The organism is Opitutia bacterium, from assembly GCA_016217545.1.
In the GTDB taxonomy this organism is placed as follows: Bacteria; Verrucomicrobiota; Verrucomicrobiia; order Opitutales; family Opitutaceae; genus Didemnitutus.
Genome location: JACRHT010000016.1, coordinates 1 through 114,025 on the forward strand (window position 1 = coordinate 1; position 114,025 = coordinate 114,025).

Sequence of the window (114,025 nt, forward strand, 5' to 3'; positions counted from 1 at the left end):
AGCGCGTTGACCTCAACGCGCTGCTCGGTGCTCGTCTGCGAAGAGCGCGTTGAGGTCAACGCGCTCCACCTTCGTCGGCGTCGTCGCGGCTGAGCGAAGGATCCACGAACGTCATCTCGCTTACGATGCTCCACCTCCCGATCAATCCCGCTACAAATTCCACGCCGGAGGCGTTGCGGGCATTTTTGGGCGATTGCGCTGAGCGCGCGCGCGTCGCCGGCCGGCCGCAACTCGTGAGCATCAGCGTGGCGGTGGACAGCCTCGATCCGCTCGCGGTGCTCGAGTCGATCTTCGAGGAGACGGAGCCGCACTTCTATATCGAGCGCCCGAGTTCCGGTTTTGCGGTGGCGGGCGCCGAGGCGGTGCTGTCGTTTGAGGCGCAAGGGCCAGCACGTTTCGCGGCGGCGAAGGAGTTCATAGCGCAGACGCTCGCGCAGACGATCGCGGTCGGGCCGCTCGACGAGACCTTTGCCGGTCCGCACTTCTTCGTCGCAGCCGGGTTTTCCGATGAAGCGGCGCCCGGCGCGCCATTTCCCGCGTTGCGCGTGTTCGTGCCGCGTTGGCAGGTGTCGCGTCGTGGCGACGGTTCGGTGGCAGTGGCGAATCTCGTCATCACTCCGGAGCTGCCGCTCGATCTCGTCACGGCCAAAGTGGCGAAGGCGCACGCGAAGTTCCGGTCGTTTGATTACTCTTCCGCCCGCAATCGCGAGCGTCCATCCGCGCCGCAGCAGATCGAGGAAATCGGCGAGGCAGGCGCGTATCAGCGCGCGGTCGCGGCAGGTCTGGCGGGCATCGCGCGCGGTGACTACGAGAAGATCGTGCTCGCGCGCGCGCAGCGGCTGACGACCGCCGAACCGTTCCACCCGCTCGGCGTGCTGAATCACCTGCGCCAGCGCTACCCGGGCTGCTACGCGTTCTCGGTCGCGAACGGCAAAGGCCAAAGTTTCATCGGCGCGTCGCCGGAGCGACTTGTGCGGGTGGCCGAGGGCCGCATGCACACCGAGGCGCTCGCTGGCTCGGCGCCGCGCGGGAAGTCCGCGAGCGAGGACGCCGCGCTCGCGCGCGCCTTGGCGCAGGACGACAAGGAACTCCGCGAGCACCGCTTCGTCATCGCGGCAATCGGCCGCCGCCTCGCGGACCTCGGCATTCAACTGGAGCACGCGGCGCAGCCGCGTCTCCTCGGCCTGGCGAACGTCCAGCACTTACACACGCCGATCAGTGCAACGGTGCCGGCGGGTGCGCACATTCTCGATCTCGTGACGCGCTTGCATCCGACGCCGGCGGTGGGCGGCACGCCGCGTGAGCGCGCGGTGCCGGCGATCGCGCAGTTGGAGCCGTTTGCGCGTGGGCTCTATGCGGGCACCTGCGGCTGGGTGGATCATCGCGGTGGCGGCGAGTTTTTCGTTGGACTGCGTTCGGCCCTCGTCGATGGCTGCACCGCCACGGCCTACGCCGGCGCGGGTATCGTCGCAGGTTCGAATCCGGAGAAGGAGTTTGCCGAGACCGAGCTGAAGTTCCGCGCACTGATCGAGGCTCTGACCGAAAGCTGAGAAACCACGAATGAACGCGAATAGACACGAATGCTCCAGCCTCGTGAATTATTAGTGTTCATTCGTGTCCATTCGTGGTTTCAAAAGAAGCCATGGCCGACCTCGATCTCCGCAACGTAAACTCGCTCTGGGGCAGCGTGCTCGTGGAGACGCTGGCGCGGCTCGGCGTGCGGCAGGCGGTGATCTCCCCCGGCTCGCGGTCGACTCCGCTCACGGTGCAGTTTGCGGCGCATCCGGCGTTCGAGGCGATTCCGGTGCTCGACGAACGCTCGGCGGCGTTTTTCGCGCTGGGACTCGCACGGCAATCGCACCGTCCGGTCGTGCTCCTGTGCACGAGCGGCACGGCGGGAGCGAATTACTTCCCGACGGTCATTGAGGCGCGCGAGAGCGGCGTGCCGCTGATCGTCATCACGGCGGACCGTCCGCCGGAGATGCGGGAGTGTCGGTCGGGGCAGACGATCGATCAGCAGAAACTGTTCGGCGGCTACGTGAACTTTTACCACGAGCTCAGCGTGCCGGAGGCGAGCGTGCCGTTGCTGCGCTACCTCAGGCAGACGGTCGCGCACGCCGTCGAGCGTGCGCAGTGGCCGGTGGGTGGACCGGTGCATTTGAACGCGCCGTTTCGCGATCCGCTGCCGCCGGTGAAGGATGCGATGGCGGAAACGCTGAAGGGCGAGACTACGGAAAAGTTCTTCGCGCATTTGCGAGACGAGAGTGGCACCGCGCACTCGGCGGGCCCAGCGGTCCCGCCCTACGTTGTGAAACGCGCGGAGCGTGGAATCATCGTCGCGGGACAGACGCGTGTGGCGGACGCGGCCGGATACGCGCGTGCGGTGGGCAAGCTGGCGCGACGACTCGGCTGGCCGGTGCTGGCCGATGCGCTGTCGCCGCTGCGGAATTTCGCCTCGCTCGTGCCGGGGCTCGTCACGCGCTACGACGTGATCGCGCGCTCTGCCGAGTGGACGAAGGAGTTGCAGCCGACGCAGGTGCTTTGCCTGCACGACTGGCCGACGAGCAAGCCGCTGCGGCAGTGGCTCGGAGCCGGCGACGTGCCGGTGACGTTTGTCACGACGCGCGCGGACAATCCCGATGCGTTGCATAGCGCGACGCGCGTCGTGCGCGCGGATGTGACGAGTTTCGCGGCGAGTGTCCGCGCGCGTCCCGCGGCGAGCACGTGGGTGCGGCGTTGGAGCGGGCTGGAGCGTCGCGTCGAGGCCCGGCTGCGCCGTGGCTTGGCGGACGCGGAGGGGATTTTCGAGGGGCAGGCGAGTGCGCTGCTGCCGAGCGTGCTGCCGAAGGGCACGACGGTGATGTTCGCCAACTCGATGCCGGTGCGCGATGCCGAGTATTTCTGGCCGGCGAACGATCGCGCGCATGTCGTGCATTGCAACCGCGGGGCGAACGGGATCGACGGCACGCTGTCGACGGCCATCGGCCTTGCGCATCGCGGCGCGCCGACCGTGCTCGTGGCGGGCGATCTCTCGCTGCTGCACGACACGAACGGCTTTCTGCTCACGCGCGAACTGCGCGGCAGCTTGACGGTGGTGCTGATCAACAACGACGGCGGCGGCATCTTCGAGCATCTGCCGGTGGCGCAGTTCGAGCCTCCGTTCGAACGGTTCTTCGGCACGCCGCAGTCGGTCGATTTCGCGCTGCTCTGCGCGACGTATGATGTCGGTCACACGCTTGTGCGCGATTGGCGGCATTTCGAGCGGTTGTTGGGTAAATTGCCCGCGCGCGGCATCCGCGTGATCGAAGTGCGCACGGATCGGAAGCGCGACGCGGCTTTTCGCAAGGCGTTGTTCGCGGCGGCGGCGCGGTAGAGCGCAGCTTTGCTTTGCTGTAGGAGCCTGCTTGCAGGCGATGGCACGTGACTGGTTGGCGGCGTTTCGTATCGCCTGCAAGCAGGCTCCTACAGCAGAGGCGCGCGCAAGCGCGCTGCCTACAAAAAGCCCGCGGCTTGCGACCGCGGGCGGGTTTGCTTCTCGCCGGTTGGAAACCGGCGCTACCTTACGGGAACAGGCCGCGCTTGGCTTTGGCTTCGGCGACGCGGGCGATGCCGAGCACGAGGGCGGCGGTGCGGCGCGAGCACTTGTATTTGGCCTTCGTCTCGTCGACGGACGCCTTCGCCTTCGCGAGCATGCGGTGGAGCTTCTCGAAGACTTCCTCCTTCGACCAGTAGTAGGCGGACTGGTTTTGCAGCCACTCGAAGTAGGAGACGATGACGCCGCCCGAGTTGCAGAGCACGTCGGGGATCAGCTCGATGTCGCCGCGCTGCTCGATGATCTTGTCGGCTTCGTTGGTCGTCGGGCCGTTGGCGCCTTCGGCGATGACGCGGCACTTGAGCTGGCCGGCGTTCTTGTCGGTGATGACGCGCTCGAGGGCGGCGGGGACGAGGACAGTGCAGGGTTGGACGAGGAGCTCGTCGTTGGTGAGCGAGTCGCCACCCTTGTAGCCTTGGAGGGACTTGTTGGCGGCGACGTAGGCGAGGGCGTCCTTGAGATTGATGCCGGCCTTGTTGTAGATGCCGCCGGTGAAGTCGGAGATGCCGATGACCTTCGCGCCCCACGAGGCGAGGGCGAGGGCGGTTTCGCTGCCGACGTTGCCGAAGCCTTGGATGATGACGGTGGTGTCGGCGGCCTTGATGCCCATGTCGGTGAGGTAGGCCTTGGTGAACCAGGCGACGCCTTCGCCCGTGGCTTCGCGGCGGCCGAGGGAGCCGCCGAGCGCGATCGGTTTGCCGGTGATGACGCCCGGGTCGTAGTGGCCGACGTGGTTGGAATAGGTGTCCATCATCCACGCCATGACCTGCTCGTTGGTGCCGACGTCGGGCGCGGGGATGTCGAGGTTGGGGCCGATGAACGTCGCGATCTCGGCCATGTATCGGCGGGAAAGACGCTCGAGCTCGCCGGTGGACATGTCGCGGGCGTTGACGACGACGCCGCCCTTGGCACCGCCGAAGGGGAGGCCGACGAGGGAGCATTTCCAGCTCATCCACATGGCGAGCGCGGCGACTTCGCCGAGCGTGACGTCGTGGTGGAAGCGGATGCCGCCCTTGGCGGGACCGGTGGAGATGTTGTGCTGCACCCGGTAGCCCTCGAACGTCATCACACGGCCGTCGTCCATGCGGACGGGGAGGCTGACGGTCAGGGTGCGGCGCGGCACCTTGGTGCGTTCGCGCACGCCGGGCTCCATGCCGAGGATGTCGGCGGCAGCGTCGAATTGGTTGCAGGCCTGCTGGAAGACAGGTGCGTTGTAGATGCTTTTGGTAAGGGACATTGGATAACAGGATTCTTTGGCCGGGGGGCCGGGGTTGAATGGACGAAACATTGGTCGGCGGGGTTCCGTTTAGCAATTGGCTTCCCGCCGGGCGGGCCCTTCAATGAAGGGGCCTTATTACGAGAGTAACGGCCGTGATTTATGGGAGCGCTGGCGAGATTTTTGTCGTGGTGCGTGCAGAAGCTGACCTTCGGCTTGCTGTTGCTGGTGCTTGGCCTGACGGGGTTTGGGCTATGGCTCTACCTGCGCGACAACGTCGATTTCGACCTCCGGCGGCAGGACCTTATCAGGGCCCTGACCGGCGAAACCGGCAAGTTGCGCGAAGCGCTCAAGGACGTGCAGGTGCGCATGGACGGCATGAAGGTCGACGCGGCGCGCAACGAACAGCGAGCGGCCGAGGCGGCCCGGCTCGCGGCGGAACTCGACACATTGAACAGCGGCCTGAACCGGCTCACGACGCCGGGTGAGCAGGTGAAGCTGAACGAAGAGCGACTCGCGCGCTTGCGCCAGACCGAGAAAGAGGCGCGCGGGCAGGTCGCGGCGCTGCGCGAGGCCTTGAAGCGCGCGCAATGGGAGAAGGACGGGCTGGAGATCGCGCTCGGCAAGCTCGAGGTGCAACTGCAGGCGGCGGAACGCCAGAAGTCGCGGGTGCTGCACTACGCACACGCGGCTTGGGACCGGTTCGGCAAGCATGTGCTGCTCGTGGTCGCGATTTGGTTCCTCGGTCCACCGCTGGCGCGGGCAGTGGCGTTCTTTCTGGTCGCGCCGTTCATCTCCAGCCTCGCGCCGGTGCGATTGGGCCAGCCGGTGCCGGTCGACTTGAGCGTGCGCGGGAGCGACGCGTCGGTCGACGTGGTGCTCGAGCCCGGCGATGTGCTGTGGGTGAAGGAGAAGTTTCTGCAGGCCTCCGACGAGGGCTTGCTCAAGCGCACGCGCTGGCTGCTCGACTGGAGCATGCCATTTACCTGTCTGGCGGCGGGGCTGAAGGAGTTGATCGAGATGCGCAACGCCGCGCCGGAGGCGAAGCTGCGCGCGACGTTTTCGAGTCAGGACGACGCGCACGTCGAACTCGCAGTCGTCAACGTGCCGGCAGGCGCGAGCCTCGTGCTGCGTCCGAGCTATCTCGCGGGCCTGATCGGGCCGCTCGGGCGCAAGGCGGCGGCGATCCGCCGGCATTGGCGGTTGTTCACGCTGCAATCGTGGGCAACCGGGCAGTTCCGCTATTTTGAATTCGTGGGGCCGTGCACGCTGCTGCTGGCGGGCAGTCGCGGCGTGCGCGCGGAAGTGCTGGCCGCGCAACCTGGGATGCCGGTCCCGGGGCGGCGGGCGAACCAGGATGCGACGATCGGCTTCACGCCGGGGCTGGCGTATCGGCCGGTGCGGGCGGAGACGTTTTGGGCGTATTTCCGCGGCCAGAATCCGCTGTTCGACGACCTGTTCGAGGGCACGGGCGTGTTCCTCTGTCAGCAGACGTCGGCCAAGGGCGAGGCGGCAGAACAACGGAAGTGGATGGCGGGCCTGCGCGACGGACTGTTGCGCATCTTCGGCCTTTGAGCATTTGCGACGCGCCGGAGTTTGGTTAGCCCTCTTTCGATGTCCCTGTTCAAACTGCACGCCGACTACCAGCCGACCGGCGACCAGCCGCAGGCGATCGAAAAACTCGTCGCCTCGCTGCGTGCGGGCAACCGCGACCAGACGCTCCTCGGCGTCACGGGGTCGGGCAAGACGTTCACGATGGCCAACGTCATCGCGCAGCTGGACCGGCCGACGCTGATCATCTCGCACAATAAGACGCTCGCGGCGCAGCTCTACTCGGAGTTCAAGAATTTCTTTCCCGAGAACGCGGTCGAATACTTCGTCAGCTACTACGACTACTACCAGCCCGAGGCCTACGTGCCGTCGAGCGACACCTACATCGAGAAGGACTCGTCGATCAACGAGGAGATCGAGCGGCTCCGCATCTCGACCACGAGTTCGCTCGTGAGCCGGCGCGACGTGATCGTGGTGGCGAGTGTTTCGTGCATCTACGGCCTCGGTTCGCCCGAGGAGTTCTCCGAGATGCGCATCCAAATCCGGCGCGGCGACGAGATGGGCCGGCAGAAGCTCCTCGAGCGGCTGGTGGACAATCTCTACGAGCGAAACGACTACGAGCTGAAGCGCGGCATGTTCCGCGTGCGTGGCGACGTCGTGGACGTGATGCCGGCGTATCTCGAACACGGGCTGCGCGTGGAGTTCTTCGGCGACGAGATCGAGGCGTTGACGGAGTTCGAGCCGGTGAGCGGCGCGGTGTTGCGCAAGATCGACCAATTCGACCTCTACCCGGCCAACCAATATGTGACCTCGCGCGGTCGCCTCGAAGGCGCGATCGCCGGCATCAAACGCGAACTCACCGACCGTGTGGCGCTGTTCGAGCGCGAGCAGAAGTTTCTCGAGGCGCAGCGCATCAAGATGCGCACGACCTACGACCTCGAGATGCTGCAGGAAATGGGCTTCTGCAACGGCATCGAGAACTACTCGCTGCACCTCACGGGCCGGAAGCCCGGGGAGCGGCCGTTCTGCCTGATCGACTTTTTCCCCAAGGATTTTCTGACCTTTATCGACGAGAGCCACGTGACCGTCTCCCAGATCGGCGGCATGTATGCGGGCGACATCGCGCGCAAGCAGACGCTGGTGAATTTCGGCTTCCGCTTGCCGTCGGCGCTCGACAACCGGCCGCAGGCGTTCCCGGAATTTCAGCAGATCACCGGGCAAACGCTCTACGTGTCGGCCACACCGGCGAAGTTCGAGATGGAGCGCTCGACGGTCGTGGCCGAGCAGGTCATTCGGCCGACCGGACTGCTCGATCCGGAAATCTCACTCCGCTCCACGAAGGGCCAGGTCGAGGACATGATCGGCGAAATCCGCCGCGCCGTTGAGCAGGGCGAGCGCGTGCTCGTCACCACGCTGACGAAGCGCCTGTCCGAGGACATCACCAGTTACCTGCGCGACGCGAAGATCCGCGTCGAGTATCTGCACTCTGACATCGACGCGCTCGAGCGGGTCGAAATCCTGCGCAATCTCCGGCAGGGCAATTTCGACGTGCTCGTCGGCATCAATTTGCTCCGCGAAGGCCTCGACCTGCCCGAGGTGGCGCTGGTGGCGATTCTCGATGCGGACAAGGAGGGTTTCCTCCGCAGCGAAACGAGCCTGCTGCAGACGGCCGGTCGCGCCGCGCGCCACGAAAAGGGCCGCGTCATCTTCTACGCCGACGTAATCACGGAATCGATCCGCCGCACGATCGAGGAAACCAAGCGGCGCCGTGAAAAGCAGATGGCCTACAACACCGCGCACGGAATCACACCGCGCAGCGTGAAGCGCGCCGCGCAGGCCAGCCTGCACGTCTACGACGGCACGGGCGAGGACCGGAACGCCGTCGCCGTGGCCGAGAGCGTCGACGACGTCGCGGCGGTCATTGCGGAGCTGGAGGAAGAGATGCAGGAGGCGGCCAACCGGCTCGAGTTCGAGCGCGCGGCGTTGCTCCGCGACCAGATCGCGACTCTGAAATCCGGGGGCAAGGCGATCGCATCACCGCAGGCTTCCCGCGGGCGCGGCGGCGATTACGGCAAAGAAAAACGCCGCCCGAAATCGGCGCGGCGTTGAGGCGGGAGCGATGGGCGCGCGTCAGGTGCCGGAGTCGGCGTTGCGGCACTCGGCCATGACGCGGAGCCAGATCTCGCGGAGGTCGAACAGGCGCGGCGTGGCGAACTCGCGGTAACGCTGGAGCAGGCCGCTGTCGGACTCGCCCGCGGCGCCGAGGCGCGCGAGCGTGTCGTTGATTTCGCGCAGGGCGCGCTTGAAAAAGCAGATCGCGAGCGAGTAGTCGCCCATGTCGAGCGACTGGACCGCCTGCAGCGCATGTTCGCGGCCGCGATACAGCGAGCCGGCCACCGCGAGGCTGACGGCGGGGTGAATGTGCTCGGGGTGGGAGGCCACGCGCTCCCAGTTGGCGACGAGGGTGACGTAGATCGCCTTGGTGGCGATGTGCACCGGGTTGCGGTGAACGGTGTAGAGGTCGAAATCCTCGTCGAACGATGGCTCGTCATTGGCCGGCTCGGACGTCGCGCCGATCTCGCCTTCGGAGGCGCCTTCGTCCGGCTGCATGTCCCAGCCCATGCGGCGGGCGACTTCATCGATGCGATCCGTGGCGGCGGGCAGTTGCTCGTAGTGCTTCAGGTAGTCGCGCACCGCGGTTTCGTGCTCGGCCAGATACTGTTCCCAATCGGCTTCGGTCCACGAGATCTCCCGGCGTTCTTCCCAGTCGTTCTCGAACATCCCGTCGGAATCTTGATTGGTCATTGAAAAAAAGGGGCGTCTGGAAGGACGCTGGCGGGAGTGTGCGCGGCGACCTCCCTCGCGCAATTAAAATTCTCGTTCTAAACTGGTTTCGATTTGCCCGAGGTTCACTCTCGCGGTGTCATCGCGCGAATGGCCGAGGTGCATCACGAAACCGTCTTCTTTTCCGGTCACGTGCAGGGGGTGGGATTCCGCTATCAGACCTTGCAGGTGGCTAAGGGATTCGAGGTTTCCGGCCACGTGCGGAACTTGCCCGATGGTCGGGTGCAGCTCGAAGCCGAGGGGGAGAAGGGGGAAGTGGCGGCGTTCGTCGCGGCCGTAGAGGAACATCTCGCGGGTTACATCCGGAAAGTGGAGCGGGTGGCCGCGCGTCGCCCGGCGCAATTCACCGGCTTCACGATTCGCTGACCATGGTCTCCCCAGCGCCCGCCGTGCGGATCGAGCGCCTGACGAAAAGCTACGCCGTTGATTGGCGGGGCCGGACGCTGGCGGCGCTCGACAGCGTGACGCTGAGCGTGGCGCGCGGCACGATTTGCGCTCTGGTCGGCGCGAACGGATCGGGCAAAAGCACGACGCTGAAAATTTGCGCGGGGCTGGTGCACGCGACGAGTGGCGCCTGCGCCATCGACGGTTGCGAGCCGGCCGCGGCGGCGCGCGAGGGGCGCGTCGCGTATTTGCCGGAGGAAACGATTTTGCCGGACTTCGTCGGTGCGGCGGAGTTTCTCGCGCGCCTTGCGACGATCGGCGGTTGCAGCCGGCGCGACGCGGACGAGGCGGCGGCGCGTGCGCTCGCGCAAGTGGGACTGGCCGCGCTCGCCGGCCGCGCGACGGCGCAACTTTCCAAGGGACAGCGGCAGAGGCTCGGCCTCGCGCAGGCGTTGCTGCGGAATCCGGTCGTGCTGTTGCTCGATGAGCCGACGTCGGGTTTGGATGTGCGGGCGCAAGTCGAGGTGCGGGACTTGCTCGCCGCGCAGCGCGCCGCCGGCCGCGCCGTGGTGCTGAGCTCGCACGATTCGCCGCATTTGGAGGAGCTGTGCGACCAATTCGTCGTGTTGGAGCGCGGGCGCGTCGTGTTCGAGGGCGATCGGGCGGCGGTCGCGGCGCGCGGCGGGTTGGAGCGAATCCAGCTGGAGGCGAGCGGAGGATGAACGCGCTGCGTCGATTCTGGGTGCTGACTCAGTTCTGGCTCGCGCTGGCGTTGCGGCTCCGCGTTGCGTGGGGACTGGGAGTGGCCGCCGTGGCGTTGATCGGCGGCGGCGCCGTGCTGCGGGAGTTTCATTTCGGCTCCGCGGAGCAGGTTTTCTTGATCGATTACGGTGCTGCGGTCCTCGCGCTGAGCGGCAGCGTGCTGGCCGCGCTCGCGGGGCCAGCGTTGTTTTTTTCCGGAGTCCACTCGCGCGTGACACCGATCGTGCTCATGCACGGCGCCACGCGCGGCGCGGTGATCGCGGCGCAGGCCATCGCGGTCGCGATCGTCCTCGGTTGGCTGGCGGTGCTTTGTGGGGCGGCGGTCGCGGTTCTGTTTCCGCTGATCGGACACGCGGCGGCGACGGGGGGCGCGGTTCGCGCGCTGGCGTTGGAGCTGGCACCGCTGCTCGTGACGGCGGCGCTGAGCCTCTTCCTTGCGACGATCAGCCGGAGCGCGTTGCTCGCGACGACTCTGGCGTTGGCCGCCGCGGTGGCAGGGCGGTTGGCGCCGGCGATCGGATTTGCCGCCGGGAAGGCAACCGGGGCGGCGAAGGGACTTTGGCTGTTGTTGAGCTGGATGGTGCCGAACCTGGAGATCGGCGAATCCGCGGCGCTCGGCTCCGCGTTGTGTTATCTGGCGGCGTATGCCGCGCTCTACGTCGGCTTGGCGGCGTGGTGTTTTTCGCGACGTGATCTCTGAACGGCACGCTTCGTGGCTGGCGTTTGCCGTGCTCGCGGTTTTCGGAGCGGCGACTGGTTCGTGGCGCGACGCGCGTGAACCGACGACGATTGCGCTGCCGGGCGCCGCGGATTGGTTCTGGTTGAGGGCAAATCTCGCCTGGGAGAAGCGCGATGAAGCGCGGACGCGCGAGCTGACGACGCTCGCGGTGGCGCTGGCCCCGGCGACGGACTATTTTCGCGTGAACGCCGCGCGGATGCGCGCCTTCGATTTTCCCGAGTGGCGGGAGCGGGCCGAGCCCGCCGCACCGGCGGCGTTGAAGGCCTCGTGGCGGGCCGAGCTCGCCGCCGAGTCGCTCGCCTTGCTGGAGCGCGCGCCGGCGCGTTCGCCGGAGTTGTGGATCGAGGCCGGCAACATCGCGCTCTACGCCCGGCGCGACAGCCGTGAGGCGGCGGCCTGCTACCGGCGCGCCGCCGAGATGCCCGGTGCGCCGTGGCACGCGGGGCGGATTTGCGGCGAGCTGTTGTGGCGGAGCGGACAGCGGCGCGAGGCCGTGGATTGGCTGCGCGATTGGGGCGGACGTTTGCCAGCCGACGTCCCGGCGGCGCAGCGCGAACTGGTTCTCGCGCGGCTCGCCGAATGGGAACGCGAACTTCGGCGGGAGTGAGTTTGACAAGGCGACGGCGCGGCGGCTCCATCCGGTTCAATCACGCCCATGACCATTCACTGGCCGTATCTTATTCTTGCTCTGCTGACGCTTTGGTTTCCGCGTCAGTGGATGCGTTTGGGCAAGCTCTGGCGCAACAAGCGCAAGGAGCGCGAGACGATGGAGCGCTTCGCACAGGACGGAGCGAACGATCCCGACGACAAGTCGGTCCGACTGGGCCGGGAGCTGCGCAACCATCGCAACTACCTCGATCTGCTGCGCGGCTTCATGGGCGCGTTTGCGCTCTGGCGATTCAGTTTCGAGTCGGAGCGCGAACAGGCGATGCTGGTCTTCGCGATCTGCGCCGTCGTCACCTTTGTCGGCATCTTGATCCAATCCCTGCGCTGGCGCGCTCGCATCACGTTTTTCGCGGCCATTTTCTTCTACGCCGGATTGAGTTCCGGCATGGGCAGTGGCTATCCCGGAGCGCTGGCATTCCTGCTGGTTTGTGCGATCAATCCGGTGATTCCGACGCCGCGCATGTTCGTGGCGGCCTACGCCCTGATTCTGTTGCCGTTCAATTTCTTTCTCGGGGACGATCAGCGGCTCGCCGCTTTCAACACGCTCATCCTGCTGTTGCCGGTGATTTGGAGCCTGATGGTCAAGCGGCCGATGGTCGTCTTCACGCGCCGGCGCAACCTGACTTGGTGAAATGGCCGCGGGCGCGAAAGTCTGGTTCGAGGCGTCGCGCCCGAAAACCCTGCCGGCGGCGATAATCCCGGTGCTCGTCGGCACGGCTTTCGCCGAGGCCGCGCACGCGGCGAACTACGGCAGCGCCGCCATTTGCCTCGTGTTCTCGCTGCTCGTGCAGATCGGCACGAATTTCGCCAACGACTACTTCGACTTCGTGCAGGGCGCCGACACACACGAGCGCGTCGGCCCGCGCCGCGCGGTGGCGGCGGGACTGGTTTCGCCGCGCACGATGTTGGCGGCAACTGCGGTCGTGCTCGTGGCGGCGTTTGCGGTCGGGCTGCTGCTCGTCGCGGAGGGCGGATGGATTCTCCTGCCGATCGGCATCGTGAGCATCGTCTGCGCGATCGCCTACACGGGCGGGCCGTATCCGCTTGGCTACAACGGGCTCGGCGATCTCTTTGTCTTCATTTTCTTCGGACTGGTGGCTGTCGGCGCGACGTTCTACGTGCAGGCGCACTCGGTCACCGGGCCCGTGATGCTCGCGGCCGGCGCGGTCGGTTTGCTGGCGGCGAACATTCTCGTTGCGAACAATTATCGCGATGTCGAAACCGACGCGAAGGCGGGCAAACGCACGCTGGTCGTGCGGTTCGGGCGGAGGTTCGCGTTCTGGCAATACGCGCTGTCGGCGCTCGCGGCTTTGCTGAGCGCGCCGGCGTTGCTGCTCGCGGGCTGGCGCTGGCCGGTGTTGCTGCCGCTCGTGCTTTTCCCGTGGGGCGTGCGGCTCACGCACCGCCTCGGCCGCTCGGTCGAACCGGGAGAGCAGATCGCGGTGCTCGCCGACACGGCGAAGTTCCTCGCGGCGTTTGGTGTGCTGCTGAGCGCCGGCGTCGTCTGGGGCGCGCGTTGACGAGAAGTTTTCGGAGCGAAACTCGCGAACACAGATGGGCGAGGTAGGGCGCAACCCTTGGGCGCGCGAGTGGGCGGCATCGCGTTCCCGGCGGGCCCAGCGGTCCCGCCCTACCGCAGGTTGCGGAGGTGACGTTCAACTCCAGCGCAGGTCCTGCTTCGTGAGCGGGAGCGAGCGGACGCGTTTGCCGGTGGCGGCGAAGATCGCGTTGCACACGGCGGGCGGCAGCGGCGGGTAGCCGGGTTCGCCGAGGCCGGTGGGCGGATTCTTGCTCTGGATGAAGTGCACCTCGACGGCGGTCGGCGCGTCGTTGACGCGGAGCAGGGGATACGTGTCGAAATTCGCCTGCACCACGCGGCCGCGTTCGAGGGTCACTTCCTGCAGCCACGCGGCGCCGAGGGCGTCGATGACGGAGCCCTGCACCTGGTTCTCCGCGCCGCTGAGGTTCATGATCGGACCGACGTCGCCGACGACGGTGACGCGCGGGACTTTAAGCGTGCCGTCGGGGGCGACGGTGACTTCGGCGACCTCGGCGAAATAGCCGCGGTGGCTGAAGAAAAACGCCACGCCCTGGCCGGAGCCGCGCGGGAGCTTTTTGCCCCAGCCGGCTTTTTCGGCGACGGTGCGCAGAACGTTGGCCATGCGCGGGGCGTCGTAGGGCAGGCCGCGCGGATCGAGCGGGGGCTGCACTTTGTCGCCGAGCAACTCGAGCCGGAACTGGACTTGGTCGCGGCCGGCGGCGTGGGCGAGCTCGTCGATGAAACACTGGATGGCGAACCCGAGCGCGTTGCTACCGGGGGCGCGGAGCGGTCCGGTGGGGACGTTCGTGTTCACGATCGCCTGTTCGAGGCGGAAGTTCGGCACGAAGCGGCTGGGGAACTCCGCCGGGCTCATGCGCGCGCTGCTGCCGGGCTCCTTGTCGGAGTTGAGGCCGACGGTGACGAAGCGGTCCTGCCACGCCACGAGTTTGCCCTGCGCGTCGACCGCGCCCTTGAAATGGTGCCAGCCGCACGGACGGTAGAGGCCGTGCTGCGTGTCCTGCTCGCGCGTCCAGGTGAGTTTCACGGGGACGCCAGCCTTCTGGGCGATGGCGGCGGCTTCGACGACGTAGTCGTTGGCGAGGCGTCGGCCGAAGCCGCCGCCGATGCGCGTGAAGCGAACTTTGATTTTCTCCTTGGGAATCTTGAGTGTGTTCGCGACGAGGTCCTGCGCGCCGCCGGGTGTCTGGGTAGGGGCGAGGACTTCCATGCCGCCGTCCGCGGTCGGCCACGCCATGGCGTTCATCGGCTCGAGCGTCGCGTGGTGGATGTAGGGATAGACGTATTTCGCCTCGACGATCTTGGCGGCGCCGGCGAAGGCCGCGGCGACGTCGCCGTCGTTGCGCAGAACTTGTCCGGGCTGCGCGGCGAGCTCGGCGGCGCGGGCCTCGAACGCGGTGGAACTTTGATTGGCGCCGGCACCTTCGTCCCACGTCACGCGCAGGGCCGTGCGGGCCTTGAAGGCGGCCCACGTGGAGTCGGCGAGAATGGCGACGCCGGAGAGCAAGCCGCTGTAGTTGGCGCCGCCTTCGATCACGAACGCGTCGCGCACGCCGGGCATGGCCTTGATCTGATCGAGGTTCGCAGAGGCGACCTTGCCGCCGAAGACGGGGCATTTCTCGAACACGGCGTAGCGCATGCCCGCGACTTTCTGGTCGAGGCCGAAGAGCGGCTGGCCGGTGACGATGGCGGGATTGTCCACGCCGCCGACGCGCGAGCCGAGCAGCGTGAACTCGTCGGGATCCTTCAACTTGATCGTGCCTTCATCCGGGATCGCTAACGTCGCGGCTTTCGTCGCTAGTTCGCCGTAGGTGAGGCGGCGGCCGGTGGCGCGGTGGAAGACGGTGCCTTTTTCGGCCGTGAGTTCGGAGACCGGGACGTTCCAAGTCTGCGCGGCGGCCTCGACGAGCATCGTGCGCGCGGTGGCGCCGGCCTTGCGGAGGAGATCGTAATTCTGCGGCGTGGAGAGCGAGCCGCCGGCAAACTGCGCGCCGAGCTGCGGGTTGAGCGGCGCTTGTTCGATGACGATCTTGTCGAAATCGACCTCGAGTTCCTCGGCGACGATCATGGGCAGCGAGGTCTTGATGCCCTGGCCGACCTCGGGGTTCTTCGCGACGATGGTGACGACGTTGTCCGGCGTGATGCGGATGAAGGGATTCGGCGTGAAGGCGCGCGTGGTGTTGTCGAGCGCCTGCACGGGCTGGCCAAGGGCGTCGGGCACAAACGAGAGGCCGAGCGCGAAGCCGCCGCCAGCGAGCGCGGTGACGCGCAGGAAATCGCGGCGCGTGAATTGGCTTTCGGGCGCGCTCATTGGGCACCTCCCGTTTTCACCGACGCTTCGGCGGGGCGGCCTTTCACGTTGCCGGCCGCGGCGTCCTTGATCGCGGCGCGGATGCGCAGGTAAGTGCCGCAGCGGCAGAGATTGCCCGCCATCGTGCCGTCGATGTCCTCGTCGCTCGGGTGCGGGTTGTTTTTCAGGAGCGCGGCGGCGGTCATGATCTGCCCGGATTGGCAGTAGCCGCATTGCGGGACGTCGTGGTCGATCCACGCCTTTTGCAGTGGATGCGAGCCGTCGGGCGACAGGCCCTCGATCGTGGTGATCGGCATGCCGACGACGGTCGAGACCGGGAACTGGCACGAGCGGACCGGCGTGCCGGCGAGGTGCACGGTGCACGCGCCGCATTGGCCGATGCCGCAGCCGAATTTCGTGCCGACCAATTCGAGGTTATCGCGCAGGACCCAAAGCAGCGGAGTATCCGCCGGCACATCCACGGTGCGGGCCTGCCCATTCACGTTCAGGGTAAATTTGGGCATGGGGAGAAAGCAGCGCTCACCGTGTCCATGCCCGCGGCGCCGTCAAGCGGCGGCGCTTTGCGCGGCGTCCCTCGAAAGAGGGGGGGCGGGGATGCCATGCCGCGTGCGCGGCGGGCCCAGCGGTCCCGCCCTACCGCACGGAACGCGAGCGTTGCACGACCCAGGCGACGATCGCGGCGTCGTCGTTTTCATGGCGCCAGACGAGGCTGAGGAACTCGGCCGGATGAATGTCGTGTTCTTTGAAGAATCGTCGGTCGCCGCCGCACGAATACATCAACGACGGCGGCAGTTCGCCGCGGAGCTTGGCCTTGGTCTTCGGGATGATGCGCGGCAGCCAGGAAATGCCCTCCACGGCGTCGGCCTTGGACGGGAGCGTGGAATCGTCGAGCACACGCGTGGAGGCGCGGCCTTGTTGGACGTTCAGGAAGTAGTCGCGGCGCACAAGCTCGATCGTGAGGGCGCGGTCGTAGCCGGGCTCGCCGCCGTTGTTGTGGTCCTCCGCGTAGTCGTAGAGGTGCTGGCTGTTGATGCCGTTGGCGGCGAGGAAGGCTTGCTCGTCAGCGGAGAAAAACGTGTCGGCGCCGCGCTGGCCGGCGGCGTATTTCTTCACGGCCTGCTCGTAGAGGGCGCGGAACTTGTCGGCGAAATCGTAGTGCTTCATCGCCGCGAAGAGGAACCGCGTTCAGGCGATTTGCAAACGTCCGCTGGCGACGCGGGCGCGAAACACGGTGCCGTTCGCCCCCGTCGAGACGAGTTCGAGATCGCCTTCCATCTGGCGGGCGAGGAGCCGGCTGATCGACAAGCCGAGGCCGGTGCCTTGCGTGCCGCTGGCGCCGGGCGTGAAGAGACGCGGCAGCAGTTCGGGCGCGATGCCGCCGCCTTGATCGGATACGGTCAGGAGCACGTGGCCGGCGGACTCGGTGAGTTCGACGACAACCGATTGCCCGGCGGACGAGGCGCGGACGGCGTTGTGCACGAGGTTGGTCGCGATCAGGCACAGCAGGCTGCCGCGGTGATTGTCGAGCGAGCGGCGCGTGCGGTTGACGACGTCGAGTTGGACGCCGCGTGGATTCGCGTGGGCCTCGCCGCGCTGGCGGATGAGCGTGGCGAGTTCGTCGGTGGAAATTTCGTAGGTCGCGCCCGTGCGCATGTCGCCGAGCAGCGCGACGACTTCCGTGATGAGCGCCTGCATGCGCTCGGTGTGGAAGGCGACGGACTGCAAATCGGGCTCCTGCGTCGGCGACACGGCCGAGCGCAGGCTGGCGACGGAACCCTGCAAGCCGTGGATGAGGTGCGAGGTGATCTGCCCGAGGGCGGAGGCCTTCGTGGCGAGCGTGAGCTCGAGGTTGGCGCGGGCGAGGCGCTCGTTGCGCTCGGCGACGAGGCGTTGCGCGCGCAGCAGGGCGAAGCACGCGCCGCCGAGGACCAACGCGGCAGCGACGACGCCGGCGGCGAGGATCGACCAGGTGTGGCCGTCGAGCCGATCCTCGATCGCGGCGAGTTCTCCGGCGAGGCCGCGCGCGTCGACGTAGTATTGGGCGAAGCCGGTCGGCTGCGTGCGTCCCGGTTCGACGAGGGGCAACAACACCTCGAGCACCGGCGCGGTCGTGCTGGGCTGGGCGCCGCGGAAATAGCGGTCGAGGGGGAATTCGGGATGGTAGCGGCTGATCGGTGCGTTGCCGAGCAGCGTGACGTAGTCGGTGGTGGCGAGTTCGGCGAAGAGCAGCGAGTCCGGCACGGCGCGCAGCAGGTCGCCCTGCTCGTTGAACACGGCGACGGCGAGCATCCCGTCCTGTTGTGCGGCGGGTAGGACGGCCTCGAGCAACTCGGGGGCGCGCAGCGCGCGTGGCGCGGCGCGTTTGCTGGCGGCGGCGATTTGTTGCCGCGTGACGGGCGAGAGGACGGCGGAGTCGCGGTTGATGACCGTGCGGCGGATCTCACGGTGCAGGCTGTCGCGGAAGTAGAGCAGCAGGGCGCCGAAGATCGCGAGCAGCAGCGCTCCGGCGCCGAGCGTGGCGGCGAGCAGCGTGGTGCGGGCGGGAAGGTCGCGCCGGAACATCACTCGGGGACGGCCTGCCAGTCTTTCAAGCCCGTGAGGTCGAGCCCGGCGACGGCGGCGTTGAACAGCAGCTCGCGTTGCGCGGACGTGAGGCCCGGTTGGAGCACCGCGGTGCGGTAATCCTGATAGAGCGCCTGCAACTGCTGTTGCTTGAAGGCGGTCGCGAAGTCCGCGAGGAGGGCGTCGACCGACTTCGTCGCGCCGGCTGGCGAACTTGCGGCGACGCGGGCGACTTCCTCGCGCAGGGCGCGGGCCTCGGCGGCGAGTGCGGCGATGCGGGTGCGGTTGTCGGCTTCGAATGCGGCGAGCGCGGCGCGCGCGGCTTCGGCAGATGGCTCGCGCTTCGCGCCGCCCTTGGCGGTTTCCGGTTGCGCTTGCTGGCGGGCGACTCGCTGGAGGTTGGCCTTGTTGCGCAGGTAAGTCTCGAGGCGGCGCTCGAGCTCAGGCGGCAGATGGGAACGCGGTGCGGCCGGGCGCTCGGAGGATACGGCGGCGAGTTCGCGGCGGATGGTTTCCGCTGCGGCTTCGAGCGCGGCGAAACGAGGCTCCTGTTTGGTGGCGAGTTCGCGGAGGGAGCGCTCGCGCTTCGAGTCGCTCTCGCGATCGAGGGTGAAGAGGGCGTCGCGCAGTTCGCGTTTGAGCGCGCGTTTCTCGGCGGTGAGCGCGTCGATGCGGGCGGCGAGCGCCGCCGGGACGTCGACGGGCAGGCGGACGCGCGAGCCGTGCGGCAGGAAGAAGATCGTCTCGTCGGGTGCGAAGTCGGAGGCGTTGCCAGCGTCGTTGTCGCCGAGCGCGGCGGCGAGTTCGATCACGATCTCGCGGAGCAGCTGGCGTTGCGGGCCGGAGAGCCCTTCCTGGTAAAACGTGGCGGCGCGCAGGACGGCGAGTTCGTCGGCGAGGAGTTCCTGCGCGGTGCGCTTGGTGCCGGGATCGCCGAGGCGCCAGTTGCGGTGCTGGTTCCAGTCGGCGTCGGCGACGAGGAAGCCGCCGCGGTAGAGGTCGCGGCGGAGGGCGTCGGCCATCGTGGCGAGTTCACCGAGGGCGGAGTCGGTCGTGGTGTCGGCGGTGACGCCGTTCGCGGTGAGCGACGCGCGCAAGTCGGTGAGCGCGGCGGTGCGTTTGCGGCGGTAGAGCTCGAGGCGTTCGCGTTGCCGGCGGTCGAGGCCGCCTTTGGCGAGGCGGGAGCTGAGCGGGGCGAAGAAGAGCTCGTTGGCTTCGCCGGCGAGCTCGGTCCAGATCGGATCCCGAACGGCGGGAGCGGACGGGAGCTCGGTTTCGAGCGCGGGGACGGTCGCGGGGAAATAGACCGGCATCAGCTCAGTCAGCGACGTCTGGTTGGCGAGCCCGGGGAAGTGCTGGGCGTCGCGGAGGAAGTTGGGATCGCGCGGCGCAGGGCGCGACTGGCCGGCTCCGCCGGATCCGCTCTGCGAGCCGGTGATGGTCGCCTCGGCTTGTCCGTGGGCGAGCGGCGATGCGCCCAGGAGTGCGAGGACGGCGAGCGCGGAGGACTTGAGAATGGCGGACACGACGGGAGGAAATTCAGAGCGGCGGCGCGCGCAAGTCGAGCGCGCAGAGGTCGCCCCGGGCGCCCGCCGCCTGTGATGTGCGCCGACCAGACCTAGCCGAACAGGACACACACAACGGCGTCACACCGACGAAGCGGCGGGCGTTATTCCCGGGGCTAAACTCAGAAGCGGAACTCGACGCCGCCGCCGAAGGCGAGCAGGTCGGCCGTGCGCAGATTGGACCAGTTGCAATGCGCGGTCAGCGCGAGCTTGTCCGTGCATGAGTAGCGCAGCGCCAGTTCGCCGCCGAGGCGGAGGTTGACTTTGTCACTGTGGCGCAGGACGCGGAGATTCCTGCCCGGAACCGTCGGGCCCGGCCAGATGAACGCTCCGGCGTCGGCGCGATCGAGGATCACTGGGAGATCGTAGTAGACGTAGTCGGCGACCTCGACGTCGGTGTCGTCGGCGATGAGGAGGGGCGTGAGGGAGACGGCGAGGCGTTTGTGGTCGAGCATGCGAATGGGCAGCGCGACGGTGTAGAGATCGGTGCGCTGGCGATATTCGTAGGGTCGGACGTAGGGCAGGCTGACTTCGTCGCCGGGAAAGATCGCGGCGCTAGGCGCGAAGCGATACGAAGTGAAATCGCCAAGCGGGGTGTAGCGCAGTTCGAGCCGCAGGCGGGGCGAGAGTTCGTAGCCGACGGCCAAGGTGGGAACGACCTCGGGCTCATCGGACCGGGCGACCCAGCCGCGATCGCCGATGTTGGGCGTGCCGGAGAATTTCAGCCACGAGACGCGCGGCTCGAGATAAAAGGCGGCGTGCGCGAGGCACGGCGCGAGCAGGAGGGAGAGCAGGAGGAGGCGTTGCTTGATTGGCATGACGCGGCGCTATTTGCGTGCGGCGTGCCAAGGTGTGCGAGGGACGCTTGAAGTCCGCACCGCGGAAGTAGTTGCGGAAAAACGCGGGCGAAGCGACCGCTGACGCGTGACGGACGATTGGCTGAAAGCAGCCAGCCGTAATGGCGCTGCGCGCGGAGTGTTGGCTGCATTCGGCCAAGGCGCGGCCACGCGCTGGCATCGTGTCGGCGGCGATCAGAACAGCCGCGGGCCTCCGCTACTCGGTGGCCGCGTCGGTGCCGCCTTCGAGGCGATAGCGGAGAAATTGGCGCGTGACGCCGAGGCGGCGCGCGGCGGCGGAGACGTTGCCGCCGGTCTCGCGGAGCGCGTCGTCGATGAGCGCGGTGGTGACGGCGTCGAGTGAGAAACCGGATTCAGGCAAGCGCCAGGAGGGGTTGCGCCAGTCGTGGAGCGATGCGTCGGTCGCGGAGGCGGAAGTGTTCGGCTCGGCGAAGTGCGCGAAGTCGAGCGGGGCGCCGGTTTGGCCGAAGATCACGGCGCGCTCGATCTCATGGGCGAGTTCGCGGACGTTGCCGGGCCAGCGCTGGGCCTGGAGGCGACGGGCGCCGTCGTCGGAAATCGTGAGCGGGCGCAGGCGGTGGCGTTTCGCGGTGGCGGCGAGGAGTTGGCGCGCGAGGGCGACGATGTCGGCGCCGCGGTCGCGCAGAGGCGGCAGCGTGACGTGCAGGAGATTGAGGCGCTGGTAGAGGTCGTCGCGGAAGGCGCCGGTCTCGGCGAGGGCGCGCAGCGGGCGGTTGCTGGCGGCGATGAGGCGCGCGTCGATGGCGGTTTCCTTGTTCGAGCCGAGGCGGCGGATGCGGCCGTCCTCGATCGCGACGAGCACTTTCGCCTGGATCGCGAGCGAGAGGGACGCGATTTCGTCGAGGAAGAGCGTGCCGCCGTCGGCGGCTTCGAAGAGGCCGGTGCGGGCGGTGCGGGCGTCGGTGAACGCGCCGCGCTCGTGGCCGAAGAGTTCGGACTCGGCGAGTTGCTCGGGTAATGCGGCGCAGTTGACGGCGATGAACGGCTCGGCGGCGCGCGGGCCGTGGCGGTGCAGCCAGCGGGCGAGGGCGGTTTTGCCGGTGCCGGTTTCGCCTTCGATGAGCACGGGCGGCAAGCGGCGCTCGAGGCGGCGTTCGGCGGCGAGGATGGTGTCGAGCTGGCGGCGGACGGCGTCGAGGCTGTGGCCGAAGAAGAGTTCCGCGCCGTCGGCGCCGGTGGAGTTCTGGTGCTCGGTGCGGCGCGCCGCGGTGCGTTGCTGGCGGCAGCGCAGGAAGGCGACGGGCAGCGCCTCGGGTTCGAACGGTTTCGTGAGGTAGTCGCCCGCGCCGAGCCGCATCGCCTCGACGGCCTGCGGGATGCCGCCGAATGCGGTCATGACGACGACGCCGGTGTTTTCCGAAAACGCGCCCTCGCGCAGCAGCATGAGCGCGTCGCCGTCGGGCAGGTGCAGATCGACGAGCGCGAAGTCAAAGCTCAGGTCGCGCAGGAGTCGGCGCGCTTCGGCGAGGTTGGTGGCTTCGGAGACTTCACCGCCGAGCGCACGCAGCGTCGCGACGAGCCGACGGCGGAGCGCGGGGTCGTCTTCGAGGAGCAGGATCTCGCGGCGGGCGAGGGGGAGAGCGTCGGTGGGCATCGCAGAAGAAGCAAACCGCAGTGAGGCGAGCCGACCGTTGGATGCAAGAGCGTCTCGCTACCGCTTATTTGGCCTCTCTGGATATCGCCGAATGCGTTGTCTGAGCTTCTAGCGAGACGTCATGCCAGAGGCGGTAGCCAGCCAACGCTAGCGCGAGCAGCGAGACGACAAATGCAGCGACGCTCATGCGGTAGGTTCGCCTCTGGAATTCCTCAGAAATTCTGATTTGAAGCAGGTGGCGAAGAACGTCGGCGCGCCGAGCGTTTCTCTTTACGTTTGAATCGTCGAGCGGCTTGCACTCAGCCGCTGCGAGCAACAGGCGCTCAAGTTCTTTTCGATCGGCCCCCAATACACTTCCTGTCGAGAAGACTGCGTTTAGGCGATCGTGTTCGATAATGGATCTGTCTGCGGACACAGGTGGACTGTTGAGAGTTACGGCACCGTGAAATCGAGCATGCGCTTCTGGCGGTCGACGCGGAGGATCGTGACTTCGATCGTGCGGCCGAGTTCGAATTTGCGCTTCGTCTTGCGGCCGATGAACGCGGTGCCGCTCGGGTTGAGTTGGTAGAAGTCGTCTTGCAGCGACGAGATCGGGACGAGGCCGAAGGCGCCGGCGGCGGCGAGTTCGACGAAGAAGCCGTGGTTGCGGACGTCGGTGATGACGGCCTTGAAGCGCGTTTTCTTTTTCTTCTCCACTTCGCGCTCGAAGAATTCGGCGAGCTTCACCTTCACGGAGTCGCGCTCGGCTTCGGTGCTGTTGATCTCGGTGAGCGAGAGGTGTTCGGCGAGCGCCTCGGCGCGGGCGATGTTGTAGCCGGCGCTATTCGGTCCGGCCGGGTAACCCTCGAACTTCACGAGGTAGTGCTCGAAGACGCGGTGGACGACGAGGTCGGAGTAGCGGCGGATCGGCGAGGTGAAGTGCGTGTAGTCCTGCTTCGCGAGGCCGAAGTGGCCGTCGGGCTTGGCGCGGTAGCAGGCTTTGCGCATCGAGCGGAGCACCTGGACGCGAAGCAGGTGACCTTGCGGGTGGTCTTTCAAGAGCGCGAGGAGCTTCACGAGTTCTTCGCGTTTGTTGAGATCGCCGACCTTGATGCCTTGCCCCAGGAGCTCGCGGCGGAGGTCGTCGAGGCGTTGCTCGTCGGGGTCGTCGTGGACGCGGTAGAGCGACGGGAGGTTCTGCTCGCGCGTGAGCCGGGCGACGGCCTCGTTGGCGAGGAGCATGAACTCCTCGATGAGTTGGTGGCTCTCGTCGTTCTCGATTTTTTCGATGCGGTCGGCGTAGCCCTGCTCGTCGACGAAGATTTTCGTCTCGGGCATGTCGAGGTCGAGCGAGCCGTGGCGGAAGCGGTCGGCGCGGAGTTTGCGCGCGATGGCCCAGAGCTGGCGGGTCCATTTCTGGAGATTGCGCAGTTCGTCGTCGCTGAGGGAACTGAGCAGGCGGCCGGTGGAGCCGGTCTGGTGCTTGGGCGGGACGGGCAGGCGGCGGAGTGCGTCGAGGCTGTCCTCGAACATGAGCGCGTAGGCCTGCTTGTAGGTCAGGCGCTTGAGGGAGCGGATGACGGTGTTGGCGAAATCGGTCTGCTTGAGGCGGCCGTTGGGCGCGAAGGTGAAGATGGCGGCCTTGGTGAGGCGGTCCTGCGCTTCGACGAGCGAGCAGAGGCCGTTGGAGAGTTTTTCGGGGAGCATCGGCACGACGGTGCCGACGAGGTAGGTGGAGTTGCCGCGTTGCTGGGCCTCGCGATCGAGCGCGGAGCCGGCGCGGACGTAGGTGCTGACGTCGGCGATGTGCACGCCGATGCGGAGGTCGCCGTTGGGGAGGTGTTCGAGCGAGAGCGCGTCGTCGAAGTCCTTGGCGTCGTCGGGGTCGATGGTGAACGTGGGAACGGAGCGGAAATCGATGCGGCCGCGCAGCTCCTGCAGGCGCACCTCGGGCGGGATGGCGGCGGCCTCGCGGACGACCTCGGGCGGAAACGCGGGCGAGAGGTTGTATTTGTGGAAGATGGCGGCGAGCTCGGCGCGCGGCTCGAAGGCGCGGCCGAGTTTTTCCACGATCTCGCCGGCGGGGCTGCGGTCGCGCTCCTTCCACTCGGCGATGCGGACGACGACCTTGTCGCCGACGGCGGGCATGGGGCGGAGCTTCGACTGGAGCGGGTCGCCGACGATGATGTCGTGCGGGATGCGCGGGTCGTCGGGCAGGACGTAGAAATAGGTGCGGCCGCGGTGGAGCGTGCCGGTGGTTGTGTCGTTGGCGCGCGAGAGGATTTCGATGACGCGACCGGCGCGCTCGTCGGGCTTGAGGAAGCGGAACTGGTCGCGCTCGCGGCCGGTGATGAGGCGCACGACCACGGTGTCGCCGTGGAGGGCGACGCCGGTGTTTTCGGCGGCGATCTGGATGGCGGGCTCCTTGTCGGGCGAGTTGACCTTGCCCTCGGGGATGACGATGGCGGAGCCGGTTTGGCGGAAGCTGATGCGACCGGTGATGAGATCGGCCTCCTGCGGGAGGCAGAGGCGGTCGCCTTTGACGAGGACGATGCGACCGGTGCGGATGAGATCGCGGACCACGCGAGCGAGTTCGCGGCGGTCCTTGGTGGGGAGGCGCAGCTCGCGGCTGAGGCGTTCGAGGGAGGTCGGGACGTAGTCGCGGCGACCGAGGTGGGAGAGAAGTGTTTCCCGGAAATTCATGGGGATGGAGGCGAGGTCCGGCGCGCAGAGAAGCGGCGCATCGCGGGCTCGCAAACGAGGAACAACGTGCGTGAGCCACGCGTGGATGCAACCGGGTAATTTTTCCGGGTGCCGACTTTACTCGCGGGCGCTTCGTGCTACGGGTGCGGAGTGGCCCACACGATTGTCTGGTTCCGTCAGGATCTGCGGTTGCAGGACAACCCGGCGCTGCTCGCGGCGGTGCAGCGCGGCGCGGTGCTGCCCGTCTACATTCTCGACGAGGCGGGCGAGGGGCGCTGGCCGATGGGGGGCGCGTCGCGATGGTGGCTGCATCACTCGCTGGCGGAACTTGGCGCGGCGTTGCGGGAGCGTGGGGCGCCGCTCGTGCTCGCGCGCGGCGAGAGTGGCGCGGTGTTGCGGGCGTTGGTGAAGCAGAGCGGGGCAGACGCCGTTTACTGGAATCGCCGCTACGAACCCGCGGCGATCGCGCGCGATGCGACGATCAAGGCAGAGCTGTGCGCCGCCGGCGTGGACGCGAAGAGCTTCGCGGCGTCGGTGCTGTTCGAGCCGCACACGGTGAAGAACAAGTCTGGCGGGCCGTTTCAGGTTTTCACGCCCTTCTGGAAACACTGCCTGACCCTCGACGTGCCGGAGCCGGTGAAACTGTCTGCGGGGAAGTTCGCGGGACCGCCGAAGCCTGTGCGATCGCTCGAATTGGGCGAAATCGGCCTGTTGCCCGCGATCCCGTGGGATGCGGGATTTCGCGACGCGTGGGAGCCGGGCGAAGCGGGCGCGGCGAAGCGGTTGACGAAATTTGTGAGCGACGCGATGGAGCGCTACGCGGACGAACGCAATTTGCCGGATCGCGAAGGCACGTCGGCGCTGTCGCCGCATCTGCATTTCGGTGAGATCAGTCCGCGACAGATTTGGAGCGCGGTGCGCGCCTTGAGCAGGGACAGCGGGGTGTTCCCCGCGAGTCGCGGTGCGCAGGTTTTCCTCAGCGAGGTCGGCTGGCGCGAGTTTGCGTATCACCTGCTGTTTCATTTTCCGCACACCGTGGAGGCGCCGTTGCGTGCGGAGTTCGCGGCGTTCCCCTGGCGGAAGGACGCAGCGCAGTTGCGCGCGTGGCAGCGTGGTCGGACGGGTTATCCGATCGTGGACGCCGGCATGCGGCAGTTGTGGACGACCGGGTGGATGCACAACCGCGTGCGCATGATCGTGGCGTCGTTCCTCGTGAAGCACCTGCGGCTGTCCTGGCAGGAAGGCGCGGCGTGGTTCTGGGATACGCTGGTGGATGCCGATCTTGCGGCGAACACGTTGGGCTGGCAATGGACGGCGGGCTGCGGTGCGGACGCGGCGCCGTATTTCCGCATCTTCAACCCGATCCTGCAGGGCGCTAAATTCGACGCGAACGGAGACTACGTGCGGCGTTGGGTGCCGGAGTTGGCGAGATTGCCGGCGGAGTTCATTCACGCGCCATGGGAGGCGCCGCCGCTGGAACTCAGTGCGGCTGGAGTGGTGCTCGGGAAAACCTATCCGAAACCGCTGGTCGACCACGGTGAGGCACGCGCGGCGGCTTTGGCGGCTTTGCAGACGCTTCGGAATGGTTGAGTCGATTCCGGCGGGGACGGACGCGCCGTTGCGGGCAGAAAATTCGGGGCTTCCCAAGCCCCCTCGGAGATGTATGGTGTCGACCTTTTATATGCAGAAGACACTCATCATCTTTAAGCCGGATTGCATGGAAAAGCGCCTCGTCGGCACCGTGCTCCAGCGTTTCGAAGCGGCTGGCTTCGAGATCATCGGCGCCAAGCTCACGAGCCTCACGCCGGCACAGCTGCGCGAGCACTATGCGCATGTCGCCAGCAAGCCGTTCTACCCGGAAATCGAGGGCTTCATGAGCTCCCGTCCGGTTGTCGTGATGGCCTTGAAGGGCGAAAACATCGTCGCGCGCGTGCGCGACCTGCTCGGGCCGACCGACTCCCGCAAGGCCGCCAAGGGCACGATCCGTGGCGATTTCGGCACCGAAATGATGAAGAACGTGGTTCACGCGTCCGACTCCGAGGAAAACGGCCGCATCGAGATCGCCCGTTTCTTCAAGCCCGAGGAAATCCTCGGCTGAACGCGGTCGCGAATCTGAATACTTGACGACTGCGGGACGGGTCCGCTTAGTTCGCCCCTCTCGCAGTTTTGCCCTCATCGTCTAGCGGCTAGGACGGGGCCCTCTCAAGGCCCAAACCGGGGTTCGATTCCCCGTGAGGGCGCCAAATTTCGATCGGAAATTGGCGCGGTGACGACCGGTTCATACGGCAGTCACATGCATCCGACAAAAAACCGCCCGCAATCAGGGCGGTTTTCGCTTTTGTGGGGTGAAAGCAAAAGCGCGCTTCGACTGAGGCTTTCCCCGCGCGGCGAGATCAGCGGATCGGGCGGACGTCACGTCGGGTTGAATTGCGAGCGCGGTCGGTTTTGGGGCCGCTGAACTCGAGCGCGACGCCGTCGCCTTCAGCAGGAGCGCGCAAAGGTGAATCTATTGTTGTCCGCAAGCGGATGGCCGGCGAACGCTTTGGCCCAGCAGCGTCGCCGCCGCGGGGAATGCCTTCGCCTTTACCGAGCGGAGAATTAAACTTCGGCCTTGGCTGAGGCCTGATGCAGACCGCATCGCGCGAGCCGACCAAACATGAGAAACGACTACATTCAAAGCGCTGCCGAGGTGATCAGCGACCCCTACATCCTCGTCAATGTGGTCTCCCGCCGCGTGAAGCAACTGCGCCGAGGGGCTCGTCCGCTGATCTCCTCGCTGGAAAAACTTTCGCTCGAGGACATCGCGTTGCGCGAAATCGCGGAGCGAAAGATTTCCTACGAAATCGCCACGGCCGAGGAACTGCGGGTCCCGACTCCTCCCGTTCGCGCTCCAGGCATCGCGTCCGGAACGATGGGGCGTCCGGGATTCGGCGGACACAATGTGCTGGTCGGGGCCAAACAACGAACGGCATGACGGAGACGCTCCAACTGACGGTCGGCGGATCGCCGCCGGTTGCCCGCGAGGAATCGGAGCGACCGCCACGCTGTCGGGTGAGTTTGCGCCACTATCGGCGGGCGACGGCACCGTTCGTCCCGTCGGTCGCCGCGATCGCGGGTGCGCTCGATATCTATCTCGACGGCCGGAGACACGGCGACGTCCTGCGCATGCTCTTTGGGCTTTCGGTGCTGCGAAGCGCGGGCGCGGACCAGATGGACGCGGCGCTCACGGCCCGGAACGTCACGATCGGTGCCGATGTGCCGCCTCAAGCGGTGGCGAGCGTGGCGCCGCCGACCATCCTTTTATGAACGAACAAATCTTGCTGCCGCGCACGGTGCGCACGCTGGATCGCTTTGGCGGAGCGAGCCGGTGCCTGTTGCGCCTGTGGGAGAACGAAGGCCATCTCAGTCCGTCAGAGGAAGACTATCTGAACCGGTTCGAAGGACAGTTTCCACATTGGGAAACGCGACCGGGCGAACTGGACGTGGGCTCGCTGGCAGTCGTGGCGCGCGCGCTCGGATTGGGCGAGGAGTTCAAAGTCACCGGCGACTACGATGCGGTGCTCCTTGCGCACCGCGGCGGCGACGCCGTGCTCGTCGCGATGGACAAGGCGCTCCGTCCGACCAACGAACGTTCGGATACGCTGCTGCAATTCACGGTGCTGGAGCAAATCGACGAAGAAGGTTTCCGGGTCTGGTGTCCGTTCGAGAGTGGCGCGTCCGATGTGTTGCCGAGAGCGGATCGTCGATCGTGGGACCGCCGTCACACCGTGGCGTTCGTCCTCCACCGGACTCCCGCTGCGTCGGGCAACTGATCTGTCGCCGACCACTTATGCAAAAAACCAAAAAGTCCGTCGCGAAGCGCTTTAAGATCACTGCCCGAGGCAAGATGCTCCGCCGCACGCCTGGTTTCCGTCACTTGCTGGCCAACAAGAGCACGCGCGCCAAGCGAAGAGCGAGCCGGGACAAGCCCGTGGCGCCGGGCCACGCCGCGCCGCTGCTCATGTGCCTGCCATTCGGTCTGCGGTGAGCGGGCCCTGCGTGCAATCGGCGCGCGGCGATCGATGCGACGCGGCGGAGAGCGTTGGCGGTTTGTGGTGACGGGCGACACGCTTGCCAGTGAGTGCGGGCTCGGGCTTTCTCGCGGCCGATGCGATGGATTTTTCTTCTGTGCGCGCTGACGGCGACGGTTTCGGCGGCGGATTTCCGGCCCGTGTTGCTTGAGCACGCGAAACGTTATCCGCAACTCGAGCCGCAGGATTGCTACAAGCTGCTCTTTCAAGCGGTGCTCGGCGCTGAACACGCGGTGGCCGATGAGGCGGGAGCGCGGAAGTGGATGGAGAACGAACTCGCGTCGCTCGGTGACGGCCCGGATGAGCCGCTCGTCGATCCCATCGCGCCGGACGGCGCGTTGGCGCGCGTGCATTTGCGGCCGTTCGTGGCGCGGGGCGGCGATGCGGCGAAGCTGGTGCGCGCCTTCGTCGCCACCGCGCAGCGCAAGTTCGGCACGCGTGACCAGCTGGCGGAGGCGTGGAATCAGGTCGTGACGCTGGCGGAGGAGAAACGCCTGCCATTCACGGCGGCCGCCGCGCGGGAGTTTGGCGACAAGATGCGCACCGCCGGCTGGCCGGCGGTGCATCATTCGAAGGCGTTCGGCGCGGCGCATCGGCCGGCCTATCGCGTCATCGCGTGGGAGTTGCTGAGCGGCGTCGTTCCGCCGGAGCGTTGAGGTCGGCCGAACTCGGCGCCGCGATCACTCGCGATTCTTGAACCACACGTAGGTCGTGGAGCTGATGCCCATCAGCGCGAAGGTTTGCGGATCGAAGTTCGGCAATTTGAGCGACGTCCAAGTGTCGAAGACGTAGATCGCGGCGAGCACGAGGGTCCACATGACCATTTGCACGCGGTGGAGGTTGGCACCTTTGGTGTCGCTGATGAGGTCGTCGACCAGGCCGACGTGGCGCTGCGGCGCAACGGCCACGGCGGCGACGACCGGTGCCGGGGCAGCGGGTTTCGGGTCGCCGGCGGCGGCGGACGCGAGCGTCGTTACGCTGCTGATGCCGAGCAACGCGACGGCGGTGCCATTGAGGATGCCGTTGGTCTGGCCGGTGATCAGGTAGAGCAGGATGAAGCTGACGCCGATGAGCACCATCCAGAGGGCGAGTTGCACGCGCGCGAGGCTGAAGGGGCGATCGGTCGGGGCGAGCGTGGGCTCATCGTCGCGCAGGACGCCGGTTTTCCAGCCCGTGAACCAAACGCCGACGACCACGATGAGCGCGATGATGGCGAATGCGATGAGGCGGAACGGATGGACGAGCCCGAAGAGCATCAGCGCGGGAGCGGTGCCAAGCGGTTTGAGCGGTTGGCCGGCGAATTCAAGTGAGATCGCCGCGTCTGCGGAGCCGAAGCGATCGGGCGCGAGCGCGTTGATCGCGACGCTGTCGAGCTCGCCCGGGCCCGCCGGTTTCGCGGCCGGGCGGATGATCGCGAAGCGGTAGTGTCCCGCTTCAGCGGCCGGGTAGATGCGGTCGATGCCCACGGGCACGCCGTTGATCCGCAGCGTCCATTTTGAAGCGTTCAGCCAGTCGGGGTTTGCGGGGCCACCCAGCTGGATGTCCACGAAATCGCCCCAACTCCGCATGTTGGTGGTGTCATGTGTGGCGAGCGTGAATTCGCCTGCGCCGGGTTGGATGGTGGGACCGGCGGCGTGCGCGAGGTGAGCGAGCGCGATGGCAAACGTGAACAGGAGGATTTTTTTCAGGGTGTTCATGGCGGGGATCGTGGATTGGAACGGGGAAAGTGGGGTGAAACTTTCAGCGCACACGCCGAAACGGAACCTGCTCAGTAGAACACGTTGCGATCGAGGGAGCGATACTGGATGGCTTCGAGGAGGTGCGGGGCGGCGATTTTCTCGGCGCCGGCGAGGTCGGCGATGGTCCGGGCGACTTTCAGGATGCGGTCGTAGGCGCGGGCGCTGAGGGCGAGCTGTTCCATGGCTTGCTGGAGCAGGTCGCCGAGCGAGGAATCGAGGTGGCAATGGCGCTTGATGTGCGTCTGCGACATGCGCGCGTTGGCGGTGACGCGGGAGTCTTGGAAGCGAGCGCGTTGCACGGCGCGGGCCGTCTCGACGCGGGTGCGGATGGCGGCGGAAGTTTCGCCGGCTTGGTCGTTGCGCAGCTCAGTGAGCGACAGCGCGGGCGCTTCGATGTGGATGTCGATGCGATCGAGCAGCGGACCGCTCACGCGATTGCGGTAGCGTTGGATTTGCGACGGCGCGCAGCGGCATTCGTGCTTCGGATCGCCGAGATAGCCGCAAGGGCAGGGGTTCATCGCCGCGACGAGCATGAAGTGGCAGGGCAGGGTGATCTTGCCGGCGCTGCGGGAGATTTGGACGGTGCCGTCCTCGAGCGGTTGGCGCAGGACTTCGAGGGCCGAGCGCTTGAACTCGGGCAGCTCGTCGAGGAAGAGCACGCCGTGGTGCGCGAGGGAGATTTCGCCGGGGCCGGGCACTGCGCCGCCACCGAGCAGGCCGACGTCGGAGATGGTGTGGTGCGGCGCCCGGGCGGGGCGTTCGAGGAAGCGCACTTCGCCGTTGAGCGTGGCGCCGGCGGCGCTGTGGATGCGGAGGATCTCGAGATACTCGTCGAGCGTGGGCTGCGGCATGATCGTCGGCACGCGTTTCGCGATCATGGATTTCCCGGAGCCGGGCGGCCCGATCATCAGGAGATTGTGTCCGCCGGCGACAGCGACTTCGACGGCGCGGCGGACGGCGTGCTGGCCTTTGATCTCCGAGAAATCGAGGTGCGTGTCGCTCGCGGCGGCGGCGCGGCTGGGCTGGCGCGGGGCGACGGGGAGGAGTTTGGCTTCGCCGGCGAGGAAGCTCGCGGCTTCGTCGAGCGATTTGACGGCGTAGACTTGGATGCCTTCGACGAGGGCGGCTTCGTCGGCGGTGATGGGCGGGAGGAGCAGGGTGCGCTTGCCGGACTGGCGGGCGAGGACGGCGAGGGCGAGGCCGCCGCGGACGGCGCGCGTGGCGCCGGAGAGGCTGAGTTCGCCGGCGATGAGGAAGTCGTCGAGGCGCTCGTTCTTGAGTTTGCCGTCGGCGACGAGGATGCCGAGGGCGATGGGGAGATCGTAGAGCGCGCCTTCCTTGCGCAGGCCGCCGGGCGCGAGGTTGATGGTCGTGCGCGTGCGCGGCATGCGGAAGCCGGAGTTGCTGAGCGCGGAGAAGACGCGGTCGTCCGACTCCTTGACGGCGGCGTCGGGGAGGCCGACGAGGATGAGTTTCGGTTCACCGGTTTCGCCGGTGTTGACTTCGACGGACACGGGGACGGCGTCGATCCCGACCAGGGCGGCCGAGCAGATCGTGGCAAGCATTCAGCAGGCGGAGAGCGGAGCTAGGTGGTTACCAATCCCAGCTGGGCGCGGCGGCGGACTTCAGCGATGTTGTCCTCGATGGCCTGCAAGTAGGGATTGGTTTGGCCCGTGAATGTAAGGTAGCGATGAACGGCGTCGGTCTCGGTGTCGAGCATCGGGCGCACGAATTTCTCCCAGAAGTCCGGCGTCTTGGTCTTCAGCTCGTGGACGGTGCGATACGGACGGCTCTCGGGCGGCACGCCCTCGTGGTCGAAGGCCTCGGCGAATTCTGCGAAGAGGTAGTCGAGCTTGTCCGCATAGTCGGGCGCGCACATTTGCGAGAGGTAGTCGGCGGTGACCAGCAGGCAGGTCATGCGGCGCACCGTGGCGTTGCGGAATTTTTGCGTGCTGATGCGATTGCGCGGACCGGTGCAGCTGATCGCCGCGCAGACGTCGTCGAGTTCGTCGGGTTGAACGCCGAGGGCGGGCAGGTAGGCGCGCGCGAAATCGCAGCTGCGGCGCTCGTGGACCATCGTGTATTTCGCCCCCGTGCCATCGGTGTCGCCGGCGAGCTTCAGAAAGCCGCTGTCGTGCAGGAGCGCGGCGACGACGGTGAGTTCGGCGGCGCGTTGACCGAACTCCGGCAGTGCGTTCGCGCGGCGCTGGCCCGCAATCAGATCGGCGGTGCAAACGGTGGCTTGCAGCGTGTGGCCGAGATCGTGGTAGCGCATGTCGATCGCGAGATAGCCGGAGCGGTTGCCCCAGAACGCGGCGGTGACATCGGCGAGGACGCGCTCGATCAAGGCGTGGCTCGAGGCCCAGCCCAGCGCGCCGAAGACGGTCTTCAAGTGGGTGGCGGTCGCGCCAGGGTCTTTGGCAACGATGGCGGTGGGGAGGGCCATGCGGGTGAACTCGAAATAGGGTTTGCCCCTCATGCAGCAAGCGCATTTGTTTCGCCGTTCACGCATGGCCCAACGTGGCAATTTGATCGTCGGCCTGACCGGCGGGATGGGATGCGGCAAATCCACCGCCGCTGCATTGTTCGCTGAGCTCGGCTTCCGCCGGCTCGATGCGGATCGGACCGTGCACGAAGTGCTGCTGCCGAGCGCGGAGGTCGTGACGGCGTTGCGGGAGAGGTTTGGCGACGGAATCCTGGGGGCGGACGGCGCGGTCGACCGCGCGAAGCTCGGGGCCGTGGTCTTCGGCGATGCGGAGGCGCTGGCATGGCTGGAGAACCTGCTCCACCCGCGGCTACGGGCGCATTGGGACGGGATTTACGCCGCGGCACAGGACGAGAAGTTCATTGTCGAAGTGCCGTTGCTCTTCGAGAAACAGCTCCAGAATAGGTTTGATTTCACGGTCTGCGTAACCACATCCTCCGACCTGCAACTTAGGCGGCTGGAGCAACGTGGTGTCTCCCCTGAGATCGCCCGCCAGCGCCTCGCCAAGCAGCTGCCCCTGGCCCGAAGATGCGAGTTGGCTGATTTCGTTCTCCTCAACGACGGCACCCTTTCATTTTTGCGCGAGCAAGTCAGCGAACTGGCCCGTCGCCTTTCCCTCATCCACTCTCACTGACCCGCCATAACACGATGGCCCTCCCTCCGAAGTCCGACGAGGACACTCCCAGCTCAGCGCCCGAAGGCGGCGAAGCTCCCAAGAAACGCACGCGCACCCGTTCGCGCCTCTATCGCTCGAAGAAAGCGGCGAGCGCCGATGCGGGTGAAGCTCCGGCGGCCCCGGTCGCGGAAAAATCCGCCCCTGCTCCTGCGCCGGTGCAGACCGAGTTTGTTCCCGAGCCGCGCCGTGAGGAACCGCCTCCGGCTCCTGCGCCCGAACGCCGCGAGCGCGCCGAAGAGCGTGCTCCTGCGCAAGAGGAAGTGCGCGAGACTCCGCCCGCTCCCGCCCCTGCGCCAAGCGGTGGCGAAGATTCCGGTGCCGGCCAACCGCCCGCGCAGGCTGACAGCGCTGCGGGTGGCGGCGACAGTTACAGCGGCGACCAGCAGCAAGGTGGCCAGCAACACGGCGGCGGTGGTGGTGGCGGTAAATTCAACCGCTGGCGCGACAAAAAATTCCGCGGCGGCAAATGGGAAAAACACCGCGGCGGTGGCGGGCAGGGCGGCGGCAACGGCGGCCAGCCCAAGCACCCCCAGCAACCGCCTCCGCCGAAAGGCGAGATCTACTACGGCGAAATGCCCGATCCCGCGCGCTTCGCCGATCTCGCGGCGCTCGACACGCTCGCCGACGACATCGCCGCGAAGAAAGCCGACCCGATCTGGCTCAATGAACTTTACGCGCTCGGCCACGCGGAGCTGACGGCCAAGGCCCGCGAACTCGGCGCGAAGCTCGAAGGCGTGCCGAACCGCAAGCAACTCCTCAGCGCGATCTTCGCTGCCGCGGCAGAGCAGAAGATCCCGTTGCTCGACCAGGGCTGGATCGACCTCACCGATCGCGGCTTCGGCTTCGTCGTTCACGACTTCGTCAACTACCGCCTTTACCCCGAGAACGCGTTCCTGCCGGACGGCTTCGTCAAGAAGCTCGGCCTCAAGCGCGGCCATCAGGTCGAGGTGCAGGTGCAGGCGCCGCAAGGCAACGACCGTTGCCCGAGCGTCGTGCGCATCCGCAAGGTCATGGGCGGCACGCCCGAGGACATTTCGTCGATCAAGCCGTTCGAGGAACTCACGCCTTACTATCCGCTGAAGCGCATCTGGCTCGAGTCGCAGGGCGCGAAGGACGTCTCCATGCGCATGGTCGACATCATCACGCCCGTCGGCTTCGGCCAGCGCGGCTTGATCGTCGCCCCGCCGCGCACCGGCAAGACCGTCCTGATGCAGAACATGGCGAACTCGATCGCGGCGAACTCGCCCGAGGCGAAGCTCATCATCCTGCTCATTGACGAGCGTCCCGAGGAAGTCACCGACTTCCGCCGCCACTGCAAGGGCGAGGTCGTCAGCTCGACCTTCGACGAGACACCGGAAAACCACGTCCACTGCGCCGAGATGGTGATCGAGAAGGCGCGGCGTCTCGTGGAGCACGGCGAACACGTCGTCATTCTGCTCGACTCCATCACGCGCCTCGCGCGCGCCTACAACGCACTCGCGTCGAACTCCGGCAAGATCATGTCCGGCGGTCTCGAGGCCACCGCGCTGCAAAAGCCGAAGCGTTTCTTCGGTTCCGCGCGCAACATCGAGGGCGCCGGCTCGCTCACGATCCTCGGCACCGCGCTCGTCGACACCGGCAGCCGCATGGACGAGATCATCTTCGAGGAGTTCAAGGGCACCGGCAACATGGAGCTCCACCTCGACCGCGACCTCGTCAACAAGCGCATCTTCCCCGCGCTCAACATCGACAAGTCCGGCACGCGCAAAGAGGAGCTCATCTATCACCCCGACGAGCTCGCGCGCATCTACTCGTTGCGCCGCGCCATGCAGGGCGTGCCGGCGGCCGATTCGATCGAGATGCTCATCCAGCGCCTCAAGAAGACGAAGACGAACGCCGAATTCCTGATGAGCCTCAATCGCTGACGCGCGCCCGCGCCGGTCAGCCCGCCCCGCTTGACCACCGCCGACGACTTCGTCCTGCAACTCGCCGTGGATCGCGGTCTCGTGGCCGCGGAAGCGGTGGACGCTGCGCGGCGCGTGGCGGCGGAGCACACGGATCTCACCACGGCGGTGCCGAACGTGCTCGAGTCGCTGTTCTCGAGCGGCGCGCTCGATCGCCGCGCGCTCGCCGAAGCCACCGCGCACGCGCTCGGCATGCCGTTCGTGGTCGTCGGGGAGCATCAAATCCCCGGCGACGTGCTCGCGACCATTCCGCGTTCGTTCGTGATGCGCCACGGCGTCTGCGCCGTGGCATTCGACGGTGATGCCGTGCAAGTCGCCGTTCCGGATCCGCTCGACGCGGACGTGCTCGACGGACTCTCGCACGTCTGCGACCGGCGCGTCACTCCCGTGGTCGCGGCGAGCGACGACCTCCAGCGGACCATCGCGCGCCACTACGGCCGCGAGTCTGACGAATTGGAGGACCTGACAGGCGGCGCGGGCGCATCGGCGGCCAGCGGCGAGTCGATCTCCGCCGCCGATCCCACCGCGAAGGACAGCGACGCGCCGATCATCCGCCTCGTTCACTCGATCATCCACGAGGCGGTGCGACGCCGCGCGTCGGACATCCATCTCGAGCCGCTGGAGCGTCGCTTCCGTGTGCGTTACCGGATCGACGGCGTGCTCGTGGAGGTCGACTCGCCGGCCAAGCGCCTGCAACTCGCGCTCATCTCGCGCGTGAAGATCATGGCGAACATCAGCATCGCCGAGAAGCGCGTGCCACAGGATGGACGCATCCAGATCATCCTTGGCGGCAAGCAGCTCGATTTGCGCGTCTCCTCGCTGCCCACGGCGCACGGCGAGAGCATCGTCATGCGCATCCTCGACAAGGAAGGCCTGCGCCTCGGTTTGCCGGAACTCGGCTTCTACGGAGACGACGAGACGGATTTTTCGAAACTCATCTCATCTCCCGATGGCATCCTGCTCGTCACCGGTCCAACCGGTTCGGGCAAGACGACGACGCTCTACGCGTGCCTCCATCACCTCAACAAGTCCGACCGCAAGATCATCACGGTCGAGGATCCGGTGGAGTATCAGCTGACGGGCATCAACCAAGTGCCGGTGCGCGCGGAGATCGGCATGACCTTCGCGTCCGCGCTGCGCGCGATGCTCCGGCAGGCGCCGAACATCGTCATGGTCGGCGAAATTCGCGATGCCGAGACCGCCGACATCGCCATCAACGCCTCGCTGACCGGTCACCTCGTCTTCAGCACGCTGCACACGAACGACGCCCCGAGCGCCGTCACGCGCCTGATCGACATCGGCGCCAAGCCGTTCCTCGTGGCGGCCTCGCTGCGCGCGACGATGGCGCAACGTCTCGTGCGGCGCGTCTGCCGCAACTGCGCGCGCGACTACACGCCAACGGCGCGCGAGCTGCTCGCGCTCGGAGCGACGCCGGAGCAGTTGAAGGGCGCGCGCTTCATGCGCGGTGCCGGTTGCGTGGAGTGCAACGGCACCGGTTACCGTGGGCGCATGGGCATTTTTGAGATCTTTTTGATCTCGGACGAAATCCGCGCGATGATCTATGAGAACGCGAGTGCCACGCAGTTGCGCGCCCGCGCCCGGCGAGACGGCATGCGCACTATCCGCGAGGACGGCGTCCGAAAAGTGCTCGCCGGTCTCACCACAATCGAGGAAGTTGTCTCCGTCACTGTCGGCGATATCGACTAAAAGTCCCTTCACGCCATGCCCTACGAAATGAATGACCTCCTGGAGCTGGTCGTTGATCAGAAATGCTCCGATCTCCACCTCCAGGTCGGCACGCCGCCCACGTTGCGCATGCGCGGCAGCATGACGCCGATCGACGGACCGGCGCTCACGCCGGCGGACACCGAGGGTCTCATGCTCTCGATCACGCCCGACAATCACGTGCAGAACGTGAAGCTGAACGGCGGCACCGACTTCGGCTTCGCGTATCTCGACAAGGCGCGTTTCCGCGTCTCCGTGCTCAAGGCGAAGGGCAACTACGGCATGGTCCTGCGCCAGATCCCGAACCAGCTCTTCGATCTCCGGCAAATCGGCCTGCCCGACAAGATCAAGGAACTGCTCTACCGCCCGCGTGGCCTGTTTCTCGTCACGGGACCGACCGGCTCCGGCAAGTCCACGACGCTCGCCTCGATGGTGAATTACATCAACGAGAACCGCGACGGACACATCATCACCATCGAGGACCCGATCGAGTATTACCACCCGCACAAGCGCTGCGTCGTCACCCAGCGCGAGATCGGGCAGGACGTGCCGAGCTTCTCCGAAGCCATCCGCCGCGCGCTGCGCCAGGATCCGGACGTGATTCTCGTCGGCGAATTGCGCGACCTCGAGACGATCGAAGCCGCCATCTCCGCGGCCGAGACGGGCCACCTCGTTTTCGGCACGCTGCACACGAACAGCGCCGCGAAAACCGTCGACCGCATCGTCGACGCGTTCCCCGCGAACATGAAGGAGATGATCCGCACGCAGCTCTCGACGTCGATCATCGGCGTCATCTCCCAGTCGCTCTGCAAAAAGAACGGCGGCGGGCGCATCGCGGCCTACGAGATCATGGTGAACACCTCGTCGATCGCCTCGCTCATTCGCGACAACAAGACCTTCCGCATCACCTCCGACATCCAGACCGGCGCCGCGCTCGGCATGATCACGCTCGACACGCACTTGCTCAGTCTCGTGAACCGCGAGCTGATCGATCCCGACGAAGCGGTGGAAAAGGCGCAGGATCCCGAGGCGATGAAGAACAAGCTCACCAGCATGGGCGTGAAGCTTCGCGCGGTGTGATTCCGGCCGCGCGATGTTCGAGGGCCACGACCAGTCCGTCTTCGATCTCCTCAGCGAGCGAAAGCTCGTCGAACGATCCCAGCTCGACCTCGCTTTCGAGGAGCATCGCGCCAGCGGCAAACCGCTCGCCAACGTCCTGCTCGAGCTGAATCTCGTTGAGCGCCCCGCACTCCTCGGTGCCGTGGCCGAGCACCTCGGGGCGGATTGCGCGCAGGAACTGCCGCCAAGCCTGCCCGGTGAGGCGCTCGCTCTCGTCGACGGCACGCTGGCGCGCGGCTACGGCGTGGCGCCGCTGACGGCGGACGTCACTTCGGTTTCGCTGCTCGCCGTCGATCCGTTCAACCCGCAGCTGGTGAGCGATCTCACCTTCGCACTCGAGCGCGATGTGCGCCTCGTGGTGGCCGATCCCGAACGTATCGCTTCGCTGATCCAGCAGCACTACGGTGACGAGGATGCCTCGCTCGACCAAGTGATCGGCGAAATGCAATCGCAGCTCGACGGCACCTCAACCGACGATGCCGACATCTCCGACGCTGACCTTGAGGAAATGGCCGGCCAGACGCCGATCATTCGCTTCGTGAACCTCGTGCTCAGCCAGGCGATCCGCGACAAGGCGTCGGACATCCACTTCGAGCCGTTCGAGCACGAATTCAAGATTCGCTATCGCATCGACGGCGCGCTCTACGAAATGGCGCCGCCGCCGAAGGCTCTCGCGATGCCGATCATCTCGCGCGTGAAGGTGCTCGCGAATCTCAACATCGCAGAGCGCCGCGTGCCGCAGGACGGCCGCATCAAACTCACCGTCGCAGGTCGCGCGGTGGACTTGCGCGTCTCGACGCTGCCGACGCAATTCGGCGAGAGCGTGGTGTTGCGCGTGCTCGATCAATCCGCCGTGCAGCTGAATCTCACGCAGCTCACGATGCCGGCGCCGATCGAGGAATCGGTGCGCGAAATCATCCAGCGGCCGAACGGCATCTTCGTCGTCACCGGTCCGACCGGCTCGGGCAAGACGACGACGCTCTACAGCTGCCTGAAGGAGCTGAATTCGCCCGACGTGAAGATTCTCACCGTCGAGGATCCGGTCGAATACGAGATCGATGGCATCATGCAGGTGCCGGTGAACTACTCCGCCGACCTCACCTTCGCGCGCGCGTTGCGGGCGTTTCTGCGTCAGGACCCGGACATCGTGATGGTCGGCGAAATCCGCGACCTAGAGACGGCGCAGATCGCGATTCAGGCTTCGCTCACGGGCCACCTCGTGCTGTCGACGCTGCACACCAACGACGCGCCCGGCGCCGTCACGCGGCTCGTCGACATGGGCATCGAACCGTTCCTGCTCGCGTCGACACTCGAGGCCGTGCTCGCACAGCGCCTCGTGCGGCGCATCTGTCCGGACTGCCGGACGCCCTACGAGCCGAGCGACGCCGTGTTGCGGCAGGCCGGCATCGAGCGCGTGCAATTGGCCGGGCGACCGTTCTACGAGGGCAGAGGCTGCGTCGCGTGTCACCACGGCGGCTATCGCGGGCGCTTGGGAATTTTCGAGATGCTGAAAATGACCGACGCAATGCGCGACCTCGTCGTCGCGGGCGCTTCGCTCGTGCAGCTCCGCCAGAAGGCGATCGAGCAGGGGATGCGGCCGCTGCGCGAGGCGGGCTTGGAAGCGATGCTCGCGGGCGAGACTTCGCTCGAGGAAGTGTTGAAATACATGTGACATGCCGCGCTTCGCCTACACCGCCCTCGATAGTCGCGGCGCCGAGAAATCCGGCCAGCTCGATGCGGTCTCATTGGAAAGCGCCACCGCCGCGCTGAAGGCGAAGGGACTTTTCCCGATCGACGTGAGCGCGACCTCGACGTCTGCCGCGACCACCAAGGTCGAGCCGGCCGCAGCCTCGCGCAAACCCGCGGTGAAACTTCCGACCGCGCCAGCTCCCGCCAAGAAGCCCGTGCGAACGCTCGACATGGACATCCGGCTGCCGTTCGTGCGTCCGGTGGCGGCGAAGGAGCTTTCGATTTTTACGCGGCAACTGGGCACGTTGTTGAAGGCGGGCATGCCACTGTTGCGCGGTCTCGAGGTGCTCGGCCGTGCGGAGAAGAACCGTGCCTTCCGCAGGATCATCGAGGCACTCGCGGAGGATATTCGCTCTGGCGGCACGCTCTCGGAGGCGATGGCGCGGCACGCGCAGGTCTTTGACCGGCTTTACGTGAACATGATCAAGGCCGGCGAGGCGGGCGGTGTGCTCGATGTGGTGCTCGATCGTTTGGCCAAGTTTCAGGAGAAGAGCTTGCAGCTGCGCGGCAAGGTGAAGGCGGCGATGGTTTACCCGCTGATCGTGATGACCGTCGCCGTGCTGATTCTCGCGGGTCTGCTCGTGTTCGTCGTGCCGAAGTTCAAGCAGATCTTCGCCGACCTGCTGAAGGGCGCGCCGTTGCCGCCGCTCACGCAGGCCGTGCTCGCGGCGAGCGAGGCGGTGCGGTCGCACTACCTCGTAGCGTTCGCGCTGCTCGTGGGGCTGTGGGTGGCGTTCAAGGCGTTCAAGAAGACGCCGCGCGGTGCGCAGCTGATCGACGGCTGGGTGGTGCGCGCCCCGATCTTCGGCGAACTCATCATGAAATCGCTCGTGGCCCGCTTCACGCGCACGCTCGGCACGCTGCTGTCGAGTGGCGTGCCGATCCTGCAGGCGATCACGATCACACGCGACACGACCGGCAACGCGCGGGTGGCAGCGGCGCTCGATGTCGTGCATGACCGGGTGAAGGAGGGCGACCCGGTGGCGAAGCCGCTGGAGAGCACGCAGGTCTTTCCAGCGATGGTCGCGAGCATGATCGAGGTCGGCGAGCACACCGGGCAATTGCCCGATATGCTCAACAAGGTGGCCGACATCTACGACGAAGAGGTCGACACGGCGGTCGCGGGACTGAGTTCGTTGATCGAGCCGCTGCTGATCGTCTTTCTGGCGCTCGTGGTCGGCACGATTGTCATCGCGCTGTTCCTGCCGATCATCCGGATCGTGCAGCTGCTGACGTGAGGAGCGATCAGCGCAAAGCTGTCAGCTTTCAGCTCAGGCCGCCTGGCGCCGGAGACTCAGCTGATCGCTGACGACTGATCGCTGACCGCGGTCCTTGGCTTCGTCAGCAGCAGCTGCGAGTTCAGGCCGAAGTGTTTCTCGGAAAACTCCTCGGGAGGATTCTCGCCGGCGTTTCGGAGGAGGCGTTGCACCATGCCCATCTTGGCGTCGAGGTCGTCGACCTTGGCGACGAAGACGGCTTCGGGGGTCGCGGCGATGACGGCCGCGCCCCACTCGAGTTCGCCTTGGTGTGAGAGCACGATGTGTTCGAGTCGCTCGAGCAGATCGGAGGCGAGTTTGCACTTCATGCCGGCTTTGCGGACGAGTTGGTAGCCGAGGACGACGTGGCCTTGGAGGAGGCCGCGGCGGCTCTTCGAGGTGACGAGGTCGCCTTGGTATTCGATGACTTTGCCGGTGTCGTGCACGAGCACACCGGCCATCGCGAGGTCAGCGTTCACTTCGGGATAGAGCGGCAGCAGCGCACGGGCGGCGCGGGCCATGTGCGTCGTGTGCTCGAGCAGGCCGTGGCGGTAGGCGTGGTGCATCGCGACGGCGGCGGGGGCGACGCGGAATTGCTCGCCGATGTCGTCGAAGACGGCCTGCACGGTCGCGCGGATTTCCGGGTGTTGGATCGAGGCGATGTGCTGCTGGAACTCGGTCCAAAGAGCTTCGGCGTCCTCGGGAGCGGTCTCGACGAGATTGGCGAGGACGGTGGAACCGGCGAGTTGGTCGGTGGAGATGGCTTCGGCGCGGAGCAGTTTCGGCGAGAACGCGTCGCGGTAGTAGTCGACCTCGGCCTCGACGCGGACCACGCCGCCGTCGCGGGTGGCAGAGAACAGTGCGAAGGCGGGCGCATCGCCCCAGACGTTGACGGAGAAGCTGCCCGTCTTGTCGCCGAGTTCGACGGAGAGGAAGGGGTTGCCGTTTTTGGCGGTCTTGGTCGTCACGCGGCGCACGAGCAGCACGCTGGCGAAGGTGTCGGAGCCGTTTTTGTCGAGCGCCTTGATGTCGCGCACGCAGAGCAGGGACGAGATGTCGGCCATGGGGAAACTCCAGCGAGGATGCGGTGGGTTGGCCATACTGATTTCGAGTTCGCTGGTCTCAGCGGTGGCGAAGGGGGATGTTTCAGGTGACAAGTTTCCAAGTAACAAGAGGCGAACCGAGGGGCGGGGTGTTCGTCCGGCTCCCGGGCACTTGTTCCTTGCTACTTGCTCCTTCGGCCCTTGGAACAAGGGCGTCATGGAGCTGAATCTTCATCCTCTCGCCACGAAGTGCTGTGTGTCCGGCCGCGAATTTGCCGAGGGCGACCGTGTCGTGTGCTATCTCGTGCGCGAGGCCGACGGTTTGACGGGGCGCCGTGACGCGCTCGAGAGCGAGGCCGCGAGCATGCAGGCGCCGGCGGAGATTTTCTGTCGCTGGGTGATCAGCTACAAGCCGCGCAAAGCGGGCGAGAATGCCGATCGCAACCTGAAGATGACGGCGGAGAATCTGTTCGTGACGCTGGCGGATCCGACGAACCCGCCGGACGAGACGAACACGCCGCTGCTGCAATTCCTCGCGCTCATGCTGGAGCGGAAAAAGATCCTGAAGCCGCGCGGGCAGACGCCGGATCGCGCGCGGAATGTTTTCGAGCACGCGCGCTCGCATCAGATGTATGAGATTCCGGTCGGCGACCTGAACGCGGAGTTTTTCCAGAAGATCCAAGGCCAGCTCGACGTGCTGGTCGGCTCGCCAAAGAAGAAGGCTGATCCTGCTCCGGTTTCCGCTCCCGCGTCGCCGAATGCGGGCGACGCACCGGCTTCGGATGCGTCAGCGCAGAGCTAAGGCTTCAACTCGACGCGCGGTGGTGCAGCGTGCTGCGCCGATCTTCTTGGCGGAGCGTAGCTGGTGGTCTTCGTGGCGATGGCCCAGAGCTGGCGGAGCGTGGCATGAGTCTCGGCGGACACGATGTAGTCGCCCTCGGTGAAGCGAACCTTGTTGTCGTGGGTGAGTGCCACCGAACAGAGGAGTTGGTTTTTCGAATAGAGCTTCAGCACGTAGTCGCTAGCGCAGAAACAGCGGGCATCGGGCTTGGCTTGGTCGGTGGCGAGAGCGGCGTCGAATGCGTCGAGCCAGGCGCGCTCTGTGACGAAGATCTTTGGCGCACCAAATTCGAAGACAGCGAGATCGGCTTGGCGGCAGCGGCCTGCGAGCGTCGCATAGCTTTCAGTCGGCCATCCGAGGGGAGGCGGTTTCGTTCTGGCAACATCTCCGGCTCGGAGTGCGACGGTCAACGCGGCGACGATCGTGGCGAGAAAGACGAAACGCATGGGGAGAGAGTCGACGTTGGCCCGGCGCCGAGCGGAGCGCAGGCTCGCGAGTCGCGGCGATGCGCGCAAAAGAAAAAGCCCGCGGGTTCCGCGGGCTTGGCATTGCAGCTTGTTCGACGCGTCAGGCTCCGACGAGCGTGACGTCCGGCTCGAAGGCGACTTGCAGGCGATAGACCTGGCCCGGGCGCATGATCAGCGGGTGATCGCGCACGAAGTTCTGCACGTAGTGCAGCTTGCCGTAGTTCGTCTTGAACTTCGGGTCGGCGGTCACGACCTCGGTCTCCTGCCACGCGGCGTGGAAGTCGTCCTTGATCACCTGGCAGCGGTGGCCGGCCGGTCCGAGGATCGGGGAGGTGTCGAGGCGGTATTTCGAGTGCGGCGTGCCGATGACGAGGCAGAGGCGGAATTTGTCGAGCTGCACCTGGTTCTTCACCGTGTAGGCGAACTCGGCGGAGATCTTGTTGCCGGAGAAATTCCACTGCACCTTCACGTTGCCGATGCCGCGGACGAGTTCTTCCTTCGTGTTGATCAGCTCGGGCTGCTCGTAGCGGAAGAAGAATGAGTTCTTCAGGCCGAGGCCGGTGACGCACTTCTGACCGTAGAAGGACGGCAGCGTCACGTTTTCGCCGAACGTCAGCTCAGGCTGCATGATCGGCAGGTAAACGTTGTTCGGCCAGTCGAAGACGCCGGGCGAGTGCGGGAAGGCGAGGCTGTCGGCCGTGGCGTTGCCGCCGGAGCTGACGAGCGGGAGCTGGAATTGCAGGCCGGACTCGGCGTCGCGGTAGAGGAAGAGGCCCTGCTCCTTGCGGTTCGACTTGTCGAAGATGACGAAGCGACCGGTTGTCTTCACGGGCTCGGCTTTGCCGGACTCCATCGTCATGTTGACGACCTTCGCGAGACGCGACCACTGGCAGAGGTAGCGCGCGGCGTCGAAGTTGGCCATGCGCGTGGTGTGCGTGGCGTAGGTCGTGCGCTCTTCGTCGCGGACGTCGAGGTAGCCGTGTTCTTGGTCGAGATAAGTCTGGAAGAAGAAATAGAACAGGCGGCGCAGGATGTCGAAATACTTGGGCTTCTGGTCTTCGGGTATCCAGCCGTCGCGGAGGCCCTGGAGGAGAAGGCTGATGCAGTGCATCTGGCCGTAGGCGCCGGCCGCCTTGCCGTAGGCCCAGCCGAGACCGTCCGCGCGGACGAGGTCGGGCATGAGCTTGATGTATTTCTCGGCGTAGGTGCGGAGGGTGGGGAGCTTGCGCTCGCGGAGAGCGGAGTTGGCGTGGAGCTGCAGCGCGGAGCGGACGAACACCAGCGTCATCACGCCGTAGAGATTGAAGTGTCCGCCGATGCCGGGCTCGGCGTCGTCGAAGAAACCATTGGAGCTGGTCTGCTCGATGCGCTCGACCATGCGCTCGATGAGGCGCGAGGTTTCGTCCTTCTTGGAGAGACCGAGCGAGAAGCGGCAGACGGCCTTGGCGACGTTAAAGGCCTGCCAGTAATTGTCGTAGTCGCTGCGGTGGAGGAGCTGCTTGTCGAGGCGCTGGCGGGTCTCGTCGACGAGGCGCTCCCAAACGGGATTGCGCTCCTTGGACGGGCCGAAGCAGAGGAGGCCGAGGGCGGCGTAGGCGAGGCCGTTTTCGCCGGCGGGCTCGGTGAAGGCCTGCGCAGTGATGCAGCGGGCGGCGAGGTCGATGAGGTCGTGACCCTTGAGCGTGGTCTCGCCGGTGGCGCGATAATACTCGCCGAGGGCGTAGGCGACGTGGCCGGGTTCGTCGGAGCGGGGATTCTCGCCGGCGATCGCGGTGATGGTGCCGTCGGCGTTGATCGAGTCGAGGTTATGGCCGAGCATCGAGCGGGCCATGTCGAGACATTGCTCGGAAAAGCTATTCATTCAGGAAGCGGGCAGATTGGTTGGGTTAGGAGAGGTGCGGCAAGGTCGGATTTGCGTCGTGACGTGAACGTCGCGGCTTACCTTGCGATGAGCTTGAGGAATTCGGCGTTGTTCTTGGTTTTCGAGAGACGCGCGACCATCGTGTCGGTGGCCTCCTCGATTTTTTGCTGAACGAGCGCGCGGCGGAAGAAGTGAATGCCTTCGAGGGCTTTCGGGTCGAGCAGGAGTTCTTCCTTGCGGGTGCCGGAGGATTGGACGTTCACGGCGGGCCAGATGCGCATCTCGGCGGCCTTGCGGTCGAGGACGAGCTCCATGTTGCCGGTGCCCTTGAACTCCTGGAAAATCACGTCGTCCATGCGGGAGCCGGTTTCGACGAGGATGGACGCTATGATCGTGAGCGAGCCGCCGTCTTCGGTGTTGCGGGCGGAGGCGAAGAGCTGGCGCGGTTTCTCGAGCGCACGGACATCCAAGCCGCCCGAGCCGGTGCGGCCGGAGTTGCGCTGGGTGTTGTAGGCGCGGGAGAGACGGGTGAGGGAGTCGACGAAGAGCACGACGTCCTTGCCGGCTTCGACGAGACGCTTGGCGCGCTCGATGCAGAGTTCGGCAATGCGGATGTGGTTCTCGACGGACTCGTCGTTGGACGACGCCCAGACTTCGGCCGGGACGCTGCGCTTGAAATCGGTGACTTCCTCGGGGCGTTCGTCGACGAGGAGGATCATGGCGTGACACTCGGGATGATTCTCGAGGACGCCGAGGGCCATGTCGCGGAGGAAGGTGGTCTTGCCCGTGCGGGGCGGTGCGACGATGAGGCCGCGCGTGCCCTTGCCGATGGGGCAGAAGAGGTCGACGACGCGCGTGGTCATGCGGCCGTCCTTCAGCTCGAGCTTCAGGTGCTCGTTGGGGGTGATCGTGAGGAGATTGGCGAATTCGACGACGCGGCGGCGCGCCTCAAGGTCCATACTGTCGACTTTCTCGATGAAGCGGACCTTCGGATTGGGGAAACGCGGATCGGGCGTGGCCTGCGCGGTGATCATCGAGCCCTGGCCGAGCTTGAAGCGGCGGATGAGTTCGCGCGGCACGAAAGGATCGGTCGGGCGCCGCTTGCCGAAGCGAGCGAGGTCGAGCAGCTGGCCGTTACGGCTGTTGTCGAGGTCGAGGATGCCTTCGACGCGAATTGAATTGTCCGGCTGTTGCGGGGGCTGCGCGGCCGGATTCTGTTCGGAAGCCTGCGACGCGGGTGCGTCGGGCTGTTGATCTTTTTCCATAGCAAAACGGGGAGTTCGGAGCTGCCGAGACTTGACCGCTAAATCCGTGGGAGCCATTTACTCCCTTCGTCGCTTCAACCCCAAAAGAGGAGAAACAAGTGTCGGACCAAACGATTACCTCAGTGTCCCGGGAGAGTAGAGTTTTCAAACCCTCAGCCGAGTTCAAGGGCCAGGCAAACCTTGGCAGCTTCGAAAATTACCGTAAGCTCTACGCCGAGTCTGTCAACGCCCCAGATAAATTCTGGGCCAAACAGGCTACCAGCCAGCTCGTCTGGCGGAAGCCTTTCAAGCAGGTGCTGCAATGGAAGGCACCCTTCGCCAAGTGGTTCGTGGGCGGAAAGTTGAACGTCTCCGAAAACTGCCTCGATCGCCACCTCGGCACCGTTCGCGAAAACAAGGCCGCGATCATCTTCGAAGGCGAGCCCGGTGACGTCCGCACGATCACTTATCGCCAGCTCTATTTCCACGTCTGCCGTTTCGCGCACGTGCTGGAAAACATGGGCATCAAGCCCGGCGACCGCATCGCCATCTACATGCCGATGATTCCCGAGGCCGTGATCGCGATGCTCGCTTGCGCGCGCGTCGGCGCGGTGCACACGGTCGTCTTCGGCGGCTTCTCGCCCGAGGCGCTCAAGGACCGCATCAACGACTGCAAAGCCAAGGTCGTCATCACCGCCGACGGCGGCTGGCGTCGCGGCAAGATCGTCGAGCTCAAGGCCAACGTCGACAAAGCCCTCGAAGGCGCGCCGACCGTCCAGTCCGTGCTCGTCGTCAAACGCACGGGCCACGACATCAACATCGTCGAGGGGCGCGACACCTGGTGGCGCGAAGCCTGGCAGGGCGCGCCGAATTTCCACGACGCGAAGGCCTTCGATTCCGAGCACCCGCTCTTCATCCTCTACACCTCCGGCTCGACCGGAAAACCGAAGGGCGTGCTCCACACCTCCGCCGGTTACCTGCTCGGCGCCAAACTCTCCTCGCAATACGTCTTCGATCTCAAGGACAGCGATCGCTACTTCTGCTCCGCCGACATCGGCTGGATCACCGGCCACAGCTACGTCGTTTACGGTCTGCTCTCGAACGGCTCGACCGTGTTCCTCTACGAAGGCGCGCCCAACCAGCCGGAGCCGGACCGCTTCTGGCAGATGATCGACCGCCACGGCATCACGATCCTCTACACCGCGCCGACCGCGATCCGCGCCTTCATGCGCTGGGGCGACAACTACGTCCTCCGCCATCGCCTCGACTCGCTGCGCCTGCTCGGCTCCGTCGGTGAGCCGATCAATCCCGAGGCGTGGATGTGGTATCACAAGATGATCGGCAAAAAGAAGTGCCCGATCGTCGACACATGGTGGCAGACCGAAACCGGCTCCATCATGATCACGCCGATTCCCGGCGTCACACCGACGAAGCCCGGCTCGGCCACGCTGCCGTTCTTCGGCGTCGCGCCGAAGGTCGTCGACAACGACGGCAAGGAAGTCCCGCGCAACAGCGGCGGCAAACTCGTCATCACCAAGCCGTGGCCCTCCATGCTCCGCACGCTCTGGGGTGACGACGAGCGCTTCAAGAAAGCCTACTATTCCGAGTTCCCGGACCACCCGGACTTCTACTTCACGGGCGACGGCGCCCGGCAGGACAAGGACGGTTATTTCTGGATCGTCGGCCGCATCGACGACGTCCTCAACGTCTCCGGCCACCGCATCGGCACCGCCGAAGTCGAGAGCGCGCTCGTCTCGCATCCGCACGTCGCCGAAGCCGCCGCCGTTGGTCGCCCCGACGAACTCAAGGGCCAGGCGCTCGTCGTCTTCGTCACGCTCAAGACCGGCCACGAGCCGACCGACGAACTCAAGGAAGTCCTCCGCGCGCACGTCGCGAAGGAGATCGGCGCCCTCGCGCGTCCCGACCAAGTCCGCTTCGCCGCGGGCCTGCCGAAGACGCGCTCCGGAAAAATCATGCGGCGCCTCCTCAAGGAGCTCGCCACGTCCGGCGAGATCAAAGGCGACACCACGACCCTCGAGGACTTCTCCGTCATCGCTGCCCTGAAGTCCGACGACGAGTGAGGTAGAGGCCGTTGCCCTCAACGGCCCTTCGCTCCGCAACACTTCGCTGACAAAGGCGCGCCCAAACCGGCGCGCCTTTTTTCTGTTCACCCGCGAGACGAACCGCAGAGTGGGGCCCCGTGCCCGAGACAATTGCAGGAGCGAATTCGCCCCGCGCCTCCGCGTCCCCCAGCCACGCCAATTCGCGTGGCACTCCGTCCTCAGTCTCCCGTCTCCAGTCCTCCGTTCTCCGTCCTCGGCCCTCCGCGTTCACGCTGCTCGAACTCCTCGCCGTCATCGCGATCATCGCGGTGCTCACGGGCATCGTGATCGGTGTCGGCCGGCGCGCTTCCGAAGCCGGCAAAGTCGCCCGCGCCAAAGCCGAACTCGCCGCCCTCTCCGCCGCCCTCGAATCCTACAAACGCCAATACGGCGACTACCCGCGGACCGACGACAACGCTCAACTCCTGCAAGCTCTCATCGGCAAACTCGGACCCACGCGCCTCGCCCTCAATCCCGCCGGGCGCGCGCAACTCGAGGCCGCTAAGTTCGTCATCGCGCTGCCCGCTGCGCCGAACACTCCCGTCGATCCGTTCGTGAACACCTCGGCGGTGCTCCTCGATCCGTGGGAACAGCCATATCGTTACGTTTACAAGACAGGCGGCGGCACTTGGACGAATCCGTCATTCGTGCTCTACAGCATTGGGTCTGATGGTCTCGACTCGCCGACGCTCCTGACCGGCGGTTTCATCGATGTTGCCCCCGCTGCCAACGCCGACAACCTCTACGCCAATCGCAATTGATGAAGCTATCAGCGTTCAGCCATCAGCGTTCCGCCGTCCGATCGCGACGCGGCTTTTCTTTGCTCGAGCTTCTCGCCGTGATTGCCGTCATCGGCATCCTCGCGAGCCTGATTTTTCCCAGCATCTCGGGCGCCCGTAAATCCGCCAACCGGGCCAAAACGAAAGTGCAGTTCAACCAGTGGGCCGCCGCGATCGAGTCCTTCCGCAGCGAATACGGTTACTATCCGGCGTTTGACACCTCGAACCTCGTCAACGGCGGCGCGACCACCGTCATCTCCGGCGACCATCTCTTCCACGACATCATCGCCGGCAAGAAGCGCGACGGCAGCGCGCTCACGACCGGATCGCCGACTGCCGCCGGCAGCCAGAACCGGAAACGGATCCCGTTCTACTCCTTTTCCGATTCTGATCTCACGGCGGCTGACGCCGCGTTTCCGAATCTCCTGCGCGACGCCTTCGATAATCTTTCCATCGCCGTGCTGGTCGACCGGAATCTCGACGGCAAAATCGACAACAACGACTACGGCACCTTCCCGAACGTCGTTGCCGCCGACGGCTCCTCGATCCGTCCCACCGCGACCGACATTCCCACGACGGGCGTCCGCGCCGGCGTGATCTTCTACGCTCCCGACCCGAACGCGACCGCGTCCGATTCCCGGTTCATCTTCAGTTGGAAATGAGCCCCGTCACCCCACGCCGCATCGCGTCGGGTTTCACGCTGATGGAACTGCTCGTCGTCGTGGGACTGATCGCCGGCATGTCGTTTTTTCTTCTGCGCGGCTTCTCCGGAGGAAGTGGAACCTCACTGCAGGCCGGGCAGGCGCAGCTCGCCAACTTAATCACCGCTGCGCGAGGCAAAGCAGCCACTACGGGTCGCCGCACGCGCGTGCTCATCCACGCGGACGCTCTCACGAACCCCGATCGCCGATTCCTCCGATTCGTCGTGCTGCAACTCGCCAACGACGCAACCGCGAGCCCGGCCGGGTGGACGACGGTGGACTCGGGCTTCCTTCCCGAGAACATCTTCGTCGTGCCTTCGTCTCTGACGCTGGCCAGCGGACTCGTTGCCGATACTTCGGCGTGGAAAAAGGTGACGGCCCCTGTGGAGGACGTCGTTTCGGACCTCCTCGGGCAGACTGTCTCTGTGACGGTCGAGGGAGATTCCGCCGCGCAGACGTTCGCCGGGTTTGTGTGCACGCCCAACGGCACGCTCGGTTCCGTCAACGGTGGATTTCCTCCGAAGGGACTCTTGGTTCTCGCCGTGGGAGCCGCGCGTGCGCCGGGCAGCTATGCAGCGGGCGACGCTCCGGTGCAGTTGCAGCGCCCGGAGGCGGTGCGCGGCCTTGCGGTGAGCGCCTACGGGATTCCGACGCTATTGAACGATCTCGCATCGCTCTGAGCCATGCGCAGACGATTCCATTCAGCCTTCTCGTTGATTGAAGTGGTGATTGCCGTCGGCGTTTTCGGCGCCGCTATCGCCGTGATTCTCGCGCTTCTGCCCGCCCTCACCAAACAGAGCAGTGAATCTGCCGCCGCGCTTACCGCGCAACAGTTGGGCGACGTGATTCGCGTGGAACTCGTCCGCGTCGCCAGCCTCGAAACCTTCGACGGCTTGGCCGGAAATTTACCTGTCGTCGCCGCGCCGCTCACGGGCGGTCGCCAATTCGTCGCCACGCGCGATGGCCGGCGTTTGCACGCCGTCGATCCGCTTCCTGCGGCCGGCGCGATCTCGTCCGCCGATCAGTATTTCCTCATCGAGTGCTGGAAGTTTCCCAACGAGCCATTGCGGCCGGACGGGACCAAGGCGTTCCTCGCCACCTTGGTGCGGGTGTCGTGGCCGTATCAGACCGGCGCGTCTGGCGGCGCGGCGACCACGACCCCGCTAGAGAGCCGTGCTCAGCTGACGTTCACCTGCGCGATCAACCGATGAAGCCGGTCCAAGGTTCTCCCGTGCGCGCCTTCACGCTGATCGAGTTGCTGATCGCCGTGACTCTCACACTCGCTCTCGCAGCGGCGATGCTGAAGGTGACCATCGATGTTCTCGGCCTATGGCAGCGCTCGCAAAGTCAACACACCCAATTGACCGCTGCGAAACAAGTGCTCGATACGCTCGAACGCGACCTGCAGGCGCCCGTATGGCGACGCGACGCCACGAAGTCGTTCGCGGTGGAAATCCTCGATACGCCCGGCTCGCTGGCCAATCACGGTTGGCTTTTCAGTTCGGGGCCGATGAAGCCCGCCAACGGCGGTAGTCTCTTGCCGCTCCCGCCTGACGATCCTAGCGCAGGCATTCCGGTGCTCGAAGACGCCCGCTTTGGTCTTTCGGGAACGTGGCTTCGCTTCATTGCTAGCAATGTGGAGTCCGGTGGAAGTCTGCCGGTGCTGGTGGCCTACCAGATCGCGCGCCGTCCGGTGACGGGCGACACCACCGCGGCGAATCCCGCACCCTCCCGCTATTCGCTCTATCGGACCGCGCTGAGCACTGCTGAGACATTCAGCCAAGGATACGATGTCACGAGCGGTAACTACTCGAGCGGTTCGAACACCCCTTCGAGCATCACGACGACGACCAACCGCAGCCGGGCCAACGTGATGAATCCCAGTCATGCCAATTTGATCGCGTCAAATGTCGTGGATTTTGGCTGCTGGCTCTATCGCCGAAATGCGGACGGCACCTTGGCGCGGATTTTTCCAGCCGCGAGCGGCGACGTGTCACACATCGCGCAGGGGAATAGCGTGACGGATGGCTCGCGCTATCCGGATGTCGTGGATGTTTTTCTCCGCGTCGTTTCCGACCAAGGTGCGACGTTGATCGAGAGCATCGAGGGCGGACGCGTGGTCCGGCCGGCGCAATTCGCCAGCGATACCGAATGGTGGTGGTCGGTGGTGGAGGCTAACTCCGTCATCGTGACGCGCCGTATCGAACTGAAAGGCGGTGCCCTTTGAAGGGTATTCGCTGCTCTCGTGCCGGTTTTGCCCTCGTGATCACCGTGGCTCTGCTGGCGCTCCTCGTGTTGGCGGTGTTCGCCCTGAGCTCCTTGGTGCGCGTGGGCACACAAGCGGTCGGCAGCTCCGCCTATCAGACGCAAGCCCGCCGGAATGCGCTGCTTGCCCTCAGCGTCGCGCTCGGAGAACTCCAGCGCGCGGCCGGGCCGGATGCGCGGGTGACGGGCATCGCTGGAATTACCGGCATTGCACCCAACGCAAACAACACGACCCGTCATTGGTGTGGTGTCTGGAGAAACGATGGGAGCTTCGTCGGTTGGCTAACCTCGGGCGCGCAGTCGCAAGCTCCGGCGCTCTCCGCGGGTGTGAGTGCGATTGAATTGGCGGGCCAAAATACGCTCGGTGCGACCTTCGCGAATTCGGAACACGTTATCGCCGGGAAAATCCCGATCGCAGGCGCAGGCATCGATGCGAACTTCTCCGGCAATTACGCTTTTCTCGTTCTCGACGAAGGCGTGAAAACGTCGCTCTACGCACCGAGCCCCGCCGCGACTGCCCCCGTCATCTTCGCCAATACGACGAACGCGCAGTCTCGCCTGCGGGATGCTGTCGCTACTTACGCGGCAGCGCTTCCGGGCCTTTTCAGCTACGAGCAAGTGGCGGTGATACCCACTCCGGCGGCGGCTCTGACAGCCTCGACATTGCAGGATAATTTTCACCATACGACTCTAACGGCCCGTTGGGTGAACAACACCTCTCTCCAGACGGGATACGTGAATGTGAACACGAATTCCGTCATCGTGTGGCGCAACTTGCTACAGACCTACAATGCCTCACCAGCGGCTCCGGCCCAAATCGCAGCCGGCACGCTGTCGACTCGCGGCACGTCGCTCCAAAACAACGTCGCCGCCTTCAGCACAGCCGGTAAGGTCGCAAATGGACCCTTCACATCGACTGCTGCTGCTGCTGCGCTCCTGGCCTCGGTTTTTACGAGTGGCTCGCCGACTGCGGTGCAGATCAACACGGTGGTGGCTCCTATGCTCGCCGTCCGATCTGATACCTTCAGGATTCGGGCTTATGGGGAAGCGACGAATCCGCTCGATGGTTCGACGCTCGAAGGCACGGCCTATTGCGAAGCTATCGTCCAGCGCACCACGGAGACCGCACCTGCCGGATTGGGACGGCGCTTCGTCATCACCTATTTCCGCTGGCTGGGGCCGGACGACATCTAGAAAAATCTTGTGGATTTTCTCGGGAAACTATGGCTTCTACGCCGTTCCTCGGCCGTTTGGCCGGGTTGAGAATGCCAGGGTAGCTCAGTGGTAGAGCAGGGGACTCATAAGCCCTTGGTCGCCGGTTCAATCCCGGCCCCTGGCACCAAATTTCTTTCGGGCGCCGAAAGAAATTTGTCCGCCGAAGCCTCGGCGAAGGCTGACCTCCGCGCGCTGCGGCTTTTGGGTTTACCTGCCTCCAATCCGTGGCATCCGTGAAATCCGTGGTTAAGCAAAGTTACGACCTCGTCATCCTCGCCGCCGGCATGGGCAGCCGCTTCGGCGGGCTCAAGCAAGTCCAGCCCGTCGGACCGCACGGCGAACTCATCATCGAGTATTCGATCTTCGACGCGCTGCGCGCGGGCTTCGACCGGCTCGTGCTCGTCATCCGCAAGGACATTGAGGCTGACTTTCGCGCCACCATCGGCCGGCGCCTCGAGTCGCGTATGGCGGTCGAGTATGTTTATCAGGAACTGACCGACGTTCCCGCCGCGCATCAGGCACACGCCGCGGCCCGCACGAAACCTTGGGGCACCGGCCACGCGGTGCTCGCGGCGCGCCACGTCGTGCGACGTCCGTTCGCGGTGATCAATGCCGACGATTTCTACGGCGCGTCGGGCTACCGCGCGCTCGCGACGCATTTCGCGGCATCAACGGACTATGCGCTCGTCGGCTATCCCTTGCGGCAAACGCTCTCGGAACACGGGACGGTGAGCCGCGGCGTGTGCGCGGTCGATGCGGCCGGGCGACTGAAGAACATCACCGAGCTGACGAAGATCGAGCAGACCGCCGCGGGGGGCGTCCGCTACCTCGACGGCGCAGGCGTCGCGCAGCCGCTGACCGGCGACGAGACGGTGTCGGTGAATTTCTGGGGCTTCACGCCGGCGGTGCTGCCGCAGTTGCAGGCGCTGTTCGCGGATTTCCTCGCGACGCGCGGCGCCGATCCGAAGGCGGAGTTCTACCTGCCGACGGCGATCAGCGATCTCAACGAGCGCGGTGCGACCAATGTGGCGTTGCTCCGCAGCGAGAGCGCGTGGTTCGGCATCACCTATCGCGAGGATTTGCCCTCGGCCATGGGCGCTGTCCGTGAACTCGTCGCCGCCGGCCACTATCCCGCGCCGCTCTGGGGGTGAGAAGCCTGGGCTACTTCACTCGAAGCCGTCCTAAACGAACTCCCCCAATATCCCACGCAGTTCGCGTTCCGGATCTTCGTGGTTCTGCTCGACGGCGAGTTGCAATGCCTGTTCGAGCCACGCGCGCGCGTCGGCTTTGCGGCCGAGCGTCAGCAGCGTTTTGCCGAGGAGGATGCGGGCCATCATCCAGTCGGCCTTCTTGTTGGCGCAAAATTCCAGATGCGGCACGGCGTCGGTCGACTGACCTTCGCGCAGGAGTGCTTGGGCGAGGCTGAAGCGAAACATCTCATTCTCGGGCTGCGAGGCCACGAGGGCGGCGAAGCGGGCGGAGCTCATGGTGAGTTCGGAATTTGTCGTTTCTTGCGCGGATGGGCGGCGAATGTCGGTCGGGTCGCCTGCAAGCAGGCTCCTACAGAAGCCCGAACGTCCTCACTCCACGAAGATCACGATCGCGGTCGCGTTGTCGAGGCCGCCACGTTCGCGCGCGAGTTCCACCAAGACGCGGGCGGCGGTCTCCGGCGCCTGCGCGTTCCGGAGATGCTTGGCGATCTCATGCGGCGTGATGCAGCGCGTGATGCCGTCGGTGCAAAGCAGATAGCGATCGCCGGCTTCGACGGGGTGCGAGTCGATGTCGCCTTCCAGCGGCGGCGGCTGGCCGACGCAGCGGGTGAGGGCGGCGCGATTTTCCGTGAGGAGGTAAGTGGGTTCGCCGCGCGCGGCGCGGGCGCGCATCTCGTTTTCGAGATTGTGTTCGCGGGTCAGCGCGGCGAGTTCGCCGGCGCGGAGCCGGAACATGTAGCTGTCGCCGACGTGCACGACATTGACGGCGCCGTCGGCAAAATGCGCGAGCGTCAGCGTCGTCCCGATGCCGTAGCGCGGGCTGAGCTGGCGACCGAGCGTGAACACGGCGTCGTTCGCGCGCGCGAGGGCGGCGGAGTAGTCGAAGGGCTTGCGCGCGTCCTTGATGAACCACTCGGCGAATTCGTCGAGCGCGGCCCGGCTCGCGGCGGCGCCGGCGGGGAGGCCGCCGATGCCATCGGCCACGGCGTAGAGCCGCAGGCCGTCGTCGCATAAAAAGCTGTCCTCGTTCTGCTGCCGGTAGCAGCCGATGTCGGTGAGGGAGGACGAACGCAGCTTCATGTTCGCCTCCAAAGTGCGCGGCCCGCGCTCAAATGAAAGGACGAAAAATCCGTTCCCGTTCGGTGCGTGTGAGGCGCTCGTAGTTCGCCGTGGGCAGGCTGGCGATGAACTCGCGGCCGTAGGCCTTGGTGAGCATGCGCGGATCGAGGATGGTGATGATGCCGCGGTCGGTCTTGCTGCGGATGAGCCGGCCGATTCCCTGGCGGAATTTGCCCAGCGCCTCGGGCAGCGCGAGCTGGGCGAACGGATTGCCGCCCTCGGACGCGACCCATTCGGCCCTAGCCTGCGCGACGGGATGGTTCGGCGGCTCGAAGGGCAATCGCGTGATGATGACCTGCGAGAGCGCGTCGCCGGGCACGTCGATGCCGGTCCAGAAACTTTCGGTGCCGAACAGGACGCCGTTGCCGGCCTGTCGGAGTTTCTCGGCGAGCTCGGAACGGGAGACGCCCGATTCCTGGACCAGACATTTTCGGCCGGCCGCGCGGTAGTCGGGCTCGAGCCGCGCGGAAACGGCGAGGAGATCGCGATAGCTCGTGAACAGCACCAGAGAGCCGCCGCGCACGGCGAATGTGCAGAAGCGCACGTAGTCGGTGATGGCGTCGAGCGCGAGCTTGCCCTCGGCGGCAGCGGACGGCTCCGGCACGTCGGCGGCGAGGTAGACGCGCATGTGGCGCTCGTAGTCGAAGGGCGATTTCTCGATCACGGTCTCCACCGCATGCGCGCCCACGCGCTCGCGGAACGGCTCGATCGTGCTGCCGGTCGCGAGCGTCGCGCTCGTGAGGACGCAGGAAGTCTCGCGTTGAAAAAGCCGGCGGCGCAACTCGGCCGACACATCGAGCGGCGCCGAGCGGAGGCTGACGACGAGTTCCTTGCGTCGATCGGCCATCTCGGCCCAGTGCACGTCGCCCTCGCGCGCGAGATCGATCCAGGACTTGATCGCGTCGCGATAAGCGGAGAGGCGTCTTTGTTTCGTCTCGACCTCGACGTGCGCAATGTTCTCCGGCGGCAGGCTGGTGCGCAGCGCGTCGAGGCGGGCGACGACGCTGTTGAGCGGACCGGCGAGGAGATGCTCGACGGCGTCGGGCTCGCGCCAGCGTTGGAGGCTCGAGCCGGCGGGGATCTTCTCGGCGACGGTGGAGAAAAAATGGTCGGCCTGCTCCGCCGCGATCTCGACGGCGCGCTGGCCGCCGGCGTCCTTGTGGCGCACGAACAGGCCCTTCTTGCGTTTCGGATTGAAGAGCGCGTGCAGCTGCCGGCGCAGCCCGGCGGACGTGAGCGCGAGGCCGAGATGCTCGGTCGCGATGTCGGGCACGGTGTGCGCTTCGTCGAGGACAAGGAAATCGTCGAGACGCAGGATGCCGCGCGCAGGTGATTTTTCCTGCGTCGCCTGCACGGCCATCAGCGTGAAGAGGAGGCTGTGGTTGACGATGACGAGATTCGCGGAGTCGCGACGCCGCTTGGCGCGTTGATAGAAACACACCGCGCTGTCGCAGTGTTTCGAAGAGCAGGCGTCGGAGTCGGCGGAAATTTCGTCCCACACGTCGGGCGCGACGCGCTCGGGCAAATCGGCGAACAAACCCGTTTCGGTTTTCTGCGCCCACGCGGCGAGGCGGGCGAGTTGATCCTGCTCGGGCGTGGCGAAGAGCTCCTGCTTTTCCTGAAGCGCGCGCGCGAGCCGCGTCGTGCAGAGGTAGTTGCCTTTGCCCATCAGCACCGCGCTCGTGAAGTCGCGGTAGGCGGCCAGCTCGGGCACGGCGGCGAAGAGTCGGCGGCAGTTCGCGAGGTCCTTGTCGCGGATCTGCTCCTGCAGCGTCTTCGTGTGCGTGGAGACGAGAAATTGCCGGCGTGTGTCGACCGCGTGGATGATGCCCGGAATGAGATACGCGAGGCTCTTGCCGACGCCCGTGCCGGCTTCGCAGAGCAGGCTCGCATCACCTTCCATCGCGGCGGCGACAGCGTGCGCCATGCGTTCCTGCTCGGGGCGGTGTTCGAGACTGAGACTCGTGCACAGCCAACCGTCGTCGGCGAAGACAGCCGACGTCAGTTCTACTGCGCGCGAGACGGCCGCGCCACCGCCCTCGTTGAGACTAATCATCAATTGCGACTGAGCTGATGACTTTCCGCGGGCGCAAATTTATTTGCGAGAGCTTGCCGCCGAAACAACTCTGACGTCATGGCAGTCGAGGCAAAACCCGGTCCGGAGTGGACCCACGAGTTGATCAAATTTCTGCAGACGCAGCCCGCGGTCGCCGCAGTGCGCGTGAACTCGGCGGACATGACGGTCTCCGTGGCCACGCTCGGCAGCGTCGACTCGGCCCAACTCGAGCAACAAATCCAGCAGGTGCTGCTTGCGATCGAGGCCAAGCTCGCGACGGGCCGCGTGCGCGGCGACGGACCGACAACGGAGCCGGGATTCGTCGTGAAGCAGAGTGGCAGCGTGACGACGGTCGAGCGGCCGACGTGCGAGACCGCGCCGAAGTTCTATCAGTGGAAGGAATACGCGCTGCCGGAGGAAGAGCCCGCGCACGAGGAGTCGCACGGACACGGCCATGGCGGCGAGGAGGGCGAGTGGAGGTTGCTCAGCACGCTGGCGGCGATTTGCGGCGTGGCGGGCATCGCGGGTTTCGTCGCCGAGAAGTTCGGTGCGCCGAACTGGGCGCAGTTCACGCTCTACGGCGTCGCGCTCGTCGCGGGCGGCTGGGATGCGGCGATCGATTCGTGGGAGAATCTGCGCGAGCGGAAACTCGACATTCATTTTCTGATGCTGGCGGTGGCGGTCGGCGCGGTGTGCGTCGGCGCTTACGGCGAAGCGACGTTGTTGCTCTTCCTCTTCTCCGCCTCCGGCGCGATGGAGGCCTACGCGATGGACCGCACGCAGCGCGAAGTGTCGTCGCTGCTCCACACGGCGCCGAAGGAGGCGACTGTGATCGATGCGGATGGCGCGCAACGGGTGGTGACGATCGAACAACTCGCCGTCGGCCAGCGCCTCGCGGTGAAGCCGGGCGAGATGTTTGCGGCGGACGGCGAGATCGTGAAAGGCGAGACGGCGAGCGATGAATCGACGCTCACCGGCGAGGCCGTGCCGGTGGAGAAGAGCGTGGGTTCGCAGGTGTTCAGCGGCACGATCAACCTCTGGGGTTCCGTCGAGGTGAACGTCACGCGACTGCCGAGTGAGAGCACCTTGCAGAAGATCGTGCGCCTGATCCAGACCGCGCAGAAACTGAAGGCGCCGAGCCAGCGGCTCACCGACCGGTTCGGCGGCAATTACACGCTGCTCGTGCTCGGTGGCGTGACCGTGATGTTCCTCGTGTGGTGGCTCGGCTTTGGGTTGCCGCCGTTTAAGAGCGTGGATGGGCACGCGTCGGCTTTTTATCGCGCGATGACGCTGCTCGTCGTCGCGAGTCCGTGCGCGCTGGTGCTGTCGATTCCGTCGGCGATTCTCGCGGCGATCGCGTGGGGCGCGAAACACGGCGTGCTTTTCCGCGGCGGCGCGGCGATCGAGAAAATGGCGGAGATTGACACGGTGGCGCTCGACAAAACGGGCACGCTGACGACGGGCGAACTCGCGGTCGTATCGGTCGAGAGTTTCCCACCGGGGCGCGAACGTGAATTGCTCGAGCTCGCTCACTCGCTGGAGCGCCACTCGCATCACCCGATCGCGCGGGCGATCACGCATCACGCGCGCAAGGAGAACGTCAGCGTGCGCGAGGTCGCGCGTTTCGAATCGATCACGGGGCAGGGCGTGCGCGCCCAGGTCGGCGACGGCCACGCGTTTTTGGGACGCCGCGAACTCGTGGCGGCGGGACCGTTTGCGCAATGGCTGGAGAAAGTGCCGCCGGCGGCGGCGGAATTTTCCGAAGTGTGGGTGGTCGCGCCGGGCATCGTCGGCCGGTTGCTGCTCAAGGACCAGTTGCGCGCGGAGTCGCGCGGCGTGCTCGCGGCGCTGAAGGCGAACGGCATCCGCACCTACATGCTCACGGGCGACCGGCGCCACACGGCGGAATCGGTCGCTAAGGAACTCGGCGTGGACGAAGTGCGCGCGGGCCTCTCGCCGGAGCAGAAGGTCGAGATCGTAGACGGTTTCCGGCAGCAGGGTCGCAAGGTCGCGATGGTCGGCGACGGCGTGAACGACGCACCGAGCCTCGCGGCGGCGTATGTTTCCGTGGCGATGGGCGCGCGTGGCTGCGACGCAGCGCTCGAGCAAAGCGAGGTGATCCTGATGCACGACCGCATCGAGAATTTCCTCGCGGCGCTGCGTCTGAGCCGACGCGCGCGGGCGATCATCAAGCAGAACCTCTTCATCTCGCTCGGCACGGTGATCGTGATGGTCGGCGTATCGCTGGTGGGTTCGATTCCGTTGAGCTTGGGCGTCATCGCGCACGAAGGCAGCACGGTGGTCGTGTGTCTGAACTCGTTGCGGCTGCTGCTGGGGAAAAACGATTGAGTCGCGTTGTGCGCGCGAAGGGCCGTTGAGGGCAACGGCCCCTACCGCACGCGGCGTGAGCAAGTGGGGAGCGTGCGCATTGGGGTAGGGGCGCTTGCCCTCAAGCGCCCTCGCTCAATCCTCGATCCACACCAAATCACCGACGCGCACCTCGTCGTAGAGCTCGATGATGTCGAGGTTGCGCATCTGGACGCAGCCGCTGCTGGCGGGCGTGCCGAGGTGTTCTTCGTGATTCGTGCCGTGGATGTAGACGTAGCGGCCGTAAGTGTCGACGGACTCGCCCGCGGCGTTCGTGCCGGCGTTCACGCCGGGTTCCAACCCGCGGAGCCAGAGGATGCGCGTCGTGATCAAATTCTTGGCCTGCTCGTCGGCGTCGAATTCGGAGAAATGCCGGCCGGTGTTTACGCGGGCCTTGAAGACGATGCCCGGAGGCGCGCCGGCGCCGATGCGTTCGGCGATCTCGTGGAGGCCGCGGGGTGTGCCCATCGAATCCTTCACATTGGACGGCGGGCGCTTCGAGGTGGATATGACGTAACTCTTCACCAGCTGCCCGTCCCGATAGAAAGCCATCAGCTGTTTGCCGATGGAAACGACCATAGAACGCGCTGACGGCTTGCGGCCGAGAGCGGCAGACTTTTTCGTGGCCCGTTCCAAGGAATCTTTCACGTGAATACCAAGTCCTATCGAGTCGGCATCGTCGGTGCGACAGGAGCGGTCGGTCAAGAGCTGATCGGCCTTCTCCAGTCGCGGCAGTTTCCGCTCGCGGAGCTGAGGCTCATGGCCTCCGCGCGCTCCGTGGGTCGCGTCGTCGAGTTCGCCGGGGAAAAACTCACGGTGATCGAGGCGAAGCCCGAGGCGTTCGAGGGCCTCGACCTCGCGCTGTTCGCCGCCGAGGGCGCGATCGCCAAGGCGTTGGCGTCGGAAGCCGTGAAGCGCGGCTGCCTCGTGCTGGACAAGAGTTCGGCGTTCCGCATGCGCGAGGACGTCCCGCTCGTCGTGCCCGAGATCAATCTTGCGGCGACGCGCGGGCATCGCGGCATTATCGCGAGCCCGAACTGCTCGACGGCCATCGCGCTCATGGGTCTTTACCCGCTGCACCGGCTCTTCGGCGTGAAGCGCGTGTTCTTTTCCACTTACCAATCCGTCTCCGGCACCGGCGCCGACGCCATCGATGAACTCGAGGCGCAGACGCAGGCCTACGCCAAAGGCCAGCCGCTCACGCGCTCGGTTTATCCGTATCAGATTTTCCAGAATCTCATTCCGCACATCGATTCGTTCGGCGCTGATGGCTACACCGGGGAAGAGACGAAGATGCGCGAGGAGAGCCGCAAGATCATGGGTCTACCCGAGCTCAAAGTCTCCGCGACGTGCGTGCGCGTGCCGGTCGTCCGCGCGCACTCCGTGGCGGTGAATGCGGAATTTGAGAAACCGGTCGATGTCGCGGCCGCGCGCGCGGCGATCGCGCAATTCGAGGGCGCCGAACTCGTTGACGACGTGGCGAACAAGGTCTACCCGACGCCGCTGGATTTCAGCCGCAAGGTGAAGTGCGGCGTCGGCCGCCTCCGCGTGGATACCGCGTGGGAGAACGGCCTCGCGCTGTGGGTCGCCGGCGACAACCTCTGGAAGGGCGCCGCGCTCAACTCGATCCAGATCGCGGAGGCGATGATCCGCGACGGTATCCCGCTGCGTCCGAGCGCCTAAGCGCGTCGCAAACCGCGCACTTTTCGCGACAAACCCCGCACCGGCTTTCTCCTTGCGAGGGGTAGGGCGCTGCCGTTTCGTCTCCGGATTCCGGACGCTTAGCTCAGTTGGTTAGAGCATCTCGTTTACACCGAGAGGGTCGGGGGTTCGAGTCCCTCAGCGTCCACCAGCCTTCGCTCCAACGCATGAAACTCCTCCTCGCCACCCGCAAAAGCCCGCTCGCGCTCGCGCAGACCAACATGGTCGCCGCGCGCTTCGCCGAGAAGCTGGGCGCCGAATGCGAACTGCTCAAAATCGTCACAACCGGCGACCGCCAAACCGACTGGTCGCTGATCAAGCAGGGCGGCAAGGGCCTCTTCACCGCCGAACTCGAGCAGGCGCTCCTGCGCGGCGACGCGCACGCCGCGGTGCACAGCTGCAAGGACCTGCCGGGCGAAAATCCCGCCGGGCTCACCGTCGCCGGCTTCCTGCCGCGCGAACTGACGCACGATGTGCTCGTGTTGCGGGAAGGTGTCGCGACGCCGGCCACGATCGGTTCGAGCAGCCCGCGCCGCCAGTTGCAGGTCGCGAAGCTTTTCCCGGGCGTGAAGTTCACGGAGATTCGCGGCAACGTCGACACGCGCCTCAAGAAGATCGCGCAAGGCGACGCCGATGCGACGATCCTCGCCGCCGCCGGCATGCGCCGCCTCGGCATCCACAGCTGGCCGGGCGTCGTGTTTCGCCCGCTGAAGTTCGAGGAAAGCGTCCCCGCCGTGGGACAGGGCGCTATCGCGATCCAATGCCGCACCGATCTTGCCGCGCAACTGGCGCCGGCGCTCGATGCGGCGACGTTCCGCAACGTGACGCTCGAACGCGCGTTCCAGGCGCAGATCGGCGGCGGCTGCCAGGTGGCCTTCGCCGCGCATGCGACGGACGACACACTGCATTTTTTCCATGAGCGCACCGGCATCCGCCGTTTTCCGCTGAGCGCCGCCGACTTCGCCGCGCCGCAACAGACCGCCGCGCGCATCCTGAAGGAGCTCGGATTCTAATGGCCGCGAAATCCACTTCCGCCTTGCCGCTCGCCGGCCGCCGCATCGTCCTCACCCGGCCGCGCGAACAATGCTCCGAATGGCGCGCGCAGCTCGAAGCGCAGGGCGCCAACGTGATCGAGCTGCCGCTCATTCAGGTCACCAAACACTACGACAAGCAGACACTCGTCGAGGTGTTCGCCGAGCTGACGCAATACGAGTGGCTGATCTTCACCAGCGCCAACGGCGCGCGGTTCTTCTTCGAGGAGTTCCTCAAGGGCTTCGACGACATCCGTGCGCTCGGCCTGGTCCGCATCGCGTGCGTGGGCGAGGCGACGGCCGATGTGGTGCGCAGCCTGCACCTGCGCGTCGACTTGCAGCCGAAGAAGGCCAACGCCGAGGAACTCGCGCAAGCGATGCTCGAGCGCGAGTCGATCGACAGCGCGAAGGTCCTCATCGTCACCGGCAACCTGAACCGCGACGTGCTCGTGGAAAAACTCCACGAGGCCCGCGCCATCGTCGACACGCTGCCGATCTACAAGACCGAGGAGACGAACCTGGCCGACGATCCGGTCGCCGCGGATTTTCGCGCGAAAGGCGCCGACGCGATCCTGTTCGCCAGCCCGTCCGCCGCGCAGTCGTTCTTCGACCAAGCGGCGGCGTTGAAGCTCTCCGCCAAGGCGAAGCGCCCGCTCGCCGGCAGCATTGGCGCGACCACGACGACCACGATGAAGCAACTCGGCTTGCCGGTGGATTTCGAGGCCGCGCAGCCCAGTCTCGACGCGTTGGTCGCGGCGCTGTTGAAGAAGCTCTGAATCTTTTTGCCCACGGAAAACACTGACGACGCGGAATTTGTCGGATTGAAGTCCGCGCGTTCCGTGTCTTCCGTGGACACTTCCTCATGAAAGTCCCGTTCCTCGACCTGAAGCCCCAGCATCAGGCCATTCGCGACGAAGTCCTCGCCGCGCTTGCCGCCACCTACGACGCCACGCGTTTCTGCCTCGGCAAGGACGTGGAGGATTTCGAGAAGGGCTTCAGCGCGAAGTTCGGTTACGCGCGCACGCTCGGCATGAACAGCGGCACCTCGCCGCTGCACATCGGCTCGCTCTGCGGCGGTTTCGGCCCGGGCGACGAGGTCATTACGACGCCGTTCACGTTCGCGTCGAGTTGCTGGGGCATCAGCTACGTCGGCGCGAAGCCGGTGTTCGTGGACATCGATCCCGACACGTGGTGCATCAGCCCCAAGGCGATCGCCAAGGCGATCACGCCGCGCACCAAAGGCATCGTGGTCGTGCACATCTTCGGCCAGCCCGCGCGCATGGACGAGATCATGGCCCTCGCGGCGCAGCACAAGCTGTTCGTCGTCGAGGATTGCGCGCAGGCCGTCGGCGCGCACTACAAGGGCACGCCGGTCGGCGCGATCGGCGATTGCGGCACGTTCAGCTTCTATCCGACGAAAAACCTCGGCGCGTGCGGCGAAGGCGGCGCGTTCGTTTCGAAACACGCGGCGGTGATGGACAAAGCGCAGCTGCTGCGCGTGCACGGCTCGCCGAAGCGCTACCTGCACACGGAAGTCGGCTTCAATTTCCGCATGGACGGCTTCCAGGGCGCGATCCTCAACATCAAGTTGAAGCACATCGAGGACTACACCGCGCGCCGCCGGGCGATCGCCGCGCAGTATCGCGCCGGCATCAAGAACCCCGCGGTGACGCTCCCGGTCGTGCCGACCTACGGCGAGAGCGTGTGGCACCAGTTCACGATCCTGCACGCGCGCCGCGATGCGCTCCGCGCGCACCTCGAACAGCAGGGCGTGGGCACCGACATCATTTATCCGGGGCCGATGCACCTGCAGCCGTGCTACGCCTCGCTCGGCTACGCCAAGGGCAGCCTGCCGGTCGCGGAATACACCAGCGAGCGCTGCGTGAGCCTGCCGATTTTCCCGGAACTGACCGATGAGCAGGTGGCGCACGTGATCGCCGCGGTTAATTCCTTCGCGGGCTGACCGATAAGCAGGTTTCGGATGATCGGTTCCACGCATCTCAAGATTTGCGGCCTTACTTCCGCCGCCGATGCCCACGCGGCCGCTGGCATCGGCGCGGACTATCTCGGCTTCGTGCTGCACCCGGCTTCGCCGCGTCACATCACGCTGGAGAAATTCACCGCGCTTCGCCCGGAGTTGCCCGCGCTGCCGAAGGTCGGCGTGCTGGTCTATTCCGATATGGCCGCCATGGAGCAGGCGCGCGACGCGGGCTTCGACTACATCCAGCTGCACTTTCCGAATGAGACGCCGTTTTTCGAGGCGGCGTTGTGGACCGATATCATTTCGCCGCACAAGCTCTGGCTCGCCCCGCGCGTGCCGCCGGGGAAGGAACTCGATCCGTGTTTCGTGCCGTTGGCCGACACCTTTCTGCTCGATGCCTACGATCCGAACCAGCACGGCGGCACCGGCAAGACGGGCGACTGGGCCGCGTTTGCGTGGTTGCAGGGCAAGTTCAAGAAGGTGCGCTGGGTTCTCGCGGGCGGTTTGAACCCCGAGAACGTCCGCGAAGCCCTCGCGAAGAGCCACGCGAAGTTCGTCGACGTGAACAGCGGAGTCGAGGCATCGCCGGGCGTGAAGGACCACGCGAAACTGGCGGCGCTGGCGGCGGCGTTGCGCGGCGAATAAGGCCGTTCGGTGGCACCGCGTCCCGCGGTTTTTGCCCGACTCTGCGGGCTTGCGCCGGCATCGCCTCTAAGAAAACTCCCGCGGTCCCGTTAGTCTCCTGCGCGGTGAGACTCGCTTCCACGTCACCTCCATGCTTTTTCGCCGTCTGCTTTTCATTTCCGCCCTGACTCTCGCCGGCCTCGCCGGTCCGCTTCGCGCCGCCGACAACGAGGCGCTCGAAAAACGCTTTCGCGAGGCCAACGCAAAAGTCGACGCCGGGGACTTCCAACCCGCGCTCGAGATCTACAACGAGATCCTCGAGGTCGAACCCAAGGCCGGAAACGTCTGGGTGATGCGCGCGATTGCGAAGTGGAAGCTGAAAGACCTGAGCGGCGCGCGCGCGGATCTGGCGCAAGCCATCGCGCTGCACCCGGACAACATCGACGCTTACCGGGTGCGCGGGCAGATGCGTTACGAAGCCAAGGACTACGCGAACAGCCTCGCGGATTTTACCAAGGCGATCGATCAGCTGAAATCGAACGTGAGCGCCATCGTGGCCGCCGGGCGCCAAGACGAGGCGGGCGCTTACGAGAAGCAAAACGCCGAGCTTTTCGGCATGCGCGCGGAAGTGGAGAAGCAATTGAACGACAATCCGTCGGCGATCTACGACCTGACGCACGCGATCGAACTCAAACCGGACTACACGGCTGCGCTCTATCTGCGCGGTCAACTCTACGAAGCGGGAGAGGAGGCTGCCGCGGCCGAAGAGGATTATTCAAAGGTCATCGCCTTGAATCCCAAGCACGCTGACGCGCTCTGCAATCGGGCGTGGATCCGCTTTCACGCGCTGAAGTGGGATGACGCGATTGCCGACGGGAAGAACGCGCTCGAGATCGCGCCGAAGGCGGCGGTGGCGTTGCGCGTCGTCGGCTACTCTCAATTCGCAAAAGGCGACTACGCCGAGGCTGCGTCGACACTCGCTGCGGCCGCCGACGCCGACCCGGATTCCGGAGCGGCCTATGCGCTGTTCGTGCGCCACTACGCGTTGCTGCGTTCCGGCGCAGCGATGGACAAGCGTCTCGCTACTTCGTGGGGCAACTGGAAGGACGCCCCGTGGCTGCAGGTGCTCGCGAAGTTCATCACCGGCCAGATCGACGAGGACGCACTCGAGGCCGCGGCGAAGGACACCCCGGACGGCGGCGAACTCGCGGGCCGCACGTGCGAGATGCATTTCTACATCGGCCTCGCGCGCAAACAGGCGGGCGACAAGTCGACGGCGCGCCTGCGTTTCCAGTCGGCGTTGAAGACCGAGCAGAAGACCTTCGTGGAGGATGCGCTGTCTTCCGCAGAGCTGAAGCGTCTCTAGACGTCCCATGTTCGCAGCCATTCCCAACGCCAAGTCCCGCTCCGTCGCCGTCGTGCTCGCGCTCGGACTTCTGGGCTTGGCGGGATGCTCCAGTCGCTCGGTTCCACAGCCGACGCCTGTGGCTGCCGCGCCGGCTCCGCTGCCGGTTCCGACGCCCGTCATGACCGAAGTGCCTCCGGCCCCCACGGCCTTGCCACCACCGCCGACCGCGTTCCCGGAAGCGACGAACCTGAGCGTGGCGCACGGCCACGAATTCGACCAAGTGCGCGTTTTCTTCGCGACTGATCGCCGGGAAACGGACGTTGGCGAATTCGGCGGCGAGCGCGGCAGCGGAATCACCTACGGCAGTGTGTTCGTCAGTATTCCGCGCGAACATCAGATCGGCGGCATCGAGCGCCCGTCCATGTGGCGGCTCGAATTTTCGGAAGATCCGCGCGAGCACATGGTGATCGTGCGTCGCTCGACCTTCCCGCGAGAAGATTTCGTTGCCGATATCCGCGATACGCTTGCGCGCGGCGGCAGCGAGGCGTCGTTCGTGTTCGTGCATGGCTACAACGTCGCCTTCGACGACGCCGCGCGCCGCACGGCGCAGGTCACCTACGACCTCGATTTTCGCGGCGCGCCGGTCTTCTACAGCTGGCCGTCGCAAGCGTCGCTCGAGGGCTACACCGTCGACGAAGCGAACGTCGAATGGAGCACGCTCAATTTGAAAGACTTCCTGCTCGATTACGCGGAGCACTGCGGCGCGAAGGATATTTATCTGATCGCGCATTCGATGGGCAACCGCGCGCTCACGCGTGCGGTGTCGGCGTTGTTCACGGAGCACCCGGAGCCGCGCGGCCGGTTCAAGGAGATCATCCTCACCGCGCCCGACGTGGACGCGGACGTTTTCAAGCGCGAGATCGCGCCGAAACTCGTCGCTGGCTGCGACAAGATCACGCTCTACGTCTCCGATGGCGACAAGGCGCTGCTCGCCTCGAAAAAGGTCCACGGTTATCCGCGCCTCGGCGATGCGGCGACGGGGATTGCGGTGGTGCCGGGCGTCGAGACGGTGGACGCCTCGGGTCTCGACACGAGTTTTCTGGAGCACTCCTACTTCGCGGAGAGCGGTTCGGTGTTGAAAGACATCCGCCGGCTTGTGCTGGAGGGGTTGCGCGCCGCGCAGCGGGGATTGACGGAGAAACAGGCGAGCGTCGCCGGCGCGCGCTACTGGAAGTTTGAGCTCAAGGCGAAGCAGTGAACCACAACCAGATGACGCCTTCGCCACTTGATCGGTCGCTTCGCATTGGGCTGTTCGGTCTCGTTGCATTGGTGGGAGTCGCATTGTGGAATCCAGCCGGGAATTTCTGGTTCGGCGTGGAATTTCCCAAGGCGCAGTGCGAGGCATACGATCCCGTGGCGCTGAAATCGGCCACGACACTTTCCGAGTCGGTCTATGCCCCCGTGAAACTCGCGCGGCTTTTTCGCGAACCGCAGAACACGGTTTCGAATCTGGCCTACGCCGTGGTCGGGTTGGCAATTTTGCTCGCGGGGCGGCGGCCGGCTTCGCGGGCGTTGGGATGGGCGGGGATTTTTCTCGGGTGGGGTAGTGGCATTTATCACGCGTCGCTGCTGCCCGAATGGCGCATGGTCGATATCTTAGGCGTCTACGCGGTGCTGTTTTGCTTGTTGTTTGTTGGGGTGGTCGCGCTCGTGCCGTGGTTTACGCGCCGAGCATTTGAGCTTACCGGTGCGATTTTGACGTGGGGCTTTGCTATCTACACCGGCGTGCATCGCAACGACATCCGAGTTGGTGGCGTAAAGATATTCGATTCCACGTATGTCATGGTGGTTTCGGTGGCGCTCGGCTGTCTGCTCGCCTTGCTGGCGTCGCGGCGCGCGAACAATCGAACGGGCTATTGGCGCGCGGTGGCTGTGCTCGCGGTGACCGCCCCGGTCGCCTTCATCGGTGGGCAAGGCGATCGCTATGGTGGCTTTCTCGCCAGTCCGCAGGCGATGATTCAAGGGCACGCCGCGTGGCATGTCCTGGGCGCGGCCGCCATTCTCGCGGCATACGAGGTCTTCGTTGCGACGGGTTTTGACCGCTCCACGCTGACGCCGGAGCAGGTGCCGAACGACTAGCAGCTGTTAGGGCTTAATCAGAAGCCCGGCATGCCGCCCATGCCGCCGCCTTTGCGCATGGCTTCCATTTGGCGCATCAGCTTCTTCTGGTTTCCGCCCTTCATCATCTTCATGAGCTTCTGCATCTGCTCGAATTGCTTCATGAGCTGATTCACTTCGACGACTTTCACACCCGCTCCGTTCGCGATGCGGACGCGGCGATTACCGTTGAGGAGTTGTGGCTTCCGGCGCTCCTGCACGGTCATCGAAAGGATGATGGCCTCGGTGCGCTTCATCTGCCGGTCGGCGTCGCCGGGCAGCTCGACGCCGCTCATGCCGGGCATCATGCCGAGGATGGACTGCATCGAGCCCATTTTCTTCACCTGCTGCATCTGCGTGAGGAAGTCTTCGAGGTTGAAGTCCGCCTTGCGCATCTTTTCGGCCATGCGCTCGGCTTCCTTCTGATCGATGTTCTCCTGCGCCTTCTCGACGAGCGAAACGACGTCGCCCATGCCGAGGATGCGCGAGGCGAGACGGTCCGGATGAAACACCTCGAAGTCTGCCGTCTTTTCGCCGGTGCCGACGAATTTGATCGGCACGCCGGTGACGCTCTTGATCGACAGCGCGGCGCCGCCGCGGGCGTCGCCGTCCATCTTCGTGAGGATGAGGCCGGTGAGCGAAAGGGCGTCGTGGAAGGCTTTGGCAACATTGACGGCCTCCTGGCCGAGGGCGCCGTCCGCGACGAGGATGATCTCGTCCGGCTGCACCTTCGCGCTGAGCTTCTTCACTTCCTCGATCAGATCGGTGTCGATCTGGAGGCGGCCGGCGGTGTCGAAGAGGATGACGTCGGCGTTCGCCGCGGTGGCGGCGTCGAGCGCCTTCACGCCGATGGCGGGCACATCCTTCGAAACGCGGTCGCAGTAGAAACCCAGTTCTTCCTGCTTCGCGAGGATCTCGAGCTGGTCGATGGCGGCAGGACGATAGACGTCGCACGCGACGACGAAGGGACGCGCGCCCTTTTTCTTGAGCAGCTTGCCGAGCTTGGCAGTCGAGGTGGTTTTGCCCGAGCCGTGCAAACCGACCATGAGGATGCGCAGCGGGCGCTTGGCGGAGAGTTCGGTGGTGCCCTCGCCGAGGAGTTTCACGAGTTCGTCGTGGATGATCTTGATGACCATCTGGCCCGGCGTGACGGACTTGAGGACTTCCTGACCGACGATCTGCGTCTGCACGCGCTCGATGAATTCGCGCGCGACTTTGAAGTGGACGTCGGCGGCGAGGAGGGCGGCGCGCACTTCCTTGAGTGCGTCGGCCATGTTTTCCTCGGACAGCTTGCCGACGCCACGGAGGTTGCGCAGCGCGTTGGTCAGTTTGTCGGTCAGGGATTCGAACATCGGAGAAGAGAAAGGTCCGAGGGAAACCACTAAACGGCACGAATAAAATAAAAAATTGAAGGCGCGGCGACCATCGTGGCAGCCGCGACGACCATGTGGGGTAGGGCGAGTCGTCGCCCGCGACGAGAGCGACTTCGGCTCGTCGGGACGACTCGCCCTACCTTTTAGCCCTCGCGCCTGCCTTCCTGTCATCAGTGAGAATTAGTGTGGATTAGTGGTTCGCGCCTCTGCCAGCCTCGCCGCCCCATGAACCCTGTTCTCAAGCTGTTGCTCGACGGCGGCCAACTCTCCACTGCCCAAATGGCGCAAGTGGTGGGCTTGTCCGAATCCGAAGTCCATCAGCACCTGGAACAGTTGAAGAAGGAAAAAATCTTCCTCGGCTGGCGTCCGGTGCTCGATCTCTCGCGCGACGCTGCTGCAGCTACCGTGCGGGCCGTCATCGAGGTCCGCATCACTCCGGAACGGGGCGGCGGTTTCAACCGCTTGGCCGAGCGCATCAGCCGCTTCGACGAGGTCGAGTCGTGCTTCCTTATGTCGGGCGGCTACGATCTGCTCCTCTTCGTCAAAGGCACCACGCTCCAGCGCGTCGCGGCTTTCGTGTCCGAAAAGCTGTCGACGATCGAGGGCGTGCTCTCGACTTCCACGCATTTCCAACTCCGCTGCTACAAGGACCAGGGCTTCATCCTCGACCAGGCTGAATCCTCCGGCGAGCGGCTCAACGTCGCGCCGTAACGGGAGGACAACTCAATGAGCACCGACCCGAAACGCTGGGTGGCGGGCCATGTGGCCGCGTTGCCAAAAAGCGGTATCCGCGATTTCTTCGAACTCGTCGCCAAGATGAAAGGCGAGGGCGGCGTGATTTCCCTCGGCGTGGGCGAGCCCGACTTCGTCACCCCTTGGCACATCCGCGAGGCCGCGATCTACGCGATCGAGAAAGGCAAAACCTATTACACGTCGAATCTCGGCATGCCCGAGCTGCGTCGTGCGATCGCCGACTACGTCGCGCAGCACTTCAACGTCAGCTATCGCCCGGAGGATCAGATCCTCGTCGCCGTCGGCGTGTCTGAGGCGCTCGACCTCGCGTGCCGCGCGTTCCTGAATCCCGGCGACAAAGTGCTGTTCCACCAGCCGTGCTATGTGTCGTATTCGCCGAGCATCGCGCTCACGCACGCGATTCCCGTCGCCGTGCCGACTTACGCCAAGGACAACTTCGCGCTTACCGCCGAGTCGCTGCGCGCCGCGTGGCAGCCCGGTTGCCGCATGTTGATGCTCAACTTGCCGTGTAATCCCACCGGCGGCACGTGCACGCGCGAGCAGTTGACGGAGATCGCGGAATTCTGCCGCGGGAAGGACCTGCTCGTGCTCTCCGACGAAATCTACTCGGAGCTCACGTTCGACGGCACGCACACCAGCATCGCCAGCCTGCCCGGCATGGCGGAGCGCACGATCTTTCTGCACGGTTTTTCGAAAGCTTTCGCGATGACCGGCTGGCGCATCGGCTACGCGTGCGGTCCGGCGGTGCTCATCGACGCGATGATGAAGGTGCACCAATACTCGATGCTCTGCGCCTCGATTATTGCGCAGGAAGCCGCGCTTGAAGCGCTGCGCAACGGCTGGGATTCCGTCGTGAAGATGCGCGACCAATACCACCGTCGTCGCGACCTCGTCGTCCGCCGCTTCAACGAGATCGGCCTCAAGTGCCACTCGCCGCGCGGGTCGTTCTACGCGTTCCCCGACGTGAAGGGCACCGGCATGACCGAGAAGGACTTCGCCGTCGGCCTGCTCAAGGAGCACAAGGTCGCCGTCGTGCCCGGCACTGCCTTCGGCGACAACGGCCTCGGCCATGTCCGCGCCTGCTTCGCGACGAGCTACGAGCAGCTCATCGACGCCTGCGATCGCATGGAGAAGTTCGTGGCCACGAACGGTAAGCGCTGAGCCGGTAGGGCGAACCGTCCCGGTGAGCCGTCGGCTACGAGCGCGGCTCGTCGGGGACGACTCGCCCTACCATTTACTACGGCAGACACTGCCAGATTTGCGCCTCATTTGGGCGCGGGTTCAGGATTTAGCTGGCTTGAGCTTACCGCTTCCGGCTTACAGCTTAGCGCTTATGTCACGCACCGTCGCCATTGTTGGTCGCCCCAATGTGGGTAAAAGCCGCCTGTTTAACCGACTGGCGAAGCGCCGCGTTTCCATCGTTCACGATCAACCGGGCGTCACGCGCGACATCGTCTCCGTCGAGGTCAAGGACGGTGGCTACACGCTCATGGACACCGGTGGCCTCGGTCTTCAGGACGCCACCACGCCGGCAAAGCTCATCAAGGCTTCCGAAGCGCAGGTGGAATTCGCCATCCGTGCCGCTTCGGTGATTTGCTTCGTGGTCGACGCCCGCGAAGGTCTCACCGCGCTCGACGAGCGCATCGCCGGGATGCTGCGCAAACACAAGAAGTCGATCATCCTCGTCGCCAACAAGGCCGACCACGGCGAAGAGAAGATCGCGGAGGTCGGCGACCTTTACCGCCTCGGCTTCGGCGAACCGATCTACCTGTCCGCGGAACACGGCAATGGCGAAGCCGAGCTGCGCGAGGCGATTCTCGACAAGCTGCCCGCAGCCGAAGAGGAGCCGGAGGATCACGACAAAAAGCGCCTCACGCTGTGCTTCGTCGGCCGCCCCAACGTCGGCAAGTCCTCGCTCTCGAACCGCCTGCTCAAGCACGAGCGCCTCATCGTCTCGGAGATTCCCGGCACCACGCGCGACTCCGTCGAACTCGACTTCGACTACAAGTCGCGCGACGGCAAAGTCTGGCCGTTCCGCCTCATCGACACCGCCGGCATCCGCCCCGCGACGAAGCTCTCGTCGTCCGTCGAATATTTCTCCCGCGTCCGCTCCATCGACGCCATCCACACCGCCGACGTGGTGTTCATGGTGCTCGATGCGATGGAAGGCGTGACGCAACAGGACAAGGCCATCGCTGGCGAGATCGTCAGCGCCGGCCGCCCGATCGTCGTCATCGTCAACAAGTGGGATCTCGTCTTCGCCGCCATCCGTCGCGGCGATCTGAAAAAATACGACAACGAGCGCGACTTCCGCGAGAAGTTCGAGAAGGCGCTCTACGACCGCCTGTTCTTCACGCCCGGTGCGCCCGTGATGTTCGTGTCTGCTCTCACCGGCCACGACATCGAGCGTATGCTGAAGGCCGCGCGCGCCCTCGATGAACGCCTCGGCCGGAAGATTCCGACCGCGAAGCTGAACGCCGCCATCATCGCGCTCACCGACCGCAATCCGCCCCCATCGGTCGGCGGCCAGCGCTTCCGCGCTTACTACGCCACGCAGACCGGCAATCGGCCGTTCCGCATCAAGATTTTCTGCAATCGCGAGGAGAAGCTCACCGAGAGTTATCGCCGCTACCTCGAGGGCGGACTCGTGGACGAGTTCAATCTCGACGGCTGCCCGATCCACTTCGACCTCGTGGGTAAGAAGAAGATTTCGATCGACGAACGCCTTTCGCGTCGCGGCCAAAAGCGCAACGAAGCCGCCGCGGCGGGCGAAGACATCGACACGGATTTCGCCGGCGAGCCGGTGGTGCTGGATGATTGAACTCGCCGCCGCATGGTGAACGTTCCCGTAGCCGCGTCGTTTCCGGAAGGCCCGCGTCCCCGCGGGCCGCGACTGACAAGAATGCCGGAACTCGGGATACGGCTCGCGAGGACGCGAGGCCTCCACTCTTTCCGATGCTGAAAATCGTCTTCATGGGCTCCGACGCGATCGCGTTGCCGATGCTGAACTGGCTGGCGGGCGAGGGGAGTGCGCAGGCGCGCGTTGTCGCGGTGTTCACGCAGCCCGATCGTCCCGTCGGCCGCGGCCAGAAGGTGCAGGCGAATGCGATCAAGCTTTGGGCCCAGGAGCGCGGCATTCCCGTGCATCAGCCCGAGAAGCTGCGCGAACCGGAGCTCGCGACGCTCACCAGTTACGGCGCCGATCTCGCGCTCGTGATGGCCTACGGACACATCTTGCGCGAAGCGTTCATAAACGCGCCGCGCCTGGGCACGCTGAATTTCCACACGTCTCTGTTGCCGAAGTATCGCGGCGCTTCGCCGATCCAAACCGCAGTCGCCAGCGGCGAGCGCGAGACCGGCGTCACGCTCATGCGCATCGTGGCCGCGCTCGATGCCGGACCGGTCGGAGACGTGGAGCGCGTCGAAATCGGGCCGCGCGACACGGCGTTGGATGTTGAGGCGAAGCTGTCTGCGGCCTGCGTGCCTCTTATCGCGCGCGCGCTGCCGAAACTCGCCGCCGGCGCACTGGAGTTTCGCGAGCAGGACCACGCCGCCGCGACCTTCTGCCGCAAGCTCGAGAAGGCGGACGGCGCGCTCGATTTCGCTCGTTCGGCCGCCGAACTCGCCGCGCGCATCAACGGCCTCTTCCCCTGGCCCGCGACGACCGTCGAGATCGCCGGCCAGCCGATCAAGTTCGGCGCCGCGGAGGTTTGTCACCTATTAGGTGACAAATCCGGCGAACCCGGTGGTGTCCTCGGGGCCGACCGCGAGGGTCTTCTGATCGCGACGGGTGCCGGAGTGTTGCGTGTGCTGCGGCTCCAGCGCCCCGGCGGAAAAATGCTCGAGGCAGGCGAGTTTCTGCGCGGCTTCCCCATCGCGGCGGGAACGATGCTCGCGTCGTCACCGATGCCCGCGCTCGCGTCGCCGAAACCTTTCCCGCGTCCGCCCCGCTGACGGGTCTTCGCTTGTTTTCGACCGGCTTTTTCCCAAGCTGCCGACATGCGAACGTGGTTTCTTCTCGGGAGTCTCGCGGCGGTGACCGCCCTGGCCCAGCCGGCCAACAACACCGCGTTCGAGTTGGCGAGCTTGCGTGAGGACGTGCGCGAGCTGAAGCAGCGCATCGGTGAACTGTCCCTGACCATCGAGCAGCTTTCGCGCGAAAACGCCGCGCTCCAATCCAAGGCGAACCAAGGCTACGCGACGGTCGAGCAGCTCAACAAAGCCGTCGCCGAACTCAATCGCGCGGTGCAGGGCGACCTCGCCGAGCAGAAGCGCGAGGTGCTCACGCAAGTGGCCGCGCAACTGGAGCGCATGGGCAAGCAGACGAACGCGGCGCTCGAGTCGCTCGCGAAGAACCAGGCCGCGCGACCGGTCGTGCAGTCGAATTTCGCGGAGGATTTTCCGAAGCAGGGCATCAACTACACGGTGCAGACCGGCGACACGCTTTCCTCGATCGCGCAAAAGAACGGCGCGCGCCTGCAGGACATCATCAACGCGAACAAAATCAGCGACCCGACGAAGATTCGCGTCGGGCAGACGCTGTTCATCCCTCTCGCCAAATAACATGGCCAAACCGCCCCCCTCCCGCCTCGGTCGCGGCCTCGGTGCGCTCATCGCGAGCGGCACCCCGGCCAAGCCCGCTTCTCCAGCCGCTGCTCCCGCGCCCGCGGGGCACTCGCCCGCGGCCGCGCCTGCCGCCCCCGTGCACGATGGCTTGCCGGGTTACCGGGAAGTCCCGATCGCGCAGGTGGAGCCGAACCCCTATCAGCCGCGCAAGGAGTTCGACCCCGCCGCGCTCGCCGACCTCGTGGAGAGCATCCGCGCCGAGGGACTGCTGCAGCCCATCGTCGTTCGGCAGGTCGGGGAAAAATTCCAGCTTATCGCCGGTGAACGCCGCTGGCGCGCGTTTCAACAGCTGAAGCTGAAAACGATTCCGGCCCGTGTGATGACGTCGAGCGATGCCTCTTCGGCCTCGCTCGCTCTGATCGAGAATTTGCAGCGCGCCGACCTGAATCCGATCGAGGAAGCGCACGGTTACGCCAGCCTCATCCGCGATTTCGACCTCACGCAGGACGCTGCGGCGCAACGCGTCGGACGTGGACGCGCGACCGTGGCCAACTCCCTCCGCCTGCTCGCGCTCGAGCCCGAGATTCAAAGCTATCTCGGCAAGGCGATGCTCAGCGTGGGGCACGCGAAGGTTTTGCTCGGCTTGGAAAGCGGCGCCGAGCGGCTCGTGGTGGCGCGCCGCGCCATCGAAGGCGGCCTCAGCGTGCGCGCACTTGAGGAAATCGTGCAGGGTAGGCGTGGAAGCGCAGCTGGTCCGGGCAAGAAGCGCCAGGCTCCCGCCGCCGAGTCCACCGCGTTGGCCGATGTGCAGAAGAAGCTCACTAGTCACCTCGGTGCGCGCGTCACGTTGCGGCATGCACCGAAACACGGGCGCATCATCGTGGAGTATCACGGCAACGACGATCTCGCGCGCGTGCTGGAGCGCATGGGGCTCACGCTCTGATTCGTTCGCGGCGCGGAGTCACGACACTCTCATCGGGCGAAGAATCGCGGCGGCGCGGACGGAGCGCGCGGACCGCTATTTCTTGGCCTTCGACGGCGGAAATCCTCGGACCAAGTGGGTTTCGTCCACGCGCTTGTAGAGATCGCGCATGGCGGCAGTGGCGGCGTCTTCGAGCGCGTCGGCGATTTCGAAGTCGCGGAAGCCGTAGCGACCGCGTTCCTGGATCCATGTGATCTGGGTCTGTGTGACGATGCCGAGATCGCGCTTCTCGCCGCCGGGCGCCGAGAGGCTGGCGGCGAGCGTGCATTCGGCATTGCCCACGCGATCGATCCGCCACGTCAGCAGGTTGAGCGTGAGCAACGGCAGATCGGCGTTGGGCGTGCGATCGCCGTCGGGCATGAAGTCGACGACTCCGGTGAAGCCGCGCCGCTTGAAGGTGTCGCTTAGGATGCCCGCGAGCGAGTCGGCGATGCGGTCGTCCAGAAATGGCCGCCACGTCGGGGGCACGTTGATCTGCAGCTGAAGATCGGCGGGCTTGGCGGAAGTGCTGGCTTTTTCGGCCGCAAATGAGGTCAGGGCGGCGCCCAGTGCGGCGGCGCACAGCAGGCCGCGAAGGAGAAAGGCGTGGGTTTTCATGGGAGAAGTGAGACGTTGGACGGGAGCGGCGGTTCCCGCGTGCTGTTGCGAGCGGAGCGACCAGAACTTTGGTTGACAAAACGGGCCGGAATCCGTTCGTTCGCCCCTTTCATGAACTTGCTCATCAATATTTTCACGGTGGTTCTGATCCTCGTGTCCCTGTTTCTGGTCCTCGTCGTCCTGATGCAGAAAGCCAAGTCGGATGGCGGCGTGGCGGCCATGGGCGGCGGTGCCGCCGAGTCCGCCTTCGGCGCCGAGACCGGCAACGTGTTGAGCAAAGCCACGATCAACGCGGCGATTCTTTTCTTCGTGCTCAGCTTCGGCCTCTACCTGGCGCACATCTACCAGTCGAAGCACCAGACGGCGGCGGACGCCAAGCTCCCGACGGTGACGGCCCCGGCCGCCCAGCCGGCCGCGACGCCCGCGCCGACGACGCCCAGTGAGCCCAAGAAGTAACAAACTCCCTCGAAACCCGGTTCGCCGGGTTTTGTTTTTTGCAGGCCTCGTGTGCGCGGTCGGCGCGCTTAGCGGCGCGACCGCGGCGACGAAGCCGGCACCGAAGTTCATCGGGAAGCCTGATCAAGCGGAGGGCGCGCATATCCTCGCGGGCTTCCGCAACGTCGGCATTCGCGGCGGCTATTGGCTGAGGTTCGAGCTCACGGTGATTCCGCGCCAAGGCGACGAGCGCGTCCTGAACGGCGAGATGTCCGGACTGCAGGGGGCCGACGGCCCGCTCACGCGGCTGGTTGTCGACGACCCGTCGAACAAGGGCGGCAGCCACGAGCAGCGTTATCTCCTGCATGGCGGTGCGAATGCGGAAGCTTGGACTTGGAACGCGGGCGAACACGGTGCGAAGGCGCATCCGCTGCCCGCCGAGCAGTGGCTGGCGCCTGTGCAAGGCACCGACCTCACGCTCTTCGACCTGCAGATGCCGTTTTTGCGTTGGAGCGATTTCGCCTACGAAGGCGTCGCCAACGTGCGCGGGCGGCCGGCCCACGCGTTTCTGCTTTATCCGCCGCCGTCGTTCACGCCGCCGGCCGACACGCTGGCGCCTGCGGCGGTTCGCGTGTTCCTCGACACGCAGTTCGCCGCGATGACACAGGCGGAGTGGGTCGACGCGAACGGTAAGCCGCTCAAGACCGTCACCGTGCTCGACCTCAAGAAAGTGGGCGAGCAGTGGCTCGTGAAATCGATCGACCTGCGGAACCATCAGACGCGGGCGAAAACCCGCTTCGCGGTCGTTGCGGTGGCCCTCGACCTCTCTTGGACGCCGGAGACATTCGCGCCCGAGACGCTGCCGCGTCCAGCGGCGGCGGTTCCGAGCGAGAAAATCGAACGGTTTTAAGGACATGGACGCCCCGACCGGCATCCAACTCGAGGTCGAATTTCTCGACCGCCTCAACGAACCCGTGCGGGAGGGAAAGGCGAAGTCGGTCAGCGAGATCATCCGCACCGCGCTGGAGAGGTTCAATTTCGAGAACGTCGTCGTGCTGCGCCCGTCGCATGTGACCATCAGCGTGCGTCTGCCGAGCGAAGTGCGTCGCGACTTGAAGCGCGTCGCGCGCGAGAAGCACACCAGCATCGGTCAGCTGGTGCGCATCGCGGTCGACACATATTTGCCGCAGCTCGAAGAAGCTTCGGCCGGCCAGCTGGAAATCGAGATGTCGACCGCGGTGCCGCGCGAACCGGAGCCGCCGCCGAGCCCCAAAGCGCCGGTCGCCGCGGCGCGCCCTGCCGCCAAGGACACGCGCAAGAAGGCTCCCGCGCGCAAGAGCGCCGCGAAACGCGCGGCAAAGACTCCCCCGAAGCCCGCCGCGAGTGCGAAGAAGAAGCGCGCGCGCTAAGTGCTTCCACCTATGACCGAACTCGCCGACGCGTGACTTGCGTTGGCCAACGGCGCGCCCTTAAGTCGGGCCCCGTTTATGAGCCAACCGCCTCCGCTCTCCGTCTGGGCCCGCAATGTCTCGCCTTCGCCGACGCTCGCGATCGATGCGAAAGCGAAAGCCATGATCGCCGCCGGCGAGGACGTCTGCTCCTTCGCCGCGGGTGAGCCGGATTTCGACACGCCGGAGTTCATCAAGGAGGCCGCCATCGCCGCGCTCAAGTCCGGCAAGACCAAGTATGCCCCGACGCCGGGCATCGAGCCGCTGCGCGTCGCCATCGCCGAACGTTACGCCGCCGAATACGGCTACAAGATCACGCCCGCGCAGGTCGTCGTCTCGCCGGGCGGCAAGTATTCCTGCTACCTCGCCGTCCTCGCCACCTGCAATCCGGGCGACGAGGCCATCGTCCCCGCGCCGTATTGGGTGAGCTATCCCGAGATGGTGAAGCTCGCGGGCGCGACGCCGAAGTTCGTCGTCTGCGACGACAAGGTCGGTTTCAAGCTCACGCCGGCCGTGCTCGAGGCGGCGATCACGCCGAAGACGAAGCTGCTCATTCTCAACTCCCCGTCGAATCCGACCGGCGCCGTCTATACGCGCGCCGAACTCGCCGCGCTCGCCGACGTCTGCGTGAAGCACAATCTCTACGTGCTCGCCGACGAGATGTATGAGCACCTGATCTACGACGGCGACGAGCCCGTGAATTTCGCCATGCTCGGCGCCGAGGTGGAGAAGCGCACGATCACCGTCGCCGGTTTTTCCAAGACCTACTCGATGACCGGCTGGCGCCTCGGCACGCTCGTCGCGCCCGCGCCCATCGCCAAGGCCTGCGGCGAACTCCAGAGCCAGATGTCGTCCAATGCCACGACCTTCGCGCAATACGGCGCGCTCGCCGCGTTGAAGGAAAAGGCCAAGGCCGACGCCGCGATCAAGGAAATGAAGTCCGCCTTCGACCGCCGCCGCACATGGCTGCACGCCGAGCTGAACAAGATTCCCGGCATCTCGTGCCTGCTCGCCGGCGGCGCGTTCTACCTTTTCCCGAACATCTCGAGCTTCGGCCTCAAGGACGCGGAGTTCTGCGCCAAACTGCTCGAGCAGGAAAAGGTCGCCGCCGTCCCGGGCTCGTCGTTCGGCGCCGAGGGCTACCTGCGGCTCAGCTACGCGACGTCCGACGAGATCCTGCGCAAGGGCGTCGAACGCCTCACGCGCTTCTGCGCCGGCTTGAAAAAGTAGGCGCGACGCACCTCCGGCCTGCAACCGCCTCGGCGGCCCGAGCGTCATCCCGACATGCGCTGGCCGACCGGTTTCATTCTTGCCGCACTGACTTTCGCGGTGGCTCCGCACGCCTTGGCGCGCGAGCCGATCCGTCGGACGTGGGAGGTTGCCGGCGTGAATCGGCAGGCGGAAATCTGGCTGCCTGAGCAAAAATCCACCAACGGCGCGCCGGTGGTGTTCCTCTTCCATGGCCACGGCGGGAATGCCAGGCAGATCGCGCGCTCGATGCCCATCCCGCAACTGTGGCCCGAGGCCCTGGTCGTGTGCATGCAGGGATTGCCGACGCCCGGGCAGTTGACCGATCGCGAAGGGAAACTGAACGGCTGGCAAGCCGCGCCGGGCGACCAGGGCGATCGCGACCTCGCGTTTTTCGACGCCGTGCTGACGACGTTGCGCCGCGACTACCCGATCGATGCGCGTCGCATCCACGCCACGGGTCACTCGAACGGCGGCGGGTTCACGTATTTGTTGTGGGCGATGCGACGCGACGTGTTCGCGGCGTTCGCGCCCTCGTCCGCCGTGGCGGGGCGATTTGCGCACCGTCTGACGCCGGCGCCCGTCCTCCATCTTGCGGGGAGAAACGATGAACTCGTGAAGTTCGCGTGGCAGGAGCGCATGATCGCGCACCTCCGTGAACTGAATTCCTGCGCCGCGACCGGCACGCGCGAGGGCGGATACGTGACGCGCTACGCGTCGGCCAGCGGCAACCCGACGGCGACATTCATCCACAACGGAGGACACCAACTCCCTGCGGCGGCGAGCGCTGCGGTGGTGGAATTCCTCCGCGCGCAGGCTCGAACGGAGTAGCCGGACGCGCGCGGAGTTCAGGCGAGCGCGGTCTCGTTTGCCGGCCCGGATTCAACGGCCCGAAGCGACGGTGGTGTCCGGGAACGCAGCGGCCGTCCGTCGAGGAGTCAGACCGCCATGCTTCTCGCCACGATCATCCTCGCCGCGCTCGTCGTCCTCACGAGTTGGGACGCCGGTGAGGCGTCATGAACGCGGAAATGCAGCCGCCCATTCCTCTGCGTCAAAGCCGAGGAGCCCCACACCTTCGCCGAGGACGAATGGGCGTTTCACCAACCGCCCATCGGAGCCGAGCAAGGCGAGGGCTTCCGCCTCCGTCATCGCCGGGAGCTTCGCGGCGAGTCCGCGTTCGCGGTATTGGATGCCGGAAGTGTTGAAGAGCCGGCGCAGCTGGCCGCCTTGATGCCGCAACATCGCGCGCAGCTCCGCGGGAGTCGGCGGTTGCTCGTAGATCGGACGTTCGACGAACTCCACGCCACGCTCGCGGAGCCAGCGCGTCGCGTCGCGGCACGTGCTGCATTTGGCGTAGGCGTAGATGATGACAGGGGAGCGGGCCATGGTGGGAGGCATTCAACCTGCGCCGTCTCTCCGCACAAGCGCCCATTGCGCCGGGATGATTCGCGTTGTCTCGCAGACGACAGTCCCAACGCTGGCGCGATGAAGAAGACTTTCCCGCTCCAGCAAGCCGGCCGCGACGACGCCCGTGTGCGCGACAAGATTCGCCACGAGGTGAACAAGTTCCTGCGCCGCGCCCGGCAGCGTCCGCCGCAGGAGGGTTTTCGCGGGTGGGATTTCGCGTGCAAGATCGGCCCGAGCGAGAGTCAGGCTCAGCCGTGCGCCCTGGCCGAGGTGGCGGCGGGCATCGACACAGTCGCGCAAGGCGGCGCGACGCACGTCTACATCGAGTTGATTCCCGTGCCGGCGCGTCCGGTGCCGACGACCGACGTCGGCTGAGCGGCGGACGTCAGGCCTTTTTCACGAAGCACGCCTTGAGCGCGAGGGCGATGCCGTCGATCTTGCAATCGATCTCGTGGTCGCCGTCGACCAAGCGAATGTTCTTCGCCTTGGAACCGGCTTTGAGAACCTGCGCGCCGCCGAGTTTCAGGTCTTTGATCGTGATGATCGTGTCGCCCTCGACGAGCACGTTGCCATGGGCGTCCTTCACGACGCGGGCGGCTTCGGGCGCTTCCTCCTTCGGCCATTCGTGACCGCAGGTAGCGCATTCCCACTTGTCGGGATGCTCAAGGACGTCTTCGAGCGTGCAGGCAGGGCAGGTGGGTTTCGACATAAGCGGGCAAGCTGCCGGGCGCCCGCCGCGGTCCGCAAGGCTATTTCCGCTCAATGCTCGTCGACGCGCGCCATCTTTTCGTCGATGACCGGGGCGCCGACGCCGTTGATGACATGCGCGATGCCGCTGCCGCGCTGGCGATTCAGGCGCAGCGTGACGAGGTGGTGGAACTTCACGCCGGGCGCCGTGGGCGACTCGACGGCGTTGTCGAGGATCACTGGTGTTTCGTGGAACACCGCGTAGACGCCCACGCCCCACGCCTCGTGCGTGCGAACGTTGTCGGCGACCTTGTAGGACGCGAAGCCGCGTGTGGCGCCGTTCATCCACGCCGCTTGGCTCGGCGGATCATAGGGCAGCTCCGATTGATAGAGGTAGACGCGCCCGCCGTCGGCGTTCCACAGCGTCTGGTAGGCCTGCGTGTGTTCGACAAAGAGCCCGTAGGCGGTGACGTCACGCCCGTTGACGACGAGGCCGAAAGCGTTGCGGTTCATTTCCCAACCGGCGCCTGGGCCATGATCGGCACGCCAGAGCCAGAGGTTGTCGAGGAGCGTCTGCGCGCTGTTCACCTCGACGAAGCACCGCGTGCGTCCGGCAACGCTCGAACCGGCGCGCGCGAAGATGTCGTGGAGTGCGATCGGTCGCTCCGCGTGCGTGGCGGTGCTGCCGCGCGGGCCGACCTCCAGCAGGAGCGGTGACTCGTGTTCGCTCGCTTCGAGGATCAGGCCGCATGCCACGAGGCCGTCCACATCGGCGAGGCGCAGCGCGGGCTGGCCGGTCGCCGAGATGAGCGTCGGGAAACCAAGTCCGAACACGATGGTGTCCGGGCGTTGGACCTCAAGCGGCGCGGTGAGCAGGTAGTTGCCCGGCGTCAGCAGGAGATGTTTGCCGGCGGCGAGCGCGGCGTTGAGCGTCGCCGCGGTGTCGTCCTCGGGACGCGCGATGTAGAACTCGCTCAACGGAATCGCGCGACCAGGCGTTGGCCGGTCCGCGCTCCAAGTGGTGCCTTGCGAGTCGCGCGCGTAGTCCGGCACGAGCACGAAGAAGTCGCCGCGCGCATCGGTGAAGAGATACGGCTTCTCGCGGCTCACCGGCGTGCGATCGATCACGGTGTATGCCGGATCGGGCCAGCGGCCGTCGGGCGCGCGGTCGACGCCGACGAAGACCATGTTCCAACTCGAGCCGACCCATCGGCCCCAAGTGTCGTTGCGCGAGAGCCACTGTTGCTGCGTGCCGGAGTTCACGGTGCCGTCGATGCGACAGTCGGCCATGAAGCCGCCGCTGGCCCAGCCGCCGTCCCACAAATTCATATCGCCGCGCACGTGCATGCGGCGAAACGAGGTGCCTTGCGACACGGCCCAGACGTTCACGCGCCCTTCGACTTTGGGCGTGACGCTGAGGTTTTCCGCGACGCGCCAGAAATTGATCGTGGCGTTGTTGTTGCCGGTCCAAGTGGCCTTGGAGCGCACCGCGCCGGTGATGTGCACGTCGTCGGGCGAGCGGCCAAGTCCCGCGACGTGCATGTAGTAACCGACGCGAACATCGGCCTGATACTCGCCCGGGCGGAAGAGCAGAGCGAAGCGGCCGGGGCCGAATTCGCTGCGCTCCTGGCGCGCGTAGACGGCGTCGATACGCGCTTGGATGTCGCGATCGCCAGGGCTGAAGATCAGCACCGCAGGGCCGAAATCCGGCGCAGCGCCAGACGCGAGGGTGAACATGAGGGCAAGGCCGGGAAGGAGTCGCAACCGCAGCGATTTCATCGAGCGAGCGTCGAGCCTAGCTTCGCCGCATGGCGCCCGGCAATCGGCGAGCGTTTTCGGTGCACAGAAATTTGGAAAAGGTGCACGCGCGCGCAACGGTCAGCCGATGGCGCAAGTGGGGAGAAAGTCCCGGAGTCGCGTGACCGCCCGCCTATTCCGTCCGCAGCGCTTCCATCGGATCGATCCGCGCGGCACGGCGCGCGGGAATCCACAACGCCGCGAGCCCGACGAACGCGATCACGAGGGCGACAACAAGGTAGACGACAGGGTTGTTCGTCATGCCGGGTCCAAAGAGATCCTGCACGGGTCGGGTCAGGAAGAATCCGCCGAGGAGTCCGATGGCGAGACCGATGCCGATCTGTCGCCCGCCCTGAGCGAGCACGAGCTTGAGCACCTGGCCGACCGTGGCGCCGAGCGCCATGCGCACACCGAATTCGCGCGTGCGCCGGCTGACGGCGAGCGAGGTGACGCCGTAGACGCCGATGGCGCCGAGGAAGAGCGTGACGAGTGCGAAGATGCCCGCCATCACGCCGATGATGGTGAAGCCGCGCGCAGCTTGGGCCGTCACGGTCGTGAGCGTGCCGATGGAGTGAATCGGCTGGTTAGGATCGAGCGAAGCGATGGCCTTGCGGACGGGCGGGACGTATTGGAGCGGGTCGCCCTTGGTGCGGATGAAAATATCGAGCCAGCCCCAGCCCATCTGGTCCTGCACGAGGTAGAATCCCGCCTCGTCGATGCCGGGAGGCGCGAAGAGCCCCTGCATCTTCAAGTCGGGCACGATGCCAATGATCGTCAGCCATTCGCCGTCGGGCGTCTGGGCGCTCTGGAAGCGGCGTCCGAGCGCATCCTGACCCGGCCAGAATTTGCGCGCGAACGACTCGTTGACCACGGCGGCGCGGACCTTGAGCGAGTGCTCGCGCGAATCGAAGAGGCGGCCGCGTAGCGCGGACACGCCGATGAGTTTGAAGTAGTCGGAAGAGATGACCTCGAGCCACGCGGGCGGACGGTCGTTGGCGTGCGCGAAGACCATCCCTTCGGGGGCAACCGGTGTCGGCACGCCGCTGCCGATGATGTTGCGGCTGGTCACCGCGACGGCGTCGACGCCGGGTTCGTTTTGCAGGCGCTGCATGAGCTCGCGGAAGAATTGGGCGCGTTTCTCGACCGTCGGATAGACGGCGTCGTGAATTTCGACGCGGCCGGTGAGGAGGCGATCGGGGTCGTAGCGCAAGTTGGCTTGGCGGACGTCGAACACGGTCCAGCCGACCACGCACGCAGCAACGAGCAAGGCGGAGGAGAAGGCGATCTGCGCGGTGACGAGCCAGCGAGCGAGGCGGCCGAGGCCCATGCTCGATGCGGCCCGCGCGTCGTCTTTCAGCGCGGTGTTCACGTCGAGCCGCGAGGCTTGGAGAGCGGGCATGATGCCGGCGAAGAGGCCGGCGAGCGCCGTGAGCAGGATGGTCGCGCCGACGATCCGGTAATCGAGTCGGAAGTCGAACCAGTCGGGCATGTAGGGCCGATGCGCGAGGTGCGTGTTGAGCAGGTCGACGCCGAAGAGGGCGACGACGAAACCGCCGACGGCGCCCAGCGCGGCGAGCACGAGGGCCTCGCCGAGGAGTTGGCGCACGAGGCGGAAGCGGCTGGCGCCGACGGCGGCGCGAACGGCGAGCTCGCGCGTGCGCTGCGCGGCGCGGCCGAGGAGCATGTTGGCGACGTTCACGCAGGCGAGCGCGAGGATGAAGACGGTCATCGCGAGCAGCAGGACGAGAATGGGAATCGTGCCGCCGCCCGCGTAGGCGAAGGCGATCTTCTCGACCGCCATGCGATTGTAGCCGCTGTTGCTGTCGGGCCACTGCTTCTCGAGGATCGCGGCGATGCCGTCGAATTCGGCGCGCGCCTGGTCGAGCGAGACGCCGCGCTTCAATCGGCCGATCATCTCAGCGCGATCCACCGGCGTGGTGCGCGGATCGTTGGGACCGGCGCGCAGGTTCACCCACAGGCGCTCGGAGCCTGGAAAGGAGAAGTGCGGAGGCATGACACCGATGATCGTGCCTGCGACGCCGTTCACACTGAGCGGCTGGCCGAGGACCTTCGGGTCGGCGGCGAATTCCTCCTGCCAAAGCTTGTGCGACAGCACGATAAGCGTCGGCTGGCCGATCTGGTCCTCGGCGGCAGTGAACCAGCGGCCGAGCATCGGCTGCACGCCCATCAGCTCAGGGACGTTGTAGGTGACGAAACCGCCCGGATGGTGAGAGGGGATGCGTCCGGGCGCGCTGAGGTTGAGGCCGCCGGTCGTCGAACCGACAAGAACGTCGAACGACGTCTGGCGTTCGCGGAAGGCGAGAAAATCGCGGTAGGGCAGCGAATCCCAGCCGTCGCGTCCCTGGCTCGCGGGCGCCATGCGGCCAATGTGCATGATGCGCTGTGCGTCGGGCGCGGGAATGCCGCGCAGCAGGATGCCGTCGATGAGGCTGAATTGCGTGGCGACGAGACCGATGCCGAGGGCGAGCGAGACGGCGGCCGTGAGGTTGAAACCCGGCCGCAGCCGGATCTGGCGGAGCGCGAGTTTCAGGAATTGCATGGGGCGGGACCGGGAGTCGCCGGTCAGCGGGGCGTCACTTCGATACGATCACGCCGTCGGCGAGGCGGACGGTGCGCGAACCGTAAGAGGCGTTTTCCTCGGAGTGCGTGACTTGGATGATGGTCGTGCCTTCCTCGTTGAGCTTCTTGAAAAGCTTCATGATCTCGCGGCCCTGATCGCTGTGGAGATTGCCGGTCGGCTCGTCGGCGAGAATGAGCGACGGGCTGGCGATGAGCGCGCGGGCGACGCCCACGAGCTGCTGCTGGCCGCCGGAAAGCTGGTTCGGATAAAGGTCTTTCTTGCCGACGATGCCGAAGCGATCGAGCACGTCGCAGACGATGGACTCGCGTTCCTTCTTCGGCGTGTCGCGATAGGAGAGCGGGATCTCGAGATTTTCGTAGACCGTGAGGTCGTCGAGCAGGTGGTAGCTCTGGAAAACGAAGCCGATGTGCTTTTTCTGCAGTTCGAAGCGCTTCTTTTTGTCGAGCTTGTGGATCGGCTCTCCGCGCAGGGTGAATTCGCCATTCCAAGCGCTGTCGTGCAGGCCGAGGATGTGGAGCAGCGTGGACTTGCCGGAACCCGACGGCCCCATGATGGAGACGAACTCGCCCTCGTTGATTTCGAGGTTGATGTTGCGGAGGGCGTAGAACACGCCGCCTTTGAGCGGGTAGATTTTTTCGACAGAGCGAAGCGAGATCATGAAGGGGACAGTGGAGAAAAGACGGGGATCGGCCAAGCGCGCTCACGCAATCAACTCGGGCGGCGGCGGCCACGCCGGGCGCTGCTTAGACGGCCGCGAAGGCTTGGTGGCGTCGCGCGCGGGCGGAGTGATGCTCGGCGCAGTGCTCGGCGGAGGAGGGGCAGGAGCCGGCTCGGCGGGGGCAACATTGCCGGAGTCGTCGACAGGAGGCGTCGGTGCCGCGTCGGATTTCGCCGATTCGCTGGACTTGCCGGCTGACTTGGACGACTCGCCGCACTGCTCGTTCGCGGCGACGGCCGACGCACCGGTCAGCACTGCTGCGGCGAGGAGCGATGCGAGCGACGAAAGCAGCCGTTGGCGGAGCGTCATGAATGCAAGCGCGCGGATACGCGCCGTCGTCCTCTTTCGCACGCGATGTGCCACGGCTCGCTCGAATTTCGGGCGCTGATAGGCAGTGATTTGCGCAACGCGAACTCGGTCACGCTGCGCGGTGGCGCTCGGATTCGAAATCAGGCCGTCCCAAAGTCGGGACAAAATTCAAGGCACGAGGCGAACGGCGGCGTCGATACGATCACCCGCGCGTGCCCAGCGGTAAACCAGCGGTCCGCTGGCGCGCTTGAGCGATTTGAACAGCTCCTTGTCGGCGCGTTGCTGCAGCATGAGTTCCTCCACGCCGCCGGCGGAGCAATTGAAGATCTTGGCGTAGCCCTTGTAGACGCGCGGCTCGCCGAGAATCCGCGAGGCGTCGGCGGGCTGCGTCCACGCGCGGCGGTCGAGCACCAGAAAACTGTAGGGCAGCGAGCGGAGATCGATGCCGGCGCGCTGGCCGAATTTCACCCATTCGGAGTTGGCGAAGATCTCCGACGGCGGCGCGGCGAAGAAGTGGCACCAGTCGCGCTCGCGCTCCGCGGCGAGCAGACCGCAGGCGGCGGCGTGCGGGCACGGCGCGACCGCCTGAAAGCCGGTGGCGCGCGCGTGCTCGCGCCACTCGACGATCGCGCGGCCGACTTCGTGCGTGCCGGGCTCGACCCAGAGAACGGTTTGTGCGCGAGCGAGGAGGTTGCGGAGTTCGGCGCGGCCGTTGTCGTCGAGTTCGTTGAGGACGTGGCTGACGACGAGGACGTCGATGGCGCCTTCCTGGAGAAAACGGTAACTGGCGCGCTCGGCGGCGAGCCCGGGGAAAACCGTGTGCGCGCGACGCTCCGCAAATTCAACGGCGAGCGGCGAATGATCGTGCAGGACGAGGCGGCCGACGTTCGCGGCGCCGAGAAATTCCACGACGCGGCGGCCCGCGACGCCGCTGCCGCAACCCCAGTCGAACACCGTCGCGTTCGTCGGCGCGGTCCAGTTGCGCAGGCGCAACTCGCGGAGCACCGCGTCCCATTTCCAGCCGATGCGTTCAGCGTAGGTGAGGTCGTAGGCCTCGAGGTCGGTGACTGTGTGCCAATAGGGGCCTTCGGCGCGTGCGTTCGTGAGGAACGTCTCGCGCAAGCGATCAAGCACTTCCCAATCGAGCGAGGTCAGGTCCATCAGCGCAGGGCGAGATCGAGTCGTTCCGGGACGAAAAGGTGGTCGCCGTTGCGCGGCGACGGGACCGTGAAGTCGCGGGTCATATCGAGCGGCTGGGCGCGTCGGTGGCTCGTGCCCGAGTCGCGGACGAGATAGACGGCGCTCATCTTCGCGTAGGGCTGCGGTCCGCCCGCGCGCTCGATGGCGCGGGCGAAAGTTTCTCCAGGGGCGAGCTGGACGATGCCGGGGCGAACCACGCTGCCGATGACCACAATGGAAATGGTCTGCGGCGACGCGGGCGCCTCGTGCGTCCTCACACGCTCCGTTTCCTCGCGGCCTAGCCAGGCGAGGCAGGCAAAAACCGCGATGGCGCCGATCAAGGTAAGCTTTCTCATCGGCGCGAACCCGCGCAAGGGGCGTGGGGTTACTTCGTCACCGTCACCGGCACGCTGCTCTCGCCGGCGCTGCTCTTGAAGAAGAGCGAGCCGGTGCCGGGTTTGCCGCCCTGAACGGCGATCGTGACGCTGGTCTGGCCAGCGGGCACGATCACTTCGGGCATCACGATGCTCTCGGGCACGTCGGTCTGGACGTCGATGAGCATGCCACCCGCCGGAGCGGGCTGCGGAATGGTGAAGGTCATCGCCTGCTGCTCGCCGCCGCGGAGATTGAGCGCGCTGGGCGAAACGGTGAAGTTAATGGCGTCGACGCGGAAGGAGCCGACCGCCAGCGCGGTGCCGCCGCCCGCGAGGCGCAGCGTGTAGTTGCGGCCGGTTTCAACGGCGGGCACGAAGAAGCTGATCGAACTCGGCGACTCGAACACGGTGCGCGTCGGGCTGTTGTCGAAATAGACGACGTCGTTCGGCGTGAAGCCGGCGCCGAGCACGCTGACGCGGGCGCCGATGGGCGCGCGGCTGGCTTCGGGGCGGAGGACGTAGCGGCCGGCGATGTTCAGGTGTTGCAGCTCGGAGTGCATCTCGCTCGCGATGGCGCCGGCGGGGGCGTCCTTGCCGAGGTAGGCGACGATGAAGTAATACGACGCGTTGGTGCGGCCGGAGGGGAGTTGGTAGTCGAATTCCCAGATGTCGGCGGCGGCGCTCTTGGTCATCGGGTAGATGTGGCCGTCGATGACGATACGGGGCTTGATGCTGGCCTCGTCGACCGTGTAACTGGTCGGCTTGAAGTTCGCGGTGATCGTGTAGATCTGCGACGGGTTGGCCGGCACGTTGTCCGGCGTCATGTTGGTGATCGTCAGCGACTGGCAGCCGGCCAGGAAGGCGAGCGCGAAGAGCGCGCTGACGAGCGCCGTATTGCGGCGGAAACGGGAAGAGAAGGGTTGCATGGGAAAAGGTTGCGCCGGGCCTCGCAGGCCGTTGGCTGAACGGAAATTGACGCACTTCTAATGGCCGGGTTCCCCCTAGCGCAAGAAAAGTCTCGGAGCGGAGCCGCCGCGGCGCCCGGCGCGACCGCGTCGGCGCTCGGCGTCTACGTGCACGTGCCGTTTTGCGCGACGACGTGCGACTTCTGCGCGTTCTACCAAACCGTGCCGAAGGCCGATGCGGTGCCGCGCTACCTCGCGGCGATTCGCAACGAAGCGGCGCTGGTGGATCGGGGCGGGCGACGCGTGGATACGGCGTTCTGGGGCGGCGGCACGCCGGGATTGCTGCGCGCCGGCGAACTCGAACAACTCGGTCGCGCGATGGTGGATTTCTGCGGCGGTGCGCCGGGCGAGTGGAGCGTCGAGATGGCTCCGGCGACCGTCACGGCGGAACGGCTCAAGGTCCTGCGCGAACTCGGCGTCACCCGCATTTCGCTCGGCGTGCAGAGTTTCAACGAAGCGTTGCTCGATGCGCTCGGCCGCCAGCACAACCCGAAGCAAATTTACCGCGCCTACGACCTGATCCGCGCGGCCGGATTTCCGAGCGTGAATCTGGACCTGATGTTCGCGCTGCCGAATCAGGACGAAGCGCAGTGGCGCACGGATCTGGCCGAGGTCGTGCGGCTCGCGCCGGATCATCTGTCGACGTATTGCCTGACGTTCGAGGAAGACACGGCGTTGTGGGTGAAACTCTCGCAGGGCAAGGTGAAGCTGGATCCGGAGAAGGAGGCGGCGTTCTACCTGCGCACGTGGGAGTTTCTCGAGGGCGTCGGCTTCGCGCAATACGAGGTGTCGAACTTCGCACGTCCCGGCCACATCTGCCGGCACAATCTCAACACGTGGCGGATGAACGAGTGGATCGGCTTCGGCCCGTCGGGTGCGTCGCAATTCGCCGGTTGGCGGGCGAGCAACCCGCCGGACCTGACGCAGTGGCACGCGGACGTCGCCGCGGGACGGCGGGCGACGTCCGATCGCACGGCGCTGACGCCGGAGTTGCTCGCGGCGGACTGCGTGATCTTCGGCCTGCGCATGAACGCCGGCGTGTCGCTGCCGGAGTTGCGCGCGAAGTATCCGTCGGCGCCTTGGGAGAGCCTGCACGATTTTCTGCCGAAGCTGCTGCTCGAGGGATTGCTCACGCATTCGCCGGAGGGGCGCATCCAACTCACGCCGCGCGGGCGGTTGCTGGCCGATGCGGTCGGCGCGGAAGTGCTTGAAGCCTTCTCGACGGCCTCGAAAGCTCCCGGCCAATGACGCTGTTGCGCTTCGCCTTTCTCGCTCTCGCCGCACTCGCGCTGGCCGGTTGCCAGAGTGCCGCGCCGGAGAAGCCCAAGGACTACGAGCCGCTCGTCGCGCGCTTCTACCTCGAAGCGAAGCCGAACGAGGCGGGCGTGGCGGTGACTCTGCCTCAGAGCGGTGTCGCAATCGCGGTCGCCCCGAAGCCGGTGGTGGTTGAATACGACATCGCGAATGCCGAGGTGGCGCAGGTGGATCTGGGCCGCTGCCTGTTGGTGCAGCTGAATTCTGCGGCGTCGCGCGATCTGTATCGACTGAGCGTCAGCGGCATCGGGCGGCGGCTGGTGCTGGCGTTGAACGACCAATTCGTCGGCGCGCGGCGGATCGATCAGGCGATCGCGGACGGCGCCGTGTTGATTTTTCTCGAAACGCCCGAGGCGGAACTCCCGGGACAGGTGGAGCGGTTGAAGCGCACTTCCGCCGACTTGGCCGAGGCCGCGCGCAAAGCTCGGCGATGAGGCGTCTGATTTCCACGCTCGCTCTCGGTTTGCTCGCGCTGGCGCCGGCCGCGCACGCGAAGATCGATCTCGTTTTCCCGACGCCGCAAAAGGCGTGGACGACGGGACGCATCGACGAGTTCATTCAGCCCACCGTGTCGGGCGACCCGGAGTCCGGCCTGTTCGGTTGCGTGCGCAGCGGCGGCTCGCAGTTCCACGAAGGGTTGGACATCAAGCCCACGGCGCGCGACCGTCGCGGTGAGCCGGCCGATCCGGTTTTCGCGGCGATGGACGGCGTCGTGAAACACGTCGCGACTTCACCGGGCTCGAGCAATTACGGGCGCTACATCGTCATCGAGCACCCGGCTCAAACGCCCGCGGTCTACACGCTCTACGCGCACTTGGCGGCGATTCAGTCCGGCATCCGGCCGGGCGTGCGCGTCGAGAAAGGCCAGACGATCGGCATCATGGGGCGCAGTTCGAGCGGCGGCGGAATTCCGAAGGAGCGCGGGCATTTGCATTTCGAGATCGGCCTGCGCGCGACGGACGCGTTCGAGAACTGGTATGCCGCGCGGCGCTTCGGCAACCGCAACGAGCACGGTGATTTCAACGGGATGAACCTGATGGGCATCGACCCGCTGGATTTCCTCCGCCAATGGCGCACGGGCCGCGTCGACTCGTTCGAGGAATATTTCGACAAGCTGCGGCCGGTCGTGACGCTGCGGATCGCGACGACGCGCGTGCCGGATTTCATTCAGCGCTATCCCGCGCTGCTGCGAAAGCCCATCAACGGACTCGTTGCAGGCTGGGAAGTCTCGTGCAACGGCACCGGCCTGCCGTTTGCGTGGACGCCGCTTTCAGCGAACGAAGTAGTCGGCATGCGGAGCGGCGAAGTGCGGATCGTGTCCGCGGACGCGTCGGCCACGCGAGCCCATCGCTGCAAGGACCTCGTGCGCGTGCGCGGCGGAGGCTACGCGCCGGGCGGCGATTTGCGCACGATGATCGAGCAGGTGTTCGGGATTCGGTAAGCGGATTATCGGCCGGTGGCCCGTGTTTGTTCGCCCGGTCGTCGCGACTCGGGGGCCCGGGTGCGGGTGAATGAGCTTCGGTCGGTGTTATGACATTTCGAGGTGTCATCGCTCTTGTCTAGCCGAGCGCGCCGGACGATGGTTGGCGCGGCTCGCACAGTGTCCGAGGGCCACGGATACGTGGGAGATTCTGCGAGGCATTTCGCTTTAACATTCCCCCGATCCGCCGGTGCCGTGCGTTCTTGTGTTCCCGCAACGATCGCCGCCCACCGCGCCAATCAGCCATGAGCGCATCCGACCGGTCCTTTCACCTGTTCCTCTCCTACGCCCGAGCGGACAACAAAGTCCGCGTGAATCTCGCGGGCGAAGGTTGGATCACCGCCTTCGTGGCCGAGCTGAAACGGCGGCACGCGGCCTACTCCGGGCGCGAGCTCAGGATTTTCTTCGATCAGGACTCGATCGAGGACGGCACGGATTGGAAGCGACGGCTCGGCGAAGGACTCCGGCAGAGCCGCCTGTTCCTCGCGTTCCTGTCGCCGAACTACCTCACGTCGAAAAATTGCCTCTGGGAATGGGAGGAATATCTGCGCCGCGAGCACTCCGCCGCGCGCGGCGACGATGGACTGACGCCGATCTATTTCGTCACGCCGGCCGACCTGCGGTTTCAGGACGATCAGGGGCTGGCGGAGTGGCTGCGGAACATGGAGCAGCGCTACCCGTGGTTCGAGGCGCGTGAGGCGCAGTTCACTTCCGAGGCCGAGAAGACCGCGCGCGCCTTTGCCGCCGACCTCAACCGACGGCAGAAGTCCGCCACGTTCGAGCTGCATCCGTGGTTCGAGCGCGGGCCGGAGGTGTTGCGCGAACTCGATGCCGCCGAGCGCGCGTCCGACGTGAAGCGAGCGCCGCGCGCTCCGGCGGACGATTTGCGCTCGCTCGCGGAGCGGCTCAACGGCCTCGATCGGCACATCGCGCGCCGGCTCGACCGGTTGGCGCTCGCCGATCTCGCGCCGGGCAACATCACGCGGAGCCACGAGCACTTCGTGGGACGGCATCGCGAGTTGCGGGAGCTGCACGAGATCATGCTCACCGGCGGTCCGCAGAGCGGAGGGCGCGGCATGGGCGGACGCGGCATGATCGCCGCCACCTTCGCGCCCGGCGGTCTCGGCAAGACCGCACTCGCCCGCCAATACGCGCACGCCTACGCGGAGTTTTACGCCGCCGGAGGGACGTGGGAGATCGGTTGCGAGGGGCAGAAGGAACTCGGTTTCGCGCTCAAGCGATTGGTCCAGTCGACGCAGTTTCAGCAGCTCGCCTGGCGGGATCGGCGCGGGCCGGCGGCGGGGGGCGAGTTGCTCACCACTCCGCTCAGCCTGAGTCAGGAGCAGGAAAACGATCCCGCCCTCGCGCTCGAAGCGATCCTGGGCTATCTGGAGCGGGTAACGGCCGCGCGCCGCGCGATCCTGGTGGAAGAGCTCAGTCGCAGCGCGGCCGAAGGGCGAGGGGAGCGTCACACTCCGCCCGAGGAACCGCCGGAGCTGAAGCAGCCGCGTGCGCTCCTGATTCTCGACAACGTGGATCAACCGGAGCTGCTCTCGGGCCACCAAGTCGCGCAACTCCCGGCCAAGGACTGGCTCGAAATCATCGTCACGACCCGGCTCCATCCGTCCGCATTCGGCGGCGGGGATCGCACGTTCGCGCACGTGGAACTCGGCACGCTGCCCGAGGCGGACGGAGTGCAATTGCTGGCGGATTTCCAGCCGGGTGGACGTTTCGCACTCTCCTCCGAGGAGGAGGCAGCGCGGCGCATCGTGCGTGCGCTGGGCGGATGGACGATCGCCGTCGAAATCGCGGCGGCTTTCATCGGAGATCTCGCGAAAAACGGCCGCGCTGCGGTCGCGGCGGCTTTCTACGCTGAGTTGGAGAAGAACGGCCTCGCGTGGGTGGACGATCTCGCGGGCAGGACGGCGTTCGATCAGACGCAACGGCACAGCGAGGCCTCCGACCAGGGCGAGCGCGAGCGGCAGAACCGTGTCGGCACGCTCATCGCGTGGAGCGTGGCGCGCCTGAGTGCGCCGGCGCGCACGGCGCTGGAGTTCGCGAGCCTGTTCCAGCCGGACGCGATTCCGCTTTCGTGGCTGCACGTCTTGACGGCGAGCGTGCATCCGGAAGTGAAGGATAAATCGCTGACGAACGACGTGGCTTGGCCTGCGGTTTGGACGGAGTTGCGGGGCCTGCGCCTGCTGCATCCGGCGGGGGAAGTCGAGGCGGGTGAGCGTCAGGTGGAACGCGAGCCGAACGTCGTGCGGATTCATCGTGTCGTCGCCCAGCACGTCTCGCGGGATGGACTGACGGAGCGGTTCGCCGCGCTGGATAAGTTTCTCGACGCCTTCACGACCCGATTCGAGCATGAGGTCGGTAATTCTGACGACGCGTGGTTGCGCGCGCAGCATCCGTGGCTGATCGATCAGTTGGATCACCTGCTCAGCACGCGCACACCGACCCCCACCTTGCTCAGTTCGGCCGGAGTGTCCGCGAGCTATGAAGGACAACACCGATCCCTGGCACGCGCGATGGAACTCACGTCGAGAATTCTCGCAGCCGCGGAAGGTCATCTAGCGGCGAACCTGCAGAGTGCGGAGGCGCAGCGGGACGTGTCGGTGAGTTTGAGCAAGCTGGCGGACTTTCTGGCGCTTCGCGGGCAGGCCGGTGATGGGAAGAAAGCGCTGGAGTATTACGAGCGGAGTCTGGCGGTGCGCGAACAGTTGGTAGAGGCAAACCCGCAGAGCGCGCCAGCGCAGCGGGACGTGTCGGTGAGTTTGAACAAGCTGGCGGACTTTCTGGCGCAACGCGGGCAGACCGGTGATGGAAAGAAAGCGCTGGAGTATTACGAGCGGAGTCTGGCGGTGCGCGAACAGTTGGTAGAGGCAAACCCGCAGAGCGCGCCAGCACAGCGGGACGTGTCGGTGAGTTTGAACAAGCTGGCAAATTTTCTGGCTAGTCGCGGGCTGGCTGGGGATGGGGAGAAAGCGCTGGGGTATTGCCAGCGGAGTTTGGCGGTGGCCGAGCAGTTGGCGGAGGCGAGTCCGCAGAGTGCGCAGGCGCAGCGGGACGTGGTGGTGGGTTTGCTCAAGCTGGCGGACTATCTGGCGCAACGCGGGCAGACCGGTGATGGGAAGAAAGCGCTGGAGTATTACGAGCAGAGTCTGGCGGTGCTTGAGCGGTTGGCGGAGGCGAATCCACAGAGTGCGCAGGCGCAGCGGGACGTGTCGGTGAGTTTGAGCAAGCTGGCCGACTATCTGGCGCGACGCGGTCAGGCCGGGGATGGAGAGAAAGCGCTGGGGTATTATGAGCGCGAATTGGCAATCTGTGAGCGGTTGGCGGAGGCGAACGCACAGAGTGCGGAGGCGCAGCGGGACTTGAAGGTGAGTTTGGAGCGTTTGGCGGGGTTGGAGGGACGGCGGACGGGTGGGCAGAAAAAGGCGCTAGAGCTGCAACGGCGGGCGCTGGAGATCGCGCTGCGACTACGCGGCGCCAATCCGCAATCGGTCTATTTCGGACGAACGGCGGCGGTGTCGTTCTTCCTGACGTATCAACGTGCCCAAGCTGCCGGGCAGGACGATCTGGCGATGAAATGCCTCGTCGGCTGCTACGAGGTGCTTGACGAACTCATCTCTGCCGGCTGCACGCTCGACCAACAATCCATGCAGCTGCACGCGCAACTCAAAACCCAGTTTTCTTCCCCATGACGACCTCTCCCTCTCAATCACCCACTGCCTCCGGCCTGCCGCTCGTGGTTCAGGTCGCGTTCGCCGGCAAGCGCCGGCTCTTTGATCCGCCGCATGCGAGCTCCGGCGATGAGGCGGCCTTCGCCGCGGCGGTGGAGCGGCTCTTGGTGGAGCGGCTCCACCGTTTGCAGACGGAACTGGGCGGGGGGCGCGTTTGCGGGCTGTCCTCGCTTGCGGCGGGCGGCGACTTGATGTTTGCGCGGAGCTGTCAGCAATTGGGTTGGTGGCAACGTGTGTTGCTGCCCCAGCCGCGGGAGGATTTTCTCGCGGCCTGCGGGAGCGGGGGACCGGACTTCACCCCGGCCGAGGCGGAAGAGGCGCGGCGTCTGCTCCTCGGCGGGCACGTGATCGAGGAACGCGTGGCCAGCGTGGCGAGCGAGCGCGCGACGCGTTTTGAGGACGTGAATCTCGAGCTGGTCCGAATTTGCGACGTGCTGGTGTGCCTCCTGCCCGGGGCGGCGACGGCGGACAAGCCGGCGGGCACGCGCGCCACACTCGCGCTCGCCCAGCGCTGGCACCGTCCGGTGTTGGAAATCGGGGTCACCGTGGGGAAGGACGGAAAACCAGTGTTGTCGGAGCAGTGGCATTGCCCGCCTTCGAAAACCGCCGGGGCGTGCCCGGCGGCGCCGGGCTTTGCCCCGGCGCGGCTGCCCGCGCCGCTCGACCGCATTACGCCCCCGGCCACCGGTCTGGACGATGCCGCCGCCTACCGGGCCGCGCTGAAGCAGTTCTCGAGCGCCACGGCGACGCGGATGCAAAGACGATTCAAGTGGGCGGCGCTCATCATCGTCGGCGCGCACGTCGCGGCGACCGCGCTGGCGTTGGCGGCGCTCAAGATCCACGGCGAGACTGCGCTGCACTGGCTGCTGGGCATAGAATTGTCGTTCCTCCTGTTCGGCCTGGGGTATCACGAGTATCTGCACCGCTCGCATGCGGCGCAGCGCTGGGCGATGGCGCGTCTGAGCGCCGAGGTCGCGCGCTCGGCGATCCCGCTCGCCGGGGTGCCGCGGTCGCTGCGTTACCTGTTCGAACTGCCGATGCCCGGGGAACTTCGCCCGCTTCTGCGCACGCTCAACGTCCTGCATCTCGCCGGCCTCTCCGCGCGGACGGGCACGTGGCAGGCGCGGCGCGAGACCTACGTGGCCGAGCGGTTGCGCAAACCCGTCAACGGCCAACTCGACTACTACGCCCGGCGGCTGGCGCAGGCGCGCCGCTGGCTGCAGGTGGCGCAGGCGACGTTCTTCGTCGGATCGGCCGGGGCGTTCGCGGCCACGGCGGCGAAGCTCGGGCTGGCGCTGGACTGGTGGCACGTCGGCACGGCGGCGCACGATCTCGCCGCCGGCGGGCTCGGTTCGCTCGCGGTGTTTTTGCCTGTGGTGGCGGTGGCCGCGCTCTCGCTCGCGGGCGCGTTCGATCTCGAGGCGCGCGTGCACACCTACGCCGAAATGCTCGAGTTTCTCCAGCACCACACGCACTTGATCGAAGCCGCCGTGAGCGAAAACGAGTTCGCGACGCTCGCGCTGCAAATCGAGGCGCGCCTCCTTGGGGAAACTGCCAACTGGCACGCTCGGCGGGCGTTCACGGGCGTGGCGTAGGCCGCGCCAGAATTTTCCCGAGGTCCTTTTCGTCCGCCCCCGCTCTCACGCCGCCGCGCATGAACTACGAGCTCTTCATTTCTTACGCCCGCAAAGACAACCAGCCGCAGAAACCCGGCGACCCGCGCGGTTGGGTCACGGCTCTGCGCGATGAGATTCTCGCGCGGCACTATCGCGTCTCCGGTGCGCCGCTGCGGAGCCATCCGTTCTACGACTTGGATGCGATCAAAGGCATGGACGACTGGCGTCTCAAGATTCTGCAAGGGCTGCGGCAGTCCAACATCCTCCTCGTGTGTCTGTCGCCGAACTACTTCAAGAGCGACAACTGCCTGTGGGAATGGGAGGAGTTCCACAAACACAAGGCCGCGCGGCGGATCGGCGACGGGAGCGTGGCGCCGGTGTATTTCGTCGAGGCTCCTGACTCCGACGAGCAAGTCACGGCGGCTTTCGCCGCCTTCGTTCAGCGTGGTAATTACCAGGAATCGGAGCTGGCGAAGTTCATTCCCCGTTGGCGGGAGTGGCACAGCGCGATCCGGCGCTTCAACCACTTCGATTTTCGCCCATGGTTTCCCGAGGGTCCGACGGCGCTGGCCGAGGAGGTGGCGAAGCGACGTCTGGAGGAACTCTCCGGGGCGCTCACGGACCGCTTGGCGCGCTCTCGCCGTGCCGCGGATGCGCCGGGCAACCTGCGGGGCTACAATCCGCATTTCGTCGGGCGCTCCAAACAATTGGCGGAGCTGCACCAGACTCTCGTCGGCGACGGTTCGGTGGGCGTGATCACGGCCGTGAATGGCTTGGGTGGTCAGGGGAAAACGGAACTCGCCATCACCTACGCCCACTCGCACGCCCAGTTTTATCCCGGCGGCTTGTGGGTTCTCCCCGCGGAGGGCCGCGCGGAACTGCTGCCGCTCTTCGGCGAACTGGCGGGCGACGCGCGCCTCGGCATTCCGCCGTCCGCCGGTCCGGAAGAAACGGCGGCCCAGCGCGGGGTGCGCGTGTTGGAACGCATGAAACAGCTGGCCGTCGACGCCCACGATCGCGATCCGGACGGCGGCGCCGCTTGCCTTGTCATCCTCGACAACGTCTCCGAGCCGGCGTTGCTGTCGAAGACGCAGCGCGCGCCGCTCGATCTCGCCAGCAAGGGTTGGCTGCGACTCGCCGCGACCACCCGGCTGGGGCGCGCGGATTTTCCCGCCACCGCGAGCGAAGTCGCGTTCATGGAAATCACGTCGCTCGACGAAGACGACGCGCTCGACCTCATTCGGAATCACCAGCCGCCGCTCGACGCGGACGGCGTGCAACGGGATTTCCCGCCCGCTACGGCCGCGGCGGACGCGACCGCGGCACGCGAGATCGCGCGCGAGCTGGGCGGGTTCACCCTGGCGGTGGAGGCCGTGGCGATCTACCTCGGGCTGCACCCGGAGATCCGTCCGGCCGCTTATCTCGCGCGGCTGCGCGCGGAGGGGTTGACGGGTGTCGATTCGCTCCCAGCGGAGGCCGACGTCGCGGCGCAAATGCAGCATCGCGAGAAACAGCTCGAACTCGTGCTGGCGCAGACCTTCGAGCGGCTGACGCCGTTGGAGCTCACCGCGCTCGACTACGCCGCGCTGTTGCCGCCCGATCACGTGCCGTGGCCGTGGCTGCGCGCGTTGGTGGCGGAAGCGCACCCAGGGAAACTCGACGCGGCCGTCGGTCACCCCGACCCGTGGGCCGGCGCGCGGCGGCGATTGGAAGGACTGCGCCTGCTCACCACCGGCGATCATCCCGAAGTGGCCCGCCTGCACCGCATGGTCGGCGCCCACGTGCGCGAACGGTTGGGGGACCGCGTGGGAGGGATGCGTGCGCGGGTGCTCCAGTTGTTGCACGATCGAGTGGGCTATCCGCTTCAGGAAACCTGGCGACATGACCCCGGTGTTCTTTGGATTCTGCCTCCGCTCCAAGCGACGGTGGAACTGTTGGCGGAAGCGGAGGTTGATCCGATGCTGGGGCGTCTCGCCGGGCTGCTGGGCGAAATTGAAGCGACCATCGGACGGTTGGACCGCGCCGAGCGATTTCTGATGACGGCGATGGAGATTACCGAAAAAGCGCTAGCGACCAATCCGTCTAACACGCTGGCGCAGCGGGACGTGTCGTTGAGTTTGATCAACCTAGCGGACTATCTGGCGAGCCGCGGGCAGGCCGGGGATGGGGAGAAAGCGCTGGGGTATTACGAGCGGAGTCTGGCGGTGACCGAGCGCTTGGCGGAGGCGAATCCGCAGAGCGCGCAGGCGCAGCGGGACGTGTCGGTGAGTTTGAACAAGCTGGCAGACTTTCTGGCGCGCCGCGGGCAAGCCGGGGATGGAGAGAAAGCGCTGGGGTATTACGAGCGGAGTCTGGCGGTGCGCGAGCGCTTGGCGGAGGCGAATCCGCAGAGCGCGCAGGCGCAGCGGGACCTGTCGGTGAGTTTGGAGAAGCTGGCAGATTTTCTGGCGCAACGCGGGCAGGCCGGGGATGGGGAAAATGCGCTGGGGTATTACGAGCGGAGTCTGGCGGTGCGCGAGCGGTTGGCGGAGGCGAATCCGCAGAGCGCGCAGGCGCAGCGGGACGTGTCGGTGAGTTTGAACAAGCTGGCGGACTTTCTGGCGCGCCGCGGGCAAGCCGGGGATGGAGAGAAAGCGCTGGGGTATTACGAGCGGAGTCTGGCGGTGCGCGAGCGCTTGGCGGAGGCGAATCCGCAGAGCGCGGAGGCGCAGCGTGACGTGTCGGTGAGTTTGGAGCGCTTGGCGGGGTTTGAGGGAAGGCAGGCGGGAGGGGAGGGAAAGGCGCTGCAACTACAACTGCGGGCGCTGGAAATCGCTTTTCAACTACGCAGCTCCAATCCGCAGTCGGTCTATTTCGGACGGACGGCGGCGGTGTCGTTCTTCTTGACGTATCAACGGGCCCATGCCGCTGGGCAGAATGAGCTGGCGATGAAATGCCTCGCCGGTTGCTTCCAAGTGCTCGACCAAATGATCACAGCCGGCTGCGCGCTGGATGAACAGATGGTCAATCTTCATGCCCAGCTGAAAACGCGCTTCGGACAGTCGTAATCGTGCACTCCGGTCGCGCGCGGCCGGAGGCGCGAGACGGTTTTCAGCGGCGTCGCTTCGACTTCGCGCCCTTCGCGGCGCTCTTCACGTCCGCGAGGATGCTTTGGAATTCCGGGTCGACCTTCAGGCTCACGAGATCCGGATCCTGGCGCATCCACTCGTAATCGGTGTAGCCGAGCTTCAGCGCGACGCGGAGCGCATCGAGCGCGTCCAGCGGGCGGTTGCTCAGCGCGAGGCTGCACGCGAGGTTGTAGTGCGCGGTGGAGTTGGTCGGCTGGAGTTTCACCAGCTTGCGATCCATGCGCAGGCCGTCGGCGATGCGGCCGGTCTTGGTGTAGAGGCCGCCGAGAAGTTCGATGACGTCGGCGTAGCGCGGGCAGCGGCGGTGGACGGACTCGAAGAAAGTGATCTCGAAGGCCGGGTCGCTCTTCGGCGGGCGGGACATGGATTACTTCGTGCGGTTCGGGCACGCGTGCCGCTCGCGGAAGGCGATGCACTGCGCGCTGACTTGGAGGCGTTGGGAGATCGGCTTGAGCCCGAGCTTCAACGAGACCGTGCTGCCATACCATTCCATGAACGGCGCGCTGATCTCGAAAATCTTGTCGCAATCCACGCAGACGACCTGAGCGACCTGCGTGTTGCCGGAGGAAGGGAAGTAGAATTTCTCGCCCTTGCCGATGTCGACTTCGCGCAAAAGGGCGCTCTCGGTCATGATCGGCAGCGTGCGATAAACCGTGGCGCGCGACACCGAATCGTCGATCGCGCGCGCGTGATCGAGGAGCTCCTCGGCGGTGAAGTGGTCCTTCTGCGCGAAGGCCGCGTCGAAGATCGCCAGGCGCTGACTGGTCACCCGCAGACCCTTTTGGGCCAGGTAGGATTGGAATTTTTCGCGGGCAGCCTCGACGCTCACGTCCGCAGCATCGGGGACGGCGTTTCCGAGTGTCAACGCGGAAGGCGACGCGTCCGTTGCGGCGGAAACGCATTGCCTCACGCCACGCGCGGGCATCGTCTGAGGCGATGATCGTGGCCGTCCAGCCGCTCGCGGGTTTCGAGAAGCTCCTCCACTACAAGGTGCCGGAGTCGCTCGTAGACGCGGTCGGGGCGGGCTCTCTCGTGCGCATCTCGATCGGTCACCGCCACGGTATCGGCTTGGTGATCGAAACCGACGCGCTGCCCGACGTGCCGCTCGAGAAACTGAAACCCATTACCGAGGTGTTGCACGAGTTCCCTGCGCTGACGTCCGACCTGCTCGAATTGGCGCGGTGGATGAGCAGCTACTACGCCGCGCGGATGGACTCCGTGCTTGAGACGATGATCCCGGGTGCGGTGCGCGCGGGCGCGCGGCTGAAGCACGACAAATACCTCGCGATCGCGCGCGAACTGACGCCCGACGAACACGCCGCACTCACCCGCAAGGCGCCGAAGCAGGCCAAGCTCTACGATTTCCTCAAGCAGCAGTTCCGGCCGGTGAAGAAATCGCTCGTGCTGGAACGTCTCGGCGCGACCGCCGCGGTGGTGAACGCCTTGATCAAACACGGTGTCGTGCGCGAGGAATTGCGGCACGTGGAGCGCGTGGCCTATGCGGACAACTGGAGCGGCGGCGAGGTTGTCGCGACGAAACCGCCCGAGCTCAACCCCGAGCAGGCCGCCGTCGTGGCGTCGGTCGGCGCGAGTCTCGAGAAGCGCAAATTCGCGGTGCATCTCCTCAACGGCGTCACGGGCTCCGGCAAGACCGAGGTCTATCTGCGCGCGGTCGAGGCCGTGCTCGCGGCGGGCGGCAGCGCGATTTACCTCGTCCCGGAAGTGGCGCTTACGCCGCAGACGGTGGCGCGTTTGCGCGGGCGCTTCGAGGCGGCGGGACAGAAGACGGTGGTCTGGCACAGCCATTTGAGCGAAGGCGAACGGCTCGACGGCTGGACCGCGCTCGCTTCGGGACAGGCGAGGGTGGTGGTCGGCGCCCGTTCGGCGGTTTTTGCACCGGTGCGCGATCTGCGGCTCATCGTCGTCGATGAAGAGCACGAGCCGGCCTACAAGCAGGACGAGACGCCGCGCTACCACGGGCGCGACGTGGCGGTCTACCGCGCGAAGCTCGCGCACGCGGTGTGCCTGCTCGGTTCGGCGACGCCGTCGCTCGAATCAGTCGCGAACGTGCGCGCGGGCAAATACGTGCAGGATCGTCTGACGAAGCGCGTCGACGACAAGAAGATGCCGGACATCCAGATCGTCGACATGCGCATCGAGGTGATGCGCTCGCGCGGGCTTGTGACTCTTTCACGGCTGCTCGTCGACCACATGCACCAGCGTTTCGCGCGCAAGGAGCAGACGATTCTGTTCATCAACCGCCGCGGCTACTCGTCGTCGATGCAGTGCCGGAAATGCGGTCACGTGGAGGAATGTCCGCATTGCAGCGTGTCGATGACGTATCACCGCGCCGACGAGACGCTGAAGTGTCACCTTTGCGGCCACGAGCGCGGCGCGCCCGCGGTCTGCCCGTCGTGCGCGTCGCCCGAAATTCGGTGGCGCGGCCTCGGCACGCAGCGCGTGGAGGAGGCCGTCCGTCGCGTGCTGCCGCGCGCGAGGCTCGAGCGCATGGACACCGACACGATGTCGAAGAAGCATCGCTTCCGGCAAATCCTCGGCGACTTTCGCGCCGGCAAAATCGACATCCTCATCGGCACGCAGATGATCGGCAAAGGGCTCGATTTTCCGAACGTGACTTTGGTCGGCCTGATCGACGCGGACATCTCGATGCACGTCCCGGATTTCCGCGCGAACGAGCGGACGTTTCAGTTGCTCGTGCAGGTCGCCGGGCGCGCCGGTCGCGGCGATCGCGCGGGCGAAGTGGTCGTGCAGACGTTCACGCCGCAGGCGGAGGCGATCCAGTTCGCGAAGAAGTCCGACTTCGATGGCTTCGCCGAGGCCGAGTTGACGATGCGCAAAAACTTCGCCTATCCGCCGTATCGCCACCTGATCCATCACCTGTTCCGCGGACCCAATCCGGAGAAGATAATGTTCTTCGCGCAGCAGTGGGCGAAGAAGGTCGAGGCCACGCTCGGCAGCGAAGTCGAGATGCGCGGTCCGTCAGCCGCGCCGATCGAGAAGGTGAAGGACGAGTATCGCTTCCAGATCTGGTATTTCACGTATCGCACGGCGAAGGTCGTGGCGGCGCTGGCGAAGTTGCAGCAAACGATCGAGTGGCCGTCGGACGTGACACAGGTGCTCGACGTGGATCCCATGAGCTTGGTGTGACCGGTGAAAGTGCACGGCCCGAAGGCGGACGGGCCGCATTTGGGCGCAGGGCTGGCGTGTCGGGGGATTTCCTACCCACCCTGCCGTTCGAGTCCCGATAGGAAACGAGCCACGGGTGGGCTATGCTCCGTCCGTCCCCAGCGTCTTCCTGCCATTTCCATGCCCACTCCTTTCCCCTGCGCTTTTGACGGTATTCGCGGCTTCGCGGCGCCGAGTTTCCGCCGGGCGAACTCGATGACCGGGCGTCGCTGACCGATGTCCACCGTCTTGAAAGCCGTGCTCGCTCCTGACGCCGCGCTCTCGGCGTCCGTCAGTGCGTCAGATGCCGCGCGAACGGCGTTGCCGAGCGAGACCGTCATCGCTCTGCCTTCCGCACCCAAGCTCTCCGAGATGACGCGCGTGCTGCTGGTCGACGATCACCCGGTGACCCGGCAGGGGATGAAGGCGCTCATTTCTCAGCAACCGAACCTCGAGGTCGTCGGCGAGGCGGACAACGCCCCGCGTGCGCTCGAACTCGTCGAGAAGCTCAAGCCGAACCTCGCCATCGTCGACATCACGCTGCGCTCAACGAACGGCATCGAACTCACCAAAGGCATGCGCGCGCAGTCACCCGAACTGCAGGTCCTGATTGTCTCGATGCACGACGAGAACCTCTACGCCGAACGCGCGCTGCGGGCGGGAGCCATGGGTTATCTGATGAAGCACGAGGCGAGCGAGAAGATCGTCACCGCCATCCGGCGCATTCAGCAGGGCGAAATCTACCTGAGTGAGCGCATCAAGGAAAAGATGCTGCACCGCTTCGTGAACCACCGGGCCGACGAGATGCGCTCGCCGATCGACACGCTAAGCGATCGCGAGATGGAAGTCTTCCAGCTCATCGGCAACGGCTACGGCACGCGCCTCATCGCGCAGCAGCTGAATCTCTCGATCAAGACCATCGATTCCTACCGCGAGCACCTGAAGCTAAAGCTCAACCTCGAGTCCGGCCCCGAGCTCGTGCGCTACGCCATCCAGTGGATGAAAAGCCAGGGCACGATGTAGTCCGTTTTTCCGTTCTTTGAATTTCTCACGCGCGGCCGCACAGCCCGGCACGTTCGCTCTCTCGTCCAATCGGGAGCGACGATCGAACACGACTTCGCGATCTTCGCATGTCGGAGCCGAGTTCGTTGCTCCCCCCCCGGCACGTCGCGGCGCGCGAGAATTACGACCGCAAGTCGGATGGTGGCGCTGGGGCGCATCACCATCCGGCGGGCCACGTTCATTCGCGCTCGCCGATGTTTCCGCACAAATGTCGGCGAATCGAGTGCACATAGCGGTCGTGGTCGCCGCTCGGCAGGTAGAGTGCAAGCTCCCGGCCGAGCGGCGGCCAACAATTTCTCTCGGGGCAGCGACCGATGGGATCGTGATTTCCTCTTCCCGTTTGGTGTCGGGCCGCTGACCCGCTAGCAGCGATCACGTCTAGAACGCGACGCGCTCACCGGGCAAGCGGCAGCACGATCTTCACCAGCACGGTGACGGCGAAACCCGTCGCCTCGATCAAGGCTGCGCCCCACAGGATCCAGCGTTCGCGTTTCCCCGGGGCAAAGACGCCACCGACAAACCAAAGCCCGCCGCCCACCGGCATCGCCATGACACGCAGCGGCGCGGCGACGGACCAGAACGATTGCGGTGCGACGACCGACGCGAGTGCGAGCCACGCGGGACCGGACAGGGAGATTGCCACGGCAACAAACGCGAGACCGCGCCAGAAGCGCGGCACCGCGCGCAACCAAAGGAGCGCAAGCGTCGTGGGCACAAGTCCGATGATGCAGAAGACTTCGACGAACATCATGAGATCGCCCCAGGCATGCATGCCACTGGAGGCCAGCGCATCGACCGGATCCGTGAGATACCGGCGTAGCCAGACGGCGAGCAACCCGACGCCAGCCGCCAACAGATAGCCGACGACAACGACGCCGACTTTGGTCGAAGCGGAAAGCGGCTTCATGGGAAGACTTTCGCGCAACACTGCGCGGTTGCCAATACGGATTCCCGTCTGCGCCCGTCGACATGCGCTGGCCACGCACCGACGCGTCCGCGCAGCCAACGGAACGAGGAAATGCGCCAAATTTCTGGCTGTGTAGGGCGCAGCGCCGCAAGTAGAGTTCGTGCCGCTGCCATGTCCAACGCTCCTATCGAACGCCCCAAACCGTTTTCGCTGATCCGCTCGTTCGTCGCGGCGGACTTCCTCACGCTCGGGAACGGGGCGTGCGGCAGCGGCGCGGTCCTGGCGGCGATGCAATACCTCGTCACTCGCGAGCCGCGTTGGCTCGTCGGTGCGATGGCGCTGTTGCCGGTGGCGCTGGTGCTGGATTTCGCCGATGGGCGCGTGGCGCGGTGGCGGCGCAAGTCGTCGTTCCTCGGCGCCGACCTCGATTCGCTGGCGGACGTGATCTCCTTCGGGCTGGCGCCCGCCGCGATCGCTTTCGCGGTCGGGTTACGCGGCGCGCTCGACGTGATGATCCTGCTCTACTTCGTGGCGTGCGGCATCAGCCGTCTCGCCCGTTTCAACGCCACGGCGGCGGCGCTCGCGGACGAGTCAGGGAAAGTGAAGTATTTCGAGGGAACACCGATTCCCACCAGCGTCTTCCTCGTGCTGTTCCTCGCGGTCCTGCACTTCGCGGGAAAACTCGGGGACCAGGTCTGGTTGGGGCAGTGGACGATCGGCGGGCTCGTGCTGCACCCGCTGACGATCCTCTTTGCGCTCAGCGGCAGCGCGATGATCAGCACCCTGCGCGTGCCGAAAATCTGAGCGGCTTCCTCTCCGGGTGAAAACAGCTCGCGCGCGCGGCGCTCACACGAGAGCGTCGACGGATGCCCAAGCCCGTCGCCACCGACATTGAAGCCCGGAAAAGCGCCCTCGTTCGCGGGGCACTACTCGTCGTCGCGGCGATGGGAGCGGGCACGCTGTTGTTAGTCGTAGCGGGACGCCTGGGGTGGCTCGCTGCTCCAGGCGCCGCGCGGCCGGTGAGCAGCGTAATTGTCGTCGCGACGCTCGCGGTGCTGGCGATGGGCGTGCGCACGCTGTGGCGCGAAGCCTTTGCGCGGCGCTTCGACGGCGTGGGCCTGGTCGCGCTCGCGCTGACGTTGAGCGCGACGCTTTCGCTCGCGCTGTTTATCGCGATCCTCGCGTTGATCTGGCTCGGCGGCAGCTGGCTCGAGTGAGACGGCTCAGAGGAAACGCTTGAGCTGATCCCACGCCATGATGGCGATGCCCATCAGGCTCTCGCCGGCGATGAAGCCGGACGCGATCGGCACGACGGATTTCTCGGCGAGGGCGGGCTTCCAGCGGCGCATGCATTCGGCGAACGCCGCGCCGAGGAACATCGCGATGCAATTGCTGCCCGGCAGCACCATCGCGATGCCGATGCCGGCGGGCGAGGGGAGCAGCGGACGGAGTTTCTTCGGCGCGAATTTGTCCCACAGCGCCATGACGACACCGAGCAGCAAGCCGATGACGATCGCCGGCTTCACGCTTGGGTGGAGCGCCGCGAGGCCGCCGGAAAACGCCTTGGAAACGCCCGCCCAGACGACGCACGACGGCGCGGGCCAGTCTTCGCCGCCGAGCACGCTCGCATCGGGAATGAGCAGCCGGAACGCCGGCACGATGACGATCGCGCCCGCGACGACGCCGAAGAGTTGCGCGTAGAATTGATGCCGCGGCTTCGCGCCGAGCAGCCAGCCGGTCTTGAGCGTCGTGAGCAGGTCTGCCGCGTGCAGGCCGATACCGCCGGTGACATTGGCCGACATGATGTTGCCCGAGAGATTGCCCGGCGACATGACGCCGTAGAGGACTTGCGTGACCGGTCCGAGCGCCTTCGTCGGCGTGACATCGGTCTCGCCGGTGACGCGCGCCGCGACGAAACCCATGACAACCGCCAGCGGGACTGCCACGAGGGAAGCCCAGAGAGGAATTTGAAACAGGCGCGTCATCAGGAAGACCACGAGCGGCGACAACAGCACGAATCCCGCGGGGAACCACCACTCGGGGCACTCGACGGAAGCGATGCCGCGTTCGGTTTCCTTCGAGCGGCGGAAGATCCTTCCGATGCCGGTGAAAGCGCGCAGGATGCTCTGGTAATCGAGGGCGAACGACGTGATGCCCGACGCCACGAGGATCGCGGCACCCGGCCAGAGCGTCCACGCCACGATGCCCTTGTAGCTCACCGACGTCACGATGCCGCGCTCGACGAGCGCCGGCGCGAGCACGCCGTAGGTCAGCAGGCCACTCAGCAGCAGCGACCAGCCCACGCGAAAACTAGTGAGCGCACCGGCACCGAAGAGCACGACCTCGACTTTCATCGCCAGCGTCCACTCGGCGAGGGAGCGACCACCGAGCTTGGCGAACGGAATCGAGAATTGAGTGGGGAGCAGCTTGAGGGCGTCGCGCAGAAGCGTCAGCACGGCGCCGAACGCGGCGGCGATGCCCAGCCACTTCGCCTTGTCAGCTCCGCCGCCCTCGGCGGCACCGTGGATGGAGCTGATTGTCTCGGCCGTGGCCGTGCCGGTGGGGAAAGACAGACCTTCCTGATTGATCAGCTGGCGCTTGATCGGGATGGCTGCGAACACACCGAGCGCGGCGATCACGGCAAACCACGCGATCATGGGGAGCGGCTCCGGCCGCACGGTCGTCACCATGAGCAACGCGCCGAACGCCGCCATGTTTCCGCCGCCGGTCATGTAGCCTGCGCCCGAGGCGACGGTGCTGAGGGCGTTGTTCTCGAGCGCGCTGAGCGGCTTCTTGGTGAGCCGAAGTCCCTGGAGCGCCTGAAACACCGCGAACGCCACGATGCACGCCGTGAGCGTCACGCCAATGCTCCAGCCCGTTTTGAAAAACACGTAGAGGTTCGAGAGGCTCATCGCGCCGCCGATGAGCATGCCGACAATGACGCCGCGCACGGTGAGATTGGTGGCGCTGGGCTGGTAGGTCTGTTTCAGCCACTCGATTTCACGCGGGGAATCTTGGGCGGCTGGGGCGGGGGCGACGACGGGGTCCGACATGGGGATGTGCGGCCGACGATGCCAAGCACGCCGATGCCTGCAAGCCCGGCGCGTTCGCGTCCCAGAAAATCAGGCGGCCGGCCTGCGTCCGCAGGCCGGCCGAATGGAGAGGCGCCTGAGGCGCGGGGTTAATCCGCCGTTTTCGGGCTGATGATCGTGTTCACCTTCAGCACGGCATCGGCCGGAAAGCAGCCGCGCTTGGCGTGCTCGCGAACGAGTTCCTCGCTGGGCGCGAGGTAGACGCAAAACATCTTGTCGCCGGTGCAGTAGCTGTGGAGCCAGGTGACCTTGCCCTCGAGGTCGCGCAGCACGCCGCAGGAGGTCTGCGAAGCGGCTTTCAATTCCGCGGCGCTCAGTTTGCCGAGACCGGGCATGTGACGCTCGATGACATACATGTTGAGTCCGGCCGGGAGCGATTCGGGCTTGGGCTGCTCGGCCGCGGTGGCGGAGCCGAGCGCAACGCACGCGAGCACGGCGAAGAAGAGCGAGCGGAGGGAACGAGGGAGTTGATTCATGTTTTCTGTGTTGGTGATTTGGAGGAAAATCGCGGCTCAGTCGCCGCCGGTCGTGGGATCGATGATCGCGTTCACTTCGGAAACGCGATTCGCGGGAAAGCCGCCGAGCCGGGCGTGCTCGCGCACGGCCTCCGGATTGGCGGCGATGTAGACGCAATACATGCGGTCCTGCGTCACATAGCTCTGCACCCACTGCACGCGGGGCGCGAGTTGGTGCAGGACATTGCACGATTTGCGGGAAGCTTCGCCGAGCTGCGCGGGCGTGAAGCTGCCGAGGGACGGGATGTCTCGTTCGATGACGTATTTGGGCATAAGGTGAAAAGTGACGGGGCGAAAATACCACACCCACGCACAGCGGCATCGGGGCGATCCCCTGATTCAGGCGCCGGGCGATTCCGTCGCGAAAAGTGCCACGGGGAGCAGAAAAAATTCCGATTGCTTGTCGCGCGCGGCGTGCGCGCTTCGATGCGCGGCATGATTGAAGCCCATGAGCCGTGCCGACCCCGCCTGACGGTTGCCGTTGCCGACGAATGTCCCGTGGTCCGCGAGGGCTTGGTGCGGATCATCGCCGACGAATGCGACCTGGCGGTCGTCGACAGCGCGGCCACGCCCACCGAGCTGAAGGCGCTCGTGTTGCGACGCATGCCGAAGGTCGTCGTGACCGACCTGATGCTCGGCGAAACGGACGGACTGGCGCTCATCAAGGAACTCGGCGCCCTCGCTCCCGAATCGCGGGTCGTGGTGTTCACGCTCGAGCCGGAGGACGTTTACGCGCTGCGCGCTTTCCGGGCGGGCGCGCGCGCGTTCATCTCCAAGCGCGATGCGGTCACGGCGCTCTTTCGCGCGGTGCGCGAGGTCGCGGCGGGCGGCCTGGTGGTGCCGGCGATCGTCTCGAGCCTGATGTTCGCGCAGCAGGCGCCGGTGCGCCGCGCGGGCGACGCGATCGACGCGCAGTTGAGCGATCGTGAGCTGCAGGTGTTCCGGCTGGTCGGTCTGCCGCTGCCGACGCGGGTCATTGCCGAGCGCCTCGGCGTCTCGGTCAAGACGGTCGAGACCCACCGCGAAAACATCAAAAACAAGCTGGCGCTGAATTCCCACCGGGAACTCCTCGCTTGCGCGTCCACCTGGCTGCGGGAGCGCTGCGCGTGACCCCGTGCGCCGGACGTCCACGCTTCCGCTCGTTCTGCTCGTGTTGGCGTGCTTCAGCGCCAACAGCCTGATCACGCGCTATGTCGTCAGCCGGCAGCTGCTCGATCCGGCAACGGTGACTCTCGCACGGTTCGCGGCGGGGGCCGGGATGCTCGCCCTGATTCTCGGCCGCCGCGGCGGCTTCGGCGAAATCTGGCCACGGCGTGCCGACGCGCTGGCGGTGGCGGCGCTGGCCGGATACGCGCTCGCGATCGCCTACGGCTATCGCTTCATCACGGCGGCGGCGGGAACGTTCGTCTTCTACGCGCTCGTCGTCGTGACCATGACGGTGGGCGCGGAAGCGCGACCGACATGGCGCCCGCTCGCCGGCGCGCTCGTGGCGCTGGCGGGCGTGGGCGTGCTGGCTTTCGGCAAGGTTCGCGGTTCCACGCTGCTCGGCGTCGGACTGCTCGCGCTCACGGGCGCGACATGGGGGATGTATTCGCTGGTGATGCGACGGCGCGGCGCGCCGTTGGTGGCGAACGCACGGGCGTTCGTCGGCGTGGCGGCCTTGTTGCCGGTGCTGGCGTGGGCGGAACGCGACGCGCTCGTCTGCACGGCGGGCGGGCTCGCGTTGGGTGTTTTCATGGGCGCGGTCACGACCGCGCTCGCATATGCGCTCTGGGCGCGGGTGCTGCCGGAGCTTTCGCCGGTGGAGGCGGGAACCCTGCAACTGCTCGTGCCCGTGCTGACGGCGAGCGGTGGCGTGGTGTTTCTCGCGGAGCCGCTGACCTGGCAACTCGGCGTCTCCGGCGTCCTCGTCCTCGCCGGGATGTGGCTGACCGTGCGGCGCGGTCGTTGACCGGATTGCGCGCGTTCGCGCCGAACTCGATGGCCTCAGACTTCCGGCGTGCGCTGGTTCGCCGCGCTCCACGCGATCATGTCGCGCAGCCGTTGTCCGATCTCCTCGGCGACGCGGGTCAGTTCGGCCGCCTCGGTGGGCGGAAGATGCACGCGGCAGTTGCGGCCCCAGAGGTCGAGCCACGCCTCGAAATGCCGGGCTTCCAGACCGAGTGGGAAGTGCTTCCGCGGCATGCCGCCGGCGTAGCGGACGGGGCCACCGGTGACGTTTGACCAGAAGTCCGCGATCTTCTCGAGGTGCGCAGGCCAGTCCTCGATGTGCGCGAGGAAGATCGGGCCGATTTCGCGGTGCTGGCGCACGTCGGCGTAGAAATGCCGCAGGAGATGGAGCAGGCGTGCGCGTCCGCCGAGGCGTGCGAAGAGCGAAGGGGCGGAAGCGTCCATGGGGCCAAGGAAGCGACTTCAGGCGCGTTGTCATCGTCGAAGTGGCGGCGGCTTTGCCGTTGCCGGTGTGATGACGGCACGCATGCTGCGTCGCGACACAACCTATGAAGCGACGTTACCTCTTGTCGGCCGCCATGCTTTTGGCGGGTTGGGCTGCGCAGCTGTTGGCGAACGAAGCGGACCTGGCCGCGTTGAAGACCGAGATCGCGAAGAACCATGACCGCGCCATCGCCCGGTTGCAGGAATGGATCGCGCATCCCGCGATCGCGGCGGAGAACCGCGGATTCCCGGATGGCGCCGAACGCATGGCGGCCATGCTGCGCGAAGTGGGCTTTCAGCACACCGAAGTGATCCCGACCGACGGCA

General features: G+C 65.9%; 105 protein-coding genes and 3 tRNA genes (1 of these 108 cut by a window edge). 69 read left to right on the forward strand and 39 right to left on the reverse strand.

The window, feature by feature from the left end; translation table 11 throughout:
• Positions 1-125: 125 nt before the first annotated feature.
• Positions 126-1,550 (forward strand): isochorismate synthase, encoded by a 1,425-nt coding sequence (locus HZA32_12535; protein MBI5424898.1) that lies wholly within the window; start codon positions 126-128, stop codon positions 1,548-1,550.
• A 92-nt stretch (positions 1,551-1,642) separates the two neighbouring features.
• Positions 1,643-3,373, forward strand: coding sequence for a 2-succinyl-5-enolpyruvyl-6-hydroxy-3-cyclohexene-1-carboxylic-acid synthase (gene menD, locus HZA32_12540; GenBank protein MBI5424899.1), 1,731 nt, complete (start codon positions 1,643-1,645; stop codon positions 3,371-3,373).
• Positions 3,374-3,560: 187 nt separating this feature from the next.
• On the opposite strand, the gene HZA32_12545 is transcribed toward menD, so the two are convergent.
• Positions 3,561-4,829, reverse strand: a complete 1,269-nt coding sequence (locus HZA32_12545) for a Glu/Leu/Phe/Val dehydrogenase (protein ID MBI5424900.1) — start codon at positions 4,827-4,829, stop codon at positions 3,561-3,563.
• 174 nt (positions 4,830-5,003) lie between these two features.
• Here HZA32_12545 and HZA32_12550 point away from each other — a divergent pair, with 174 nt between their 5' ends.
• Together HZA32_12550 and uvrB are read left to right on the forward strand one after the other, a co-directional pair.
• Complete coding sequence (locus HZA32_12550; protein ID MBI5424901.1) at positions 5,004-6,383, forward strand: hypothetical protein; 1,380 nt, start codon at positions 5,004-5,006, stop codon at positions 6,381-6,383.
• 39 nt (positions 6,384-6,422) lie between these two features.
• Positions 6,423-8,468 carry an excinuclease ABC subunit UvrB gene (uvrB, locus tag HZA32_12555; GenBank protein MBI5424902.1) on the forward strand — a complete coding sequence of 682 codons (2,046 nt, stop codon included), beginning with the start codon at positions 6,423-6,425 and terminating at the stop codon, positions 8,466-8,468.
• A 21-nt stretch (positions 8,469-8,489) separates the two neighbouring features.
• Here uvrB and HZA32_12560 read toward each other — a convergent pair whose 3' ends face one another.
• Positions 8,490-9,164: a hypothetical protein gene (locus HZA32_12560; protein MBI5424903.1), complete on the reverse strand. Its 675-nt coding sequence runs from the start codon at positions 9,162-9,164 to the stop codon at positions 8,490-8,492.
• 129 nt (positions 9,165-9,293) lie between these two features.
• Here HZA32_12560 and HZA32_12565 point away from each other — a divergent pair, with 129 nt between their 5' ends.
• The 6 genes from HZA32_12565 to HZA32_12590 are packed head-to-tail and all read left to right on the forward strand — an operon-like array spanning position 9,294 to position 13,274.
• Positions 9,294-9,569 carry an acylphosphatase gene (locus HZA32_12565; protein MBI5424904.1) on the forward strand — a complete coding sequence of 92 codons (276 nt, stop codon included), beginning with the start codon at positions 9,294-9,296 and terminating at the stop codon, positions 9,567-9,569.
• Positions 9,570-9,571: 2 nt separating this feature from the next.
• On the forward strand, positions 9,572-10,309 hold the full coding sequence (locus tag HZA32_12570; protein ID MBI5424905.1) for an ABC transporter ATP-binding protein: 738 nt from the start codon (positions 9,572-9,574) through the stop codon (positions 10,307-10,309).
• On the forward strand, positions 10,306-11,049 hold the full coding sequence (locus HZA32_12575) for a hypothetical protein (protein MBI5424906.1): 744 nt from the start codon (positions 10,306-10,308) through the stop codon (positions 11,047-11,049). The genes HZA32_12570 and HZA32_12575 overlap by 4 nt, the downstream gene beginning before the upstream one ends.
• Entirely contained in the window at positions 11,039-11,695 is a 657-nt protein-coding gene (locus tag HZA32_12580; protein MBI5424907.1) for a hypothetical protein, read from the forward strand. The genes HZA32_12575 and HZA32_12580 overlap by 11 nt, the downstream gene beginning before the upstream one ends.
• A 48-nt stretch (positions 11,696-11,743) precedes the next feature.
• Positions 11,744-12,385 (forward strand): hypothetical protein, encoded by a 642-nt coding sequence (locus HZA32_12585; GenBank protein MBI5424908.1) that lies wholly within the window; start codon positions 11,744-11,746, stop codon positions 12,383-12,385.
• Position 12,386: 1 nt separating this feature from the next.
• A complete protein-coding gene (locus HZA32_12590; protein MBI5424909.1) occupies positions 12,387-13,274 on the forward strand; it encodes a 1,4-dihydroxy-2-naphthoate polyprenyltransferase in 888 nt (295 codons plus the stop codon).
• 135 nt (positions 13,275-13,409) lie between these two features.
• On the opposite strand, the gene HZA32_12595 is transcribed toward HZA32_12590, so the two are convergent.
• The 8 genes from HZA32_12595 to HZA32_12630 all read right to left on the reverse strand — a co-directional run bounded on the left by HZA32_12595 (position 13,410) and on the right by HZA32_12630 (position 24,904).
• A complete protein-coding gene (locus HZA32_12595; GenBank protein ID MBI5424910.1) occupies positions 13,410-15,623 on the reverse strand; it encodes a xanthine dehydrogenase family protein molybdopterin-binding subunit in 2,214 nt (737 codons plus the stop codon).
• On the reverse strand, positions 15,620-16,126 hold the full coding sequence (locus HZA32_12600) for a (2Fe-2S)-binding protein (protein MBI5424911.1): 507 nt from the start codon (positions 16,124-16,126) through the stop codon (positions 15,620-15,622). Before HZA32_12600 ends, HZA32_12595 begins: the two co-directional genes overlap by 4 nt.
• Before the next feature lie 130 nt (positions 16,127-16,256).
• Positions 16,257-16,787, reverse strand: a complete 531-nt coding sequence (locus HZA32_12605; protein ID MBI5424912.1) for a DUF5069 domain-containing protein — start codon at positions 16,785-16,787, stop codon at positions 16,257-16,259.
• 21 nt (positions 16,788-16,808) lie between these two features.
• A complete protein-coding gene (locus tag HZA32_12610; protein MBI5424913.1) occupies positions 16,809-18,185 on the reverse strand; it encodes a sensor histidine kinase in 1,377 nt (458 codons plus the stop codon).
• Entirely contained in the window at positions 18,185-19,711 is a 1,527-nt protein-coding gene (locus tag HZA32_12615) for a hypothetical protein (GenBank protein MBI5424914.1), read from the reverse strand. Before HZA32_12615 ends, HZA32_12610 begins: the two co-directional genes overlap by 1 nt.
• 161 nt (positions 19,712-19,872) lie before the next feature.
• Complete coding sequence (locus HZA32_12620) at positions 19,873-20,568, reverse strand: hypothetical protein (protein ID MBI5424915.1); 696 nt, start codon at positions 20,566-20,568, stop codon at positions 19,873-19,875.
• 235 nt (positions 20,569-20,803) lie between these two features.
• Entirely contained in the window at positions 20,804-22,222 is a 1,419-nt protein-coding gene (locus HZA32_12625; GenBank protein ID MBI5424916.1) for a sigma-54-dependent Fis family transcriptional regulator, read from the reverse strand.
• A 432-nt stretch (positions 22,223-22,654) separates the two neighbouring features.
• A complete protein-coding gene (locus HZA32_12630) occupies positions 22,655-24,904 on the reverse strand; it encodes an RNB domain-containing ribonuclease (protein MBI5424917.1) in 2,250 nt (749 codons plus the stop codon).
• A 150-nt stretch (positions 24,905-25,054) separates the two neighbouring features.
• Here HZA32_12630 and HZA32_12635 point away from each other — a divergent pair, with 150 nt between their 5' ends.
• From HZA32_12635 to HZA32_12670, 8 genes are all read left to right on the forward strand, one after another.
• Positions 25,055-26,494, forward strand: coding sequence for a deoxyribodipyrimidine photo-lyase (locus HZA32_12635; GenBank protein ID MBI5424918.1), 1,440 nt, complete (start codon positions 25,055-25,057; stop codon positions 26,492-26,494).
• A 91-nt stretch (positions 26,495-26,585) separates the two neighbouring features.
• Positions 26,586-27,002 (forward strand): nucleoside-diphosphate kinase, encoded by a 417-nt coding sequence (gene ndk / locus HZA32_12640; GenBank protein ID MBI5424919.1) that lies wholly within the window; start codon positions 26,586-26,588, stop codon positions 27,000-27,002.
• Positions 27,003-27,072: 70 nt separating this feature from the next.
• Positions 27,073-27,147: transfer RNA gene (locus HZA32_12645), tRNA-Glu, on the forward strand.
• 413 nt (positions 27,148-27,560) lie between these two features.
• Entirely contained in the window at positions 27,561-27,878 is a 318-nt protein-coding gene (locus HZA32_12650; GenBank protein ID MBI5424920.1) for a DNA-directed RNA polymerase subunit omega, read from the forward strand.
• A complete protein-coding gene (locus HZA32_12655) occupies positions 27,875-28,210 on the forward strand; it encodes a hypothetical protein (GenBank protein MBI5424921.1) in 336 nt (111 codons plus the stop codon). Before HZA32_12650 ends, HZA32_12655 begins: the two co-directional genes overlap by 4 nt.
• Positions 28,207-28,716 carry a hypothetical protein gene (locus tag HZA32_12660; GenBank protein ID MBI5424922.1) on the forward strand — a complete coding sequence of 170 codons (510 nt, stop codon included), beginning with the start codon at positions 28,207-28,209 and terminating at the stop codon, positions 28,714-28,716. Before HZA32_12655 ends, HZA32_12660 begins: the two co-directional genes overlap by 4 nt.
• A gap of 17 nt (positions 28,717-28,733) precedes the next feature.
• Positions 28,734-28,931 (forward strand): 50S ribosomal protein L35, encoded by a 198-nt coding sequence (gene rpmI, locus HZA32_12665; GenBank protein ID MBI5424923.1) that lies wholly within the window; start codon positions 28,734-28,736, stop codon positions 28,929-28,931.
• Positions 28,932-29,051: 120 nt separating this feature from the next.
• Positions 29,052-29,630, forward strand: coding sequence for a hypothetical protein (locus tag HZA32_12670; GenBank protein ID MBI5424924.1), 579 nt, complete (start codon positions 29,052-29,054; stop codon positions 29,628-29,630).
• A 24-nt stretch (positions 29,631-29,654) separates the two neighbouring features.
• Here the strand turns inward: HZA32_12670 and HZA32_12675 are convergent, their stop codons facing one another.
• The 3 genes from HZA32_12675 to HZA32_12685 form a co-directional block, all read right to left on the reverse strand.
• Complete coding sequence (locus HZA32_12675; GenBank protein ID MBI5424925.1) at positions 29,655-30,671, reverse strand: hypothetical protein; 1,017 nt, start codon at positions 30,669-30,671, stop codon at positions 29,655-29,657.
• Between the two features lie 71 nt (positions 30,672-30,742).
• Positions 30,743-32,278 carry a YifB family Mg chelatase-like AAA ATPase gene (locus HZA32_12680; GenBank protein MBI5424926.1) on the reverse strand — a complete coding sequence of 512 codons (1,536 nt, stop codon included), beginning with the start codon at positions 32,276-32,278 and terminating at the stop codon, positions 30,743-30,745.
• A 20-nt stretch (positions 32,279-32,298) separates the two neighbouring features.
• Positions 32,299-33,159 carry a hypothetical protein gene (locus HZA32_12685; protein MBI5424927.1) on the reverse strand — a complete coding sequence of 287 codons (861 nt, stop codon included), beginning with the start codon at positions 33,157-33,159 and terminating at the stop codon, positions 32,299-32,301.
• 82 nt (positions 33,160-33,241) lie between these two features.
• Between HZA32_12685 and HZA32_12690 the strand changes: the two genes are divergently transcribed.
• Genes HZA32_12690 through HZA32_12715 form a run of 6 tightly spaced genes read left to right on the forward strand, consistent with a single transcriptional unit; the run spans position 33,242 to position 41,648 of the window.
• Complete coding sequence (locus HZA32_12690; protein MBI5424928.1) at positions 33,242-33,832, forward strand: dephospho-CoA kinase; 591 nt, start codon at positions 33,242-33,244, stop codon at positions 33,830-33,832.
• Between the two features lie 14 nt (positions 33,833-33,846).
• The gene (gene rho / locus HZA32_12695; GenBank protein MBI5424929.1) at positions 33,847-35,778 is read left to right on the forward strand and encodes a transcription termination factor Rho; all 1,932 of its coding nucleotides are present in this window, start codon (positions 33,847-33,849) and stop codon (positions 35,776-35,778) included.
• 30 nt (positions 35,779-35,808) lie between these two features.
• Positions 35,809-37,524: a type II/IV secretion system protein gene (locus tag HZA32_12700; protein MBI5424930.1), complete on the forward strand. Its 1,716-nt coding sequence runs from the start codon at positions 35,809-35,811 to the stop codon at positions 37,522-37,524.
• A gap of 15 nt (positions 37,525-37,539) precedes the next feature.
• On the forward strand, positions 37,540-38,622 hold the full coding sequence (locus HZA32_12705; GenBank protein MBI5424931.1) for a type IV pilus twitching motility protein PilT: 1,083 nt from the start codon (positions 37,540-37,542) through the stop codon (positions 38,620-38,622).
• 13 nt (positions 38,623-38,635) lie between these two features.
• Positions 38,636-40,333, forward strand: coding sequence for a type II secretion system ATPase GspE (gspE, locus tag HZA32_12710; GenBank protein MBI5424932.1), 1,698 nt, complete (start codon positions 38,636-38,638; stop codon positions 40,331-40,333).
• A gap of 1 nt (position 40,334) precedes the next feature.
• A complete protein-coding gene (locus HZA32_12715; protein ID MBI5424933.1) occupies positions 40,335-41,648 on the forward strand; it encodes a type II secretion system F family protein in 1,314 nt (437 codons plus the stop codon).
• 56 nt (positions 41,649-41,704) lie between these two features.
• Here the strand turns inward: HZA32_12715 and HZA32_12720 are convergent, their stop codons facing one another.
• Positions 41,705-42,730, reverse strand: coding sequence for an HD domain-containing protein (locus HZA32_12720; protein ID MBI5424934.1), 1,026 nt, complete (start codon positions 42,728-42,730; stop codon positions 41,705-41,707).
• Positions 42,731-42,881: 151 nt separating this feature from the next.
• On the opposite strand from HZA32_12720, the gene HZA32_12725 reads away from it, so the two are divergent.
• On the forward strand, positions 42,882-43,511 hold the full coding sequence (locus HZA32_12725; GenBank protein ID MBI5424935.1) for a hypothetical protein: 630 nt from the start codon (positions 42,882-42,884) through the stop codon (positions 43,509-43,511).
• On the opposite strand, the gene HZA32_12730 is transcribed toward HZA32_12725, so the two are convergent.
• The 3 genes from HZA32_12730 to rho (HZA32_12740) form a co-directional block, all read right to left on the reverse strand.
• Positions 43,508-43,996 (reverse strand): hypothetical protein, encoded by a 489-nt coding sequence (locus HZA32_12730; GenBank protein MBI5424936.1) that lies wholly within the window; start codon positions 43,994-43,996, stop codon positions 43,508-43,510. The genes HZA32_12725 and HZA32_12730 overlap by 4 nt on opposite strands.
• A 121-nt stretch (positions 43,997-44,117) precedes the next feature.
• The gene (locus tag HZA32_12735; GenBank protein ID MBI5424937.1) at positions 44,118-45,848 is read right to left on the reverse strand and encodes a hypothetical protein; all 1,731 of its coding nucleotides are present in this window, start codon (positions 45,846-45,848) and stop codon (positions 44,118-44,120) included.
• A 107-nt stretch (positions 45,849-45,955) separates the two neighbouring features.
• Positions 45,956-47,143 (reverse strand): transcription termination factor Rho, encoded by a 1,188-nt coding sequence (gene rho, locus HZA32_12740; protein MBI5424938.1) that lies wholly within the window; start codon positions 47,141-47,143, stop codon positions 45,956-45,958.
• 98 nt (positions 47,144-47,241) lie between these two features.
• Here rho (HZA32_12740) and acs point away from each other — a divergent pair, with 98 nt between their 5' ends.
• The 9 genes from acs (at position 47,242) to HZA32_12785 (ending at position 55,335) form a co-directional block, all read left to right on the forward strand.
• Positions 47,242-49,203 carry an acetate--CoA ligase gene (gene acs, locus HZA32_12745; GenBank protein ID MBI5424939.1) on the forward strand — a complete coding sequence of 654 codons (1,962 nt, stop codon included), beginning with the start codon at positions 47,242-47,244 and terminating at the stop codon, positions 49,201-49,203.
• A gap of 119 nt (positions 49,204-49,322) precedes the next feature.
• Positions 49,323-49,985 carry a prepilin-type N-terminal cleavage/methylation domain-containing protein gene (locus HZA32_12750; GenBank protein MBI5424940.1) on the forward strand — a complete coding sequence of 221 codons (663 nt, stop codon included), beginning with the start codon at positions 49,323-49,325 and terminating at the stop codon, positions 49,983-49,985.
• Positions 49,986-50,044: 59 nt separating this feature from the next.
• A complete protein-coding gene (locus HZA32_12755; protein ID MBI5424941.1) occupies positions 50,045-50,665 on the forward strand; it encodes a type II secretion system protein in 621 nt (206 codons plus the stop codon).
• Positions 50,662-51,384: a hypothetical protein gene (locus HZA32_12760; protein ID MBI5424942.1), complete on the forward strand. Its 723-nt coding sequence runs from the start codon at positions 50,662-50,664 to the stop codon at positions 51,382-51,384. Before HZA32_12755 ends, HZA32_12760 begins: the two co-directional genes overlap by 4 nt.
• Before the next feature lie 3 nt (positions 51,385-51,387).
• Positions 51,388-51,915, forward strand: a complete 528-nt coding sequence (locus HZA32_12765) for a type II secretion system protein (protein ID MBI5424943.1) — start codon at positions 51,388-51,390, stop codon at positions 51,913-51,915.
• Between the two features lie 20 nt (positions 51,916-51,935).
• Positions 51,936-52,931 carry a hypothetical protein gene (locus HZA32_12770; protein MBI5424944.1) on the forward strand — a complete coding sequence of 332 codons (996 nt, stop codon included), beginning with the start codon at positions 51,936-51,938 and terminating at the stop codon, positions 52,929-52,931.
• Between the two features lie 35 nt (positions 52,932-52,966).
• Positions 52,967-54,163 carry a hypothetical protein gene (locus tag HZA32_12775; GenBank protein MBI5424945.1) on the forward strand — a complete coding sequence of 399 codons (1,197 nt, stop codon included), beginning with the start codon at positions 52,967-52,969 and terminating at the stop codon, positions 54,161-54,163.
• Between the two features lie 73 nt (positions 54,164-54,236).
• Positions 54,237-54,311: transfer RNA gene (locus HZA32_12780), tRNA-Met, on the forward strand.
• 157 nt (positions 54,312-54,468) lie between these two features.
• Entirely contained in the window at positions 54,469-55,335 is an 867-nt protein-coding gene (locus HZA32_12785; GenBank protein ID MBI5424946.1) for a nucleotidyltransferase, read from the forward strand.
• 30 nt (positions 55,336-55,365) lie between these two features.
• Here HZA32_12785 and HZA32_12790 read toward each other — a convergent pair whose 3' ends face one another.
• The 3 genes from HZA32_12790 to HZA32_12800 all read right to left on the reverse strand — a co-directional run bounded on the left by HZA32_12790 (position 55,366) and on the right by HZA32_12800 (position 58,570).
• Complete coding sequence (locus HZA32_12790) at positions 55,366-55,671, reverse strand: tetratricopeptide repeat protein (protein MBI5424947.1); 306 nt, start codon at positions 55,669-55,671, stop codon at positions 55,366-55,368.
• A 93-nt stretch (positions 55,672-55,764) separates the two neighbouring features.
• Positions 55,765-56,475: a serine/threonine-protein phosphatase gene (locus tag HZA32_12795; protein ID MBI5424948.1), complete on the reverse strand. Its 711-nt coding sequence runs from the start codon at positions 56,473-56,475 to the stop codon at positions 55,765-55,767.
• A gap of 28 nt (positions 56,476-56,503) precedes the next feature.
• Positions 56,504-58,570: an ATP-dependent DNA helicase gene (locus HZA32_12800; protein ID MBI5424949.1), complete on the reverse strand. Its 2,067-nt coding sequence runs from the start codon at positions 58,568-58,570 to the stop codon at positions 56,504-56,506.
• A 78-nt stretch (positions 58,571-58,648) separates the two neighbouring features.
• Here HZA32_12800 and cadA point away from each other — a divergent pair, with 78 nt between their 5' ends.
• Positions 58,649-60,919, forward strand: a complete 2,271-nt coding sequence (cadA, locus tag HZA32_12805; protein MBI5424950.1) for a cadmium-translocating P-type ATPase — start codon at positions 58,649-58,651, stop codon at positions 60,917-60,919.
• Between the two features lie 114 nt (positions 60,920-61,033).
• Here cadA and HZA32_12810 read toward each other — a convergent pair whose 3' ends face one another.
• Positions 61,034-61,516, reverse strand: a complete 483-nt coding sequence (locus HZA32_12810; protein ID MBI5424951.1) for a L,D-transpeptidase — start codon at positions 61,514-61,516, stop codon at positions 61,034-61,036.
• Between the two features lie 69 nt (positions 61,517-61,585).
• On the opposite strand from HZA32_12810, the gene HZA32_12815 reads away from it, so the two are divergent.
• The 9 genes from HZA32_12815 to HZA32_12855 all read left to right on the forward strand — a co-directional run bounded on the left by HZA32_12815 (position 61,586) and on the right by HZA32_12855 (position 69,761).
• Positions 61,586-62,620, forward strand: a complete 1,035-nt coding sequence (locus HZA32_12815) for an aspartate-semialdehyde dehydrogenase (protein MBI5424952.1) — start codon at positions 61,586-61,588, stop codon at positions 62,618-62,620.
• A gap of 92 nt (positions 62,621-62,712) precedes the next feature.
• A tRNA-Val gene (locus tag HZA32_12820) sits at positions 62,713-62,789 on the forward strand.
• Between the two features lie 16 nt (positions 62,790-62,805).
• Complete coding sequence (hemC, locus tag HZA32_12825) at positions 62,806-63,651, forward strand: hydroxymethylbilane synthase (protein ID MBI5424953.1); 846 nt, start codon at positions 62,806-62,808, stop codon at positions 63,649-63,651.
• Positions 63,651-64,445: a uroporphyrinogen-III synthase gene (locus HZA32_12830; GenBank protein MBI5424954.1), complete on the forward strand. Its 795-nt coding sequence runs from the start codon at positions 63,651-63,653 to the stop codon at positions 64,443-64,445. Before hemC ends, HZA32_12830 begins: the two co-directional genes overlap by 1 nt.
• Before the next feature lie 86 nt (positions 64,446-64,531).
• Complete coding sequence (locus tag HZA32_12835; GenBank protein MBI5424955.1) at positions 64,532-65,632, forward strand: DegT/DnrJ/EryC1/StrS family aminotransferase; 1,101 nt, start codon at positions 64,532-64,534, stop codon at positions 65,630-65,632.
• 18 nt (positions 65,633-65,650) lie between these two features.
• On the forward strand, positions 65,651-66,295 hold the full coding sequence (locus HZA32_12840) for a phosphoribosylanthranilate isomerase (GenBank protein ID MBI5424956.1): 645 nt from the start codon (positions 65,651-65,653) through the stop codon (positions 66,293-66,295).
• A 130-nt stretch (positions 66,296-66,425) separates the two neighbouring features.
• Entirely contained in the window at positions 66,426-67,640 is a 1,215-nt protein-coding gene (locus HZA32_12845) for a tetratricopeptide repeat protein (GenBank protein MBI5424957.1), read from the forward strand.
• Positions 67,641-67,647: 7 nt separating this feature from the next.
• Complete coding sequence (locus tag HZA32_12850; protein ID MBI5424958.1) at positions 67,648-68,880, forward strand: alpha/beta hydrolase; 1,233 nt, start codon at positions 67,648-67,650, stop codon at positions 68,878-68,880.
• On the forward strand, positions 68,877-69,761 hold the full coding sequence (locus tag HZA32_12855; protein ID MBI5424959.1) for a ceramidase domain-containing protein: 885 nt from the start codon (positions 68,877-68,879) through the stop codon (positions 69,759-69,761). Before HZA32_12850 ends, HZA32_12855 begins: the two co-directional genes overlap by 4 nt.
• A gap of 17 nt (positions 69,762-69,778) precedes the next feature.
• Here HZA32_12855 and ffh read toward each other — a convergent pair whose 3' ends face one another.
• Positions 69,779-71,131 (reverse strand): signal recognition particle protein, encoded by a 1,353-nt coding sequence (ffh, locus tag HZA32_12860; GenBank protein MBI5424960.1) that lies wholly within the window; start codon positions 71,129-71,131, stop codon positions 69,779-69,781.
• 246 nt (positions 71,132-71,377) lie between these two features.
• On the opposite strand from ffh, the gene HZA32_12865 reads away from it, so the two are divergent.
• From HZA32_12865 to HZA32_12890, 6 genes are all read left to right on the forward strand, one after another.
• Positions 71,378-71,863 (forward strand): Lrp/AsnC family transcriptional regulator, encoded by a 486-nt coding sequence (locus HZA32_12865; GenBank protein MBI5424961.1) that lies wholly within the window; start codon positions 71,378-71,380, stop codon positions 71,861-71,863.
• 15 nt (positions 71,864-71,878) lie between these two features.
• Positions 71,879-73,066, forward strand: coding sequence for an aminotransferase class I/II-fold pyridoxal phosphate-dependent enzyme (locus HZA32_12870; GenBank protein ID MBI5424962.1), 1,188 nt, complete (start codon positions 71,879-71,881; stop codon positions 73,064-73,066).
• Positions 73,067-73,238: 172 nt separating this feature from the next.
• A complete protein-coding gene (gene der / locus HZA32_12875) occupies positions 73,239-74,726 on the forward strand; it encodes a ribosome biogenesis GTPase Der (GenBank protein MBI5424963.1) in 1,488 nt (495 codons plus the stop codon).
• A 152-nt stretch (positions 74,727-74,878) separates the two neighbouring features.
• Positions 74,879-75,859 carry a methionyl-tRNA formyltransferase gene (locus tag HZA32_12880; GenBank protein MBI5424964.1) on the forward strand — a complete coding sequence of 327 codons (981 nt, stop codon included), beginning with the start codon at positions 74,879-74,881 and terminating at the stop codon, positions 75,857-75,859.
• Between the two features lie 45 nt (positions 75,860-75,904).
• Positions 75,905-76,468, forward strand: a complete 564-nt coding sequence (locus tag HZA32_12885; protein ID MBI5424965.1) for a LysM peptidoglycan-binding domain-containing protein — start codon at positions 75,905-75,907, stop codon at positions 76,466-76,468.
• A 1-nt stretch (position 76,469) separates the two neighbouring features.
• Positions 76,470-77,414, forward strand: coding sequence for a ParB/RepB/Spo0J family partition protein (locus HZA32_12890; GenBank protein MBI5424966.1), 945 nt, complete (start codon positions 76,470-76,472; stop codon positions 77,412-77,414).
• A gap of 75 nt (positions 77,415-77,489) precedes the next feature.
• Here the strand turns inward: HZA32_12890 and HZA32_12895 are convergent, their stop codons facing one another.
• Complete coding sequence (locus tag HZA32_12895) at positions 77,490-78,050, reverse strand: hypothetical protein (GenBank protein ID MBI5424967.1); 561 nt, start codon at positions 78,048-78,050, stop codon at positions 77,490-77,492.
• 111 nt (positions 78,051-78,161) lie between these two features.
• Between HZA32_12895 and secG the strand changes: the two genes are divergently transcribed.
• The 5 genes from secG to HZA32_12920 all read left to right on the forward strand — a co-directional run bounded on the left by secG (position 78,162) and on the right by HZA32_12920 (position 82,012).
• Positions 78,162-78,506: a preprotein translocase subunit SecG gene (secG, locus tag HZA32_12900; GenBank protein MBI5424968.1), complete on the forward strand. Its 345-nt coding sequence runs from the start codon at positions 78,162-78,164 to the stop codon at positions 78,504-78,506.
• Between the two features lie 49 nt (positions 78,507-78,555).
• Positions 78,556-79,395 carry an outer membrane lipoprotein-sorting protein gene (locus HZA32_12905; protein MBI5424969.1) on the forward strand — a complete coding sequence of 280 codons (840 nt, stop codon included), beginning with the start codon at positions 78,556-78,558 and terminating at the stop codon, positions 79,393-79,395.
• A gap of 4 nt (positions 79,396-79,399) precedes the next feature.
• Positions 79,400-79,894: a hypothetical protein gene (locus tag HZA32_12910; GenBank protein ID MBI5424970.1), complete on the forward strand. Its 495-nt coding sequence runs from the start codon at positions 79,400-79,402 to the stop codon at positions 79,892-79,894.
• A 78-nt stretch (positions 79,895-79,972) separates the two neighbouring features.
• On the forward strand, positions 79,973-81,163 hold the full coding sequence (locus HZA32_12915; GenBank protein MBI5424971.1) for a pyridoxal phosphate-dependent aminotransferase: 1,191 nt from the start codon (positions 79,973-79,975) through the stop codon (positions 81,161-81,163).
• A 54-nt stretch (positions 81,164-81,217) separates the two neighbouring features.
• Positions 81,218-82,012 (forward strand): esterase, encoded by a 795-nt coding sequence (locus HZA32_12920; GenBank protein MBI5424972.1) that lies wholly within the window; start codon positions 81,218-81,220, stop codon positions 82,010-82,012.
• A gap of 183 nt (positions 82,013-82,195) precedes the next feature.
• Here the strand turns inward: HZA32_12920 and HZA32_12925 are convergent, their stop codons facing one another.
• Complete coding sequence (locus HZA32_12925) at positions 82,196-82,567, reverse strand: arsenate reductase family protein (GenBank protein MBI5424973.1); 372 nt, start codon at positions 82,565-82,567, stop codon at positions 82,196-82,198.
• Positions 82,568-82,666: 99 nt separating this feature from the next.
• On the opposite strand from HZA32_12925, the gene HZA32_12930 reads away from it, so the two are divergent.
• A complete protein-coding gene (locus HZA32_12930) occupies positions 82,667-82,963 on the forward strand; it encodes a hypothetical protein (protein ID MBI5424974.1) in 297 nt (98 codons plus the stop codon).
• A gap of 10 nt (positions 82,964-82,973) precedes the next feature.
• Here HZA32_12930 and HZA32_12935 read toward each other — a convergent pair whose 3' ends face one another.
• The 8 genes from HZA32_12935 to HZA32_12970 all read right to left on the reverse strand — a co-directional run bounded on the left by HZA32_12935 (position 82,974) and on the right by HZA32_12970 (position 91,180).
• Positions 82,974-83,297: an alkylphosphonate utilization protein gene (locus HZA32_12935; protein ID MBI5424975.1), complete on the reverse strand. Its 324-nt coding sequence runs from the start codon at positions 83,295-83,297 to the stop codon at positions 82,974-82,976.
• Positions 83,298-83,347: 50 nt separating this feature from the next.
• Positions 83,348-85,012, reverse strand: coding sequence for a coagulation factor 5/8 type domain-containing protein (locus tag HZA32_12940; protein MBI5424976.1), 1,665 nt, complete (start codon positions 85,010-85,012; stop codon positions 83,348-83,350).
• Positions 85,013-85,205: 193 nt separating this feature from the next.
• Complete coding sequence (locus HZA32_12945; GenBank protein MBI5424977.1) at positions 85,206-87,632, reverse strand: ABC transporter permease; 2,427 nt, start codon at positions 87,630-87,632, stop codon at positions 85,206-85,208.
• Between the two features lie 34 nt (positions 87,633-87,666).
• Positions 87,667-88,332 (reverse strand): ABC transporter ATP-binding protein, encoded by a 666-nt coding sequence (locus tag HZA32_12950; protein MBI5424978.1) that lies wholly within the window; start codon positions 88,330-88,332, stop codon positions 87,667-87,669.
• A gap of 42 nt (positions 88,333-88,374) precedes the next feature.
• Complete coding sequence (locus HZA32_12955) at positions 88,375-88,701, reverse strand: hypothetical protein (protein MBI5424979.1); 327 nt, start codon at positions 88,699-88,701, stop codon at positions 88,375-88,377.
• A 168-nt stretch (positions 88,702-88,869) separates the two neighbouring features.
• Entirely contained in the window at positions 88,870-89,862 is a 993-nt protein-coding gene (locus HZA32_12960) for a hypothetical protein (GenBank protein ID MBI5424980.1), read from the reverse strand.
• Positions 89,862-90,236, reverse strand: a complete 375-nt coding sequence (locus tag HZA32_12965) for an SLBB domain-containing protein (protein ID MBI5424981.1) — start codon at positions 90,234-90,236, stop codon at positions 89,862-89,864. Before HZA32_12965 ends, HZA32_12960 begins: the two co-directional genes overlap by 1 nt.
• Positions 90,237-90,265: 29 nt before the next feature.
• Positions 90,266-91,180, reverse strand: a complete 915-nt coding sequence (locus HZA32_12970) for a cell surface protein (GenBank protein ID MBI5424982.1) — start codon at positions 91,178-91,180, stop codon at positions 90,266-90,268.
• A 60-nt stretch (positions 91,181-91,240) separates the two neighbouring features.
• Here HZA32_12970 and hemW point away from each other — a divergent pair, with 60 nt between their 5' ends.
• The 6 genes from hemW to HZA32_13000 all read left to right on the forward strand — a co-directional run bounded on the left by hemW (position 91,241) and on the right by HZA32_13000 (position 102,422).
• Entirely contained in the window at positions 91,241-92,467 is a 1,227-nt protein-coding gene (gene hemW / locus HZA32_12975; protein ID MBI5424983.1) for a radical SAM family heme chaperone HemW, read from the forward strand.
• Positions 92,464-92,967 (forward strand): hypothetical protein, encoded by a 504-nt coding sequence (locus HZA32_12980; GenBank protein MBI5424984.1) that lies wholly within the window; start codon positions 92,464-92,466, stop codon positions 92,965-92,967. The genes hemW and HZA32_12980 overlap by 4 nt, the downstream gene beginning before the upstream one ends.
• Positions 92,964-93,974, forward strand: coding sequence for a M23 family metallopeptidase (locus HZA32_12985; GenBank protein ID MBI5424985.1), 1,011 nt, complete (start codon positions 92,964-92,966; stop codon positions 93,972-93,974). The genes HZA32_12980 and HZA32_12985 overlap by 4 nt, the downstream gene beginning before the upstream one ends.
• A gap of 284 nt (positions 93,975-94,258) precedes the next feature.
• Positions 94,259-97,720 (forward strand): toll/interleukin-1 receptor domain-containing protein, encoded by a 3,462-nt coding sequence (locus HZA32_12990; GenBank protein ID MBI5424986.1) that lies wholly within the window; start codon positions 94,259-94,261, stop codon positions 97,718-97,720.
• Positions 97,717-99,354 carry a hypothetical protein gene (locus HZA32_12995; protein MBI5424987.1) on the forward strand — a complete coding sequence of 546 codons (1,638 nt, stop codon included), beginning with the start codon at positions 97,717-97,719 and terminating at the stop codon, positions 99,352-99,354. The genes HZA32_12990 and HZA32_12995 overlap by 4 nt, the downstream gene beginning before the upstream one ends.
• Positions 99,355-99,413: 59 nt before the next feature.
• Positions 99,414-102,422 carry a toll/interleukin-1 receptor domain-containing protein gene (locus HZA32_13000; GenBank protein MBI5424988.1) on the forward strand — a complete coding sequence of 1,003 codons (3,009 nt, stop codon included), beginning with the start codon at positions 99,414-99,416 and terminating at the stop codon, positions 102,420-102,422.
• A gap of 43 nt (positions 102,423-102,465) precedes the next feature.
• Here HZA32_13000 and HZA32_13005 read toward each other — a convergent pair whose 3' ends face one another.
• Both HZA32_13005 and HZA32_13010 read right to left on the reverse strand, forming a co-directional pair.
• Complete coding sequence (locus tag HZA32_13005; protein ID MBI5424989.1) at positions 102,466-102,867, reverse strand: hypothetical protein; 402 nt, start codon at positions 102,865-102,867, stop codon at positions 102,466-102,468.
• Between the two features lie 3 nt (positions 102,868-102,870).
• Positions 102,871-103,332 carry a transcriptional repressor gene (locus tag HZA32_13010; GenBank protein ID MBI5424990.1) on the reverse strand — a complete coding sequence of 154 codons (462 nt, stop codon included), beginning with the start codon at positions 103,330-103,332 and terminating at the stop codon, positions 102,871-102,873.
• Between the two features lie 107 nt (positions 103,333-103,439).
• Between HZA32_13010 and priA the strand changes: the two genes are divergently transcribed.
• Both priA and HZA32_13020 read left to right on the forward strand, forming a co-directional pair.
• Positions 103,440-105,671 (forward strand): primosomal protein N', encoded by a 2,232-nt coding sequence (gene priA / locus HZA32_13015; protein ID MBI5424991.1) that lies wholly within the window; start codon positions 103,440-103,442, stop codon positions 105,669-105,671.
• A gap of 390 nt (positions 105,672-106,061) precedes the next feature.
• Positions 106,062-106,712 carry a response regulator transcription factor gene (locus HZA32_13020; protein MBI5424992.1) on the forward strand — a complete coding sequence of 217 codons (651 nt, stop codon included), beginning with the start codon at positions 106,062-106,064 and terminating at the stop codon, positions 106,710-106,712.
• A 433-nt stretch (positions 106,713-107,145) separates the two neighbouring features.
• On the opposite strand, the gene HZA32_13025 is transcribed toward HZA32_13020, so the two are convergent.
• Entirely contained in the window at positions 107,146-107,658 is a 513-nt protein-coding gene (locus HZA32_13025) for a hypothetical protein (GenBank protein MBI5424993.1), read from the reverse strand.
• A 171-nt stretch (positions 107,659-107,829) separates the two neighbouring features.
• On the opposite strand from HZA32_13025, the gene HZA32_13030 reads away from it, so the two are divergent.
• Positions 107,830-108,462: a CDP-alcohol phosphatidyltransferase family protein gene (locus HZA32_13030; protein ID MBI5424994.1), complete on the forward strand. Its 633-nt coding sequence runs from the start codon at positions 107,830-107,832 to the stop codon at positions 108,460-108,462.
• Between the two features lie 62 nt (positions 108,463-108,524).
• Positions 108,525-108,875, forward strand: a complete 351-nt coding sequence (locus HZA32_13035; protein ID MBI5424995.1) for a hypothetical protein — start codon at positions 108,525-108,527, stop codon at positions 108,873-108,875.
• Positions 108,876-108,881: 6 nt separating this feature from the next.
• Here HZA32_13035 and HZA32_13040 read toward each other — a convergent pair whose 3' ends face one another.
• From HZA32_13040 to HZA32_13050, 3 genes are all read right to left on the reverse strand, one after another.
• Positions 108,882-110,711, reverse strand: a complete 1,830-nt coding sequence (locus HZA32_13040; protein MBI5424996.1) for an OPT/YSL family transporter — start codon at positions 110,709-110,711, stop codon at positions 108,882-108,884.
• A 128-nt stretch (positions 110,712-110,839) separates the two neighbouring features.
• Positions 110,840-111,106, reverse strand: coding sequence for a DUF4242 domain-containing protein (locus HZA32_13045; protein MBI5424997.1), 267 nt, complete (start codon positions 111,104-111,106; stop codon positions 110,840-110,842).
• Positions 111,107-111,262: 156 nt separating this feature from the next.
• A complete protein-coding gene (locus HZA32_13050) occupies positions 111,263-111,538 on the reverse strand; it encodes a DUF4242 domain-containing protein (protein MBI5424998.1) in 276 nt (91 codons plus the stop codon).
• A gap of 162 nt (positions 111,539-111,700) precedes the next feature.
• Here HZA32_13050 and HZA32_13055 point away from each other — a divergent pair, with 162 nt between their 5' ends.
• Both HZA32_13055 and HZA32_13060 read left to right on the forward strand, forming a co-directional pair.
• On the forward strand, positions 111,701-112,375 hold the full coding sequence (locus HZA32_13055; protein ID MBI5424999.1) for a response regulator transcription factor: 675 nt from the start codon (positions 111,701-111,703) through the stop codon (positions 112,373-112,375).
• A gap of 4 nt (positions 112,376-112,379) precedes the next feature.
• Positions 112,380-113,216, forward strand: coding sequence for a DMT family transporter (locus HZA32_13060; GenBank protein ID MBI5425000.1), 837 nt, complete (start codon positions 112,380-112,382; stop codon positions 113,214-113,216).
• A 35-nt stretch (positions 113,217-113,251) separates the two neighbouring features.
• On the opposite strand, the gene HZA32_13065 is transcribed toward HZA32_13060, so the two are convergent.
• Positions 113,252-113,659 (reverse strand): group III truncated hemoglobin, encoded by a 408-nt coding sequence (locus tag HZA32_13065; protein ID MBI5425001.1) that lies wholly within the window; start codon positions 113,657-113,659, stop codon positions 113,252-113,254.
• A gap of 104 nt (positions 113,660-113,763) precedes the next feature.
• Here HZA32_13065 and HZA32_13070 point away from each other — a divergent pair, with 104 nt between their 5' ends.
• A protein-coding gene (locus HZA32_13070; protein ID MBI5425002.1) for a M20/M25/M40 family metallo-hydrolase crosses the window boundary here: on the forward strand, positions 113,764-114,025 show its beginning. Its footprint extends 1,232 nt past the window's final position; the window shows 262 of its 1,494 coding nt (coding positions 1-262); its start codon is at positions 113,764-113,766; its stop codon lies off the right edge, out of view.

Coding starts and splice junctions, on each gene's coding strand:
- HZA32_13020 (MBI5424992.1), top strand. CDS start 106,062: ATGACGCGCGTGCTGCTGGTCGACGATCACCCGGTGACCCGGCAGGGG.
- HZA32_12880 (MBI5424964.1), top strand. CDS start 74,879: ATGGGCTCCGACGCGATCGCGTTGCCGATGCTGAACTGGCTGGCGGGC.
- HZA32_13040 (MBI5424996.1), bottom strand. CDS start 110,711: ATGTCGGACCCCGTCGTCGCCCCCGCCCCAGCCGCCCAAGATTCCCCG.
- HZA32_12655 (MBI5424921.1), top strand. CDS start 27,875: ATGACGGAGACGCTCCAACTGACGGTCGGCGGATCGCCGCCGGTTGCC.
- HZA32_13000 (MBI5424988.1), top strand. CDS start 99,414: ATGAACTACGAGCTCTTCATTTCTTACGCCCGCAAAGACAACCAGCCG.
- rho (MBI5424938.1), bottom strand. CDS start 47,143: ATGGAAAAAGATCAACAGCCCGACGCACCCGCGTCGCAGGCTTCCGAA.
- HZA32_12795 (MBI5424948.1), bottom strand. CDS start 56,475: ATGAAGCTGCGTTCGTCCTCCCTCACCGACATCGGCTGCTACCGGCAG.
- HZA32_12830 (MBI5424954.1), top strand. CDS start 63,651: ATGGCCGCGAAATCCACTTCCGCCTTGCCGCTCGCCGGCCGCCGCATC.
- HZA32_12945 (MBI5424977.1), bottom strand. CDS start 87,632: ATGCAATTCCTGAAACTCGCGCTCCGCCAGATCCGGCTGCGGCCGGGT.
- ndk (MBI5424919.1), top strand. CDS start 26,586: ATGCAGAAGACACTCATCATCTTTAAGCCGGATTGCATGGAAAAGCGC.
- HZA32_12895 (MBI5424967.1), bottom strand. CDS start 78,050: ATGAAAACCCACGCCTTTCTCCTTCGCGGCCTGCTGTGCGCCGCCGCA.
- HZA32_12970 (MBI5424982.1), bottom strand. CDS start 91,180: ATGCAACCCTTCTCTTCCCGTTTCCGCCGCAATACGGCGCTCGTCAGC.
- HZA32_12590 (MBI5424909.1), top strand. CDS start 12,387: ATGGCCGCGGGCGCGAAAGTCTGGTTCGAGGCGTCGCGCCCGAAAACC.
- HZA32_12785 (MBI5424946.1), top strand. CDS start 54,469: ATGGGCAGCCGCTTCGGCGGGCTCAAGCAAGTCCAGCCCGTCGGACCG.
- HZA32_13065 (MBI5425001.1), bottom strand. CDS start 113,659: ATGGACGCTTCCGCCCCTTCGCTCTTCGCACGCCTCGGCGGACGCGCA.
- HZA32_12960 (MBI5424980.1), bottom strand. CDS start 89,862: ATGGACCTGACCTCGCTCGATTGGGAAGTGCTTGATCGCTTGCGCGAG.
- HZA32_12935 (MBI5424975.1), bottom strand. CDS start 83,297: ATGTCGAAACCCACCTGCCCTGCCTGCACGCTCGAAGACGTCCTTGAG.
- HZA32_12545 (MBI5424900.1), bottom strand. CDS start 4,829: ATGTCCCTTACCAAAAGCATCTACAACGCACCTGTCTTCCAGCAGGCC.
- HZA32_12985 (MBI5424985.1), top strand. CDS start 92,964: ATGAGGCGTCTGATTTCCACGCTCGCTCTCGGTTTGCTCGCGCTGGCG.
- HZA32_12660 (MBI5424922.1), top strand. CDS start 28,207: ATGAACGAACAAATCTTGCTGCCGCGCACGGTGCGCACGCTGGATCGC.
- HZA32_12600 (MBI5424911.1), bottom strand. CDS start 16,126: ATGCCCAAATTTACCCTGAACGTGAATGGGCAGGCCCGCACCGTGGAT.
- HZA32_12650 (MBI5424920.1), top strand. CDS start 27,561: ATGAGAAACGACTACATTCAAAGCGCTGCCGAGGTGATCAGCGACCCC.
- rho (MBI5424929.1), top strand. CDS start 33,847: ATGGCCCTCCCTCCGAAGTCCGACGAGGACACTCCCAGCTCAGCGCCC.
- HZA32_12955 (MBI5424979.1), bottom strand. CDS start 88,701: ATGACGCTCCGCCAACGGCTGCTTTCGTCGCTCGCATCGCTCCTCGCC.
- HZA32_12625 (MBI5424916.1), bottom strand. CDS start 22,222: ATGCCCACCGACGCTCTCCCCCTCGCCCGCCGCGAGATCCTGCTCCTC.
- HZA32_12810 (MBI5424951.1), bottom strand. CDS start 61,516: ATGGTCGTTTCCATCGGCAAACAGCTGATGGCTTTCTATCGGGACGGG.
- HZA32_12735 (MBI5424937.1), bottom strand. CDS start 45,848: ATGGCCCGCTCGATGCTCGGCCATAACCTCGACTCGATCAACGCCGAC.
- HZA32_13035 (MBI5424995.1), top strand. CDS start 108,525: ATGCCCAAGCCCGTCGCCACCGACATTGAAGCCCGGAAAAGCGCCCTC.
- HZA32_12680 (MBI5424926.1), bottom strand. CDS start 32,278: ATGCTTGCCACGATCTGCTCGGCCGCCCTGGTCGGGATCGACGCCGTC.
- HZA32_12910 (MBI5424970.1), top strand. CDS start 79,400: ATGGACGCCCCGACCGGCATCCAACTCGAGGTCGAATTTCTCGACCGC.
- HZA32_12620 (MBI5424915.1), bottom strand. CDS start 20,568: ATGCCAATCAAGCAACGCCTCCTCCTGCTCTCCCTCCTGCTCGCGCCG.
- hemW (MBI5424983.1), top strand. CDS start 91,241: ATGGCCGGGTTCCCCCTAGCGCAAGAAAAGTCTCGGAGCGGAGCCGCC.
- HZA32_12720 (MBI5424934.1), bottom strand. CDS start 42,730: ATGGCCGACATCTCGTCCCTGCTCTGCGTGCGCGACATCAAGGCGCTC.
- HZA32_12850 (MBI5424958.1), top strand. CDS start 67,648: ATGTTCGCAGCCATTCCCAACGCCAAGTCCCGCTCCGTCGCCGTCGTG.
- HZA32_12865 (MBI5424961.1), top strand. CDS start 71,378: ATGAACCCTGTTCTCAAGCTGTTGCTCGACGGCGGCCAACTCTCCACT.
- HZA32_12685 (MBI5424927.1), bottom strand. CDS start 33,159: ATGGCCCTCCCCACCGCCATCGTTGCCAAAGACCCTGGCGCGACCGCC.
- HZA32_12705 (MBI5424931.1), top strand. CDS start 37,540: ATGCCCTACGAAATGAATGACCTCCTGGAGCTGGTCGTTGATCAGAAA.
- der (MBI5424963.1), top strand. CDS start 73,239: ATGTCACGCACCGTCGCCATTGTTGGTCGCCCCAATGTGGGTAAAAGC.
- HZA32_12995 (MBI5424987.1), top strand. CDS start 97,717: ATGACGACCTCTCCCTCTCAATCACCCACTGCCTCCGGCCTGCCGCTC.
- HZA32_12790 (MBI5424947.1), bottom strand. CDS start 55,671: ATGAGCTCCGCCCGCTTCGCCGCCCTCGTGGCCTCGCAGCCCGAGAAT.
- HZA32_12940 (MBI5424976.1), bottom strand. CDS start 85,012: ATGTTCACCCTCGCGTCTGGCGCTGCGCCGGATTTCGGCCCTGCGGTG.
- HZA32_12675 (MBI5424925.1), bottom strand. CDS start 30,671: ATGAACACCCTGAAAAAAATCCTCCTGTTCACGTTTGCCATCGCGCTC.
- cadA (MBI5424950.1), top strand. CDS start 58,649: ATGGCAGTCGAGGCAAAACCCGGTCCGGAGTGGACCCACGAGTTGATC.
- hemC (MBI5424953.1), top strand. CDS start 62,806: ATGAAACTCCTCCTCGCCACCCGCAAAAGCCCGCTCGCGCTCGCGCAG.
- ffh (MBI5424960.1), bottom strand. CDS start 71,131: ATGTTCGAATCCCTGACCGACAAACTGACCAACGCGCTGCGCAACCTC.
- HZA32_12565 (MBI5424904.1), top strand. CDS start 9,294: ATGGCCGAGGTGCATCACGAAACCGTCTTCTTTTCCGGTCACGTGCAG.
- HZA32_12950 (MBI5424978.1), bottom strand. CDS start 88,332: ATGATCTCGCTTCGCTCTGTCGAAAAAATCTACCCGCTCAAAGGCGGC.
- HZA32_12535 (MBI5424898.1), top strand. CDS start 126: ATGCTCCACCTCCCGATCAATCCCGCTACAAATTCCACGCCGGAGGCG.
- HZA32_12840 (MBI5424956.1), top strand. CDS start 65,651: ATGATCGGTTCCACGCATCTCAAGATTTGCGGCCTTACTTCCGCCGCC.
- HZA32_12885 (MBI5424965.1), top strand. CDS start 75,905: ATGCGAACGTGGTTTCTTCTCGGGAGTCTCGCGGCGGTGACCGCCCTG.
- HZA32_12595 (MBI5424910.1), bottom strand. CDS start 15,623: ATGAGCGCGCCCGAAAGCCAATTCACGCGCCGCGATTTCCTGCGCGTC.
- rpmI (MBI5424923.1), top strand. CDS start 28,734: ATGCAAAAAACCAAAAAGTCCGTCGCGAAGCGCTTTAAGATCACTGCC.
- HZA32_12730 (MBI5424936.1), bottom strand. CDS start 43,996: ATGCGTTTCGTCTTTCTCGCCACGATCGTCGCCGCGTTGACCGTCGCA.
- HZA32_12845 (MBI5424957.1), top strand. CDS start 66,426: ATGCTTTTTCGCCGTCTGCTTTTCATTTCCGCCCTGACTCTCGCCGGC.
- HZA32_12965 (MBI5424981.1), bottom strand. CDS start 90,236: ATGAGAAAGCTTACCTTGATCGGCGCCATCGCGGTTTTTGCCTGCCTC.
- HZA32_12835 (MBI5424955.1), top strand. CDS start 64,532: ATGAAAGTCCCGTTCCTCGACCTGAAGCCCCAGCATCAGGCCATTCGC.
- HZA32_12630 (MBI5424917.1), bottom strand. CDS start 24,904: ATGAATTTCCGGGAAACACTTCTCTCCCACCTCGGTCGCCGCGACTAC.
- HZA32_12760 (MBI5424942.1), top strand. CDS start 50,662: ATGAGCCCCGTCACCCCACGCCGCATCGCGTCGGGTTTCACGCTGATG.
- HZA32_12560 (MBI5424903.1), bottom strand. CDS start 9,164: ATGACCAATCAAGATTCCGACGGGATGTTCGAGAACGACTGGGAAGAA.
- secG (MBI5424968.1), top strand. CDS start 78,162: ATGAACTTGCTCATCAATATTTTCACGGTGGTTCTGATCCTCGTGTCC.
- HZA32_13045 (MBI5424997.1), bottom strand. CDS start 111,106: ATGTATGTCATCGAGCGTCACATGCCCGGTCTCGGCAAACTGAGCGCC.
- priA (MBI5424991.1), top strand. CDS start 103,440: ATGATCGTGGCCGTCCAGCCGCTCGCGGGTTTCGAGAAGCTCCTCCAC.
- HZA32_12585 (MBI5424908.1), top strand. CDS start 11,744: ATGACCATTCACTGGCCGTATCTTATTCTTGCTCTGCTGACGCTTTGG.
- HZA32_12670 (MBI5424924.1), top strand. CDS start 29,052: ATGCGATGGATTTTTCTTCTGTGCGCGCTGACGGCGACGGTTTCGGCG.
- uvrB (MBI5424902.1), top strand. CDS start 6,423: ATGTCCCTGTTCAAACTGCACGCCGACTACCAGCCGACCGGCGACCAG.
- HZA32_12915 (MBI5424971.1), top strand. CDS start 79,973: ATGAGCCAACCGCCTCCGCTCTCCGTCTGGGCCCGCAATGTCTCGCCT.
- HZA32_12990 (MBI5424986.1), top strand. CDS start 94,259: ATGAGCGCATCCGACCGGTCCTTTCACCTGTTCCTCTCCTACGCCCGA.
- HZA32_13055 (MBI5424999.1), top strand. CDS start 111,701: ATGATTGAAGCCCATGAGCCGTGCCGACCCCGCCTGACGGTTGCCGTT.
- HZA32_12930 (MBI5424974.1), top strand. CDS start 82,667: ATGAAGAAGACTTTCCCGCTCCAGCAAGCCGGCCGCGACGACGCCCGT.
- HZA32_12610 (MBI5424913.1), bottom strand. CDS start 18,185: ATGTTCCGGCGCGACCTTCCCGCCCGCACCACGCTGCTCGCCGCCACG.
- HZA32_13005 (MBI5424989.1), bottom strand. CDS start 102,867: ATGTCCCGCCCGCCGAAGAGCGACCCGGCCTTCGAGATCACTTTCTTC.
- HZA32_12920 (MBI5424972.1), top strand. CDS start 81,218: ATGCGCTGGCCGACCGGTTTCATTCTTGCCGCACTGACTTTCGCGGTG.
- HZA32_12980 (MBI5424984.1), top strand. CDS start 92,464: ATGACGCTGTTGCGCTTCGCCTTTCTCGCTCTCGCCGCACTCGCGCTG.
- HZA32_13030 (MBI5424994.1), top strand. CDS start 107,830: ATGTCCAACGCTCCTATCGAACGCCCCAAACCGTTTTCGCTGATCCGC.
- HZA32_12715 (MBI5424933.1), top strand. CDS start 40,335: ATGCCGCGCTTCGCCTACACCGCCCTCGATAGTCGCGGCGCCGAGAAA.
- HZA32_13025 (MBI5424993.1), bottom strand. CDS start 107,658: ATGAAGCCGCTTTCCGCTTCGACCAAAGTCGGCGTCGTTGTCGTCGGC.
- menD (MBI5424899.1), top strand. CDS start 1,643: ATGGCCGACCTCGATCTCCGCAACGTAAACTCGCTCTGGGGCAGCGTG.
- HZA32_13050 (MBI5424998.1), bottom strand. CDS start 111,538: ATGCCCAAATACGTCATCGAACGAGACATCCCGTCCCTCGGCAGCTTC.
- HZA32_12800 (MBI5424949.1), bottom strand. CDS start 58,570: ATGATTAGTCTCAACGAGGGCGGTGGCGCGGCCGTCTCGCGCGCAGTA.
- HZA32_12605 (MBI5424912.1), bottom strand. CDS start 16,787: ATGAAGCACTACGATTTCGCCGACAAGTTCCGCGCCCTCTACGAGCAG.
- HZA32_12570 (MBI5424905.1), top strand. CDS start 9,572: ATGGTCTCCCCAGCGCCCGCCGTGCGGATCGAGCGCCTGACGAAAAGC.
- HZA32_12890 (MBI5424966.1), top strand. CDS start 76,470: ATGGCCAAACCGCCCCCCTCCCGCCTCGGTCGCGGCCTCGGTGCGCTC.
- HZA32_12870 (MBI5424962.1), top strand. CDS start 71,879: ATGAGCACCGACCCGAAACGCTGGGTGGCGGGCCATGTGGCCGCGTTG.
- gspE (MBI5424932.1), top strand. CDS start 38,636: ATGTTCGAGGGCCACGACCAGTCCGTCTTCGATCTCCTCAGCGAGCGA.
- HZA32_12925 (MBI5424973.1), bottom strand. CDS start 82,567: ATGGCCCGCTCCCCTGTCATCATCTACGCCTACGCCAAATGCAGCACG.
- HZA32_12765 (MBI5424943.1), top strand. CDS start 51,388: ATGCGCAGACGATTCCATTCAGCCTTCTCGTTGATTGAAGTGGTGATT.
- HZA32_12575 (MBI5424906.1), top strand. CDS start 10,306: ATGAACGCGCTGCGTCGATTCTGGGTGCTGACTCAGTTCTGGCTCGCG.